We start from the raw sequence: 115,073 nt of genomic DNA on the forward strand, positions 1-115,073 counted from the left end.
AGCACCACCACCGCCGCCGGTAGATTGACGACCCCGCCCGCACTGGGCGCGGAGGCCCTCAGGTGCGCCGCCGCCGCTGTCAAATCCAAACTGGTCGCATGGTTTGGCTCGCCGGTGAACTGCCTTGTCCCGGACGTTCTTTGAACGAAGGGGTACCTTGGCCCCCATGGAGGTCCTGCTGCACCAGATCGACGCGTTCGCCGACGCACCGTTCTCGGGCAATCCGGCGGCCGTGATGCCGCTGCTGTCATGGCTGCCGGATGAGCTGCTGCAACAGCTGGCCGAGGAGAACAATCTCGCCGAGACCGCCTTCTACACCTCCGCGCTACCGCCGGACGCCGGTGCGCCGCCGGACAACTCGCCCGCCTTCCATCTGCGCTGGTTCACCCCGGCCATCGAGGTGGCGCTGTGCGGGCATGCCACTCTCGCGGCCGCCGCGCAGATTCTGGACGATATGCATCCGGGCGCGGATCGCGTGCACTTCTTCACCCGCAGTGGCTGGTTGCGCGTCGACCGGGACCGCGATGATCTGGTGCTGGATCTGCCGGCCGTTCCCTCGGCCGAAATCGACGTGCACGGCGAAGTACCGCGCGCCCTCGCCGCGGCCCTGGGTGTGCGGCCGCTGCGCGCCTTCGAGGGCACCGATGTGGTGCTGGTGCTCGCCTCGGAAGCCGAAGTGCGAGAAGTACATCCGAACTTCTCGGCCTTCCCGAAGCTCAACAGAGCCGCCATCGTCACCGCGACGGGTGACGAGGCCGACTTCGTCTCGCGCGTCTTCGCACCGGGCGTGGGCATTCCCGAGGATCCCGTAACCGGTTCCGCCCATGCGCAACTGACACCACTGTGGAGTCGCGAGCTCGGTCGCAATGCCATGTCGGCCCGGCAGCTGTCCGCACGCGGCGGTGCGCTGCGATGCACGCTGGCGGGCAGCCGCGTGCGGTTGGCCGGGCGCTGCCGCCGCTATCTCGACGGCGTAGTTCGCCTGCCCGACTGAGGGTTTCGGCGACCGCTCCGCTCAGCGATCGACACCGCCCGATTCAGCGATTGACAATGCGCTCGGTGAGCGCCGTCAGATCCTCGGCCCGGTAGCCCGGATACCCGTGCAGCATGGCCCGCCACTGCTCCGGAACGGCCGAGGCGCCCCAGCGCGCACCGAGCAGGCCACCGGCGATGGCGGCCGTGGTATCGGTATCACCACCGGCGCGCACCGCGAGTTCCAGTGCGGCGGGCAGGGAATCGGTGTGGGTGATCGCCCACCAGGCCGTCTGCAGGGCGTGCACCACCCAGCCGTTCTTGGGGAAGTCCTCGGGCGCACCGGTTTCGGCCTTGTCCAGCAGCGGTCCCCAGAAGCCGGCGTCCACCATCGAAAGCGATTGCCGCACACCGTCATAGGTGCCGTACAGTACCGCGTGCCGGATGGCCAGGGTCCACAGTTTGCAGGCCTGCATGGCCTGCATGTCGTAGTGGGTGAGGGAGCTGACCACCGCCGCGGCCTTAGCGCAGTGCGCCTCGTCGTCGAGGTACGCCAGCGCCACCGGGGCGGTGCGCATGAGCGACCCGTTACCGGCCTTGAGGCCGCCGAGTTCGTGCGCGTGGATCTGCATCTGGCGGCCGGTCGGGCTGCGCCACTGCAGCACCTGGCTGGTCTGCGCGCCGACATCGGCGGGTTTGGAATCCCACCAGGTGATGAACTCGGCGGCCACCGCGTCGAGTCCGGGCTCCTCGTGCAGATTCACCGATTCGGCGGCCGCACGCGCCACCGCGACGGCCATGGAGGTGTCATCGGTCCACTCCCCCGGCGCCCAGTTGAAGGCCCCGCCGCCCTTCATCTCGATCACGATATTCGGACTGGGATGGGTGAACTCGTAGCCCGCGCCGAGCGCATCACCCGCCGCCGTTCCCAGCAGCACCCCCGCCGCCCGATCCGCCTGCTCCGCCGTCAGTTCCATCCGAGCTCAGCCCCTCTCGATCCGCACGCCTGAAGACCATCCTCCACGACGTTACGACAGCGCGTAGGAGCCCGCCGCTGGCCCCCGGTGTGTCCGGGGACCGCCGGCCGCGCTGCTAGACCTCCAGCTCCTCCTCGATGCCCTTGAGGCGGTGCCGGGCCATGGCGAGATTGGCGCGGCCGCGATCGAGGGCGAGATAGAGGAACAGGCCCTTGGATTTTCGACCGGTCATGGGCCGGATGATGTGGTACTGGCTGGAGAGCGTGATGAGAATGTCCTCGACCTCCTCATTGAGACCGAGCTGTTCGATGGTGCGCATCTTGGCGCGCACCACCTCGGTATTGCCGGCGGCGGCGACCTGCAGATCCAGGGCCTTGGAGCTGCCGAGCATGCCGAGCGCCATACCGCTGTTGTAGTCGACCACGGCGGCGCCGAGCGCACCATCGACAACCATCATGTCCTTCAGCGCAATATCCATGTTGGACATGGCCGTTCCTTTCAATCGGTGTTCTTCTTCGGGGCTTTCCTGGCCTCGTCGGCCAGGGCCGTCAATTGGTCCGCGATGGCGCGCGCCACCGGACGCGACTCCAGGTGCAGGCGGCCCACATTCACCTCCGGGCCCGCCAGCACCGTCAGCGAGGCCGTCCATCCGGCCGCGTAGATCACCACGTATCCGCCGGAGCCGTGCACCACGACCTCGTGGAAGCCGCCGCCGTGCGCCGTGGTTGCCAGCCGGTGCGACAGCGACAGTTGCGACGCGGTGAGCGCGGCCATGCCACTGGGCTCTATGTGCGCCGGTAGATCGTGCGCGATCAGCAGCCCGTCGGTGGATGCGATCAGCGCGCCGGTGAGTCGGGGGACGCTGTCCCGCAACGATTTCAGCTGCGCCAGTAGCATCGTGTTCGGTTCCGGTCCGGACATCGCCACCTTTGTCGACCTTCTTCCCATCAGTTCGCCGAGCCGCTTCTTTCGCGCGCTCACACCAGCTCCTCCAAGGCCGCCTCCCACTTCGTCCGCCGAGCCGTTTCTTTCGTGAAATCGGCTTTCGCGCGCTCACGCCAGCTCCTCCAGTGCCGTCCGGACTCGGACGAGCACTTCGCGGTCGATGGGTTTCCAGCGGTCCGGGGCGGACGTCATGGCAGCCGAACGCACCCGGCGGCGCGGGAGCGGCGCCGGGGGCAGGACCACCCGGCGCTCGGTCTGCACCTCGGAGGACGGCTGGGATTGCGCTGCCGCGGGCGGCTGGAGCTGCCCCTGCGGAGGCGGCTGGAGTTGTAGGAGGGCAGGCCGTTCGGGTGGGGCCTGCGGGGCGGCCGGGGCTTCGATGAGCCCGGCCGCGGTGAGTTCACGCACCGCCGTGAGGCAGCCGAAAGTGGTGCGGCCCAGCTCCCGGGCGATACCGGTGATGCTGCGCTGCGCATCGGCGGCGGCGAGCACCTCGGCCTGACCGCCGGTGAGCACCACCCGCTGCCGCCGGATCCGGCGGGCCGGGATCACCGGCGCACGGTCGATGAGCGTGATGGGCCACGGGCCCGCCTGCGGATCGCCGCGGCGGGCGCACTCCTGAACCAGGGCGCGGGGCGCGATCCGGCAGACCGAGGCCAGCCAGTGCGCCGGCGCGGGCCGGAATTCGAGGACCTCGGGTGCGGACAGCAGGAAGTAGGCGGCATCGAAAACCGCGATCGCGGCGAGGGTTTCGAGTTGCGGGCAGGCCAGCAGCGGACTCGGATCACCGCCGGCGGCGAGCTGCCACTGTTCGGCGGTCGCCACACCCGCCTCGACCACCAGCCGATCGAGCCCAGTAGTCCGGTGGCAATCGGCGCAGGCGATGGCGCCTTCGGTGAAGTGGAACGCGCCATCCCCTGCGCGCAGTACTCCCGTCGAGCCTTCGTCTTCCAATCTCCGCAATTCACTTGCGACTTCAGCGTTCATGCCCGCCCTCGCCCAATTCTGCGAGTATTCCCCGCAGCCGGAATCGGGCCATACCGAGATTGCCGGTCTCATCATCGAAGAGCACGTGCACGAACAGCCGCCCCTCGAAGTCGCCCTTGATCAAATTCAGCAGGTGGTACCCGCCGGTCCCACAGACGATGATCTCGGAGATGTCATCGTCCTCGCGGCCACTGGCCAGCGCCGGGCAGCCGAGCACCGCGCGCACCACATCGGTGCTAGCTGCGGCGTCTTCATGTTGATCGAGTGGATCCTGCCGTCCCGCACCGGCAATCGCCAAGCCGCTCGCACCGTCCACCAGCGTCACACTGCGCGCACCGGGGATATCCATGATGCGCTGCAGGCAGCCGTCAATACCGATCACCGCGCCACCGCTTTATCTAATAAGCCTTTACGAATTCAAGACGCTACACACGCCCGCGACCCGGCGTACAGCGAATGCGCGAGAATTCGGATGGCACACAGCATTTCCCCCGGCTACCGGCCAAGAATACCTTTCGGTATTCAATACCTTTTGGTACAAATAACTTTCGGAATGCAATACTCACCCGCAAAAGATAGCCAGAATGGTCATCCCAGCAAACATGATGCGGGGCGATAGCCGAGACCGCGCAGACTCAGTTGTCCGGCACCGGACCGTCATCCGCGCCGAAGTCGGCGCGGTCCCGCTGCTCGGGCAGCAGCGGGGACAGCGCGAAGACTCCGGCGGACGCATCGGCGGGCAGCGCCTCGATGGCGCGAACTCCGGGCAGGGCAGCCAGGTTTCGCAGCTGCGGCAGCGTGGCCTGCACCACCAGACCGACCAGACACGAGCAATTGGCCGAGAGCCGCGCATAGGTCACCTGCTGGACGCGCTCGGCACGGTCGCCGTCGGCGTGCATGGCCCAGACCGTGGCGGCAGCCGCCCGCTGCGAGGCCACGGCGACCGGACCGCCCGCGGGTAGCGGGATCTGCACGATCGGCGTCACCACCCGATCGATCGGCACATGGTAGAGCGCCTCGGAAACACGCAGATCCCCGGCGAATTCGGGGATGCGATCGGAGCTGACGCCCGCGGTGAAGGAGATCAATGCCCAGTGCGCATCGGTATCGGTGGCCGCCAGCGTATTTCGCGCACGCGCCAGGTACTCGGCAACAGGCTCACTGTTCTCCGGGCCGAGGCGATCGGAGGAGATGATCGCGGGGCGGGGCGGAATCGCCCAGCCGAGCAGCACGATCAAGATCACGAAAGCCGTTGCCGCGACCCCGATTCCGAGCCGCCGCCGAGTGGAGTCGCGCGTCGGAATGGAGCCAGCCGCACCCTCCACCTCGCGCTTCGGTGCGGCGTCCGGTCCGTTGTCCACCTCGGTGGCCGACCCAGGATCCGCTGCGGAGTCCGGCCCGGGCACAGCCCCAGCGTCGGGCCCGTGCGCAGGTTCCGACCCACGGTCCGCTGCGGAGTCCAGCCCGAACGCAGCCCCAGCGCCCGGCCCGGGCACAGGTTCCGACCCACGGTCCGCTCCGGAGTCCAGCCCGAACGCAGCCCCAGCGCCCGGCCCGGGCACAGGTTCCGACCCACGGTCCGCTCCGGAGTCCAGCCCGGGCACAGCTCCAGCGTCCGGCCCGCGCGCAGCTCCAGCGTCCGGCCCGTGCTCAGGTTCCGGCCCGCGTTCCGCGGCACTGTCCTGCACGCGCTCCTCCTCGTACGGCGGGCGATGCCGCACTGTATTGCCAGCGGCGAGCTAGGCGCGCAGGACTTCCAGGGCGTGGGCGAGGTCGGCGGGGTATTCGCTGGTGATCTCGATCCAGCGGCCGTCGGCGGGGTGGTTGAAGCCGAGCTGTTTGGCGTGCAGCCACTGGCGTTCCAGGCCCAGGCGTTCCGCGATGCGCGGGTCGGCGCCGTAGGTGAGGTCACCGCAGCAGGGGTGGCGGACGGCGGAGAAGTGCACGCGAATCTGGTGTGTGCGACCGGTTTCCAGATGCACGTCGAGCAGGCTCGCGGACTGGAAGGCCTCGATGGTGTCGTAGTGGGTGACGCTGGGGCGGCCGTCCGCGGTGACCGCGAACTTCCAGGCATTGCCGCGGGCCCGGCCGATCGGCGCGTCGATGGTGCCGCTGCTGGGATCCGGATGTCCCTGTACCAGAGCGTGATAGCGCTTGTCCACGGTGCGCTCCTTGAAGGCGCGCTTGAGCACCGTGTACGCCCGCTCGGACTGCGCGACCACCATGACCCCGGAGGTGCCGACATCCAGGCGGTGCACGATGCCCTGGCGCTCATGGGCGCCGGAGGTGGAGATGCGGTAGCCCATGGCGACGAGCCCGCCCACCACGGTGGGTCCGGTCCAGCCGACGCCGGTGTGCGCGGCCACGCCGACCGGCTTGTCCACGGCCACGATGTCGTCATCGGCGTAGAGGATCTTCATACCGTCGACGGGAGTCGCCTCGATGGTGAGTTCCCGCTTGGGCTCGGGGAATTCGACCTCGAGCCAGGAGCCCGCGTTCAGCCGGTCGGATTTGCCTGCCGCCACCCCGTCGAGCTGGACCGAGCCGTCCTCGGTCATGGCGACCACGGCCGTGCGCGACAGGCCGAGCAGCCGGGACAGTCCGGAATCGACACGCATTCCGTCCAGTCCGTCCGGCACCGGCATACTGCGGGTTTCCTTCATACGCTCTTCTCCTCCGCGTTGTCGTCCTCCAGGTGCCGGTGCATGCGCGTCCCGTCCGGTTCGAAACCGAACACCGTCAACGCCACCAGTAACACCGCGCCGCAGACGATCGCCGAATCGGCGACATTGAACACCGGCCACCAGCCGACCGCCACAAAATCCACCACATGCCCCTGCAGCGGCCCCGGCGCCCGGAACAACCGGTCGATCAGATTGCCGAGTGCACCGCCGAGCACCAGACCCAGGCCCACGGCCCACGGCAGCGAGCGCATGGTGCGGCCGATCCGGATCACGCCGATCACCACCGCGGCGGCCACCAGCGTCAGCAGCCAGGTCATACCGGTCGCCATCGAGAACGCGGCGCCCGGATTGCGCACCAGCGCGAAGCGCACCGAATGGCCGATCAGATAGACCGGATCGCCCGGGGTCAGCTTCGCGACCACAATCGTCTTGGTCAGCAGATCCAGTCCGAGCGCGACCACGGCGACGAGCAGCAGGGTGCGCAGACGCAGCGGTCGCGCGGTCGCCTCCGGCTCGGCCGAGGCGTCCGGATCAGCGGCGGGGGCCGGCTCCGGCGGGGCGCCGACGGGTGCGCTGTCGGCGTGCGACTCGTCTGGTTCCTCAATGCCGGATTCGCGCGGCCGGTCGGTACTCACGGGTCACATCATTCCCTATGACTATCCAGCGCCCGATGGCCGGACGGCGCGGCCGCTTCCCAAGCTGATTATCAGGAAGTGGTCGTAACCTGTTCGACGTGACGGTGTTGTCTTCATCCCCCAGCTCGGCGAACGCCACCGCACCCTGTTCCGGCTCACCCGGCCGGCCTCGACCGGGACTACGCAGCACCCGATCCGGTGTCTTGCTGCTCGTGCTCGCGGTGACGCTCTCCGCCTTCGGAGTCGGCTGCAGCGACCACACCGAGGGCGCCGCCGAATCCGACAGCGCGGAACCGCTCGGCATCGGCAAAGAGGTCACCATGCCCATCGCGGCGGTGACCACCACCATCGTCGATCCGGGCGCCGAACCGCGCTCCGCACTGCGGCCCGCACTCGAACAGGGCACCACCCAGCAGGTGACGCTGCGTACCGACCATCACATCGAACAGCAGATCAATGCGCAGGCAGTGCGTGATTTCTCCCCGCCCGCCGTGACCATTCCGCTCACCGCGCAGGCGGGCAGCGACGGTGTGGAGCTGACCCTGGGCACCGTCACCTCTCCCGATCCGGCGCTGGCCAAGGCGCTGCTGCCCGCGGACGGATCGCACGCCGGTTTCGATATCAGTGATGTGGGGGCGATCACCGCGCTGCGGATGGCGCCCAAGCCCGCCACCTCCGATGCCGCCCGCGCGGCGTTGGAACAGGCGTTCTATCAGGCGGTGTACCAGTCCATCGCGTTCCCGGACGATCCGGTCGGGGTGGGCGCGGTGTGGACGGTGCGCCAGCAGGTTTCCGGCAGCGTGCCGCTCGAGCAGGTGACCACCGCGACGCTCACCCGCCGCGACGGCAATCTGCTCACCATCGAGCTCGATGTGGTGCAGACGCCCGAGACCACCGTGTGGCGACTGCCCAATCAGGCCGGGCAGCTGGAGATCGTGGACTACCTCATGCACGGCACCGGGACCATCGATGTGGATCTCGGTCTGCCGCTGCCCGTTTCGGGGCAGGTCGAAGTCGGCGGCAATCAGACCTATCGCGATCCCAGCAGCTCGGTCACGCTGAGCCAGACGCTGCGCACCCAGGTGCAGTGGGGATCCTGACCCGCGTGGCGGCGACGACCACCGCACGAACTGCCGGGCATGATGGCGCGGTGATCGCATCCACCACTACACCCCGGCGGCCGCGCGGGCGGACCGCACTCGTCCTGCTGCTCAGTACTGTTGCCGTATCCGCCTGTGGTTCCCACGATTCCGCCGCGCCCGCACTGCCGACGCTGGGGCCGACCGTGCAGCCCAAGGCGACGGTCGCGCCCGCGATACCGGATGTGATCACGCTGCGCGCCCAGCTGCTCGATGTACCGCAGCTGCCCAGCGGGTACTCCTCACTCGGTGATCCGGCGCCGGGCAGCACCACCGGCGCGGGTGCGCGCACCACGCCCGCGCAGTGCGCGAAGGTGCTGGCGCCGATTGCCGAACAGGCGCCGAACGCCGTCACTCGGGCGGCCGCGCAGTACGGCGGACCGGACTTCGACAGTATCGATATCGATTCCGCGGCCTATGCGAACGACGGAGCGGCGCAGGCGTTCTCGGCGGCGCAGACGCTGCTGCGGCAGTGCGGAACGTATTCCAGCACCGATACCGACGGGTCGAAGGTGCAATTCCAGGTCGGCGGACTGAATCAGCCGACCGCCGGGGACGGATCCTTCGGGTTCCGGGTGCACACCACCAGCCAGGGGCTCACGCTCTACACGGCGGTGAGCATCACCGTGGTCGGATCCACCGTCGTACAGCTCGCCATGTCCGGCACGAACGAGCCTGACCCGCAACAGCTCAGCGCGCTGACCGATGCGCAGGTGCACAAGCTGCGCGGCGACGCCGGACCGTAGCCTCCGCAGCGGACTGCGCCCGCCGGGGATCGAAACGTCCGCATACGATCGCGCCTCCGCTCTCCGGATACGACCGCGCCCCTGCCATCCGGATACGGCCACGGCCCCTGCCATCCGGATACGGCCACGCACCGCCGGCCGGATACGACTGCGCCCCCGCTTCGAGTGCGAAGCGGGGGCGCGGTGTTCCGGACTACTGCCAGCCGGTCACATTGATCGGACCGGGACTCGACAGGGCCGAGCGGGTTTCCGGGGTGACCACCGGGAGCGCGCGGATGGCGGTGTCGTCGATGCGCGAGAACTGTTGCAGCTCACCCCAATCCCGGCGCCAGTCCTGGTTCAGATACGTCGCCAGGGTGTGCGGGCGCAGCAGCATGGAGCTCCAGCCGAGCGGGCCGCCGCCCTCATGGCTCTCCCAGGCGTTCGTATCCTTCGCGCCGCCCCGGTCGGGCAGGATCCGATAGCTCGGCACCTCGGCGATGCCGACCTTGTGGTCGAACGGGCGCTGGCACGGGAATTGCAGGCCGACAGCCCAATCCAGCAGCACCGGCTGCTGGGAACCGATCAGATCCTGCAGGATGCGGGTCTGCGGGACGCGCGGCGGGGTCAGGGCGACCCACTGCTTGGGATCACGGTCCCGATCGGTGGCGACCAGGCGGACCACGGTGGCATCGGCCGGAATTTCGGTGAACGGCACCCGCAGATTGCGCCAGGTCGGCGACGGGCCGATATCGATCGGCGTGACCCGGCCCTGCGGCTGCGCCTCGCCCGCGGGATCGGCTGTGCCGTATTCGATTTCGACGGACTGACCCGGGGTCACAATGCCGTCCTTGTCAACGGAGCGAATGCGGCCGGCGGCGGCGATGGAGATGATGCCGCCGCGGTGGGCGGTATCGGGGAGCCGGTACCAGCCGGTGGTGAGCGAAGCGATGGATTCGCCGGTCCCACTGGAGCCCAGCACCGGTACCCGGGCCGGGTCCAGGCCGAACGGCAGTGCGGCAGTGGTGGTTCCGGTTTCACCGGCGGTGGACTTGTTGTTCAGCGCGGTGGTGATGGCGCTGGTGTCGACCTCGTCGTCGGCGGTCATATCACCGGCGACGCCGGTCGGGGTGAAGCCCTTCGCGTCGGCGGCGAAGGTGCTGAAGGCGTCGCCGGTCAGCGGCGCCAGCAGGCCCGCGTTCGGGTCGGTCTCCACCAGGACGTCTCGGGCCAGGCCGCACGGTTCACCCAGTGCCGCAGCCACATTCGAGCGGGCCAGGGAGAACGCCGGGCCCTGTGCGGCGGCCGCCTTGGCGAACGAGGCGACCTCGAACAGCACCATGAACGCGGCCACCACGGTCAGGGGCGGAATGGCCGTCAGCCGCCAGGCCTGCCGGGAAATGCGATGCGGGGCGGTCGCCGGATCGGGCGCGCGCACATGCCACCAGCCGGCCAGCGCGAGCAGGGCCAGCGCCGCGAGCAGGAAGACCTTGTTCAAGCCGATACCGGCGATCACCACCGGCTTGTCGTTCCACGGAATGCCGTAGTTCGAGACGTACCACCAGCCGTTGATGCTGGAGAAGGTGATGGCCAGCGCGAAGGCGACCACCGCGGCGAAGAGCGCGCGATTGCGGGGCGAGCGCATGACCTTCGGGCCCAGCGCCACCGCCGCCAGCACCGCGATCACACCGGCCAGTCCGGCGTAGATGCCGTTGTGGTGCGTCCACTTGGTGGGTGTAGTCATCATCAGCAGGATCACCCCGACGGTGCTGCCGAGCACGCGTCGTGCCGGACCCGAGGCGACGGTGGGAATCCGGCCGCCCTTGCGCAGCAGCACAAGTGCGACGGCCGCGATGCCCAGCCAGAGCATGAACATGCCGAAGCGGCGGGCCACCGAACCGTCGATGGTGTCCATGAACAGGTACTGGTAGCGCAGGTATTCGTCCGGCCACTTCACATCCGGGCCGACGATGGAGTGCACCCGCTGCATCTGGAGCATGGACGAGAGCGGCTGCACGCCGAACATGGCGACCAGCACCACGGTTCCGGCGGCGACCAGCGGCGCAGCCAAGGTGAGATACGCGACGAAGCGGGCGCGCACCACGGTGAACACCCCGGCGTTCTCGGCTGTCGGCCTACTCAGTGCGGCGGCCCGGGTATCGAGCACCCGCCACACCGGGCGGATACCGGCCAGCAGTGGTGCGAAACAGATCACGCCCGACGGGCCGACGGTACAGGCGAACGCGCCGATGGCGATGGCGACGCCGTACGGCAGCAGCCGCCGGGTGGCGATCGAGCGCTCTACCGAGACCCAGGTCAGCAGGACGGCCAGGCCCACCATGGCCTCGGGGCGCAGGCCGTTGTTGTACGGCATCCAGACCGCCAGGAAGCCCAGCGCACCGGTCCACACCGCGACACGATTGCGGCTGATGCGCGCGCCCAGGCGGGGAATGACCTCTTTGCTGATCGCCAGCCAGCAGACGAAACCAGCCAGCAGGGCGGGTAGCCGGACGAACGGGCTCGCGACGCTGATCTCGGCGAGGCGGCCGATCAGGTCGTAATACGGTGTGCCGACCGGGTTCTCGGGGACGCCGAAGTAGGCGAAGTAGTTGGCCATATAGCCGGCGCCGATGGAGGTGCGGGCCATGCCGAACTGGTAGCCGTCATCGGAGGTGGTGGAGCCGATGAAATGCCACAGCACCAGGGTGCCCAGCACCGTGGCGTCCACGGCGGTGAAGCTCCACCAGCGCTGCGGGAGGAAGCGGCGGGCGCGGCGGCCGTCGCGGCGATCGAGGCGGTAGAGGGCGAACAGTGCGAGCAGCGTGCCCAGCACGGCCGTCCACATGGCTGCGCGCTTCACCAGGGTCGGATGCGCGGAGAAGCGACTGTCGACCCGGGCGGTGACCGTGGTGCCGTCCGGTGCGGTCAGATCGCTGAAAATGCCGACCAGCTGCGGGCGGTAATCACCGGAGAGAGTGACCGGGGTCACGCTGGAACCGGTGAGAGCCAGTGTGGCCTTGGTCATTTCGGTGTGCACGGTGAGCGCGCAACCGGCCGGGAGTTCATCCACCGGGACGCTCAGCAGGGACTGATTGTGCAGTACCGCTTCGAGTTTGCTGGGCGTGGCCGTTCCGTCGGCAGCGGTGGTGACCGCGGTCACTCGCGCGACAAAACCGTATCGCTCCAGATTGGGGGCACCATTGGGACCGGTCGCGATCAGGGTCCCACCGTGCGAACCGAGCTGCGCCACAGCCGAACACGGAATGGTGGCGTCGAAAGTCAAGGGCGCGTACGAGACCAGCGGAGCCTCCACGCTGCGCGCCGAATCACCTTGCGGCCAAGAGAGTGTCGCGGCATCCACCCGCACCGGCAACAGTGGCACCGCCACCGCGCACAACACTGCGATCAGACCTGCGATCAGGGCGAGCGGCCGTTCCCATCCCCCGGGTCTGCCTCGCACGGTTTCGGGTCCAGCTCGTCCGGCGGAATCCTGCCCCGCCTTCTCCATCACGTCGGTCACGATCGCCGATCCTAAGCGGCGCCCCGCACCTTCCGCTCCACGGTCACCGAACCACCCAAACCGCCCAGGTCACGAGCGGGGGCAATCACCCCGCACAGGCGAACGGGCCCGGCACTCCAGTGGAGTGCCGGGCCCGTTCGGGAAGAGTCAGCTGCAGGCCGGGGAGGTCTGGTTCGCGAGCGACAGCGTATTGCAGATCCACTCCTTCTGGACCTTCCACTTGCCGTCTTCGGCCACGAACGGCACCACCATCTGCTGCGGCGCGCCGCCATTGATCGACGCCTGGGCATCGGCGGTGATGGTGCCGTTGCCGAGGTCGGTCACATTGGTGACCGTGATGGTGGCGTTGTTCTGCTTGTAGGCGTCGGCCAGCCGGCTCGGGAGGCTCGGGTCCGCCTGCACGCCCTGCATCATGTCCAGCTTCTCGGAATCCGGGATGGACGGATCGAGGGCCTTCTGCAGCTGGGTGTTGAGGTCCGCCGCGGTCGGGGCCGGCGGGAAGTTCTGGGCGGCCGAGGTGCTCGCGGCGCTGGTGGTGTGGGTGACCTTGGTCCCCGGCTTGTCACCGCTGCCACACGCCGACAGCCCGAGTACGGTGACGACGGCCAGTGCGGCGACCGTGATGCGTCCAGTCTTCTGAAGCTTCAACTGCTCGTCCTTTGCGTTCGAGTAGGTCCGTTCGACAACGTGACAGCTACACCCGACCGGCGACGCTGCACGACGACACAGAGGCTACCAACGACATCCGTGCGAAGCCGCCTCCGAACACGCCACGGGGGCACTTTCAGTCCGAATCCTCATAATCGCCGCATTCGTCCCTTACTTCCGGGCCGAAAACCCCTGGTAAGTCTCAGCGCAGACTGTCGAGCGGATCGGCGCGGGTCAGCGCGGTATCGGTGGCCGCGAAGGTGCGCGCCGGACCCGTTCCGGTGGAACGGGTCTCGAATCGGACCGTCACCACCCCGTGCCCGGCGCCCTGCACCCAGCCGTGCCCGAATTCGGTGTGCACCACATCCAATCCGGGATACCAGCTCGCGGTGCCGTAGGAGCGAGCGGCGGGCGGCACCACCGGATCCGGTGCGACGGCCAGTCCGAGCGTGGGCTCCTCGGACACCGATTCGGCAATGGTGTCGACGGTCTGGTCCAGCTCCGGGAACAGCGATTCCTGCCGAATTTCCGACAGTCCGGCGAAACCCACACCCACCAGGCGGATGGACCCCAGTTCCGCCGGATCGATGGCCGAGCGCTGCGCCGCCGCGGTGAGCGTGGCCAGCTCCTCGGTGGCATAGGGCAGCGTGGACGAGCGGGTCACAATGCTCATATCGGCCCTTTTCAGCTTGAGCACCACCGTGCGGGCCGCGCGGCCGTCCGCGATGAGCCGCCGGTGCGCGGACACCGCCATGGCCTCGATGGCCGGGCGCAGCTGAGCCAGCGTGACGATATCGGTCTCGTAGGTGGTCTCGGCGCTGATCTGCTTAGCCTCCGCACGCTCGGCGACGGGCCGGTCATCGATGCCGCGCGCCAGCCGGTGCAGCGCAATGCCCACGGCGCTACCGAGAATCGAGGCCGCCTCGGCCTCGGGCAGTGCGGCGAATGCCCCGACGGTCTCGATTCCCATTGAGCGCAAACGGCTTTCGGCTACCGGGCCGATACCCCAGAGCCGCCGCACCGGGAGCGCGGCGAGGAACTGCAACTGCTCGGCGGGCGAAACCACCCGCACCCCATCAGGTTTCGCCATATCGGAGGCTATCTTGGCGAGCTGCTTCCCGCTGCCCGCACCCACCGAGGCCACCAGACCCGTGCGTTCGCGCACCAGTGCGCGCAACCCTTCACAGAATTCGAGCACCTCGGCGGCGGTGGCCCCGGCCAATTCGGCGGGCTCCCCGAACGCCTCGTCGAACGAGAGCGTCTCCAGCACCGGAATCCGTGATCGCAGAGCCTCGAACACCTGCCCGCTGAGTTCGGCGTAGACGACACCGCGCGGGGGCACCACCACCCCGTTCGCACCCACCAGGCGGCGGGCCTGATGCATGGGCATGGCCGAGCGCGCCCCGAACACGCGCGCCTCATAACTCGCGCCCGCCACCACCCCGCGGCCGCCCATTCCGCCGACGAGCACCGGCCGCCCGCGCAGCGTCGGGCGGGTCAGCTGTTCGACCGAGGCGTAAAACGCGTCCATATCTATGTGCAGCACCCAGCGCCGGCCCCGGCGCGCATCGGCATTCGCCCGGTCATCACCCCCTTTTGGACGCTGACTATTGGCTGAGAGGCTGCTGCCGGTCTGCTGCGAATTCGGTTCCCCCGCCGATAACCTCAGATCGACCCCGCTCACCCCCGACGGCCCACTGTGACCAGGCACAATGCGCTCGTCTGCGGAATAGGCAGCGGTGTTCACGATCCGGAATCTACGCGTCACTACCGACAAGTCCGGACATCGCCGTGTGTGATGATCGGTCTATGACGATTCGCAAGGCCGTGATCCCCGCCGCCGGCATCGGTTCCCGCCTGCTGCCACTGACCAAAGCGATTCCGAAGGAGATGCTCCCGGTCGGCGACAAGCCGGTCATCGAGCACACCGTCCGCGAACTGGTGGCCTCCGGGATCACCGATATCACCATTGTGGTGAGCAACGGAAAGTCATTGATCCAGGACCACTTCCGGCCCAACCCGCAGCTGGTGGCGCAATTGCGCGCCGACGGCAAGGCCGCCTACGCCGATGTGGTCGAGGAGGTCGGCGAACTGAGCCGCCGCGGCCACATCACCTATCTGGACCAGCACGGGCCCTACGGCAACGGCACTCCCGTGCTGAATGCCGCCCGCAATCTGGGCGACGAACCGATGCTGGTGCTGTGGCCGGACGACGTCTTCGTCGCCGCCGTGCCGCGCGCACAGCAGTTGATCAACGCCTATGAGAAGACCGGCGCACCGGTGCTGGCGCTCATGCCCATGGACCCGTCCGATTCGCAGCGCTACGGCGTCCCGGTGGTCGAGGAGACCGCCGGGGACGGCCTCATGCGCATCAGCGGATTGAAGGAGAAGCCGAAGCCCGCGGACGCGCCGTCGAGCTTCGCCGCCGTCGGCGGCTATGTGGTGACCCCCGGCATCATCGCGGAACTGCGGTCCCAGGTGGACAACTGGTACACCCACCGCACCGGCGAGGTGTACCTGACCGATGCCATCAATATCTTCGCCGCCTCGAACCCGGTGTACGGCCAGGTGATTCAGGGGCACTGGTACGACACCGGCAACCCGGCCGACTACCTGGTGGCCCAGTTCGCCTCGGCGCTGGCGCATCCGGAGTACGGCCCGCTGCTGCGGCAACTCGTCGCGGAGTAGGCCCCACCAGCAAAAAGTCACAAATGCGTCAAACAGGCTCCAGCACGCCACGAGCTATTTCGTCAAAACCCGAAACATAGGGGCAACATTTGGCGATCATCCGTGCGGGAGATACTGGCTAGTACGGGAGTTCGGTTTTGCTTTGCGACAGTGCCGATCGGTACAGAGTTGGCACACGGGCGATGGCGCTCGCGGCCACAGCCACCTTCTTCATCGGGTCACTCACCACTCTCACGGCGACGGGTACGGCGCTGGCAGCGCCACCCGACCCCATCACCAGCACCGCGACCCTCGCCGGCACACCGGTTTCCGATGACGGATCCAAGATCTCCGCCTTCGAGGTGCGCGATAAGCACAATCTGACCCTGCACGTGCACTCCGCGGCCATGAACGACGACGTCACCGTGGACGTACAGCGCCCGGCCGACGCCTCCGTGGCCCGGCCGGTGCTGTATCTGCTCAACGGCGCCGGCGGCGGCGAGGATACGGCCACCTGGAAGCGCAATACCAATGCCACACAGTTCTTCTCCGACAAGAACGTGAACGTGGTCATGCCCATCGGCGGCGCCTTCAGCTACTACACCGACTGGCGCGCAGTCGATCCCAAGCTCGGTCTCAATATGTGGAAGACCTTCCTCACCGAGGAGCTACCGCCGCTCATCGACGGCGCGTTGAACACCAATGGATTACGCGCCATCGTCGGCATGTCCATGTCGGGCACCTCGGTGCTGCAGTTGCCGATCGCCAAGCCGGGACTCTACAAGGCGGTCGCCTCCTACAGCGGCTGCGCGCAGATCAGCGATCCGATCGGACGTAATTTCGCGCAGATCGTGGTCTCCATCGGCGGCGGCAATCCGGTCAATATGTATGGGCCGGTGGACGATCCGGAGTGGGCCGAGAACGACCCGTATCTGCACGCCGACGCACTGCGCGGGCTCGACCTGTACATCTCCAACGGCAGCGGGCTGCCCGGGCGGCACGACAATGTCGCCGATACCCGCAGCCTGGGGCCGGCCGACGGCGGCATCATGCAGCAGCTGCTGGTCGGCGGCATTCTGGAGGCGGCCAGCGACTGGTGCGCGCGGAATCTGCAGACCAAGCTCGAGCAGTTGAACATTCCCGCCACCTTCGATATCAATCAGGCCGGCACCCACTCGTGGGGTTACTGGGAGGACGCGCTGCGCGCCTCGTGGCCGGTGCTGGCCAAGGGTCTGCAGCTGTAATCGCCTACGGCAGCGGGACTATCACCACGCGATTGTCCCGCAGGGCCGGAATCCAGAGATTGCGCCCGGCCGGATCGACCGCGAAATCGCCCGGCCCGTGCAGACTGTGCGGATCCTGCAGCGCCAGATCGTCGAGCAGGGCGGGTGCGTTGTCACCGAGCCGGGCTTCGAAGACCTGCCCGTGGGTATCGGTATCGAAGCCGACCACCCGATCGATATCGGTGACGAAGACCCGATTGCCGGTGTACGCCAGCCCTTTCGGCGCGTTCAAGGGCGGATCGCCGGGGCGGGGCATGGCATGGCGGGCCGTCACCGTACCCCCCGAGTTCAGTTCGGTGAGATAGCCGTCGCCGTCCTGGGCAGGCTCCCGGTCGGCTCCGATATTGGAGATGAACCACCGGTCCCCGGCGAACAGCACGCTCTCCGGCGACGAGAAGCCTTCGAGGGAACCGGGTTTCGGGGCGGCGCCGGGTGTGTGGGCGGTGATCGGGCCCGCGGTCCGGATGGTGCCGCCGTCCCAGGTGCCACATCCGGTGGCGGCCACCAGCAGTAGGACGCCGACACAGGTCGCTACTATCGCGCGACCGCTCTCGACTGCGAAACCGTTCGACATATGGGGCATGGCGCCCACCCTCCGACGGGAGATCCCGCCGGCCCGCGGGACCGGTTCAGTGTATCCAGCAACCGGTGCGCGACTGACCGAAATCGATTGAACTCCGGCCTGTTTCAGTACACGTCAACTACTCGTCGGCAGCGTTGTACCGGACCAGATAGTCCGCCATGCGAGCAATATCCGCATCATCCCAGTCGCGCAGACGTTCCGCGAAGGCCGCGGCCCGGGCGCGCGCGGCATCTCCAGCAACCCGCCGGCCCGCCGTCGTCGCCCGCAGCACATGATTGCGCCGATTGGCCGGATCCGCCTCCCGGGTGAGATAGCCGAGATGTTCCAGGGCCGCCACCTGGCGGCTGACCGTGGACTTGTCGAGATGGAAGTGCCCGGCCAGATCACTGGCGAGGCAGCCCTCGCGTTCGATGACCAGATCCAGAATGCTCGACGCCACCAGCGACAGCTCCGGATGCAGTTCGGCGGCCCGGCCGCGGGCGCGGCGCGAGAAGGCGGTGAGCTCGCGCTGTATGACCTCGATCGCGTCCGCACGCCCCGGGAATGCCGATTCACTCTTCATAGTTGTATAGTACAACCTAGATAGTTGCATTTACCAACCATTTGGAGAGAGATCATGACCTCGGCCCAGATCCGGCATATCGCCACCCACCTGCTGACCCCGCTGCTCATGTGCCTGGGCATGGGGCTGGCCTATCTGGGCGCCTTCCACCAGCCCGCGCCGAATCATCTGGCGATTGCGGTGGTCGGCGATTCGGCACAGGTCAAGGTGCTGGCGCAGACACTGAAGGACACCGGCGGCAACGCGCTCGACGTCATCACGCTGCCCAGCCGCGACGCGGCCGTCACCCAGCTGCGCAATCGCGATCTCGCGGGCGCCTACGTCCCCGACACCCAGCATCCCGAAGCACTGGTCGCCAAGGCCGGGTCCGACACCACGGCCATGGCCGCCGAGGCGGTCTTCGGACAGATCGCCGCGAAACAGGGCGCGGTGATGACCACCACCGATATCACCACCGCCGCCTCCGGCGATCCCACCGGACAGGGCATCTTCTTCCTGCTGGTGGCACTGAGCATCGGTTCCTACGGCAGTGTGGCGGCCATCGGCGCGGCCGGCGCGGGCATGTCCATGTGGGCCAAAGGCCTTATCGGACTGGTCACTTCACTACTGGTCAGCCTCATCGGCCTGGCGCTCGCGGGCCCGGTCTTCCATATCGTCGACCATGACAATGCCGCCGTCTGGGCCATGTCGTGGCTCTACTCGGCGGGCATTCTGGCCGTGGGCATCGGTGCGCACACCTTCCTGAAGCGCTGGACCACCCTGGCCATGATGGTGCTGTTCGTGATGCTCAACTTCACCACTTCCGGCGGCGTGTACACCCCGTGGCTGCAGAACGATTTCTTCGGCGCCCTGCACGCCTTCTGGAACGGCGCGGGATTCGTCGAGGGTGCGCGCAGCCTGCTCTACTTCGACAGCGCGGGCTTCGGTCCCCGGCTCACCAGTCTGTTCGCCTGGTTCGGCGCGGGTCTGCTGGTCATGGTCGCCGCCGCCGTCGCCGAGAAGCGCCAGGCAGCGAGCGCACCCCGGCACGCGGCGGTCGCCGAACCGGTCGCCGAGGCCGAGGAGGAGATGGAGGAGACGGTCGGCGTCTGAGCGGTCAGGGGTGGGTTACCAACTGCGCCAGCGCAATTCGGATTCCCGCCTGCACCGTCTCGTCGTCGCCCAGACCCCCGCTGAGGGCCACACCGTCCCGAGTCAGCAATAGTGCGCGCGCCGCACGGTCCGGATCATCGTGACCGGCGGCGCGCAGCCGTGTGGCCATGAGATCGCGGAACCAGCCTCGATAGTCGTCGACGACCTTGCGCACCGCATGCTCGGGATTCGGAAACTCCACGGCCGCATTGAGAAACGGGCAGCCTCGGAAGCCGGGACCGCAGCTGAGCTCGCCGAGCCGTTCGAAAATGGTGACGATTCCCTCGGCGCCCGCACCGGGCACCGACTCCAGAACATCGCGCTGCCGGTCGTATTCGCGCACCAGATAGGCCACGACCAGGTCTTCCTTGGTTTTGAAGTGACGGTAGAAGGTGGCCTTGGCGACGCCGGCCTCCGCGATGATCCGGTCGATACCCACGGTGTGAATGCCCTCGGCATAGAACAGCCGAGTGGCCGTATCGAGGAGACGTTCGCGGGCTTCGCTCATACCCTTGACTCTAGCAGACAGATCTGTCTACTCTTAGCTCGGAAGTACAGACAAGTCTGTCTAGGAGGACGCAATGCCCGCTCTCTACACCGCAGTAGCCACCTCGGTCGGCCGCGACGGCCGCTCACTCAGCGATGACGGCGTGCTCGATCTGAAGCTGGCCCGGCCGAAGGCCATGGGCGGCGTCGGCGACGGCACCAACCCCGAGCAGCTCTTCGCCGCCGGCTACTCCGCCTGCTTCGCCAGCGCGCTCCAGGTGGTCGCCAAGCGCAAGAACATCGAGGCCAGCGAGGCCGCGGTCACCGCCGAGGTCACCCTGAACACCCAGGACGGCGGCGGTTTCGGGCTCTCGGTCGTGCTGCGCGTCGAGCTCCCCGAGCACCTGCAGAACGAGCAGGGCCGTGAGCTCGTCGAGGCCGCACACCAGGTGTGCCCGTACTCCAATGCCACCCGGGGCAATATCCCGGTGGAACTGGTTGTGGAGTAACAGGATTCAGTAGAACCGGCGGATGGTGTAGATGTCGAACTGCGACAGCGGGGTCAGGCCCACCGGCACGCCCCAGTCGTAGGCATTGAGCACATTGCCGCCGCCGGCATAGATACCCACATGCGAGGCATCGTCGTTCAGAATGATCACATCGCCGGGCTGCAGCGCGCCGAAGGGGACCTCCAGGCCCACTTCGGCCTGCTGCCAGGTGGTGCGCGGCATATCGATGCCGACGCTGCGGAAGGCCCACTGCACCAGGCCGGAGCAATCCCAGGCATCCGGGCCGACCCCGCCCCACAGGTAGGGCTTGCCGGTCTGGGTTTGCGCCAGGCTCAGCGCGATCATGGCGCGGGGGCTGGCCATGGGCATTTGCGCGGAGCCGCTGGCACTTCCGGAGGCGGAGCCGCTCGCGCTGCCGGAGGCCGAACCCGAGGCCGCGGACCCGGTGTCGGCGTGGACGGTTCCCGCCCAGAGCGCTCCCGCCAGCAGCAAAGCCGCCGCTGTCGTCAGAGACGACGCGAACCGTCGTAGCAGCCTTCGTGTCATGCACTCGCCCTTCAGCTCAACGGCGCTGACCGGGGGGAGGACATATAGCTCCAGCAACCATTCCGCATTCAGAACGATCACCAGGGAGACTGCACAGAAGCTCTGTAGCCGGTACTACATGTCGTGACGTTCAGCGCTTTTCGTCTGGAACTAGCGAAACAACTCGAAATGGCAGTAAAGCTATACGTTAGCTCTACAGTTGCTGTTTTATCCCATTCGAAACACGCTTCACAAGGGGTTCGCTCCGGGCGAGTCGCGAGACCCACATCACTTCGCCCTCTTTCGAGGGCCCGGAATCAGCTGTCGTCGCGAGCCGCGAAAACCTCCCGGGCGGCGGTGACGGCATTGAGCGCGGCCGGAAATCCGCCGTAGCCCGCCATCTGGATGATGACCTCCACGGCCTCCTCGCGGGTGCCGCCGACATTCAGCAGCCCGTGCAGGTGCACCCGCAGCTGCGGCGCGGCATTGCCCATGACGGTGCAGGCCGCGACGGTCGCCAGTTCGCGGGTCTTCAGATCCAGCCCGCGCCGCGAGTAGACGTCCGCGAAGGCGAATTCGACCAGGTAGCGGGCGAGGTCGGGGGCAATGTCCGCCAGCGTTTCGAAGATGTGATCGGCGGCGTCGCCGTCGACCTCGGCGAGCTTGACCAGGCCGCGCTCGTAGCGCTGCTGCGTGGTCTCGTCGGGGCGAATCTCGCTGTCGCCCAGCGGACTTCCGGCCTCGGGGCGATCGGCGAAGGCGGCGCGGGCGACGGTCAGCCCGTTCAGCGTCGCGGGGAAGCCGGCGTACAGGCCGATATGGACGATGGTCTCCACCACCTCGGCCGGGGTGACACCGACGGTGAGTGCGCCGTCGATGTGGAAGCGCAACTGGGGTGCGGCGGTACCGAGTGCGGTCAGGGCCGCGACATTGATGATCTGCCGCTGCCGCAGGGTCAGGCCCTGGCGCGAGTAGATATCGCCGTAGCCGAATTCGACGACATAGCGGCCCAGATCGGGGGCGATATCGGCGAGGCTGTTCACCACGGCCCGGCCGTTCGGGCCGCCGACCTGATCCAGTACCGCGAGGCCACGGTCGTAGCGGGTATCGGAGGTCTCGGGAGAGGCGTTCATACGAGGCTACTTTCAGGCGGCGGCGGCGAGACGGTCCGTCTCGTCTCAGTACGCTAGGTGGCCGCTATGCCCCCTGTCAAGACGAGACGTACCGTCTCGTTGTGCGCTACGCTGGGCGCGTGACTCCACCGAATCCGGAACTCCGCAATCCGCGCTCACACCGGGCGATCCTGGATTCGACCTTCGAACTGGCCGTCAGCAAGGGCTACGGCAAGCTGACCGTCGAGGCCATCGCCACCGCGGCCGGGGTGGGCAAGCAGACCATCTACCGGTGGTGGCCGTCCAAGGGCGCCATCGCGCTGGACGCGATCAACGAGCGCATGGGCCACCTCACCGACTTCCCCGATACCGGGGATATCGAGGCGGATCTGCGCAGTCAGACCACCGCGCTGGCCGGACTGCTCAGCAGCGATATCGGCATCGTCTACCGCGGGGTCATCGCCGAGGCGCAGAGCGATCCGCAATTGGCGGCGAATGTGCGCGACGCGATTGTCGGGCCCCGATCGAAGCTGTGCCGGGACCGGCTCGAAAGAGCCGTCACCGCAGGACAACTCCGCGGCGACATCCCGACGCGCGCCATGGTGCAGCTGCTGTACGGACCGCTGTACTACCGGTTCCTGCTCGGCACCGATGACGTCCAGGATGCCCCGGAGCTGGTGGGCTACATCCTGGCGGGGCTGCGGACGCCTGAGGAGTAAGCACCCCGTCATCCTGCCCGGCACGACGGACGGTTCCTGCCCGGCACGACGAAGGGGCGAGGCCGGTGTGGCCTCGCCCCCTCATGTTCTGATCAGTCGATCAGGCCTTGGTGACGGAAACCTTGACGCCGCCGACGATTTCGGCGGCATCCGCGCCCGCATCCCCGAAAGTCAGGGTGGTGGCGAGGATTTCACCGGCGATCAGGTCGCGGTGGGTCTGCGCCCACTCCTGGCGGTCGGCCGGGACGTCGAGGACCACGGTGATGCGGTCGGAGACATCGAGGCCGTGGGACTTGCGGGTCTCCTGCAGGTCGCGGATGAGGTCGCGGGCCCAGCCCTCGGCCTCCAGCTCCTCGGTGACCACCGAATTCAGCACCACCAGACCGGCATTGCCGGGCAGGGCGGCGGTGGATTCGGGTTCGGCGGCGACCAGGCGCTGGGTGTACTCCTCCGGCAGCAGCGTGATGCCGGCGGCGGTCACGGTGCCGTCGGTGTCCTCGGTCCACTCCCCCGCCTTGACCGCCTTGATGACCGCCTGCACCTGCTTGCCGATGCGCGGACCGGCGGCGCGGGCGTTCACCACGAGTTCGAAGCGGCCGTGCGCGGCCACATCGGTGGTGAGGTCGACCTTCTTGACGTTCACCTCATCGGCGATCAGCTCGGCGAAGGGGCGCAGTCGTTCGGCGTCCTCGGCGGCCACCGTCAGCTCCGAAAGCGGCAGGCGCACACGCAGATTCTGCGCCTTGCGCTGACCGAGCACCGTCGAGCAGACCGTGCGCACCTCGTCCATGGCCGAGACCAGTTCGGGATCGGCGGGCAGATCGCTCGCACTCGGCCAATCGGTCAGGTGCACCGAGCGCTCACCGGTGAGGCCACGCCAGATGACCTCGGTGAGCAGCGGCAGCAGCGGTGCGGCCAGGCGCGTGGCGACCTCCAGCACGGTGTGCAGGGTGTCGATGGCATCGCGATCCTCCTCCCAGAAGCGCGAACGCGACCGGCGCACATACCAGTTCGTCAGCGCGTCGGCGAAGGAGCGGAATTCCTCTGCCGCGGTGGAGATGTCGTAGACCTCGAACGCGTCGGTCATGACATCGCGGGTGTGCGCCAGCTTGGCCAGGATGTAGCGGTCGAGCACATTCGCCGAATCCGTGCGCCACACACCGGGAGTCGAGGCGTACAGCTGCAGGAAGGTCCAGGCGTTCCACAGCGGCCGCAGCGCATGGCTGACACCCTCGCGGATACCGCGCTCGGTGACGATGAGATTGCCGCCGCGCAGGATCGGCGAGGCCATCAGGAACCAGCGCATGGCATCGGCGCCGTCACGGTCGAAGACCTCGTTGACGTCCGGATAGTTGCCCTTGGACTTGGACATCTTCAGGCCGTCGTCACCGAGCACGATGCCGTGCGCCACTACCGATTTGACCGCCGGGCGATCGAAGAGCGCGGTGGAGAGCACGTGCAGGTTGTAGAACCAGCCCTTGGTCTGACCGTTGTACTCGACGACAAAATCGCCGGGGCTGTGCGCGGCTGCCGCCGCGGTGCCCTCGAACCACTCCTTGTTCTCGAACGGGTAGTGCACCTGCGCATACGGCATGGAACCGGATTCGAACCAGCAGTCGAGCACCTCGGGCACCCGCCGCATCATCGACTTCCCGGTCGGGTCATCGGGATTCGGGCGCACCAGCTCATCGATGTTCGGGCGGTGCAGATCGGCCGGGCGCGCGCCGAAGTCGCGCTCGAGCGCATCCAGCGAACCGTAGACGTCGACGCGCGGGTACTCCGGATCGTCCGACATCCACACCGGGATCGGCGCGCCCCAGTAGCGATTACGGCTGATGTTCCAGTCGCGCGCGTTCTCCAGCCACTTGCCGAACTGGCCGTCGCGCAGGTGCTCGGGAGTCCAGTCGATCTGCTTGTTGAGCTCGAGCATGCGATCGCGGAACTTGGTGACCGCCACGAACCAGGACGGCACCGCCATATAGATCAGCGGCTGACCGGAGCGCCAGCTGTGCGGGTAGGAGTGCTCGATAGTCTCGTGCCGCAACAGCTTTCCCGCGGCCTTGAGGTCCTTGATGATGACCGGGTTGGCGTCGAAGACCATCAGGCCCTGATACGGCGGCACCATGGAGGTGAACTTGCCGCCCGCATCGAGGGGCTGCACGATCTGGATGCCGTTGGCGGTGGCGACATCCATATCCTCCTCACCGAAGGCCGGCGCGAGATGCACGATGCCGGTGCCGGAGTCGGTGGTGACGTAGTCGGCATTGAGCACGCGGTGCGCGTTCGGATGACCGGCGAAGAAGTCGAACGGCGGGTGGTAGCGCAGATCCGCCAGCGCCGCGCCGGAGTGCTCGGACAGCACCTCGGGCTCCTCGCCGAATTCGCGGGCATAGTGCGAGACCCGTTCAGCGGCAAGCAGGTACCGCTTACCGTCCTGCGCGCGCAGGTGCACGTAGGTGACGTCCGGATGCACGGCGATGGCGAGGTTGGACGGCAGCGTCCACGGCGTGGTGGTCCAGATCAGCGCGTTGGCGCCGTCCAGTACGTGCAGCGGGTGCTCCGCGGGCACCGACAGCAGCATGTCGACGGTGACCGCCGGGTCCTGGCGCATGCGATACGAATCATCGAGGCGCGCCTCCTGATTCGACAGCGGCGTCTGCTCGTACCAGCTGTAGGGCAGCACCCGGAAGCCCTGATAGATCAAACCCTTGTCGTGCAAGGACTTGAACGCCCACATGACCGATTCCATGAAGTCGAGGTCGAGGGTTTTGTAGTCGTTGTCGAAGTCGACCCAACGTGCCTGACGCGTCACATAGGAGCGCCACTCGTTCGTGTAGCGAAGAACCGAAGTTTTGCACGCGGCATTGAATTCCGCGAGACCCATGGCATCGATCTGTGATTTGTCCGTGATACCGAGCTGCTTCTCCGCTTCGATTTCCGCGGGCAAACCATGAGTGTCCCAGCCGAAACGGCGTTCGACCTTCTTCCCGCGCATGGTCTGAAAGCGCGGGATCAAATCCTTGACATATCCGGTCAGCAGATGACCGTAATGCGGCAACCCATTGGCGAAGGGCGGACCGTCGTAGAAGACGAATTCCTCTGCATCGGAACGATTCTCGATGCTGGCCCGGAAGGTGTCATCGGCGGCCCAGTAGTCCAGCACGCGCTGCTCGAGCTCGGGGAAGGACACCTGACCCGAGGAAGCGCCCAGGTCGGCGCGGGGGTAGGCGTTGGGTGTGGGATTCTCGCCGGACATCTCGGCGTCAGCTCCTCCGTGCCAGTGGGCCTGCGTGCAGACCCCGGTGGGCACGGGGGCGACGCCGGCGCTGGTGCGCCGAGACCGCGGTACCACCCCGCTTGCCCGGCTGCTGCCCGCTCTCGCGGCAGAGCCGAACCACTCATTGCGAGCTGTGACGGGCTCACCCGTTCGGTTCTACTGGGCGCGAACGCCGTTCTTCCGAAGACTCCCCGGTGATGGCCGGATCGACGCCGTGAAACTACTTCGAGTCTAGCCGGGTAGGTCCAGCGGATATTCCCTGGGCTCGACCACCGGCAAGTAACCGTCAATGCCTGGCGTGCCGCCCACCGGGACGCGATTGCGCGTCATCGGGGTCCTCACGGAAGGAAAGAGCGCTGACCAGCAGCAGCACCGCACCGAGCACGCACACGATAATGCAGGCCCACGCCCAGACCACCGAACCGGTGGTCAGTGCGGTCACCAGCAGGCCGAAACCGACGGCTGCCAGGGCCAATGTCATCACGAGCATGGTCACCACCCCCTCGTATGGAAACGGTGGCGGCGCCGCACAACCCGATCAACGGGCAGCGCAGCACCAGTGGCCGTGCTTACGACTCTACTTGCCGCCCTTGAGGAGTGCTCCGTTGCCCGAGGCGTTGTCGCTGAACTCGCCACCATCGACCGGGACCGCGGAACCACGGTTCTCGAGCTCCTCCAGCTGCGATTCCAGGTAGGACTTCAGGCGCACACGGTATTCGCGCTCGAAGGTCTTGAGCTGCTCGATCCGGCTCTCCAGCACGCTGCGCTGCTGCGTGATGGTGGCCATGATCTCGGTGTGCTTGCGCTCGGCATCGGCCTGCAGGGCGTCGGCCTTCTCCTTGGCCTGGCGCAGCTGGCTGTCCGAACGGGTCTGGGCGTCCGACAGCATGGCTTCGGCCTTCTGACGGGCGTCGGCGACCATGGCCTCGGAACGGGTGCGGGCATCGCCGACCAGTCGCTCCGAATTCGCTCTGGCATTGGCGAGCAGCTGCTCTGCCTCGGTCTTCGCGTCCGAGGTGAGGCGATCGGCCATCTCCTGTGCGAGCGAGAGCACCTTGGCTGCCTGCAGATTCGCGTCCGCACTGGGCGCGACCGGAGGGGCCACCGGCGCGGCGACCGGCATGGGGGCGGGCGGCGGCGGGGCGGCCTTGACCGGCTCCGGCACAACCGGCGCCTTCACGGCATTGACCGGACCGCGATTCTTCTTGGCGTCAGCCAATTCCGCGTCCAACTCAGCAACACGCTGGCGAAGGTCCGCGTTCTCCTCGATGAGGCGTGAGAGCTCCTGCTCGATCAGGTCGAGGAAGGCATCAACTTCATCCTCGTTGTAGCCGCGCTTCCCGATCGGTGGTTTGCTGAACGCGACGTTGTGCACATCGGCAGGGGTCAGCGGCATGGAACGATCCCTTCACGCTTCGTTGGAGATCTAGCGGTAGATCTGGCAAGCATTAGTTCTTCCGGCCATTCTGTCACACCTGAGCTACCGACTGCCCGAGCTGGCCCGTGATCGACATCAAGATGAAGACGATGAAAAGCAGGACCATTATCGACAGATCGAGCCTAATTCCCCCAAGATTCACTGGAGGTATCAAACGCCTCAGTAGTTTCACCGGAGGGTCTGTGATCGTGAAGATCGCCTCGAGGACGATCACAACGAACCCGGTGGGCCGCCAGTCCCGCGCGAAGCTGCGAATGAACTCGACGATGACTCGGCTGATCAGCAGGAGCCAGAAGAGAAACAGCAGTAGGTTCAACACCTGGAACAGGGCCACGACGTTCACTCTGCCTCAGAAACGGTGACGCGCAAAATAGGAACACCGGTCGGACCGGTCACAGTGTGGTTGTGGCAGATCCGACTGATTCCGGTCACGCCACCCGGCCCCCGAGAGTCAAGCCCCGTGAATATCGGGGCGACACAGCTCAACTCACATGTACGCGGGCCGCCCGGTGCAGGACCGGGTGGAGCAGCAGAGCGACGCGGAGGAGCAAGCGGTAGGACCGGGTCATCAAGGCCGCACACCGCCACGAGGGGGCGGAGGCGGGTCGAACAGAACCCTACTTCTGGTTGTAGTAGCCGTTTTCGGCGAGCTTGCGCCGCTCCTCCGCGGAAACGTCCACGTCGGCGGGGGAAAGCAGGAAGACCTTGGTGGCGACCTTGTCGAAGGAACCACGCAGTGCGAAGGCCAGACCGGCGGCGAAGTCCACCAGGCGGCGGGCATCGCTGTTGCTCATCTCCACCAGATCCATGATCACCGGGGTCCCGTCGCGGAAACGCTCGCCGATGATGGCGGCTTCGGCATAGGTGCGCGGGCGCAATGTGGTGATCTTGGACAAGGGGCCTCCGTCGTTGAAGATCGCAGACGGACGCGGCGGCTGCTGTTCCAGCCGGCGCTCTTCCATCCGCAGCTCTTCCATGCGCCGCTCGGCCTCCGGGTCCACGGCGAGAGCGCCGCGGGTGGTGCCGCGCACCATGGAGGCGCCACCGCCGCCACCCATGGACGCGCCCATGGACCGAGTACGGCTGGAGGGGGCGGTGTCGATGCGGGTGGGGCGACGCGGCGCGTCGTAGCGGTCGCGGTCCTCCGCGTATTCGTCGGAGTACTCGTCACGGCGCGAGGTGGCGCTGTAGGCGGGCTTGTACGGCGCCTTGTAGGGCGGCGGCTCCGCGGCGTACCCGGGCTCGTCGTCGTAGCGCTCGTGCTCGTACCGGTCGTAATCGCGCTCGGTGTAAGGCCGGGGCCGGCGCGGGGCACGTTCGTCGGTGGCGCCGCGGGGACCGCGGTCCTCGACGTAGTCGTCTTCGTAGTCCTCGAGCGGAACCATGCCGAAGTACGCCTTGAACTTGTGCAGCGTGCTCATCTGGTCGACCTTCCTTCGGCCCCGGTTGGCCTGGGGTGTTGTCCTGCTCAGTCCTCGTCCGACACCAAGCATATGTTTCATATGTGACTGATGAGGTTTCTTTGCTACGCCGAGGTTATCGGTCGAGCGCCCATCAAAGCGGTACCGACACGCACGCAGGTGGATCCGTGGCGGATTGCAGCCTCCAAATCACTTGACATGCCCGCCGACAGCTCGCTGGCCTGGGGATGTGCCGACAAAAGTGAAGCGTGCATACGGGCGAGTCGCTCGAACGCGTCGTCCGGATCGGCGTCCAGTGGCGGGATCGCCATCAGGCCTGCCAGCTGCAATGATGCCGATTTTTCGAGCTGATCGGCGAGGGCGAGCATGGCAGTGTCCGAGACACCTCCCCGGGTGGGGTCGGCGTCCAGGCTGACCTGAATCAGCACGCGCAGCGGGGCACTGCGCTGCCCCGTTTCGAGGGCCGCGCGGACACCGGCGTCAAGGGTGGTGACCAAGCGGTCGCTATCGACCGAATAGACCGTATTTGCCCAGGTGGCAACGGATTTCGCCTTGTTCCGCTGCAGCCGGCCGATGAAGTCCCAGCGCACTTGCGACAGATGGCGCAGTTGCGCCACTTTGTCCGATGCCTCTTGTTCCCGCGATTCACCGAACTCGCGCAGTCCCAGACCATAGAGGATCTCGATATCCGAGGCCGGGTGAAACTTCGTGACCGGGAGCAGCCGCACGGTGTCGCGGGCACGGCCCGCAGCCTCGCACGCTGCATCGATGCGTTCGTTCAGCGTGTTGAGCGCCGCCGACAATTGCGCGACCCGAGCCGAGGATCGGGCGACCGGATCAGGTGCGGATGTGAGTCCGGCCGCACCTGCGGCGGCGGGAAACCCCGCAGAATCGGTTGCCGCACCCAGGTTTTCGGTCATTCTTGGATTCCCTCCGATGACATCCAAATCACACCGGCGAGTCGTCCCGTCGGCGCGCCGCGCCGATGGCTGAACAGTGCTTTGTCCTCGATGGTGCAGCGCGGGTCCATGGCGACACCGCTCACGCCCGCCTCCAGCAGCTGCCGGCGCAGTCCGGCGCGCAGATCCAGACCCGGAGTGCCCCGGACAGTTGTGGTCGCGCTGCCGGGCAGATGCTTCTCCACATCGGCGCGCATGGCGGCGGGCACCTCGTACTGGCGACCGCTCGCCGCCGGCCCCAGGAAGGCGCCGATCCGCTCGACGCGCGCCCCGACGGACACCATCGCCTCGAGCACCTTCGGCACGATTCCGATGCGCGCGCCGATGCGGCCCGCGTGCACGGCGGCGATGACACCCGCCTCGTCATCGGACAGCAGCACCGGCACACAGTCGGCACTCAGCGTCACCAGCGCCAGATCGCGCCGAGTCGTCACCAGCGCATCCGTGGCAGGCACCGCCTCTGCGCGCGGCCCGTCCACGATCTCGACAGTGCGGGAGTGGATCTGCTCCATCCAGACCAGATTCTCCGGCGGCAACCCGAGACTCTCCGCGAGCCGAACCCGATTGCGCCGCACCGCCTCCGGATCGTCCCCCACATGATCACCGAGATTGAACGAGTCGTACGGCGCCTGCGAGAACCCGCCCGCCCGCGACGTCACCACCCGCCTGGTCCGAAAAGTCTGCGCAGTCGAAGTCATAACGCCAAGGGTAGTAGCCACCCTGAGGCAACTCTCGCCGCACCGATCGGGTTCCCCGGCACCCTCAGCGGTTGCGTCACTGACGATGTGGGCGCGGTCACCGAGGAAGGTTCGAACGTGCCCTGGATCGGGCCCGTACAGCTGAAAGCCCGCAACGCGAAGTCACGTTGCGGGCTTTCGGTTCGAGCTGGGGCGCTACTTACCGCCGCATGAAGGAGGGGACGTCGACGTCATCGTCGTCGGCATCCGGGGGCTGGATGTGGGTGCGGTTGTTGTGCGCGACCGTCGGATCGACCGAGGGGCGCGGGGATTCGTAGGAGGGGGCGGGGCCGCGGCCCGAGGAGGGCGGGGTCTGGGCGACGGGAACCGGGGCCGGCTCCTGACGCACCGGGGCCGCCGGTTCGGGGGCGCGCGCGCTGGTGAATTCGCTGGCGCGAGTCACCTCTCCCGCGGAGGCACGGGCCGTGCCGAAGGAGGAAGAGGTGGTGCCGGTGCGACCTACCGCGGGCTCGATGCGGCGGGCGGGGCCGCTACCGTCAAAACCCGCGGCGATCACCGTCACTCGTACCTCGTCGCCGAGGGAGTCGTCGATGACCGTTCCGAAAATAATATTGGCCTCGATGTGCGCGGCCTCCTGCACCAGCGAGGCGGCCTCGTTGATCTCGAACAGTCCGAGATCGGAACCGCCCGCGATCGAGAGCAGCACACCGTGCGCACCGTCCATGGATGCCTCGAGCAGTGGCGAATTGATCGCCGACTCGGCGGCCTTCACCGAGCGGCCCTCACCGCGTGCCGAGCCGATGCCCATGAGGGCACTGCCCGCACCGGACATGACGGACTTGACGTCCGCGAAGTCGACATTGATCAGACCCGGGGTGGTGATCAGGTCGGTAATGCCCTGAACACCGTTGAGCAGCACCTCATCCGCCGAGCGGAAGGCGTCCATGAGGCTCACCGCCGCATCGCCCAGCTGCAGCAGCCGGTCGTTGGGGATGACGATGAGGGTGTCGCAGGATTCGCGCAGCGCCTGAATGCCCGCCTCGGCCTGATTGCTGCGGCGCTTGCCCTCGAACGAGAAGGGCCGCGTCACCACGCCGATGGTGAGCGCGCCCAGCTTGCGGGCGATCCCGGCCACGACGGGTGCGCCACCGGTTCCGGTGCCACCACCCTCGCCCGCGGTGACGAAGACCATGTCGGCGCCCTTGAGCACCTCTTCGATCTCGTCCTTGTGGTCCTCGGCGGCCTTGCGGCCGACCTCGGGGTCGGCGCCGGCGCCCAGGCCTCGGGTCAGTTCGCGGCCGACGTCGAGCTTGACGTCCGCGTCACTCATCAGCAGAGCCTGCGCGTCGGTGTTGACCGCGATGAACTCGACTCCCTTGAGTCCCTGTTCGATCATCCGGTTGACGGCATTCACGCCGCCGCCGCCGATACCGACGACCTTGATCACCGCAAGGTAGTTGTGCGGGGGCGTCATGGGCTCTCGCCTTCCTTAGATCCAAAAAGCTTGTCGTCTAACAGATGCTCGCCGTACGCCGTGCCGGTGATCTCGAGTTGATAAACTCTCAACCATAGCTTTAGCCTTATGTCAAGTATCCGACTGGGCCGAAACGGTATTCGCAGCCACCGCAATACGTGCGCAGGCGCGCCGAAACGAGAATCAGAATCTTGTGTGATCCACCTCGTTCGACCCACCAGGCATCGTATCTTGGACGGTTGCCCTCCGGAGCCAGGATGGGCTCCGGCGGTGACACTCCGGCAAGCCACCCGAAAATTCCGGCGGCCCAATGGGTGTCGCTCACTTTACCGTGGCCAGATTCGGACTCGATACATCGAACACGTTGCCGGGCTGGGTGAGCAGCGGAACGGCCACCGCTGCCTTGCGCTGCGAATCGCCCGCCCCTCCCCACAGCACGGTACGCCCATCCCGCAACTGGAGAGCAATATCCGAAACCGAGCGGGCCACAACCTGTCCCACGCCGAGGCTCGGCGGGACCGCGGACATGACCGCCACCGCCGCCTTGGTCACCGGATCGTTACCGCCGGGATGGTCGGTCACCAGTTTGGGCGCGGTGTCCGGAGGCGGCTCGATCGCGAATTCCACACTGTCGGAATCGAGCAGGTGCGGTCCGTCCGGAGCGTCGAAGAAGAGCACGGGCACCCGCTCGACCACGGTCACCTGCACGCTGGACGGGAATTCCCGCTGCACCCGCACGCTGCGCACCTTGGGCAGCTGCGCCACCCGCTCGGCCATGGCGGTGGTGTCCAGGCGCATCATGGACAATCCGTCGGGCACCTGGAGTGCGTCCAGCACTTGGGCTTCCGGCACCGCGTGCAGACCGTCGATGCGCACCGAGCGCACCGCGAAGATCGGGGAGAACCAGGCCGTGAGGGCCAGCGCGATCAGCAGGACGACACCCGCCGCCGCGCCGATGCGGACCCGCCGGGACTGCCAGGCCAGCCGCAGCCGGGAATCGCCGTCCTCGTTGGTGAACCAGCTGCTGCGAGTCCGGCCGCGCCGTAGTCGCGCGCGCCGCGCCGCCGCCCGCGCGGCCGAATCATCGTCGGCGAGAGCGTTATCGGACCGGTCGTCCCCGGTCCGATCGGTGACGCTGCCCTCTCCCCCACCGGAGCGCATCTCCGCTCACCGCCCGTGCGAGGGTCGTGCGCGCAGCCCGTCGAGAATCTGCCCGCCCAGCATGGTCACATCGCCCGCGCCCATGGTGATCACCACATCGCCGGGCCGCGCGAGAGCTGCCACCTGGCGGCCCACTCGCGACATATCCGGCTGGTAGTGCACGGGTTTGGTGACGGCATTGGCCACCAGCGCACCGTTCACCCCGGGTAGCGGCTCTTCCCGCGCGCCGTACACGTCGAGCACCACGACCTCGTCCGCGAGGGACAGGGCGGTGCCGAACTCGGTCGCGAAAGTGGCGGTGCGACTGTACAAGTGCGGCTGGAAGACCACGATGACCCGGCCCGGCCGCGAGCGGGCGCCGTCGCGAGCCTCCTGCGCCACCAGTTCCGCGGCCGCGCTCAGCACCGCGCGCACCTCGGTCGGATGATGGGCGTAGTCGTCGAAGACGCGTACGCCGTTCTCCCGGCCGGTGAGCTGGAAGCGCCGGTGCACGCCGCCGAAACCCTCCAGGCCCTGGATGATTTCGCCCATATCGGCGCCGGCGGCGCGGGCGGCCAGCAGCGCGCCCAGCGCGTTCAGGGCCATATGGCGACCGGGCACCGAGAGCCGCAGGGTGCGGGCGGCCGGTTCGTCGGAGAGCTGGAAGACCGCGACGCCGCCGACATCGCGCGGCTCCCAGGACAGCAGCTGTGCGCCGAGGGTCAGTCCGGGGGTCGTGAAATCGCCCGAGCCGTAACCGATCACCTCGATACCGCGCGGATTGTCGCCGAGCCGCGCGAGGGTGCGCTCGGCCAGGCCGAACGAGCCCGCGTCGTCGAGGCAGACGATCAGCCGGCCGCCGGGCTGCAGGCGGTCCGCGAAATCGTCGAAGACCTGGGTGTAGGCCTCATCGGTGCCGAAGAAGTCCAGGTGGTCGGATTCGATATTGGTGACCACCGCGACATCCGGGGCGTACTGCAGCAGCGAGGCATCGCTCTCATCGGCCTCGGCCACGAAGATGCCGCCGGTGCCGTGGTGGGCATTGGTGCCCGATTCGTTCAGCTCACCGCCGACCGCGAAGGACGGGTCCGCGCCGGTGTGCTGCAGCGCCACCACCAGCATGGAGGTGGTGGAGGTCTTACCGTGGGTGCCGGAGACCAGCAGGGTCTTGTGGCCCTGCATGAGCTCGGCCAGCACCGCCGGGCGCAGCAGCACCGGCAGGCCCCGCCGATGTGCTTCCACCAGTTCGGGATTGGTCTTGGGAATCGCGGCGTAGGTGGTCACCACGGCGGTCGGGCCGCCGGGCAGCAGGTCCAGGGCACCGGCATCGTGGCCGATGCGCACCTGGGCGCCGCGGGCCCGCAGCGCGAGCACGCCCCGGCTCTCCTTGGCGTCCGAACCGGACACCATGCCGCCGCGCGAGAGCAGGATCCGCGCGATGCCGGACATTCCGGCGCCGCCGATGCCGATCATGTGCACCCGCTGCAGCAGTTCGGGTAGGTCCGTCTCCTGTTCGACGATCACGTTTCGGTTGTCCGCTGCTTCACTCACGACCTGCCACCTCCCACACAATGCGCGCAACCTCGTCCGCGGCGTCCCGATGCCCGGCGCCGGCCGCCGCGCGGCCCATGGCCGTCAGCCGATCGGAATCCAGCAGCAGCGGTATCACCTCGTCGATCACGTATTTCGGAGTCAGCTCCGCGTCCGCCACGATTCTGCCACCGCCCGCGGCGACCACCGGCCGCGCATTGAGTTCCTGCTCCCCATTGCCGTGCGGCAGCGGCACATAGAAGGCGGGCAGGCCGACCGCGGACACCTCGGCGACCGTCATGGCGCCGGAGCGGCAGACGACGGCGTCGGCGGCCGCGTAGGCCAGGGCCATCTGCGACAGGTACGGCACCGCAACGTATTTCGCGGGTTCGTGCAGGCCCGCGAGAGTCAGGGTGTTCTTGGGTCCGTGCGCGTGCAGCACCGAGATCCCGGCGGCGGTCAGCTGCGGCGCGGCGGCGGATACCGCCTCGTTCAGACTGCGCGCGCCCTGTGAACCGCCGAACACCAGCAGCACCGGTCCGTCGGCGGGCAGGCCGAAGTGCTCGCGGGCTTCCGCTCGCAGCGCCGCCCGGTTCAGGGTGGTGATGGCCGAGCGCACCGGAATGCCCACCACCTCGGCATCGGCGCGGCCGCGCGAGCGCACACCTGAGTTCGGCGCTGCCGCCAGGACTCTCGTGGCCAGGCGCGCACCGATCTTGTTGGAGATGCCCGCCATGGCATTGGCCTCGTGCACCACCACGGGCACCTTGCGCCTGCCTCGCCTCGTCATTCCGGGGGTGAGTCCCCGACCGGCGGCGAGGTAGGCGGGTAGCGCGACGTAGCCGCCGAAGCCGATGATCACGTCGGCTTCCACCGTGTCGATGACCTCGCGGGTGCGGCGCACCGAGGCCAGCACCCGGCCGGGCAGTCGCAGCAGATCGGCGGTGGGCTTGCGCGGCAGGGGAACCGGCGGAATCAACTCCAGCGGATAACCGCGTTCGGGGACCAGTTTCGTCTCCAGGCCGCGGTGGGTGCCCAGCGCCGTCACCCGGATGGCCGGATCCCGCCGCCGCAGCGCGTCGGCCACCGCCAATGCGGGTTCGATATGCCCTGCGGTGCCACCGCCCGCCACGATCACCGAGAGCGGCCGCTCCACTGTCACCTCGAATGTCCCCTGTCCCTATCGTGTTTCGTCGGATAGCTGGGCTCCCAGGCCCGCGTGCTGCGCCACGATTCGGTGGAGCGGCTGGTGCGCCTGGCGGTATCGGAATCTACGGACCGCCGCGCCGCCGCATCACTGCCACCCCGGCCGCGGCCGCTGGGCGGTAGGGCGCGGCGCTGCGGGGCGGCCTTGACGCCCGCCTTGGGCTTGGGTTTCGGCTTGGGCTTCTTGCGCGCCCGGGCGGCCTGCGCCCGTGCGGGCGAATACATTTCGGGCACCGGCAGCCGCAGCAGCCGGCTGAAGCGCCCGTCCTGTCCGGCCTGCAGCGCCGCCACCGCCTCCGGTTCGTGCCGGGCGGCATTGGCGATGATGCCGAACATGAGCAGCGTGATGGCGAGCGAGGAACCACCCGCCGAGACCAGCGGCAGCTGCAGACCGGTCACCGGCAGCAGGCCCACCACATAGCCGACATTGATGAACGCCTGCCCGGTGATCCAGGTGGTGGCCGAACCGGTCAGCAGCCGGATGAACGGATCCGCCGACCGGGTCGCGATGCGCAGGCCCGCGTAGACGAACAGCGCGAAAAGGCCCAGTACCAAGGCACATCCGAGGAAACCGAGCTCCTCGCCGATGATCGCGAAGATGAAGTCGTTGTGCGCGTTGGGCAGATAGCTCCACTTGGCGCGGGACTGACCGAGGCCGCGGCCCCAGATCCCGCCGTCCGCAAGGGAGTACTTGGCCTGGCGGGCCTGATAGCCGATGCCCTGCGGATCGCTGCCGGGGCTGAAGAACGCCCGCATGCGGTCGGAGCGGTAACCGGCCGACAGCGCAAGCACACCGGCCGCCACAGCGCCCGACACCGCGATTGTGACGAACATGCGCAGCGGCAGCCCGCCGAACCACAGCAGCGAGGTGAGCACGATGCCCAGCGCGATGGTGGTCGACAGGTTCGGCTCCAGCACGACCAGGAAACACACCAGCAGGCCCGCGGGCACCAGCGGCATGAGCAGGTCCTTGTACCCGGCCTTCTCGGTCTGCCGCGACGCCAGCAGATGTGAACCCCACACCACCAGGGTCACCTTGGCGATCTCGGACGGCTGCACCGAAACGAAGCCGAGGTCGAACCAGCGCTGCGAACCCTGCACCTTGGTGCCGACGCCGGGAATCAGCACCAGCACCAGCAGCAGCACCGACAGCGCGAAGACCGGGAACGACAGCCGCCGCATCACCCGCATCGGAATCCGCAGCGCGATATAGAACAGCACCGCGCCGAAGGCCGCCATCGCCACCTGCAGCATGAACAGCGAATACGCGGATTTGCCGTCGGCATAGGACTCGACGCTGGAGGCGGAGAGCACCATGACCAAGCCGAGCAGGGTGAGCAGTATCGCGATCGCGACCACCAGGTGGAACGAGGCGAGCGGGCGGGCCAGCCAGGCCACGAACCACGCGGCCCGCGGTGCGTCCTTGGCCTGCCGCGGCGCTTCCTTCGCGGCCGACCGCGGTGACTCTTTCGCGGCCCGCCGCGGTGCCGTCATTCCGTTCTCCCGATGTCCTTTTCGTCCAGGGCCTGCACCGCTGCCGCGAAACTTCGCCCACGATGCGTGTAGTCGGCGAACATATCCAGAGAAGCCGCCGCCGGAGCCAGCAGCACGGTGTCGCCGCGGGTGGCATACCCTGCGGCCACGCGAACCGCGCGGGCCATCACCGCTTCGGGTTCGACTTCGGCGAAGGGGTCACCCATCCCTGCATCGTCCCCCGAATTCAGCTCCACCACGGGGACATCCGGGGCGTGTCGCGCCAGTGCGGCGGCGATCACCGCGGCGTCCGCGCCGAAAACCACGGCGGCGACAAGCAGTTCGCGCACCTCTTCGACGAGGTCCTCGACGCTGGCGCCCTTGAGCTGACCGCCCGCCACCCAGATCACCGACTGGTGCGCCATGATCGAGGAGCGCGCGGCATGCGGGTTGGTGGCCTTGGAATCGTCGACGAATTCGACACCGCACAGTTCCCGCACGAAGGCGGCGCGATGCGGGCCCACCTTGTGCTCCTGCAGGCCCTCCTTCACGAACTGCGGAGCCACATCGATGGATCGGGTGAGCGCGGCCGCCGCGAGCGCGTCGGCCACACCGGCCGGGCCCTGCGGGCTGATATCGCCCACCTCGGCCAGGATGGCGGCCTTGGTGAAGGCGCGATCGAGGAGTTTGCCGTCCACCACACCGAGTTCACCGTCGGCGGGAACACCGATGCGGAAGCCGACGGTGCGGCGCGCCTTGGACTTTCGCGCCAGCGCGGCGGCGACCTGGTCATCCAGGCCGACCACGCCGACCCGTCCGGTGAGCGCGCGCGCCTTGGCCGCCGCGTAGGCGTCCAGGCCGCCGTGCCAATCCAGGTGATCCTCGGCCACATTCAGCACCACACCGGCCTCGGGCCGCACCGACGGCGCCCAATGCAGCTGGAACGAGGACAGTTCCACCGCGAGCACCTGCGGACCGGGACTGCGCCGCAGCGCATCCAGAATGGGCAGGCCGATATTGCCGCACGCCACACTGGGAATGCCCGCGGCGCGCAGGATCGAATGCGTCATCTGCGTGGTGGTGGTCTTGCCGTTGGTACCGGTCACCACCAGCCACTTGCGCACCGGGCCGTAGATACGGGCCTGATCGACCCACCAGGCGAACTCGACATCGCCCCACACCGGAATGCCCTCGGTGACAGCCGAAGCCAGCACCGGGGAATCCGGCCGCCAGCCCGGGCTGGTGATCACCAGCGCGAACCGTTGCAGCGCATCGGGTTCCAGAAGATCGGCGGAAGTGGCTGTCGCCACCCCGAGTTCGGCGGCCTCGGCCAGCGCCTTGGCGCCGCCGTCGGTGACGACCGGCCGGGCGCCGATGTCCTGGAGCGGCTCGACCAGCGAGCGCCCCGACACCCCCCAGCCGGCGACGAGAACGTCACGACCACGCAGGAATTCGAGCATGGGGCCCGGCGAGCGCAGGACCCTCGGAGAATGTTCGACCATCAGTTCACCCGACCGCAGAGAGGTAATCGCTGTAGAACAGGCCCAGGCCGATCGCCGACGCCATGCCGGCCAGCAACCAGAACCGTATGATCACCGTCGTTTCCGCCCACCCGCTCAATTCGAAGTGGTGATGGAACGGCGCCATCTTGAACAATCGGTTCCGCGTGGTGCGGAACACCGCCACCTGCAGGATCACCGAGGCCGCCTCGGCAACGAAGAGCGCGCCGATGACGATCATCAGCAGTTCGGTGCGGGTGGTGATGGACAGGCCCGCGAGCAGACCGCCCAGCGCCAGCGAACCGGTATCGCCCATGAAGATCTTGGCGGGCGCGGCATTCCACCACAGGAAGCCGATGCAGGCGGCGCCACCGGCGGCGCAGACGAGCGCCAGGTCCAGTGGATCACGCACGTTGTAGCAGCCCGCCTCCGGATGCGTGGAGCAGGCATTGCGCCACTGCCAGAAGGTGATGATCATGTACGCGCCCAGCACCAGGCTGATGGAACCGGCCGCGAGACCGTCCAGGCCGTCGGTCAGGTTCACCGCATTGGACCAGGCCACCACGATCAGCGAGACGAACGCCAGGAAGATCACCACGCCCATGGACACCGTGGTGATGTCGCGGGTGTAGGACAGGTGCCGGCTGGCGGGCGTCAAACCGTTGGCGCCCTTGAACTGCAGCGCCAGCACACCGAAGATGATCGCCGAGGCAAGCTGCCCGATGTACTTGCCCGCGGCGGTGAGGCCCAGGTTGCGCTGCTTGCGCAGCTTGATCATGTCGTCCAGGAAGCCGACCGCGCCGAGCGCGGTGGCCAGGCCCATGACCAGCAGACCGGACGCGGACGGTCCGGGTTCGCCGTAGCTCATCGAGATCAGGTGCGAGCCCAGGTAACCGGCCCACATGCCGATGATGATGGCGACGCCGCCCATGGTGGGGGTGCCGCGCTTGGCCTTGTGGCTCTCCGGGCCGTCGACCCGGATCTCCTGGCCGAAGCCCTGTTTGGCGAACCAGCTGATCACCGCGGGCGTCAGCAGAATGGAGACGGCGAGCGCGATGGCCGCCGACAGCAGAATCTGGGTCATTGCGCGGCCTCCTGCTGTTTCTCCGCAGCGGTCACCGAAGGCTGCTCCGCAGTGGCGGCGAGCAGGTGCTCGGCAACGGTCCAGAGCCCCACCGACTTCGAGGCCTTCACCAGCACCACATCACCCGATTCGAGTTCGGCATCGAGAATCTCGATGGCGGTCTCGAGATCGGGAACCAGTATCGACTCCGCACCCCATGAACCTTCCATCACCGCTCCCTGATGCATGCCGTGCGAGGGCCGCCCGGTGCCGACCACTATGAGCCGGTCCACGTCCAACCGCACCACGAGCCGGCCGATGCGGTCGTGCTCGATCACCGATTCATCGCCCAGCTCGCCCATTTCGCCGAGCACGGCCCAGCTGCGGCGGCGGCCGACCTCGCGGCCCTGCCCGTCGGCGCCGGCCGAGCGGGCCATGGTGACGAGCGCCTTGAGGGCCGCGCGCACCGAATCCGGATTGGCGTTGTAGGAGTCGTTGATGACGGTCACGCCGTCGGGCCGGGTGCGCACATCCATGCGGCGGACCGAGGCGGCGTTCGCGCCTTCGAGCGCGCGGGCCACGGTCGCCAGATCGGCGCCGTGATTCAGCGCCACCGCGGCGGCGGAAAGGGCATTGCCGACCTGATGCTCACCGTGCACCGCGAGCCGCACCGGAACGCTGTCGCCATTGTGGTGCAACGTGAATCGCGCCCGCGCCTGCTCGTCCATGGTGACGCCGGTGGCGCGCACATCGGCGTTCGAATTCGCGCCGACGGTCACCACCCGGGCCCGCGTGCGCCCGGCCATCGCGGCGACCAGGCGGTCGTCGAGGTTCAGCACCGCCAGGCCGGAGGCCGGAAGCGCTTCCACGAGTTCGCCTTTGGTCTGGGCGATGACTTCCTGGCTGCCGAATTCGCCGAGGTGCGCGGTGCCGATATTGAGCACCACGCCGACATTCGGCGGGGCGATCTCGGTGAGCGCCTTGATATGTCCGGGTCCGCGAGCGGAGAGCTCGAGGACCAGGAAGCGGGTGTTCGCGTCGGCGCGCAGGGCCGTCCAGGGATGGCCGAGTTCGTTGTTGAAGGAGCCGGGGGGCGCCACGACCTCGCCCAGCGGGGCCAGCACCGCCGCCAGCAGATCCTTGGTGGAGGTCTTACCGGAGGAGCCGGTCACGCCGACCACGGTCAGATTGCCGGCGGCCGCCAGCCGGTCCACGCTCGCGCGGGCCAGCTTGGCCAGGGCCTCGAGGACCGCGGCGCCGGAACCGTCGGTGTCGTGCGCCAGCGCGATGGCACGGCTGGCGTGCGGCTGGGGCGCGACCACGATGGCCGGAACGCCCACCGGGCGCGCGGCCAGTACGGCGACCGCACCCGCGGTCACCGCCCGGGCCGCGAAATCGTGGCCGTCGGTGTGCTCTCCCGGCAGTGCCAGGAACAGATCACCGGAAGAGATTCGGCGCGAATCGAATTCGGCCGCTCCGGTGACCGATACGTCGGGGTCGGGGATATCGTGCAGCGTTCCGCCCACGATCTCCGCGATCTCCCGCAAAGTCATCTCGATCATGAATGCGTCAGGTCCCTCGTCCTTCGCGACAAGGCCGCCGCGAGCACCTCGCGGTCGTCGAACGGATACTTCACTCCCGAAATCTCCTGCCCTGTCTCATGTCCCTTGCCCGCGATCAGCACCACGTCGCCCGGATTCGCCCAGTCGACGGCGGCGGCGATGGCGTCGGCCCGGTCCCCGACCTCCCGGACCTCTCCGCGTTCACCCGCCGGAACCTCATCGGCTCCGGCGCGGACGGCGGCGCGGATGGCCGCCGGATCCTCACTGCGTGGATTGTCGTCGGTAATGATCAGCAGATCGGCGCCGCGCGCCCCGGCCGCACCCATGAGCGGGCGCTTGCCGGCATCGCGATCACCACCGGCGCCGACCACCACCGCCAGCCGGCCCCGGTCCTGCTCGGCGAGCAGCGCACGCAAGGTCGCCACCACCGATTCGATGGCCGCGGGCTTGTGCGCGTAGTCGACCACGGCCAGGAAATCCTGTCCGCGCTCCACCCGCTGCATGCGCCCGGGCACATCCACCTCGCCCAAAGCCGCTGCGGCACCGGCCGCATCGGCGCCGGCCGCTGCGCACACCGCGAGTGCGAGCAGGCCGTTGGCGATGTTGTACGCGCCCGGAAGTCGCAGGCGCACATCCAGATTCACACCGGGACCGGTCGCCTCGAACTGCTGCGAGGCCGCACCCTGGGTGGCCGCACCGGCGACCCAGTCCGCGCCCACGCCGGGGCGGGTGGTCACGGTCACGATCTCCGGCTGCCCGTTCGCCATGGCCGCCACGGACACGTCTCCGGCCAGCCGGGTGCCCCACTCGTCATCGATGCAGAGCACCGCCTTGGCGGCGGGCACCACGGCCGAGTCGTCCGGAACGAACAGGCGGCGCTTGGCGGCGTAGTAGTCCTCGAAATCGGTGTGGAAATCCAGGTGGTCCTGCGAAAGATTGGTGAACGCGCCGACCGCGAAACGCACCCCGTCCACCCGGCCCAGCGCGAGCGCATGGCTGGAGACCTCCATGACCACCGCCTGCACACCCTGCTCCACCATGACGGCGAACATGGCGTGCAGCTGCGGGGCCTCGGGGGTGGTCAGCGCCGACGGCACCCGGACGCCGCCGATGCGGGTCTCGATGGTGCCGAGCAGCGCGGTGCGGAAACCGGTGGCCGCCAGACCCGCCTCCACCAGATACGCGGTGGTGGTTTTGCCCGAGGTGCCGGTGATGCCGATGATGCGCAGCGTGCGCGAGGGATCACCGTAGAGCGCCGAAGACAATTCGCCGAGCACCGAACGCGGCGCATCGTGCACGAGCACCGGGACCTCGATCGCGCCGATGAGCTCCGCGCCCGCCGGATCGGTGAAGATCGCGACCGCGCCGCGCTCCACCGCGGCCCGGGCGAACCGGGCGCCGTGCGCATGCGTGCCGGCCAGACCGGCGAACAGATCACCCGGCAGCACCTCGTTCGAGCGCTGCTCGATTCCGGTCAGCTGTACCTGTGACTCGGCGCCGGTGAGCATTCCGGCCGAACCGGCCGAGCGCGCGCCCGTCAACTCCGCCACCGTGCGCAGGGTGGTCACCGGCGGTGCGGCGGGCCGAAGTACCTGCGGGCTGGACTGCGCGGGCACGAAGCTCCTCTCCGGGATGTGGTCATAGCTGAAATCCGACGATGGGACTCGGATCGACGAGTCAGGTTACCTGTGTTCGAAAGCCGCGCGATCGGCACGGCGCAGTTCGGTCACCCGCCCGTGCACGCGCCGGGAGCGGTCTGCGTCACTGCCATCGTCTACCTGCTCTAACTCGCCTGCAGAATCAGTGGTTTGGCCGGTGGTGACGGCGGCACCCGATCACGCTGCAGCGCCCAGGACGCAATGCTGTGGAACAGCGGCGCAGCCGATCCGCCGCCGCTGCCGTCGGAGCTGCGCACCGGTGCGTCCAGCATCATGCCGATCACATAGCGCGGGTTGTCCGCGGGCGCCATACCGGCGAAGGTGATCCAGTAGCGGTCGTTCGAATAGCAGTGGCACTTCTGGTCGATCTGCTGCGCGGTACCGGTCTTGCCCGCCACCTGATAACCCTCGATGGCGGCCTGGGTTCCGGTGCCGGTCTGGTTGCCGCCCTGCGGATCCTTCTGCACGATCGCCTCGAACATCTGCCGCAGCGTCTGCGCCGTCTGCGGGCTGACCACCTTGACGCTGTCTGGCTGATCCTCTTCGGTGCGGGTGCCGTCCGGCGCGATCTTGGCCTTCACGATGCGCGGCGGAATCCGCACGCCGTCATTGGCGATGGCCTGGTACATCGAGGTCATCTGCAGGGTCGTCATCGAAAGTCCCTGGCCGATGGGCAGGTTCGCGAAGGTGGCGCCCGACCACTGATCCCGGGCGGGCAGCACGCCGGCGCTCTCACCGGGCAGGCCCACACCGGTGCGCTGGCCGATGCCGAACTTCTTGACCATGTCGTACCAGCGGTCCTCGCCGACGCGCTGCGCCAGCATGAGCGTGCCCACATTCGAGGACTTACCGAAGATTCCGGTGGTCGTATACGGCGCGACGCCGTGCACCCAGGCGTCGTTCACGGTGACACCGCCGAGGCTGATGCTGCCCGGAACCTGGTGCACCTCATCGGGAGTGGTGAGACCGTATTCGATGGCGGCGGCCGCGGTGACGATCTTGTTGACCGAACCCGGCTCGTACACCGACTGCACCGACGGATTGCCCAGATCGGACTGCGACCAATACTGCGGGCCCAGTGCGGGATTGAAGGTGGCGTCATTGGCCATGGCCAGCACCTGGCCGGTATGCGCGTCCAGCACGACCGCGGAGGCGGACTGCGCGCCGGACATGTCCTTGGCCTGCTGCACCTGCTGCTGCACGTAGTACTGCAGATCCGAATCCAGGGTCAGCTCAACGCCGTAACCGTTCACCGCGGGCAGCCGATCACGCCAGCTGCCCGGGATCACCGCACCGTCGGAACCGCGGTCATAGGTCATGGAACCGTCCGAGCCCGCGAGGATCGCATCCATCGCCGACTCCAGGCCGATCTGCCCGTGCCCGTCCCAGCCGGTCGCGCCGATCATATTGGCGGCCAGCGAACCACCCGGATATTCACGCATGTCCTGGCGCTCGGTGCCGACCTCGGGGAACTGCAGACTGATATCGGCCGCCACCTGCGGGTCCACATTGCGCACCAGATAGGAGAACGGATCATCGCTGCGCAGTTTGGTCAGCAGATCCTGCTCCGGTGCGTCATTGCCCAGCTTCTGGTGAATGTACTTGGCAATGGCCTGCAGCCGGTCATCCGGATCCGGCGCCGACGGGTTCTTGGTGTGCGCATCGGACAGCTCTTTACGCACCTTCACGGGCTGGAAGGTGAGCGCCTTCGCGGCAATGGTGAAGGCCAGCGATTTGCCGTAGCGGTCGGTGATCGGACCGCGGGTCGCGGGATCGGGCAGCTTCACCGTGCGCTGACTGGCCGCCTCCGCCGACAGGGTCGGCGCGGACCAGCTCTGAATCCACAGCAGTTGGGCGGCGGCCACCAGCAGCGCCAGCAGCATGACGAACCGGCCCACCCCGAACCGGAAGCGCGTCGAGGCGTCCATGCCGGGAGCGGCACGCGGCCGGGACGCACGCCCCGGCCCGGAACCCGCACGGCCGGAGGCGGTTCGGCTGCGGCCGGCGGCCGCACGTCCCCGGCCGGAGTCACGACCGCCGCGTACCGCGCGGGAAAAACTCATCGAGGCGTTCCGTTCGGCGCGGCCTGCAGGGCAGGTGACTGCGGCGCCTGCGCCGTCGTCGGCGCGGTAGTGGTGGTGGGCGGGTTGGGCGTCGTGGTGACCGGGACCAGCCGCTCACCCTGTGCCTGCACCAGCTTCGGCGGTTGCGCCACCGGCACCGGCGGCGTGGTGTTCAGCGGCGGGGCCGGGGAGCCCTGTGCCGGAATCGGATTGCCGACCACCGTCACCGAACCGTCCGGGGCCACCAGCAGGCGGGCCGGATCCTTCGCGGGGATCATGCCCAATTCCGCTGCGCGCGCGGCCAGTTCGGGCGCCGAATCGGCCGACTCCACCTCACGCTGCAGCGCCGCCCGCTCATCCGAGAGCTGCTGATTGACGCGCCTGGCATCACCCAGCTGATAGCTGTCCTCGGTGGAACGGGTGGTCAGCAGCAGCGTCACCGCCAGACCGCAGCCCAGCAGCGCGATAATGGTGGCCACGAACGACATCCGCCCGCGCGGCACGGATTCGCCGGTGCGCCGCAGCAATTGCGGCAGCTCGGTGCGCTCGCGACTGCGACGGCGCGCGTAAGCCCGTTGCGCCGCACCCGATTTCACCTGCTCCGCCGCCTGCACCCGACGAGCCCCCCGGCCCGTCGCCTGCGCCCTGATCGTCGTCATAGGGCGGCCCCTTCGCACGCCGGGCGCACGTGTGACCTCCGAGCCTGAAACTTCGCTGTATATATGCGGGCGTGCGCGGAGCCCTCCGTGGTTACGCTCCGCTGCCGCCTCCGGGCTTGACCGCTCACGCCTGCTCCTCCCCAACGATCCGTTCGGCTGCCCGCATGCGCACCGGAGTGGCCCGCGGATTGTCTTCGATCTCCTGCTCGGTCGCCTTCTCCGCACCGCGGGTCAGGATCTTGAATTCCGGTCCCATGCCGGGCAATTCCACGGGCAGGTCCAGCGGGGTCTTCGAAGCGGCACGCTTCGCCAACTCCGACTTGACCACCCGGTCCTCGAGAGATTGATAGCTCATGAACACGATCCGGCCACCGGGCGCCAGCGCGTCCAGCGCGGCCGGCACCGCCGCCTCGAGGGATTCGAGCTCCCGGTTCACCTCCACCCGCAGCGCCTGGAAGGTGCGCTTGGCCGGATGTCCACCGGTACGGCGGGCCGCGGCCGGAATGGCGTCGTAGAGCAGCTCCACCAGCTGCGCGCTGGTGACGAAGGGGGTTTTCTGCCTGCGGCGCAACACTTCCGAGGCGATCTTGCCCGCGAAGCGCTCCTCGCCGTAGACCTTCAGCACCCGGGCCAGATCGCCGTGCCCATAGGTATTGAGCACATCGGCGGCCGTGGGGCCGGTGCTGGAGTCCATCCGCATATCGAGCGGGGCGTCGATGGAGTAGGCGAAACCGCGTTCGGCCTCGTCGAGCTGCATGGAGGAGACACCGAGATCCATCAGAATCGCCTGCACGCTGCCGCGAGGCGGCAGACCGGCCTGCTCGAGCGCGGCGGCGATGCCGTCATACGTGGTGTGTACCAGCGTGATCCGGTTTTCGTAGGGGCGTAGTCGCTCCCCCGCCAGCTTCAGGGCCTCGGTATCGCGATCCAACCCGATCAGGCGAATATTCGGGTAGGTATGCAAGAAGTGTTCGGCATGGCCACCGAGTCCGAGTGTGCAGTCGAGATAGACGGCGCCATCGGAACCCAGTGCGGGACCGAGGATTTCGTCGGCGCGATCGAGGAGAACCGGGACATGGCGGGGACCGTCACTGCCTGGGTGCACCTTCGACCTCCCGGACCTCACATTTCGTCGCACGGCCACTGACGGGTCGCTTGCGATCGGACTCTGCACTGACAGTGAACTCTGCACTGAACGGTCGTATCTGCACTGATCAGTGGGTGGCCAATGCCCCAGGGTCTCTGACCGAAGCACGGCACCTGGCGTTGGGGAAGTACGTCAGGGTCCGCGTCGGGCAGAGGCCGCAGGGCACTCGCCTCGCTGTGGGCGCTTAGAAGATCTCGCCCAGCGACTCGTCTCCAGCCTGCGAGTAATCCTCCTCATGCTCGGCGAGGTAGGAATCCCACGCCGCCTTGTCCCATATTTCGAGGAAGTCGACCGAGCCGATCACCACACAGTCCTTGGAAAGGCTTGCGTAGCGCCGATGCTCAGCCGACAACACGATGCGGCCCTGTGCGTCCGGACGCTGCTCGTCCGAGGAGGCAGCCAGGGCACGGACGAATGCGCGAGCCTGCGGATTGCTTCGAGACGCGGCCGCAGCCCGCCGCGCAAGCGCGGTGAACTCGTCCTTCGGATATACGGCAAGGCTGTGGTCTTGACCCTTCGTGACCATCAACCCTCCCGCCAGCTCGTCCCGGAACTTCGCAGGCAACGTGAGTCGCCCTTTGTCGTCCAGTCGAGGGGTATAGGTACCGAGGAACAAGCCGCGACACCTCCTACCGAATCACCCTTCGACTGTTCGGTCTCCTGTAGTGCGCGCTCCACATTACCCCACTTTCCCCCACTTTCAATCGAAAGCGGCGGTGATCTCAGTCCCCGCTTGGCGAACTTCGCAGGTCACACCAGCTATCACCGTGGTGGGGAACTTTCGCCCCAGTTCCCCCGACACGCACGGCTCGCGGCGGAGGGCACCCGACAACAGTTAGCAAACACGCAGATAGCGCCCATTTCCGGCGAAAGTGGGCGCATGTGGGGGACCGCGGTGGGTGAGGGTGGGGAGGGCCGGCGGGGCATGGACACGCCGCAGAACTTCCACGAGAAACGCCGTGACGCCACACCTCAAATCGGTGTGGCGCCACGGCGTGTCGCGCTTGTTTCAGTTAGCCGATACAGCTGTCCGCCGGAGCGGAGCAGACCGATCAGTTGTCCTGCTCGAACCGGCGGCGGAACCGGTCCTCCATACGAGATGAGAACCCGCCCGACTTCTTCTGTCGACCCCGGCCGCCGCCGGGGTTGGCGCCCGCCGCAGGACTGCCCTCACCGCCGCGGCCGCCCTGGGAGGTCATCCCACGGCCACCGGACAGCAACAGCACACCTGCGCCGAACATGACAATGAATCCGATCAAGCTGATGATCGGGAAGTCGCCCAGCTTTATGGGCGCGGCGATGCCTGCCACGAGCAGAAACAGACCGAGGACGAACAAAGCCGCCGACTGTAATCTGCGCCGGCCGGTGGCGGAACGCAGGCGTCCGCCCCGAACCGTCGAGGCGAACTTGGGGTCCTCAGCGTAGAGCGCGCTCTCGATTTGTTCGAGCATGCGCTGCTCGTGCTCGGAGAGTGGCACGGTACCTCCCCCGGCACTAGGTGGTGGCGGTCGCCTCCGGGTAAGCGACAGATAGCCGACGTTGGCGGCTGTCTGCCATTAATAATACGAGTTCGATCAGAGAGCTACCACCTACTCGCCGATACTCAGGCCAGCATTCCGTCAACCCACCCCGTACCGGGACGCAATCGTGACGCTGCGGCCAGCAGATCTTCGACGTCATGCAGGAATGCGCCTACCCGCGAAGAGAACTCGTCGGCGCGTTGATCATCGATCGGCCGGGGCAGACCGGCCTCCAGCGCGGCCCGGGTTTCGGACTGGCCGGTGAAGTAGTCCGCCCACATCACGAATTCGGGGGCGGCGGCCTGCATGAGCACCCACGCATTGCGGGAACGCGCACGTGGCGCACGGTCCGCGCCGGTCAGAGCCAGCACGGCGCCGGCTCCGCGCAGGGCGGCCAGGTAGGCCGTGCGGAACCGTTCGGGCGGGTCCTGCTCCCCCGCCGCCTGCATGAGCAGACCGTCGGCGCGCCGCAGGAGTTCACCGGCACGCCCCGGATGGGCCGGACGTTGGTTGCTACCGGACATCGGGTACCTCCCCACTCGCATACCCGGACCACCATGAAGATCGAACAGGCATTCGAAGGTTTCAATTAAGTTGAATATAAAGACAGCCACCGACAAGTTCCGACGCTCGACCGTGAAAGCAACGCGGGACGGGATCGGCGCTATCGTCGGACCCACCGCCCGCGCTAACGAGAGCTGCGCCTGCCCGATGACCGCCGTCACCCCCAACACCACGCCCGCGCCCGTTGTCGTCGATCTCTCCGCGGCGACCATGCGCGCCCGGCTGCACGATGCCCTCGCGGTGTACGTCGCGGCCATGGACTACCCGCGCGGCACCGAACACCAGCGCGCACCCATGTGGGCCGAGCACACCACCCGGCCCGGCTGGCAGTCCGTGGCCGCGGTCCTACCCGACGACGACGGGCGGCTCGACCTGCGCACCGCGCCCATCGTCGCCATCGCCTACGGGTATCACGGTGCACCGCACCAGTGGTGGCATCAGCAGGTGTACAGCGGTATGCGGCGCACCGGCTGGCCGGAACACGCTGCGCGCGAACTGCTCTCCGATTACTTCGAATTGACCGAACTGCATGTGCATCCCGCCGCACAGGGGCGCGGCATCGGCGAGATCCTGCTCACCCGGCTGCTGCAGAACCGGCCGGAGCGCAGTGTGCTGCTGTCCACACCGGAGGTCGATGCCGAATCCAATCGCGCCTGGCGGCTCTACCGCCGGCAGGGATTCGGTGATGTGGTGCGGCATTTCATCTTCTCCGGCGACACCCGCAAGTTCGCGGTGCTGGGGCGGCGGCTGCCGCTGTGACGGTGGTGATCATCGGATCCGGTCACAATGCGCTGGTCGCGGCCTGTTATCTGGCGCGGGACGGGCATGCGGTCGAGGTGCTGGAACGCGATACCGTGCTCGGCGGGGCGGTGTCGACGGTGGAGCGGTTTCCCGGGCATCAGGTGGATCGCGGGTCCTCGGCGCACATCATGATCCGGCACACCGGGATCATCGAGGAGCTCGAGCTGGAGCGCTTCGGGCTGCGGTATATCGATTGTGATCCCTGGGCTTTCGCGCCCGCGCCGCCCGGGACCGACCTGCCGCCGATCGTGTTCCACCGTGATGTGGAACGCACCTGCGCGTCCATCGCCGCGGCCTGCGGGGCCGGTGATGCCGCCGCGTATCGGAAGTTCGTGCAGGTGTGGGGGCCGCGGACCGCGCGCGTCATGCGGTCGTTCGCCGGTGCGCCGACACCCGGGCGGCTGCTGCGGTCGTTCTGGGGGCTCGACGCGCAGGGCGGCGGGAGCGCGCTGTCGCGGGAGTTCCTGCAAAGCGGAGATGCGCTGCTGGACAGCTACTTCGACAGTGAGCGACTGAAGGCGGCACTGGCCTGGTGGGGTGCGCAGTCCGGGCCACCCATGTCCGAGCCCGGATCCGCGCCCATGGTCGGGTTCGCGGCGCTCATGCATACACTGCCGCCCGGCCGCGCCGTCGGCGGCAGCGGCGCGCTGGCCTCGGCGCTGGTGGCGCGGCTGCGGGCGGACGGTGGTGTGGTGAGTCCGGGCGATGCCGCCACCTCGCTGACCCGGTCGGGTAAGGGCTGGCGGGTCGGCACCGCGAGCGGGCGAAAACTGCACGCGGACACCGTGATCGCGGGCTCGCACATTCTCACCACGCTGGATCTGCTCGCGCAGGGCGGATTCGACGCGGACACCCTGGAGGATTGGCGGCGGCGCATCCGGGTCGGGCCCGGCATCGGCATGGTGGTGCGCGCGGCCACCACCGCGCTGCCGGAGTATCCCGGCGCCAAGGCCGCCGAATCCGCCACGGGGCTGCAACTTCTCGTCACCGATCGCGCTCAGCTGCGCCGCGCGCACGGCGCCGCGCTCGCCGGTGATCTTCCGCCGCGGCCCGTGGTGCTGGCCATGAGTTTCAGCGCCCTGGACCCCAGCATCGCCCCGCCGGGCGAGCACCAGCTTTCGCTGTGGGCGCAATGGCATCCGTACCGGCTCGCCGACGGCAGCTCCTGGACCGCGCACGCCGAGCATGAGGGCGATCGCATCATCGCCGAAGTCGATGCGCATGCACCGGGTTTCGCCGGCACCGTCCGCGACCGCTTCGTCCAGACCCCCGCCGATCTGGAACGCGAAATGGGCCTGCTCGGCGGCAATGTCATGCATATAGAAATGTCCCTGGACCAGATGTTCCTCTGGCGCCCCCTCCCCGAACTCTCGAACCACCGCGTCCCCGGCGCCCCCGGCCTCTACCTCACCGGCGCGTCCACCCATCCCGGCGGCGGCGTCTCCGGAGCCAGCGGCCGCAGCGTCGCCCACCTCGTCCACCGCGACCTCCGCCGTCCCCGCCTCCGCCTCCCCCGCCGATGAGCAGCGATCCAGCACTCACGAAGCCTCCCGCTATCTCGGTGCGGAAACTCACCGGTACCCAGGCTCCGAGCACGCTGTCGACACCGGGATCGGTCTCGACAGCAATGACACTCATGGCAAGAACCCTCGTCATCCCGGTGTGCTTGTGGCCGGGATCCACTGTGAATTCCGGCCACAAGCACGCCGGAATGACGAGGCTCGCGTGACCGAAACCGTGAATCGGGTCTTACGCGGACCCGGGTGGGTGACGCAGCGTGCTGTGATCGTCGCGGCGGTACCCGCGATGTTGTTGGTACTGGTGCAGATTGCTTATCCGTTGACACACGGCGTGGCGCGGGATCGGGTGACGGTCGCCGTTGTGCTTTTATCCGCCGCTACGGCGCTGGTGCATGCGGGGTTGACGCGTGGAGTGCGGTGGGCGGCAGGGCTGTTGGTGATTGTCTCCGGGATCGGGCTGATAGCCGAGATTGTGGGGACCACCACCGGTGTGCCGTTCGGATGCTACGAGTACGCCAGTGGGCGGCTGGGGGCGGCGGTGGCGGAGGTGCCGCTGGTGGTGCCGCTGGCATGGACCGGTGGGGTGTATCCGGTATGGGTGGCGGTGCGGTTGGCGAGTTCGCGTGCGGGGGTGCGGGTTTCGCTCACCGCGCTGGGGGTTGTCGGGTGGGATCTGTTTCTGGATCCGCAGATGGTGGCGGACGGGCAGTGGCGGTGGAATTCCGGGCTGCCGGGATTGCCGGGGCTGGGGCAGATTCCGTATACGAATTATCTGGGGTGGTTCGCGGTGGCGCTGGTGATGGCCGGACTGCTGGAGCTGTGGGATCGGACGGCGCCGGACAGCGGTGCGGCGCGGGTGGTGCCGGTGGCGGTATTCCTGTGGACCTGGCTCGGTTCGACATTGGCGCACGCGGTGTTCCTGGGGTTGCCGGTGTCGGCGGCGTACGGGTTCGCGGGGCTCGGCGTGGTGGGATTTCCGCTGGTTCGGGGGCTCCGGGCCCGTCGAATCACACTGCGGCCCCTGGGCCATGGCACGATGTGACCGTGCCGAGTCCGATCACCCCCACAGCAGACGACACGCTCGAGTCCGCGGCACCGCCGCCGTCGCCGGTCCGGCGATCGCGTCGGTGGGTGCGCATATCGGCAGTCCTGCTCTTCGCGGCCCTGGCCGTCATGCTGACCGGATGCCTGCGTGTGCAGGTGTCGATGGGCGTCTCCTCCAACGACCGGGTGTCCGGCCGCATTGTGGCCGCCGCCGTCCCGCAGAACGACAAGGACAAGGGCCCGCAGCTCAAGGCCCCCGACGCGCTCGCCTCCAAGGTGCGGGTGGACCCGTACTCGCAGGACGGATACGTCGGCAGTCAGGTCTATTTCGACGATCTCACCTTCGGTGAGGTGCAGCAGCTCGGCGGGCTCTCCGACCAGACCCAGGGCATGTTCAACCTGCAGTTCAACCGGGTCGGCGATCTGGTCACCCTCACCGGGCGGGTGGATCTGAAGAGTCTGCCGCCGCAGGGCTCCGATGTGCAGCTGACCGTTGCCTTCCCGGCCCGCATCGCCACCACCAACGGCACCCGCGAGAGCGATTCCGAGGTGAGCTGGAAGCTGCCCGCCGGTGATGTCACCTCGCTGCACGCCGAAGTCGGCTATGCGGACCCGAATACGCGCTCCTTCGCGGGCTGGGCCGGGATCGTCGGTGGTCTCACCCTCGCGGTGGCGGCCGTGGTGGCCGTGCTCGCGTACATGACCCGCAATCCCGATCCGCCGGCGTACGTGCGCGCGGCGCGCTGGATTCGCAACAGCCGCAATACCCGCGTGTGACCCTGCGTTCCGGGGAGTTCGCGGTCCGAGCCGGAACCGTGATCGCCGGACTGGGTGCGGTGACCGCACTGCTCAATCGAATCACGCTGCGGCAGTTGCGCGGTGGGAGTACGACGGTGACCGAAGCGGTCACCGTCTGCGTTCCCGCCCGCAACGAGGCCGATCTGCTGCCCGGACTGATTGCGGATCTTCGTGCGCAGCAGGGTATTCCGCAGCTGCGGGTACTCATCCTCGATGACGATTCCACCGATGACACCTACAGTGCGGCGCTCGAGGCCGTGGGCGCTGACGAGCGATTCACGGTGCAGCGCAATGAGATAGCACCCGCCCCTGGCTGGACCGGCAAAAATGCCGCCTGTGCGCTCCTGGCCGAACTCGCGACCGTCCAGGCGCCCGGTGCCCTCGTCTTCCTCGACGCGGATGTGCGGCTGACCCCGGGGGCGGTGGCCGCTGCGGTCGCCGAATTGCGGCGGGCACAGGCGAGTTCGCTGTGCGCGTGGCCACGACAGCGGGCTCAGACCACGGCCGAGCGCCTGGTGCAGCCGCTGCTGTGCTGGTCCTGGGCCGGTACCTTGCCGCTGATCCTCGGCAATCGGAGTCTGCGGTCGTCGATGGCGGTGGCCTGCGGGCAGTTCCTGGTCTTCGATGCCGCCGACTATGGCGCGCTCGGCGGGCATGCGGTGGTGGCGGACCGGATCACCGAGGATCTGGCCATCACCCGCGCCCTGCGGCGGTCCGGGCGACGCACCGTGCTGGTCGCCGGCGGGCAGCTCGCCGAGACCCGGATGTACCGGGACGCAAAGGAACTCGAACAGGGCTACAGCCGGTGGCTGTGGACCGCTTACGGTGGCCCTGCGGGCAGTGTCGCCGTCGCGGCCTTCCTGGCGCTGGGCTACTGGGTGCCGCCCCTCGCCGCGCTGGCGGGACGGGGACGGACGCGCCGACTGGGACTAGTGGGCTACGCCGCCGCCGTCACCGGCCGCCTGCTGGCCCGTTCGACGGAGAGCGGCGGCAGCCTCACTCCTGCGGATGCCCTTGCAGCCCTGGCACATCCGGTCGCCATAGCCGCCTACCTGCGATTGTCAGCGAAGTCACATCTGGCTCACCGTAGCGGCACCCTGTCTTGGAAAGATCGGGCCCTCAACAACACTCGCTGATCAGGGCACGGGTGTGACACCGACGGTCGGGAAGAAGAAGCAGGACCGGCTGCCATTGTTGACCACACCGAATACGGCGGCCAGCACGGTGCCGGAGCCGGTGTTCACCGGGACCGCGCGCACACCACCCGTCGGCAGCGAGCCCGCGAAGAAGTCGTGCACCGCCTGCGCCACCATGGGCCGGAGCTCGCCCGGAACCTGCGGCGGGATCATGGCATTGAGCACATCCGACAGCGAGCCCATGGGCGTGAAACCGCCGTGGCCCGTGGTGAGATTGAGCCAGGCCACCTGCATGCCCGAGGTGTCCGTGCCGTCCTGGTTCAGGCCGTACGGTACGAAGGCGAACATGGTCTGACCCGCCTTGACGGCCGAAAGATCCAGTCCCGGAATGGAAAACGCGAGCTTCGGCCAGGGGCCGGGGATGGCGCCGGCAATGGCGGGGGCGAGCCCGAGGGTGGTGCCACCCACGCAGAACGGCGCCGCGGTCGGGTACAGGAAGGGCTCGACGCCCAATTGCTGTAGCCCGTCCAGGGTTTGGCTGTAGGCGGCGAACCAGTCCGAGGGTGCGGCGGCCTGTCCGGCACGGGCGAGAGCGGAGACGAGTGCGGCCGTGGCGTGCGGGTCGATCCCATTGGCCATGGCGGCCGCGGCGCCCTTCGCCAGCGCGATATTGATCCCGTCCGCCGGAGCACTCCCGTCGGCGGTCGCGGCTGCCGGAGGATTGCCGGGGACATCGGGCGCGGCGTGCGCCGGGCCTGCCGCCAGCACCGCGCAGGCGCCGACTGCGCCTGCGATGCGTACGAGGTTGTGCAACATGGGCATGAGCGTCTCCTCAACATCGCGGTCGAGGTCGCACATTACTCCGCTGACCAGCACATTCCGGATATTTAACCCGGCAAGCCGGAGCGGACCCCCAGGCCCGGCCGACCGCGATCAGGCGTGCGCGGGAGCCGCGGAGACGGTGTAGCCGAGGTTCGCGAGCACTTCGCTGGTGGTCTTGGCGAAGTTCAGGGTGATGAAGTGCAGGCAGGGTGCGCCCTCGTCGATGAGGCGCTGGGCCATCTCGGTGGCGATCTCGATACCGGCGGCGCGCACGGCGGCGCGGTTCTCCTCCGGACCGTCACCGGCCGCCAGGTGCAAGCGCCGCAGCACCGATTCGGGCAGTTCGCGGCCCGAGAGTTCGACGGCGCGCTCCACCGTGCGCAGTGAGGTGATGGGCATGAGCTCCGGAATGATCGGCTTGGCGCCGGCGACCGGATCGATCCGGGCCACGCGGTCGCGCAGCCGGAGGTAGTGCTCGGGATCGAAGAACATCTGGGTGATCGAATACTCCGCGCCCGCACGCAGTTTCGCCACCAGATGCGCGGTGTCCTGATCCAGATCGGTGGAGCGCGGATGGCCCTGCGGGAACGAGGCCACACCCACGTGGAAGTCGCCGAGATCGCGCACCATGCGCACCAGCTCCTCGGCGTACTCGACACCCTCGGGGTGCTGGATCCACTCACCGAGCGGATCGCCCGGCGGATCACCGCGCAGCACCAGCAGATTGCGAATACCCGCATCCGCGTACGCGCCCACGATCGAACGCAATTCGGCAATGCTGTGATCCACGGCGGTCAGATGCGCCACCGTCAGCAGCGTCGTCTCCTGCGCCAGCTGTCCGGTCACCCGCACCGTGCGATCGCGGGTGGACCCGCCCGCACCGTAGGTCATGGACACGAACGCCGGATGCAGCCGCTCGAACTCCCGGGCCGCCCGCCACAACCGCGCCTCCGCCGCCGCATCCCGCGGCGGATTGAACTCCACCGAGAACGGCACCGACCCATCCGGACGCGGCCCGAGCTGCTGAACTATGGAGCGAGTTCCGGACCCTTGCGGTGTGCGGGAAACTCGGCCAGGGGTCGAATATCCCCGTACATTGTCGAAACTCACGCCCTCAGTTTAAGGGCACAACCCCCACCACCTCCCCGGACCCGACCCACCCCGCCGCGCCGCACCACCATTTCCCGCTCCGGGCCGGGAAATATGACCCCAGGAAGTCCGAAAGGCGGCGGAGCTACCACCCACCCGAGTCTCCAACGCAACGACTCGATTTCGCGACCTTCGGGTAGCTCCCCGGGCACCCCGATACCCCGTCCCCACCCAACGTCACTACGGGTGCACGGCCGGTCAGGTACCCCGCCGCCCGCGAAAGTTCCGGAGAGGCGGCACAGGCTAGAGTCGTTGCCGAACCCCCTGGCCCCGCGTTGATCGTGTTTCGCGGCGCCGGCTGTTCCCGTGAACGCGTCGCGCCCGAGAGTGCGGCACACACCTCAGGAGGATCCCCTGTCCGCCGGACCCGGTACCCCGACGCGCCACCCGGTCGGCGCGGGATCAATCGTCGCCGCTGTCGAGGAGCGACTCGCTCATTTCTTCGTCACTCGCCGCGAGTACATCGCGCCGCTGGGGCCGGTGGTCATCGACGCCGCGCGGGCGCTCGAGAATTTTGTGCTGCGGGGCGGTAAGCGCACCCGGCCCGCCTTCGCCTGGACCGGCTGGCTCGGCGCGGGGCACAGTGCCGACGATCCGGAGGCGGATGCGGTGCTGACCGCCTGTGCGGCACTGGAATTGGTGCAGGCGGCGGCGCTCATCCACGACGACATCATCGACTCCTCGCGGACCCGGCGCGGATTCCCCACGGTGCATGTGGATTACGAGACCCGCCATCGCGACGGGCAGTGGGCGGGCGACTCCGCGCACTACGGGGCGAGCATTGCCACCCTCATCGGCGATCTGGCGCTGGCCTGGGCCGATGACATGACCCGCGATGCCGGGCTCGATCCGGCGGCGCTGCACCGGTTCGGCCCGGTGTGGGCGGCCATGCGCACCGAGGTGCTCGGCGGGCAGATGCTCGATATCCACGGCGAGGCCGGTGGCGACGAATCCGTCGAGGCGGCGCTGCAGATCAATCGCTTCAAAACGGCCGCGTACACCATCGAGCGCCCACTGCACCTGGGTGCGGCGCTCGCCGACGCCGATCCGGAACTGATTGCCGCCTACCGCGAATTCGGCACCGATATCGGCATCGCCTTCCAGCTGCGTGACGACCTGCTGGGCGTATTCGGCGACCCGGCGGTCACCGGCAAACCCTCCGGCGACGATCTGCGCGAGGGCAAGCGCACCGTGCTCATCGCCGAGGCCCTGCGCCGCGCCGACCTCTCCGATCCGCCCGCCGCCGCACTGATCCGCAGCAGCCTCGGCACCGACGTCACCCCCGACGAGGTCACCGAATTGCGCCGCATCCTCACCGATCTCGGTGCGGTGGACGCGGTCGAAGAGCGCATCGCCGGCCTCACCGACCAGGCCCTCGCAGCGCTGGATGCCAGCACGGCCACCGCGGACGCCAAGCGCCAACTGCGCGCCATGGCGCTCGCCGCCACCGCGCGGTCCTACTGACCACATGACGAGAGGGGGCGCTCGCGCAGGGATTGGCAGTAACCCTCACAGTCAAGGCACCAACGGCACCCGGGGCGATATCCACAAGCGGCGCGCCGGGACTACGAGGCGCGGTCCCACGAGAAGCCAGCGGGGCGCGGTACCGACCAGGAAGTTGTTGTGGCATGAAAACGGTTGCGGGGCAGACCGATCAGGTTGTGGTTGTGGGTGCGGGGTTGTCCGGGCTGGCGGCGGCGCTGCATCTGGCAGGGGCCGGGCGGCGGGTGACGGTGCTGGAGCGGGCCGATCATCCGGGTGGGCGGGTCGGGCTGTATCGCGGGGACGATTACGAGATCGACTCCGGGGCAACGATTCTGACCATGCCGGAGTTGATCGACGAGGCGCTGGGGGCGGTCGGGCATACCCGCGAATCGGTGGGTTTGGAGATTCTCGCCATGGCCCCGGCCTATCGGGCGCGGTTCGACGACGGGTCCGTGGTCGGCGTGTATTCGGATCCGGCCGAGATGACGGCCGAGGTCACTCGGGTGCGGGATGCCGCTGCGGGACAACGGTATCGGCGACTGCGCGGGTGGTTGCAGGGCATCTACGAATCCGAGTTCGCGCAATTCATGGACACCAACTTCGATTCACCGCTGGATATGGTGCGCTATCCGCACAAGCGCACCGCACTCCTGAAGCTGGTGCGGCTGGGCGGTTTCGGGCGGCTCGGACCCCGGGTGCGCACGCTCATGGGCGATGAACGGCTGGCACGATTGTTCAGCTTCCAGGCCCTCTTCGCGGGCACGGCGCCCGATCAGGCGCTCGCGGTGTACGGCGCGATTCCGTATATGGACACCTGCCTGGGCGTGTACTACCCGGTCGGCGGCATGCGCGCGATCGCCGACGCCCTCGCGCGCGCCTTCACCGCGGCGGGCGGCACCCTCGAATTGCGCACCGAGGTCACCGGAATCGACTACACCGGCCGCCGTGCCACCGGCGTACGCACCGCCGACGGCCGCACCCTGCCCTGCGATGCCGTGGTGGTCACCGCCGATATCGGCAGCCTGGAACGCTTCGGCCTGCGCCGCCGCCGCGGCTTGCGCGCCTCCCCGTCCGCCGTGATCGCACACGGCACGGTTCCGGCCGAGATCGCCGCGACCTGGCCGGTGCAGGCCCACCACACCATCGACTTCGGCCGGGAGTGGGACCGCACCTTCACCGAGATCGCGGCGCGGCCGGGGTGGCGGGGTGGGAGCACACACGGCAACGGCAAGCTCATGAGCGATCCGTCACTGCTGCTCACCCGGCCCGCACTCACCGACCCGAGCCTCTACATCGACCGCGCGCAACAGCGCATCGACGCCGCCGGGCACCTCACCGGCACCGTCCGCCACGAACCGCTGTCACTGCTGGCCCCCTGCCCCAACCTCGATGCCGCACCGCTCGATTGGGACCGGCTCGGCCCGTTCTACCTGCGCGAACTCCTGCAAATCCTGGAAGATCGCGGGTACCAGGGCATTTCGGAGCATTTCCGCATCGACCACCTGGACACGCCGCGGACCTGGAAGGACCGGGGCATGCTCGCGGGCACCCCGTTCTCGGCCGCGCACCTGTTCCGGCAGACCGGCCCCTTCCGCACCCGGAACCTGGTGCGCGACCGGGATAATGTGGTTCTCGCCGGGTCGGGTACCGTGCCTGGCGTAGGCGTACCCACCGTGCTGCTGTCCGGGAAACTGGCCGCGACACGCATCACAGGTGATCTGCGACATGCCCGGGCTGCAAGCTCACCTGCCGGGGCGGTAGCACTGCCGCACAACCACTAGACTGACCGGCGTCCTGAACCTAGCGGCGGGCGCCGCCGACCTTTCCGGGGGGAACGACCACCGATGCCGACCCCCGATATGGAATTCACCACGACTATCGACCCGCTCCCCGTCATTTCCCCCGGCGCAGTGTCGCATTCCCGAATGCGCAATGCCGGCGATTTCGCGCGCAGCCCCGAGGGTAAAGCCGCACTGCTCGGCTTCTTCGGCGCACTCATGATCACCTTCGGCGGTTTCGGCGCGGGCAGTGTGCGCCGCAACGATCCGCTGCTGGAGACCGCACATCTGTCCTGGCTGCGCTTCGGCCACGGCTACGCGCTCTCGACGGTGTTCGTGTGGATCGGCGTGCTGGCCATGATCACCGCGTGGGTGCGGCTGGGCCGGGCCACCATCGGCACCGTCCCCCATGCCTCGGTGACGCTGAACGAACTGCGCGCCATCGTCGGCATCTGGATCTTCCCGCTGCTGTTCGCGGTGCCCATGTTCTCCCGCGACGCGTATTCGTATCTGGCGCAGGGCGCGCTGCTGCGCGACGGCTTCAATCCGTACCAGGTCGGGCCGGTGGTGAATCCCGGTGTGCTGCTGGACAATGTGAGCCCGGTGTGGACCACCACCACCGCGCCGTACGGGCCGATCTTCCTGCTGCTGGCGCGCGGCATCACCTCCATCACCGGAGAGAATGTGGTGGCCGGGACCATCGCGCTGCGCCTGGTCATGCTGCCGGGGCTGGCGCTGATGATGTGGTCGGTACCGCATCTGACCAAACATCTGGGCGGTAAGCCGACCACCGCGCTGTGGCTGGCGGTGCTCAACCCGCTGGTGCTGATCCATCTCATCGGCGGCGTGCACAACGAAATGCTCATGGTCGGGCTCATGGCCGCCGGTATCGCGCTGGTACTCGAACACCATCACGTCGGCGGCATCGTGGTCGTCGCCATCGGCGTGGGCGTGAAAGCGACGGCGGGCATAGCCCTGCCATTCCTGGTGTGGATCTGGATGATTCACGAACGCGAACGCCGCGCCGCCCAGGGCGAGGCCGAACTACCGCATCCCGCGGTCATGTTCGCCAAGATCGCCGGACTCGGTGTCGCGGTGTTCTGCGCCGTCTTCGTGGCCGCCTCCGCGCTGGCCAATGTGGGCATCGGCTGGCTGACCGCGCTGTCCGGCTCGAAGAAGATCATCAACTGGCTGTCGCTGCCGACGATCATGGCGCACATGGTCACCTGGGTGACACCGCTGCGCATGGAATCGGTGCTGTCGGTGACCCGCATGATGTGCGCCGGTGCGCTGGTCGTGGTGCTGGCGTGGACCTGGTGGCGCTTCCGGCACACCGAACGCGAAGCGGTGCTGGGCATTCTCATCGCCTTCGTGGCGATCGTGATCCTGTCCCCCGCCGCGCTGCCCTGGTACTACTCGTGGCCGCTTGCCCTGGCCGCCGGATTCGCGCTGTCCACCACCACCCTGCAGTGGTTGGTGGGGCTGTGCACCTGGCTCATGCTGGTATTCCAGCCGGACGGGTCCATCGGCCTCTACAACTTCTGGCATGTCGCGCTGGCCACCTTCGCGGCCGTGGTCGCGGCGGTCTCGCTGCGCACCGTCGATCCGCTCAAGCTCAGCGCGCATGTGCCACAGCCTGCGAACATCGGCCCGCCGCCCACCCCGGCATGAGTTCGGCCGAACTCGCACTCGCCTACCGGGACTGCCGCCGCATTGCCGCCGAACACGGCCGCACGTACTTCCTCGCCACCCGGCTGCTGGAATCCGAGCGAAGACCAGCCGTGCACGCGCTCTACGCGTTCGCGCGCATGGTGGACGACATCGTCGACGACAGTGCGGCGGTGACGCGGGCCGAATATTCGGCGGCGCACTTGGATCGGATCGAACACGAACTGCGCGGGCGGCTGGCCCAGGCGCCCGCCGAGTCCACCGCGGACCGCATCCTGCTGGCCGTCTCCGACACCATCCGGCGCTATGACATTGCGGCCGAGCACTTCTGGGTATTCCTGGACTCCATGCGCATGGACATCCCCGGCAGCCCGCAATACCGCGACCGATACCCCACCATGGACGCGCTGCGCACCTACATGCGCGGCAGCGCCGCCGCCATCGGCCTGCAACTGCTGCCGGTGCTGGGCACCGTCGTCCCGATCGCCGAGGCCGAACCCGCCGCCGCGGCCCTCGGAGAAGCCTTCCAGCTCACCAATTTCCTGCGCGATATCGCCGAAGACCTCGACCGCGGCCGCCGCTACCTCCCCGCCGACGAACTGGCCGCCTTCGGCGTCGACGACGACCTCCTCCAGCACTGCCGCAAAACCGGCCGCACCGACCAGCGCGTCCGCCGCGCCCTGGCCCACCTGATCGCCGTCAACCGCGACATCTACCGCACCGCAGTCCCCGGCATAGACCTGCTCACCCCCCGCGTGCGCCCCGCCATCCGCACCGCCGCCACCCTCTACAGCGGCATCCTCGACGAAATCGAACACACCGACTACGCCGTCTTCACCCGCCGCGCAGCAGTCCCCCGCCACCGCCGACTACGCGTAGCCGCAAGGGAATTCGCCCTCGCCTAGATCCCGATTCCCGTCACTCCGCAGGCCAGTACCTCGTTACCCAACGGGACAACTGATTTCGCACCGTTCGGGGTAACTCGTCGGGTACCCCCAAAAGTCGCGCCCCTCCCCACCGTCGGCCCGGTGCGCAACGCACGGGGCTCCCCACGACCGGCAAAAGGTCCGGGGAGGCGGGTTAGAACGGGTCTGCGGCCGCTCGGCGGATTACCTCGCGGGCGAGGTCGCCGTGCAGGGCGTCGATGGGACGGCCGGGGAGGGAGTCGTCCTCGGTGTAGATCCACTCGAGGATTTCCTCGTTGGTGTAGCGGCTGTCGCGCATGACCGTGATCAGGGGGGTGACATGTTTGGCGATCGCGCCGGTGGAGTCGAAGAACTCCTCGGGGATGCCGATCACACCGTTGCGGCGGACCGCGATGAGCTGATGCTCGCGCAGCAGTGCGTGCACCCGGGTCACGGCCATCCCCATCAGCTCGGCCACATCGGGCAGAGCGAGCAGGGTCACCGAATCCGGCAGGACATCATCGCTGTAGGGAATGGCACTCACGGCCGTAACGGTAGTCGGTCGGGTCGCTACGGACGCATCACACCCCGACCCGACTACCATCGGGTGAGCCGCACAGGGCGGATCGGAAGTCGGAAGGGTTGCTGTTGATCGGCCAGATGCTGGAAGGGCGCTACCGCATCGACGCGCCGATCGCGCGCGGCGGCATGTCCATGGTCTTCCGGGGAGTGGACACTCGCCTGGATCGACCGGTCGCCATCAAGGTGATGGACCCCAAGTTCGCCCATGATCCGCAATTCCTCCAGCGGTTCGAACTGGAGGCCCGCGCGGTCGCCAAGCTCAAGCATCCGGGTCTGGTCGCCGTGTACGACCAGGGCGTGGACGGGGATTACCCCTTCCTGATCATGGAGCTCGTCGAGGGCGGCACGCTGCGCGAGCTACTACGCGAACGCGGACCCATGCCCCCGCACGCGGTACGCGCGGTTGCCGAACCGGTGCTGGCCGCCGTCGGCGTCGCGCACGCGGCCGGGCTGGTGCACCGCGATATCAAACCGGAGAACGTGCTCATCTCCGACTCCGGAGAAGTCAAGATCGCCGATTTCGGCCTGGTGCGCGCTGTGGCCTCGGCGAATATCACCTCGGCCAGCGTGATTCTCGGTACCGCGGCCTATCTCTCGCCCGAGCAGGTCACCAGCGGCAGCGCCGATGCGCGCAGCGATGTGTACTCCGCCGGCATCCTCATCTTCGAAATGCTCACCGGGCGCACCCCGTTCAACGGCGACAGCTCCATTTCGATCGCACTGCAGCGGGTCGAGAAGGATGTGCCCAGCCCCGGCCGGCTCATCGGCGGCGTCCCACCGGAATTCGACGAACTGGTCGCACACGCCACCGCGCGCGAACCTTCGCACCGATTCGCCGATGCCACCGAGATGGCGGGCGAATTGCGGCGCATCGCACGGGAACTGCAGCTGCCGGACTACCGCGTGCCCTCCCCCACCGAATCCGCCGAGCATATGAGCGCCCGCTACCAGGTCGCGCCCGTAACGCCCCCGCCCGCACGGCAGGCGCCCGCGCGCCACACACCCGCCGCGACCGAGGCGACCACCCGGATTCCCGCCGATCCGCCCACACAACATATGGCGCAGCAGCAGCACACCCGGGTCATGACCGCCGCGCGCGAGCTACCGCCCGAGTACGCCCCGCCCCCGGGACCGCCTGGCAGAGAACGCAATCCGCGGTCGGACCTGATCGAGAATCGCGGCAAATCCCGGCGCACCGTCTTCATCTGGCTCGGCATCGTCATCACCCTCGCGCTCCTGCTCGGCATCGGCGGCTGGTGGCTAGGGGTGGGCAGATACTCGGCGGTGCCGTCGATCGCCGGGCTCGACAGCCAGCGGGCGGTCACCACGCTGCAGGATGCCGGATTCAAGACCGAGACCAGACAGAAAGCGTCCGACATCATTCCGGTCGGCAATGTGGTCGGCACCGATCCGGCCGCCGGAACGAAGGTCGTCAAAGGCTCGACGGTCGCGGTACTGGTCTCGAGCGGTAAACCGAAAGTCCCGGAAATCACTGCGGGACAGGACGTTGCCAGTGTCGAGAAGGCGATCAGAGATGCCGGGCTGATCCCGGTCGAATCCGGGGACGTGGGCAGTACCGCCCCGAAAGGCACTGTCGCCAAAGTCGATCCGGCCCCCGGCACCGTCCTGCCCGCCGGGGGCAGCGTGAAGGTGTACCGCAGCAAGGGCGTCGTCTCGGCCAAGGTCCCCGATGTGAGCGGTAAGACCGAGGACGAGGCCAAGGCGGTGCTGCAGAAGGCCGGAATCACCGTGCAGGACACCAGAGCCGAGTACAACGGGAAGGTCAAGGCCGGGCAGGTGATCGGCACCGACCCGGCCGCCGGCTCCACCGTCGACTCCGGCACCGTCACCCTGATCGTGAACAATGCCGTCGAAGTCCCGAATCTGCTCGGCTCCAGCGTCGCCAGCGCCCGCAGCAAACTGCAGGCCCTGGGCTTGCAGGTCACGGTGCGTCAGCTGGCCAATAACGACGGTTCGATCGTCATCTCCCAATCCACCGCTCCCGGCGGGAATGTGGAATCAGGATCCACCATTACGATCGTCGCACTGCCTTAGCAATCTTTCGCTCTGCCATCACCCGCTCCGCCATTGAAGCGAATAGCGCCGAAAGAGAAGGGCCCGGAACTGCTTTCGCAGTCCGGGCCCTTCGCGTTCGGTAGGTTCAGCGCAGCATCTCGGCGACGAGGAACGCCAGCTCGAGCGACTGCTGAGTGTTCAGTCGCGGATCGCACGCGGTCTCGTAGCGGTTCTCCAGATCCAGATCCGAGATGTCCTGTGCGCCACCGAGGCATTCGGTGACGTTCTCACCGGTGAGCTCGATGTGCAGGCCGCCCGGATGGGTGCCGAGCGCATGGTGCACCTCGAAGAAGCCCTGCACCTCATCGACAATGCGGTCGAAGTGCCGGGTCTTGTAGCCGTTCGAGGTCTCGTGCGTATTGCCGTGCATGGGATCGCACTGCCAGATCACCTGATGACCGGTGGCCTGCACCTTCTCGATGATCGCGGGCAGCACCTCGCGCACCTTGCTGTTGCCCATGCGCGCGACCAGGGTCAGGCGGCCGGGCTCATTGTTCGGGTCCAGGCGCTCCACGTATTCCACCGCCTGCTCGGGGGTGGTGGTGGGCCCGATCTTCAGGCCGATCGGATTGGCCAGCAGTTCGGCGAAGGCGATATGCGCGCCGTCGAGCTGACGGGTGCGCTCACCGATCCACAGGAAGTGCGCGGACAGATCGTAGAGCAGCGGTTCACCCGTGGTGGGGTGCTCGCTCAGCCGCAGCATGGCGCGCTCGTAATCGAGCACCAGCGCCTCGTGCGAGGCGTAGAGCCGTGCGGTCGACAGGTTCGGGTCGTTGACGCGACAGGCCTTCATGAACGACAGCGCACGGTCGATCTCGGTGGCGACGGTGTTGTAGCGGGCCCCGGCCGGGGACTGCGCGACGAACTCCCGATTCCACTCGTGCAGATTGTGCAGATCGGCGGTGCCCGCGGAGGTGAGCGCGCGCACCAGGTTCATGGCCGCCGACGCATTGGCGTAGGCCCGCACCAGACGGGACGGATCATGTTCGCGCACGGCCGGATCCGCGACCAGGGAGTTCACCATGTCACCGCGGTAGGAGATGAGGCCCAGCGCATCGGTATTGGACGAGCGCGGCTTGGCGTACTGGCCGGCGATGCGTGCCACCTTCACCACCGGCAGGCTCGCACCGTAGGTGAGCACCACGGCCATCTGCAGCAGCGTGCGGATATTGCCGCGGATATGCGGCTCGGTGTTGTCGGCGAAGGTCTCGGCGCAGTCGCCGCCCTGCATGAGGAAGGCCTCACCGCGGGCCACCTCGGCCAGGCGTAGCTTCAGTTCCTCGACCTCGGCGGGCACGCAGATGGGCGGCACGCTCTCGAGCACGGTGCGCATCTTGGCGGCCTGCTCGGGATCCCAGTCGGGCTGCTGCAGGGCGGTGCGGGACAGTGCGTCGTCGAGGCGTCGACGCAGCTCTGCGGGCAACGGCGGAAGTTCCGGCAAGCGATCGATCGGTACGTCGACGGTCCAGTTCACTCGTTCAGAATACGGATCGGTACAAACCGTGTGGACTACACCCAGGGCTGGAATCGCCGACACCGCGTGAACCCGATCTCACCCGGCCCTCCGGCCACCGCCGGACACGCGGAACATAGGCTGGACGCCCGGAGGATCCACCCGGATCGTCCCCCGACCACCGACGTCGACGGCGCAGTCCCGTGGCGGCGCACCGAGGAGAGACCGATCTCGTTGAGATATTTTTACGATTCGGAATTCATCGAGGACGGTTCGACCATCGATCTCGTCTCCATTGCGGTGGTGTGCGAGGACGGCCGCGAGTACTACGCGGTCTCAACGGAATTCGATGCCAGCAAGGCCGGGCCGTTCGTGCGCCGCAATGTGCTGCCGAAACTGCCGCCGCCCGCCTCCCCGCTGTGGCGCAGCCGCGAGAAGATTCGCGAGGACCTCTACCGCTTCTTCCTCCCCCGCCCCGGCATCGAACCGGAGCTGTGGGCCTGGGTCGGCGCCTACGACCACGTGGCCCTGTGCCAGCTGTGGGGTTCGATGGTCGATCTGCCCAATGCCCTGCCCCGCTACACCAATGAGCTTCGGCAGCACTGGGTTCAGCACGGCAGCCCGGCGCTGCCGCCGATTCCCAAGGATGCGCACGACGCGCTGGCGGACGCCCGGCACAATCTGGCGAAGTTCGAGGCCATCGAATCGCATCGGCGTATGCACGCCTCCTGATCACGGGCAGCGCCTCCTGATCACGGGCACAAATGACGCGGGCCCCGAGAGACAGTGTCTCTCGGGGCCCGCGTTTCGGCTGCGGTGACTCAGCCGGCCATGGTCTGGGGGATGCGATCGGCCTCGGGGCGGGCGTCCGCGGGGACGCTCTTCTTGAGGCTCGAGGCGTAGACGTCCACGTACTCCTGATCGCCCATCCGCATGAGCTCGTACATGATCTCGTCGGTGACGGCACGCTCGACGAAGCGGTTGCCGCCCATGCCCTCATAGCGCGAGAAGTCGATGGGCTTACCGAATTTCACGGTGACCTTGCGCGGACGCCAGCGGAACGGCCCGGGCGGGCAGACCCCGTCGGTGCCGATCAGCGCGACCGGGATGACCGGGACACCGGTCTCCAGCGCGAGGCGGGCCACACCGGTCTTGCCCTTGTACAGGCGGCCGTCCGGGGAGCGCGTGCCCTCCGGGTACAGGCCGACCAGGCGGCCTTCGCTGAGCAGCTTGCGCGCCGAATCGAGAGCGCCCTCGGCGGCGGTCGCACTGGAACGATCGATCGGGTACTGGCCGGCGCCGGAGAAGAAGAACTTCTGCAGGCGGCCCTTCAGGCCCGGAGTGGTGAAGTACTCGGCCTTGGCCAGGTACGTAATGCGACGCGGACTCGCCAGGGGGGTGAACAGCCAATCGGTGAACGAGAGGTGGTTACCGGCCAGAATTGCGGCGCCATCGGGTGGGATATTTTCCACGCCCTCGACCTTGGGCCGGTTGACGAGAGAGATAAAAGGCCCCACCAAGACGAACTTCAGCAGCCAGTAGAACATTGCGTCCTTTCCCCTGTTTCGATACCCGGGACCGGCCTCGTTGCGGGCACCACACTCACCAAGCCACCCTACCGCTGAGACCTGGTAGTGACCAACCGCACCCTGCCTGATGTGTCCGGTTCATCCAGGATTTACGTCGCAGGAACCGCATCTCGCGACGCTTCGAGCGCGGCACGCGCCAATTCCGCCGCGCCGATCATGCCCGCGGCCTCACCCAATTGCGCGGTCCGAATCCGCGCGAGCCGCCGATGCCGGGCGCCGGTGATGGAGGCCGCGTAATGCTCCCGGGCGGCATCGAGAAACAGTGGCGCCGAACTGCTCACGCCACCGGCCACCACGATCAGATCCGGATCGAACAGATCGCTGACAAAGGCCAGTCCGAGCCCGAGCCAGCGCGCGAAATCGGCCATGACCTCTTGAGCGAGGGGATCGCCGTCCTGTGCCGCGCCCGCCACCCGGCGACCGGTGAGCGAACCCGGATCGCGGCCCGCCTCCCGCGCCAGCACCGTGGAGCGCCCGGGATCGGTCGCCAGCATCTCCAGCGCGGTATCCACCAGAGCCGTACCGCTGCAATACCTTTCCCAGCACCCGCGCTTTCCGCAGGCACAGGCCCGGCCGTTGGGCACCACCGTCAGATGGCCCAGTTCCGGTGCGACGCCGTAACTGCCGCGATAGAGCTGGCCACCGGTCAGCAGTGCCGCGCCGATGCCGGTACCGATGGCCACCAGCACCACATTGCGCCCGCCCGCCGCCGCGCCGAACCGGTACTCGGCCCACAGCGCGGCATTGGCGTCGTGCTCCAGAATCACCGGCAGGCCCAGCCGATCGGTGAGCCGCTGCGCCACCGGCGCGTCCTCCCACGGCAGATGCGGGGCGAACCGCACCGTCGCGCGATCCTCGTCGACGAATCCGGCCACGGCCAGACCCACCGCGCCGATGGCGTGCCTGCCGCACAATTCGCGCACCACCCGCGCCAGGCCGTCCTCCAGGGACCGCGCCGACTGCGGTGTGGACGCGGTCACCGTATCGAGGACCTCGCCCGCACCGTCGACCACCGACGCGCGAATATTGGTGCCGCCCACATCGATTCCGACAGTCAACGGCACCTGTGCACCGCCCCTCATGCCTTGATGGTCACATTGATCGGCACGTACCCGGCTCGTGTCGCCCCCCGTCCGCTGCGGGCGGCCTGATCGCCACCGTCAGCGCCCGGTGGGCCACCGGCCCGCGTCGAGGCCTTGTCGCCCGGCCGCCGCGCGGTGCCCGGACCGCGGCCGAGCGGATCGGCCACCTCCGGACCAGATGCGGTGCCGTGCGCCTGCGCACCGGATTCGGCGTCAGTGCCGGGAGTTCCACCGGAACGACTGCTCGCGGGCGGCGCGCCACGACCGCTCGCGCCCTGCACACCGGCGCCGGCCCGGACATCCGCGCCGTACTGGGCACCGGCCCGGCCGCGCGCATCGGCGCTGCGCTGGGCGCCCGCCTCCGCGCCGGGAGCGGCACTGTCCGCAGCACCGCTGTGCCGGGCGTCTCCGGTATCCGCAGCGGCGGGTTCGCCCGCGGTACGGGCGCGGCGCTCGGCGGCGACACCCGCGGCCCCCGCGGCGAAGCGGGCGATCAGCCCGGCGAGTGCGACGCTCGGGCGAGTATGTCCGCCCGGCGCACCCGGACCGGGCGCATCGGACTCCGCAGCGGGATCGCCGGGATCACTCCTGGAGAAGTCCTCGGGCGCGTCCGGGCCGCCGGACGAATCGCCATGCCTGCCATGGGTATCGGAGTCGTGGCCGAACGAATCATGAAGCCAGGCTTGGTATTCCGGCGACTCCGGATCCAGATCCGGCGGCAGCACCGGTTCCACGGGCACCCCGGCGAGCGCCTCGCGCAGCACGGTCACAATGGCGGTGCCATGATCGGCGATGGCCGCGACCACATCGTGGTGCTCACCGCGCACCACCGCCGCGGCCGCGCACACCGGGCACCAGGCGCAGCTGGACCACTGGGTCCGGCCGTCCGCGGCGGTACGCCGCAGGACCGGTTCGACCCGCTCGAGCACGGCTTCGGCCAGCAGCCGCAGCTCCTCGGCGAATTCGCTGAAATTATCGTCCGGATGGCCGGCGCGCGGATGATCGTGCGGGGCGGTCATTTCGGCCAGACCTGCGGGTCGGGCCGGAATCTGATCACCAATTGGTCGCCGTCGAGTTCGGCGGCGTCGACCGTGCACCGCCGCAATACCGGCGCCAGTCGCAATCGGCGCCTGACCCCGTCCGCTCCCACGATCAAATCGTCCTCCACTCGTCCCAGCTGCAGGGTCGACGGATCGACCACGGGTAGATGCATACGCATGGCGAACACCGAATGCACGCCCGCGCCCGCCTCGAGCCGCACCACGGGCCCGGCTGAGACAGACAGCACACCATCCACATCTGTGCCAAGCATAGGGACAGGACCCGATCCGACCCAGTTACCACTCGCATCGACCGCGTAGGACAGTGCAGTCAATGCGCTCAGGCCCACCGGTTCGGCCCCGGCGTGCGCTACGACCTGCACCTGCACACCGCCCATGCGCTCACGAAGGTCGGCGACCACATCTGTTTGCTCGGCACGGCGGTTGAAGTACCACTGCACGGCGGGATGAATCGGACCGCCGTAATCGGGCGGCGGGACCTCGGCCAGGACCTTGTTCACGAGCACGGCGTCCAGGCGCAGGCCGAGCAGCGCGGCCGCCGAACGGACCCGGGCGGATTCGGCCACGGCGACCTGCTCGGCCGCGGTGACCAGGCGCGCACCGGTGCGCGCGCGATCGGCGATGAGGTCGCGGGCGGCGGTGACGGAGGCGACGATCTGCTCGACGGTCACCGCGAGGACCGCGCGGCGCAGATCGCCGCCCACCGCGGTCAGAGTGCGGGAATGCGCAGGCCAGACGCGCTCGAGATAACCGAGCAATGTGTCTGGGGCAGTGAGGATGCGGAGCATATCGGCCGAGGGCGGGCAATCGAGAATGATCACGTCCCACCGCGCGGTCTTGGCGAATTCGGTGATCTCGAGCAGCGCGAGGAGTTCCTGGACGCCGGGCAGACCGGTCAGCTCGGCGGGATCGAGCGCGCTCAGATCGACACCGTGATCATGCCCCGCGCCGGACAGCATGAGCAGTACCGTGCGGAAGCGATCCTCCAGCAGCGCAAGGGAATCCACCTCGATCACATCGAGGCCGGGTTGCACCGCCGCCACCCCGGGCACACTGCCGGGCTGATGCTGGAACCGGAATCCCAGCGCGTCACCGAGGGAATGCGCCTGATCGAGGGACGCCAGCAGCACCCGCTGCCCGGATCGCGCATAAGCGAGCGCGGTCGCGCATGCCAGCGTCGTCTTGCCTACCCCACCCTTGCCGACGAACAGTTCCACACGGGTGGGTCGTTCGGACCTGCTCGCGGTCAGCCTTCGACCCGTTTCTTGAGTTCTTTCAAGGCGGTGTCGGTGATGACCTTCTCCGCCTTGCGTTTGAACATGCCGATCATCGGGATGTTCAGATCGACCGTCAGCTCGTACACCACCTCGGTGGTGCCGTCGGGCTGCGCGATCAGCTCATAGGTGCCGTCCTGCGCCTTCTGCAGTTCACCGCTGGCCAGGGTCCAACTGACCGCGCGGCCGTCCGGACGCCAGGTGTAGCTCAGCGTGTAGGTGTCCTTGACAACGCCGGCATCGAGGACGAAGCGCGCGGTGCGGGCCCGGCCGTCGGGGTATTTGTCGAGCACCTCGACCGAGCGGGCCGCGGCGACCCATTCCGGATACGACTCCAGATCGGCGATGACGGCCATTACGCGATCCGAGGGGGCGTCGATCACGATCGACCGTTGAGTTCGATCGGCCATGGGTGACAACGCTTCCTTTCGAAGGGCTGAATACGTCTACTGCGGAATTCGTCTACTGCGGAGCGAACGATGTCTACTGTGCGGCGGCGGGCGCGACCCCGGCCTTGCGACCGGCTTCCAAGCGGGCCTTGACCTCGAAGGACATCTTCTTTCCGGCGACCCGGTGGGTGCGATTGACGGCCAGCAGATCACGCGCCGACAGGCCCTCGATACTGCGCGGCTCGGCGTGCATGAAGTAGTGCAGGATGACGCCGTCCAGCATGGGCTCCAGCCAGACCTCCATGGTGCCGGTCGCCGCGCCGCTCACCGTCCAGCGAATCCCCTTGTCGCCCCGGTCTTCCCGCACCTGCAATTGCAGGTCCGGCCACCAGCGGCGCCAGCGGGCACGATCTGCCAGCATCTCGCCCACGGCCACGCCGGGCGCGGCGACAAAGGTCTGGTCGGCAACCTGGATACTGCTCACGCGCAGAGCCTAACCCAGAGGATGCGTGCGTCCGATTTCGGCGGGGAGTACCGGGCGCCGCGCCCGTCCGGCATGGTCGTGGCCGGAATCCGGGCAACGGCCGCAGATCCCGGACATAAGCACACCGGGATGACAGGGACAGCGACGCCAGGACGAAGCGGGTGACGAGGTTCGGCCAACGGGCTCACGAGGTTGGACCAACGGGGTGACCGGGGTTCGGGCAACGGGGTGACCGGGGTTCGACCAACCAGGTGACCGGGGTTCGACCAACCAGGTGACCGAGGTTCGACCCAACCGGGCGACCTGGGTTGGGACGGCGGGGGCGACTCAGTTCAGACCGGCGGCGGGCATCGAATGCACTGGTGGATCCAGCAATTCGCGTAGGCGGGCGCCCATTCGATCCCAGCGCCACTGCTGCTGCACCCAGGCGCGCCCGGCCGCGCCCATGCGGGCGGCGGCATCGGGATCGGAAAGGATATCGACAATGGCGTCGGCAATGGAGTCGGTGGAGCGACCGTCGACCACGCGGCCGGTCTCGCCCTCGCGAACCGTCTCCGGCGCACCGCCCGAATTGCCCGCCACCACCGGAACACCGGTGGCGGAGGCCTCCAGGAACACAATGCCCAGACCCTCCACATCCAGGCCGAGACCGCGGGTGCGGCACGGCATGGCGAAGACATCGGCAATGGTGTGGTGCGCGGCCAGTTCCGCAGCGGGGACGCGGCCGGTGAACACCACATCGTCCGAAACGCCCAGGGCTTCCGCGAGAGCGTGCAGCTTCTCCTCGTAGGGGCCGCCGCCCGCGATGACCAGGACCGCGCCGTCGATGCGGTCGCGAATGTTCTTCATGGCCACAATGAGTGCGTCCTGCCCCTTGCGGGGAACCAGCCTCGACAGGCACAGAATGGTGGGCCGCTCGCCCAGGCCGTAGCGGGCGCGCAATTCCGCGCGGGCGGCCGGATCGGGCTTGAAGACCTCGGAGTCGACGGCGGGCGGCAGATATTCGAGCGCGGCGCGCGGTCCGAACGCCGCGGAGAACCGGCGGCGCGTGTACTTGCTGACATAGGTGATGACATCGGTGTTCTCGCCGATGGCCCGCAGCGCCTGCCGCGCACCGGGCAGCATGGACCAGCCGACCTCGTGCCCGTGTGTGGAGGCCACAATGCGCTCGGCGCCGGCCCGGCGCAGCACCGGTGACATGAGCGCCAGCGGCGCGGCCGCCCCGAACCACACCCGATCGCACTGCTCATCACGCATCAGCTTGCTCGCGCGGCGCGCCACCAGGGGGGTGGGCAGCATCAGGGTGGTGGGATGACGCACCACCTGAAAAGGCTGATCCGCATCGAACTTCCAGTGACTGTCGCCCTTCCAGCGCGGGGCGTAGACCACCAGTTCATCGGGGGGCAACTGCATGGCCAGCGCATGCACGTAGGACTGGATACCTCCCGGTCGTGGCGGGAAATCATTGGTAACCAGCAGCGTTCGCCCCATGCCCTCAACCTACTGCACCGGCGCGCGGCGCTCCCCCCAGCCTGAAACCTCGCACCCCTGCGGCATGCGTGTCGGAGATCAGGCGCCTTCGGCGGTTCGGGTGCTGATCCAGGAGTGCCAGCGCGCGAGGAAGTCCGGATAGGCGGTGGCCAGCGTGCCCCGGAAGATCGCCTCCACGGCGGCTTGATCCTTCGGCCCGCTCGCCAATTGCCGGTAGAGCGAGAGCAATTGGGGCTCACCGTACTGATCGGCAATGAAAGCGCAGGCGGACCAGGCCTGTTCGTAGGCGACGGCCGCATCGGCGCTGGCGGGTGCGAAGATCGCATCCGAGGGCAGATCCGCGGGGATATTGCCGGAGCGGGCGCGCGCGGTCAGCGTGGGCGCGATCTCGGCGACGGGAGTGTGCATCCCCCGATGCGCGGAGTATTCGGCGAAACCCTCGAGCATCCACAGCGGGGAACCATCGACCGTCACCGCGCGGGTGGCCACATGGGTGAGCTCGTGCCGCAGCACCGAGCGCAGCCCGTCGGCCCCGAGCCGGCCGGCGGCCTCCGGGCCGAAAACCACACGCTGACCGGTGGGCGCGGTACCCGGGCGAAAGACATCGGACACCGTGGAGGCCGCCACGGAGGCGGGCACGTCACCGGTGGCATGGGTGAGCGCCGCGAATTCGGCTGGGCTGGAAGCGACTACGACGACCGGGGCCTGGGACCAGTCCGAACCCCAGAGCGAACTGACCGCGACCGTCGCCGCCGCGAGCTCACCGGAGAGCACATCCATATCGCCGCTGTGCGCCGGATGACCGAGTACCACCCCGACCTTGCCGGACCCGGTTGTCACCGGTGCGGCGATCACACTGCCGTAGGAGTCCATGATCCGCTTCACCCCCGGCACCTGCGGATCCGATGCCACCAGGGTGTCGGCGCCCGGAACCACCGCGCGCAGCTTGGGGAGCACCGAATTGGGCAGCATGAGCAGCGCGCCGCAGGCCGCGGTCAATCCGGTCACCATCACCAGGGTCAGGCAGAACTGGAAACGGCGCTTGGCCGACAGCCAGCCGCGAACCTGCCGCAGTGCGCTCATAACCACCTCGGGGTGAGTGTCAGAACCGGCGCGCCGAATGGAATGGCGAGGATCCCATCGGCGCCACCGCTACCGGGACACCGAATGTGGAGGCGTGCAGCATCAGGCCGTTGCCCGCGTAGATGCCGACATGCGAGATATCAGAGTAGAAGAAGACGACGTCGCCGGGCTGCAGGTCCTTCTCGTCGACGGGCGTGCCGTACGTGGACTGCTGCTGACTGGTGCGCGGGACATCCTTGCCGACCTGATGGAACGCCCACTGCACGAGTCCGGAGCAGTCGAACTGCTCGGGACCGGTTGCGCCCCATACATAAGGAAAGCCGATGCGGGTGAGCCCGGCGGCGAGCGCACTGGTGCCACTGCCGGGAACGAGCCCGCGCAGCAGGCTGTCCCGATCGAATCCGGGCGGGAACGCGGATCCGGCGAGCGCGGAGCGATCGCTGGCCGAGAGCTGACCCCAGGCGGCGATGACGCTCGCCATGGAACCCTGCAGCGATGCCCGCTTGGTCTCGAGGTCGGTGCGTACGGCATCGGCCTGGGCGCTGGCGGCGCGCGCGATATCGGCGGCGCTGCGGGCGGCGGTTTCGGCGACCTTGGCCGCATCGCTGACCTTCTGGAATTGGCCCAGTTGATCATTCGTGCGCGCGCCGACCAGATCCACAATGGACATCTGGTCCAGAAGTTGCTGCGGCGAACTGCTGACGAGCATGGCCGTGAGCCGGTTGGTGCGACTGCCGAGCAGGGCCGAACTGGCGGCGCGGTCGATCACCGGCTGATAGCTCTGGATCTCGATCCGCGCGGCGTTCAGGGCGCCCTCGGCGATATCGGCCTTGGCATCGGCGGCATCGGCGGCCGCGACCTTGGCGTCGAGATCGGACTGTGCGTTCAGCGCCTGCTGATTGAGCTGTTCGGACTGATGCGACAGGTCGATCAGGCGCTGCACCGCTTCCCCGGCCGATGCCGGTGCAGCGACCGGATCGGCCGTCGCGGGTCCTACGCCGCAGGTACAGACCAGGAGTGCGCCCGCCGTGAGCGTCGCACCCACCAGTTGCTTCGTTCTGAGAATCGTCGTGCTCTGATTCCGCTGCTGCACTGCCACCGTCGGCCGTTTCCCGTTCTCTTACCCCGAGCTGGAAAGGAAGGTCTCGATAAGGTTACGAAACGGCGACCGCTCGTGTCCAGCAGGCCACGAATTCATTACGGTCGCCGTCTCGCGCGCAGGTCGGTGACCTGCGGTTGTATCGCTCAGATCCGTTTCAGATTCGTCGGGCGCCCGCGAACGGCATCGAGGAGATCGGCGCGACCTTGACCGGCTGGCCGGCGGTGGAGGCGTGCACGACATTGCCGTCGCCGACGTAGATGCCGGAGTGGCTGCCGCCGTAGAAGGACACCACGTCGCCGGGCTGCAGGTCGCCCTCGGAGATCGGGGCGCCGGTATTGAGCTGCTCGTAGCTGGTGCGCGGCACATCGATTCCGGCCTGCGCGTACGACCACTGCACCAGACCGGAGCAGTCGAAGGCGTCCGGGCCGGTGGCGCCGTACACGTACGGGTCGCCGATGCGGCTCATGGCGGCGTCCACGACCTGCTGACGCGGGTTGGCCTGCGGGGCGGCGGGGGCGGGCACACCCGGGAGCACAACGCCGGGGATGGGCGGCAGCTGCACCGGGATGGACTCCGGAACGCCGGGAATGCCGGCGGGAAGCTGAATCTGGTCCGGCACGTCGAAGTTGCCGATACCGGGAATGGACACCGGCTGCGCCGATGCGGGAGTGGCGGGCAGCAGCAGCGCACTCAGCGTGGCAGCGCCGACGGCACCGGCCGTGAGGGCCCGCTTGACGGTCTTGGTCGCCATGGTGAGGTACTTCCAATCTGCCCCGCGACGCCGCACCGGTTTGGTGGGTCGGACTCCGCGAGGTCTCAGGAAGATTACGAGCCGATAACGGTGCTTTGTAAAGTCCGGCCCAACGGCGGATGGCTCGAAATTGTTACGCGGCAGCATTTCGCTGCGACGAATGTCACAGCAATCACGAAACGATAACAGCGCCGCTTTTGCCGGGAGCGTCCGGATAGCTACCGGCCAGTAGGAAGCAGCCGAGCACAGCCCCCTCTTCCAGGGGCGATTCGATATAACACCAGTTCAGAGGCGCCTTGTCCGACCAGGCCCTGACCGGCGGACTTGCATTTGGCCACAAGGTGACACCTACTTCGGCAGCACGCCCGAGATGGCGACCGGAGATGATCTTGTCCGTCGTCCGAATTGATCCACTTTATGAATCAATGTGACCCTGACCACATTTTGACATATTCGTGCAATTCGGGGATTTCATCTCGAGAATCTCGATCAGATCTCGGTCCATTCTTCCTCGAATCGCGGCGCTACCCGTTGCGCGACACGCCCCCGATTCACCCGGCGGCCCGGGAGTGGCCCAACCTGTCGGACCCACGCTCTACGCTGCGGATCGTGTCCGGACAGCTGGCCTTCGATGAGCTCGAAACACCGCTCTATGACACGACGTTCGTGGTGGTCGACCTGGAAACCACCGGGACCAGCCCCGAGGGCGACGCGATCACCGAGATCGGGGCGGTGAAGATTCGCGGTGGGGAGGTCCTGGGCGAGTTCGCCACGCTGGTGAACCCCGGCTACGCGATTCCGCCGCAGATCGTGCAGATCACCGGGATCACCACCGCGATGGTGGTGGATGCGCCGCGCATCGAATCGGTGCTGCCCGGATTCCTGGAGTTCGCGCGCGGGACCGTCCTGGTCGCGCACAATGCCCGCTTCGATACCGGGTTCCTGCGCGCGGCGGCGGCCCGCAGCGATATCCCCTGGCCCGCCTTCCAGGTGCTGTGCACGGTGCAGCTGGCCCGGCGGGTGCTCGGGCGCGATGAAGCGCCCTCGGTGCGGCTCTCACTGCTCGCGGAACTGCTCGGGGCGCAGACCCGGCCGACCCACCGCGCGCTGGACGATGCGCGCGCCACCGTGGATGTGCTGCACGCGCTCATCGCCCGCGTCGGCAATCAGGGCGTGCACAGCCTCACCGAGCTGCTCGACTATCTGCCGGAGGTGACGCGCCGCCAGCGTTCCAAACGGACACTCGCCACGGATCTTCCGGCCACCCCCGGCGTGTATCTCTTCCGTGGCCCGTCGGATGAAGTCCTCTATATAGGAACCGCGGTGAATCTTCGCCGCCGTGTCCGCAACTACTTCACCGGTTCCGACACCCGTCCGCGGATGCGCGAGATGGTCCAATTGGCCACGCGCGTCGATCATGTCGAGTGCGCGCACGGTCTGGAGGCGGGTGTGCGCGAGCTCCGCCTGCTGCTCGCGCACACCCCGCCCTACAACCGCCGGTCCAAATTCCCGCAGCGCGCCTGGTGGCTCACCCTGACCGAGGAGCCCTTCCCCCGCTTCGCCGTCTCCCGCACTCCCACCCGGGATGCCCTGGGCCCGTTCACCTCCCGCGCCGGCGCGGTCGAGGTCGGCGTCACCGTCGCGGAGAATTCCCGCCTGCGCACCTGCACCGCCCGCATCCCGCGCTCGGGCCACCACGATTGCCCGCCCGCCGTTGTCGGCGGCTGCCCCGCGACCGCCGAAAACAGACCCCTATATATAGAGGAGTACGCGCAAGCCCCCGAGGCGGTGCGCGCACTCTTCTCCGGCCGCAGCGACGACATCCTGCACGCGATCGAGTCGAAGATCGAAACCCACTCCGCCGCAGAGCATTTCGAAGCCGCCGCCCGCCTCCGCGACCGCACCGTCACCGTGGTCCGAGCCCTCCGCCGCACCCAGCGCCTGGCCGCCCTCACCCGCATCCCCGAACTGATCGCCGCCCACCCCGACGGCGCCGGCGGCTGGCAATTCGCCGTCATCCGCCACGGCCGCCTGGCCTCCGCCGGCAACGCCCCCCGCGGCGTCTCCCCCATGCTCACCGTCGACCACCTCGCCGCCGCCGCCGAAACCGTCATCCCACCCCGCCTGAATCCCCCACCCCGAACCCGCACCCCCACGCCAACTCCCGGCACCCCACCAGCGGCCGACCTGGATGCCGAAGCGACCACCACTCCGGTCGCCTCCGACGACCCCGCCTATCCCCCGCTACACGGCGCCCTCCCCGAGGAAGCCGGCCTCCTCGTCCGCTGGCTGGAACAACCCGGCACCCGCATAGTCCGCACCACCGACGGCTACCACGAGCCCCGCCTCGGCGCAGGCGCCTGGCTCGCCTGGATGGAGCGCGCCGAAGCCGCCGCATGCCTCGCGACTACCGAAGCACGATCGCCAGATACACCTCACCGAGAGTGACGGCATAAGCAGCCAGGAAGCACCGGCCGGCCAACTCGAACCCACCCGCGCGGCCCGTGTGCACGTCCCATCAACCGCAGCAGCGGAATGATCACGTCCTGGCCATCGGTGTCCAGCCGGGTGCGCAACGCCGCGACGAGCAGCGCGTCGGCAGCCGCCAAGCACGGCCAAACTCCCGGCGGCGCAAAATTATCCGGCGACGACAAGCGGCACCAGCAGCACCGGAAACGAGCGCAGCCTCCGCATCCGGATACGTCAGTCCTGCCGCCCATCGCGAGAATAGGTCGGCCGGGCCTCCGAATACCGCTGCATACCAGGCGCTTCGGCCGAGCGGCCACGCCGCGTTTCATTGCCCCGGGAACGGGGAAGGCCCCGAGTCGAATTCGACTCGGGGCCTTCCCTTTACAGCGGGGTGTCTCAGTGGCTGTCGTGCACGCCGCTGTCGACGTTCTCCTGATGGCTCGCGAGGGCCTTGAGCATCTCGTGCTCTTCCTTGTGCGCGTTCGCGACATTGTCCAGCTGCTGCTGGTGCGGGTCGGCGAACAGGAAGGAGCCGGTGCCGGGCTTGCCGGCGGAGCCGAGCTTGACCATCTTCTTGGGCACCGTGGCGCCCTGGTACTCCAGCGGAATGGCGTGGCCGTGCGAATCGACCGGTCCGAGCGGCTGGTGCACCTCGATGTACTCACCGTGCGGCAGGCGCTTGATGACACCGGTTTCGATGCCGTGCTCGAGCACGTCGCGGTCACTGCGCTGCAGGCCGAGGCACAGGCGGTAGGCCGCGAAGTACGCCAGCGGCGGCGCCACCAGCAGGCCGATGCGGAAGATCCACGTCGTCGCGTTCAGCGAGATGTTGAACTTCAGCGCGATGATGTCATTGACACACGCCAGGGTCAGCACCAGGTAGAAGGCGATGGACATGGCGCCGATGGCGGTACGAACCGGCACATCGCGCGGACGCTGCAGCAGGTTGTGGCGCACGGTGTCGCCGGTGAGCCGCTTCTCGATCCACGGGTACATGACCAGGACGGTGAAGACCAGGCCCATGATCAGCGCGACCCAGAACGCGGCCGGCACGGTGTGGCCCCAGAAGTAGAGCTCCCACGGCGGCATGAGACGCGCCATGCCGTCGGTCCACATCATGTAGAAGTCCGGCTGCGAACCCGCGGAGACCTGAGACGGGTTGTAGGGACCCAGGTTCCAGATCGGGTTGATCTGGAACACGCCCGCCATGATCGCGACGATGCCGAGGGTGAAGGCGAAGAACGCGCCCTGGTCCGCGGCGAACACCGGCACGATGCGCGCGCCGACGACATTGGTTTCCTTGCGGCCCGGCCCGGGGAACTGCGTGTGCTTCTGGTACCAGACCAGCGCGACGTGCGCCGCGATGAGCGCCAGCAGAATGCCCGGGATCAGCAGCACGTGCGCGATGTACAGGCGCGGGATGATGATGTCGCCCGGGAAGTCGCCGCCGAAGATCAGCCAGTGCATCCAGGTGCCGATGACCGGAACACCCATGGTGATGCCACCGAACGCCGCGCGCAGACCGGTTCCGGAGAGCAGGTCGTCGGGAAGCGAGTAGCCGAAGAAGCCTTCGAACATGGCCAGGATGAGCAGCAGCGAGCCGATGACCCAGTTGGCCTCACGCGGCTTGCGGAAAGCGCCGGTGAAGAAGATGCGGAACAGGTGGATGATGATCGACGCCGCGAACAGCAGCGCCGCCCAGTGGTGCACCTGGCGCACGAACAGACCGCCGCGCACCTCGAAGGAGATGTTCAGCGCGGTCTCGTAGGCCCGCGACATGGAGACACCGCGCAACGGCTGGTAAGAGCCGTTGTAGACGGTCTCGCTCATGGACGGGTCGAAGTACAGCGTCAGGTAGATACCCGACAGCAGCAGGATGATGAAGGCGTACAGCGCGATCTCACCGAGCAGGAACGACCAGTGGGTCGGGAAGACCTTGTTGATCGATCGCTTTACGAACGCGGCAGCGTGGTACCGCTCGTCGAGTTCATCAACTTGGCTCATGAACGACGCTCCCAGTAGGCCGGTCCGAGGGGCTCGATGAAGTCGTGCGCGGCGACCAGGTAGCCCTCGGAGTTGACGGTGATCGCCAGCTGCGGCAGCGCGCGGGCGGCGGGACCGAAGATCGGCTTACCCCATTCGACCGCAGAGAACTGCGACTGGTGGCAGGGGCACAGGATCTTGTTGTCCTGCTGCTCGAAAAGCGAGGTGGGGCAACCGAGGTGGGTGCAGATCTTCGAGTAGGCCCAGTAGTCGCCGTAGTTGAAGCTTTCCTGGCCCTTGCGCTTGATGGCGGACTCGGAGTCCTTGGTGCGCAGGCGAATCAGCATGACCGCGTTGCGGATTCCACGCAGCGACTGCAGCGTCTCCTCCTCGTCGCCACGCCATTCTTCCTTCCAGGGGAAGACGGTTTCCATGGCGCCGGCGTCGAGATCCTCCGGCTTCACCAGCACGATGTCGCTGGGGCGGCCGGTGTCGCGGCGCAGGTAGACGGTCTGGCCCGGGTAGTCCGGGGTCCAGCCGGAGACCCACAGCGGCGACTTGTCGCCCTTGGCCCACGGGTTCTTGATCATGCCGCCGGCGAAGACGAACAGCGCGCCGATGCCGAGCAGGCCCGCGCCCGCACCCGCGGTGCGGGTGATGAGCTTGCGGCGGCCGAGCGTGGAGGTTTCCACCGCGTCGGACAGCTGCGCGCCCAGGGTGCGGCGGTTGACCTCGGAGGAGCGGCCGTCGTGGCGGTCCTGGATCGAGATCTCGGCCGGGATGAACTTCTTGCGGATGAGCACCACGGCCACGCCGATGGCCAGCACCGAGATGCCCAGGGTGAGGCCGTACAGCGGGGTGGTCAGCGTGTAGGCGGCATTGCCGTCTTCGCCGCGGCCCTTGTACTGCCAGGGCCAGAAGAGGAATACGCCGATGAGCGCGGCCGCCGCGATGCCGGAGATGGCGAACCACAGCGCCACCTGGCGCTCGGCGCGCTTCTCGGCGCGGGTGCCGGGGACGGGCCAGCGCGGTGCGCGGTAGGCCACGTCGACGCCGTCGAGCTTGGTACCGAGTTCGACGAGCTCGTCACGCGACATCGCGTCGAGCTGCTCATCCGTCGGTTCCCCGGTGGGGTTGTCCCCCATGCTGTTTCGCTCCTGTTCGCTCATGATCGGGATCCGATCCACATCGCCGATCCGACCAGCGCCACGATGCCGACGATCCACATGACCAGACCCTCGGTCGCGGGACCGAAGCCGCCGAGGCCGTATCCGGCCTCCGACGGGGTCCGCATGCGATCGGTGATGTACCCGACGATGTCCTTCTTCTCCTCCGGCGTCAGCTGCCGGTCGGAGAACTTGGGCATGTTCTGCGGGCCGGTGAGCATGGCCAGGTAGATCTGCTGATTGGTCGCCTTGTCCAGCGGCGGCGCGAACTTACCGGAGGACAGCGCGCCGCCCTTGCCGGTGAAGTTGTGGCAGGAGGCGCAGTTCATGCGGAAGAGCTCGCCACCGCGGCCGAGATCGGCTCCGGCGGTGAGGGAATCCTGTGCGACCTCGCCGTTGGCGTCGCGCACCACGGTCGGACCGCCGCCATTGGCCTGGATGTAGGCGCCGAGGGCGTCGGTCTGGTGTGCGTCGAACTTCTCGGGCTTGCGCACGATCTGCGCTTCGTTGCGGGCCGCTGGCATACGTCCGGAGGAGACCTGGAAGTACACCGCTGCCTCGCCGACGCCGATCAGGGCGGGGCCGCGATCCTGGACACCCTGCAGATTGGCACCGTGACAGGTGACGCAGGAGGTGTCGTAGATCTGCTTGCCCTCGCGGATCAGCGCGGACTGGTCTTCGTTCGCCGTGGCGACCTGAGCCGTCGGCGTCAGGGCCGATGCCGCGAAGCCGGCTCCGACGAGGCCCATCAGAAGAACCAGACCGCCGGCGATACGCCGGCGCAAGCGGCGCTGCTTACGCGTCTTGGTGGCCTCGCCCGAACCCGATGCGAGGCTCGGATCTGGCGCTGACGGGGGAGATGAACTCATCTGTGTCCCTTTGGAGTAGACGGAACCGACTTGTACAGAAGTTTCTTGCCTACGGCGGGCGTTGCCGTGGAGCTCAACCGCGCTAGCGGATGAAGTAGATCGTGGCGAAGAGGCCGATCCAGACGATGTCGACGAAGTGCCAGTAGTACGAGACAACGATCGCTGCCGTGGCCTGCGCCGGGGTGAACTTACTCAGCGAGGTACGGATCAGCAGGAAGACGAAGGCGATGAGACCGCCGATGACGTGCAGGCCGTGGAAGCCGGTCGTGATGTAGAAGACCGAGCCGTACACGGTGCTGGAGATGGTGGTGCCTTCACGAACCAGGTTGGTGTACTCGTAGCCCTGACCGGCGACGAACATCGCGCCCATGATCAGGGTGACGGTGTACCAGCGGCGCAGGCCGAACACGTCGCCGCGCTCAGCCGCGAAGACGCCCATCTGGCAGGTGAAAGACGAAGCGACCAGGACGGCGGTCACCGGCACGGCGAGCTTGAGGTTCAGCTCGGTCGGCTCCATCGGCCATTTGCCGTGTGCCTGCGCGCGGGCGACAAAGTACATAGCGAACAGGCCGGCGAAGAACATCAACTCGCTCGACAGCCAGATGATGGTACCGACGCTGACCATGTTGGGCCGGTTCAGCGAATGCACTCGCTGGGTAATGGCCGATCCTGGGGTCCCTACTGCGGTCGTCACGCCGGTAAGTATGACTTGTCGTAGTACGACAGGAGTAGCGGGGTACGAAACTTCGTCGTACGTGTCGGAAACCGCAGGGCGAGCGACCCTCTCGACAGGGGCTCGGCGTGTCATGGAGCAGCCTAGATTGTGCAGGTAAGAGGAAGCTGAGCCACTTTTGGAAGGTGAAATGAACGCGAAGTCACGGTGGCTGCGGCGCTTTCGGCGCGCCGGGCCCGCGCAACTCGATACCGGGCGCGGCGACCTGGTGGTGGTGGCGTCGAGTTTCGATGACGCGGAAGCATGTTCGGCTGTTTTGGGCCGCGCGGAGAACTGGACTGCCGACCAACCTGTGGTTTTGCGGCACCACCTGCGACTTCCCGCAGAGCGGGTGAATGCGGTGCAAATCATTGCCGAGCAGGAAGGCTATGAAACCGTTTCGCAGGCCGATGCCGAGACGCTGATCCTGCAGCGCGTGCGGGTGCTCGATGCCATGCACTGCGCCCAGGACCACGCCCGCATGGTCGCGCTCGCGCACCGCCATGACGGTGTGGCCCTGGGCTGGGATGCCCTGCAGCCACCGGGAGAAAAGAAATAGCCCCCGCGCACTAGGCTTGGCAGCCATGAGCGCGCGCAGCTGGCGAGAAATCCTCGGCATCCTCACCGACGGCAATGACCTCTCCGCTGAGGAGGCCACCTGGGCGCTGAACGAGATCTTCACCGATAGCGCCACCTCCGCGCAGATCGCGGCCTTCGGCGTGGCCCTGAAGATGAAGGGCCCCACCTCCGCCGAACTGGGCGGCCTGGCCGCGGGCATGCTCGCGCACGCGCGCCGGATTCCGTTCGAGGGCACGGCGGTCGATATCGTCGGCACCGGCGGTGACCGCTCCGGCACGGTGAACATCTCCACCATGTCCTCGATCGTGGTGGCGGCCACCGGGATTCCCGTGGTGAAGCACGGCAATCGCGCGGCGTCCTCCAAGAGCGGCGGCGCGGATGTGCTGGAGGCGCTGGGCGTGAAGATCGCCCTGGGCCCGGCCTCGGTCGCGGCCTCGGTGCGCGAGGCCGGTATCGGCTTCTGCTTCGCACCGGTCTTCCATCCGGCGCTGCGCTACGCCAGTCAGGCGCGCGGTGAGATCGGCATTCCGACGGTCTTCAATATCCTGGGCCCGCTGACCAATCCGGCACAGCCGACGGCCGGTCTCATCGGCTGCGCCTTCGCGGATCTGCTGCCGGTCATCGCGGGCGTGTTCGCCGATCGCGGCGCCTCGGCGCTGGTGGTGCGCGGCAATGACGGGCTGGACGAGATCACCACGGCCGATACCACCGATGTGTGGGTCGTCGCGGGCGGTCAGCGGTACGAAACCACCATCGACCCAACCAAACTCGGCATCGAGCGCGTCGATCCGGCGGCCCTCAAGGGTGGCGACGCGACCATGAACGCGGTGATCGCCCGCAATATGTTCGCCGGTGATCTCGGCCCGGTTCGTGATGCGGTACTGGTGAATTCGGCCGCCGCGGTGGTCGCCTACGAGCTCACGGCCGCGAACGCCGAGGAGGACCTGCACGCACGACTGGCCGTTGCGCTGGAGCGGGTTTCCGCCGCCGTCGACAGCGGCGCCGCCGCGTCGCTGCTCGATCGCTGGGTGGCAGTGACCAATGAGCTCGGTTCGGACTGATCGCGGCCGGACGATCCCTTCGCAATCGGTCAAAGCACTGAAAAAGACCGAATTGTCGCTTTTCACACGAGTTCGCAGGCGCCAAAGGTGTGTTGTTTGCTGGTGATGCACCAGCGGCGGCGTTACAGTTTCGGCGTTGAGCAGGCGGTTCTCCGCTAGGGTGCGGGCGATCGCCGTACGGACCCAGTGAGGATGTGCGGCATGAAGCGGTACGGATATGCGATATCCGGGCTCTCGGCTGCGGTGCTCGTGACGGCCGCACCGGTGAACACAGCCTCGGCGAGATCGCCGCGGAACCTGCCCGGCTCCCCGACCCCCGCACCCTGATGGCGGGCCCCGCGCAGCACGGAATCTCTTGGCGGCGAGGCATTCTCGCGATCGCGGTAGCCGCCGTCGGCGGTGCCCTCCTCGGCGGTGTGCCGGTGAGCGCCGCGCATCCGGTCACCCCGATAGTCCGGACCACGGCACAGGGCATGCTGACCGTCGATGACCGCGATTACGGCGACCTCAACGGATGCCTCACCGTTCGCAAGGTGCCGCGACGCCTGGCGGTCACCAACAACACCGATCAGGCGGTCCGCGTCTATCTGCTGCCGGGTTGCCGAGGCGGCGTCACCCGCGTCATCGAGCCCGGCCGCCACGCCTCTCCCCTCGGCGCCGCAGTCCTCGCGAACTGACCACACGCCGGCCGAAGGCTATTCGCCGATGGAGAAGCCCTGCTCCACATCCGCACGCGAATAGGACTTGAACGCGATGTGCGTGGTGGTGCGCTCCACCCCGGCCGTCTTGTTGATCCGCCCGGTCACCACCTCCGCGATCTGCTCATGGTCGCGCACCCGCACCACCGCGATCAGATCCACATCCCCGGCGCACGAGTACACCTCGGCAACCCCGTCGATATCGGCTAGTTCCTGCGCAGTCTCCGGAATCCGATCGGACTCGGCAAAGATCAGCACGATCGCGGTAATCATGCGCCCAACTCTAGGTGATCACCCCTCGAATCCCCCCGACCCCCGACCGCACAACCCGCATCAGCACCCCACAGCGCCACCGAGCACTGTCCAGCCAGACACGCGCTGTTCGGTGCCCAGCACACGCAGTCGCGTGCCAACCATCGCCCGCGCCGACCGCACAACCCGTCACGATGCCGGGTAACGCCGACAAGGGCTGTCCAGCAGAGACACGCGCTGTTGGGTGCGGGCGGTCAGTCCGGGAGAGAAGCGTGGTCGACGGGGGTGCCGAGAAGGTCGGTGGCGGTGTGGTGGATTTTGGCGAGGGCGGACATGAGGTGTTTGCGTTCGGTGGGAGTCAGGGCGGCAGTGACTTTGTCCTCCAGGGCTTTTCGGTCGGCTTCGACGGGTTTCTGGAGGTCGCGGCCCTTATCGGTGAGCCAGAGGCGGACGAGGCGGTTGTCGCGGTCGTCGGGGCGGCGGACGAGCAGGCCGGCGGCGGTCATGCGGGTGGCGGCTTTGACAACGGTGGGGGTGCTGACGTTCAGCGCGGCGGCCATCTCCCCCGGTGTGCGCCCGTCCTGCTCCCAGAGCGCGGCCAGCAGGTGGTTCTGCCCGAGGTGCAGCCCGAGGCGGCGCATATCGCGATCGGCCAAGGCGCGCAGGACTTTCGAGGTGCTGCCATGGAGATCGAGGAAGTCGGACATCAGGCCTCCGGGGTCGGCGGACAACTATTGACCAGAGATCGTTAGCCGTCTAGCGTTATTCGATAGACGGCTAACGACTTGGAGCGTTCATGATACTTCTGACAGGTGCGACCGGAAACATCGGCCGCGAACTCACCCGCGAACTGGCCACCGCCGGAGTCGAATACCGCATTCTGGTACGCGATCCGGCCCGCGCCCGCGACCTCCCGGCACCGGCGCAGCGATACGTCGGCGATCTCGACGATCCGGCCGCCCTCACCGGGGCCCTGGACGGCGTCACCGCCCTGTTCCTGCTGGTCCCCGGCGTCGGCATCGACCACACCCGCCACGCGGTGAAGTCCGCACAGCAGGCCGGCGTCCGCCGCATCGTCCTGCTGTCCTCCTTCCACGCCGCCGGCGATCCCGTTCCCCCCATGGGCCGCTGGCACCGCGAACGCGAGGAACTCGTCCTGGTCAGCGGCATTCCGGCAACCATCGTGCGACCGGGCGGCCTCATGAGCAATGCCCTCGAATGGGCCCCCGCCATCCGCGCGGGCGAACCGATTCTCGACCCGACCGGCCCGGGTCGCTTCGCCCCGATCGACCCGGCCGATATCGCCGCGGTGGCGGCCCGCGCCCTGACCGAGCCGGACCACCGGCCCGCCATCCATGCCCTGACCGGCGCCGAATCCCTCACCTGCGCAGAGCAGGTCGCGATCCTTGCGCGAATCCTCGGCCGCACACTCGAGATTCGCGGCACCAGCACCCCGGAGGAGGCCATCCGGGCTCGCTTCCCGAACGGCGCCCCACCGGCCCTGGCCGCCGCGATCCTGGAGTCCTTCACCCAAATGCGCTCCGACACAGTCGGACTGCGCACCGATACCGTCACCGCGCTGCTCGGCCGCCCGCCCCGCACCTTCGCGCAGTGGTGTGCGGCACACCGCGACGCCTTCGCCTGACCGGACGATCCGGGTCGCCGCAGGTCGGGGGCGTGCGGATCTTGATTTCGCCGAATCGTGTACCGGGCAGTAATTTTCGGGTGATCATGGATCGAAAATGTGAACCGACTAGTAGTCGCTAGCGTGGCTGCCCAGGGGGTTTCCGATGTTCGATCTGCTACCGGCTGTTCCGGTTTTCCGCCACCTCTCCCGAAATACCGCGCGTCTCGCTGTGCGCACCCTGCTCACGGGTGCCACGGTCGTCGCGGTCGCCGCCGCTGTCGCCACGGCGCATGCCGAACCCGCCGCCGCACCGGTGGATCCGGCGGCGTCCATCTCGCAGGGCGCGCTCGCCGTTCTCCATTCGGTCACCACGGTGATGCCCGGCGTGGACCTCCCCGGCCTGGAACTGCCCGCCATGTTCAGCCCGGCCACCGCCATCGTGGTGCTCGGTTACGGCCTGCTGCCCGATGGTTCGATGCGCCCGGAGCTGGTGAACCGCCTCTACGCCGGGTACGTCTCGGCGCTGCTGTCCCCCGATTCCCCGGTGATCGTCACCGGCGGCAATCCGCAGAACGGCGTCACCGAGGCCCAGGCCATGGCGGACTGGCTGGCGCAGCGCGGCATCACCCCGCAGCGCATTCACAGTGAGACCCATGCGAATTCGACCGTGCAGAACGCGGCGTTCTCGGCCCAGCTCATGCAGGCGATCGGCGCACACGCGGCCATCCTGATCACCTCCGCCGACCATATCGCCCGCGCCCTCAGCAACTTCCGTTCCGCGGGCATCGCCGTGGTCGCGACCATGACCCCGGACGACTCCCCACTGTCGGCCCAGCCCTTCGGGATAGGCAAGTAGCTTCGAGCTCGAAAGCTGAAGGCCCGTCCCTATTCCGGGGACGGGCCTTCAGCCTCGATGCCGTCACACCAGGTAGCGGGCGATGCTTTCTGCCACGCAGGCGGGTTTGGGTTCGCCCTCGAGCTCGATGGTGACCGTGCGTTCGCCCTGGACGCCGCCCGGGATATCGGTGATGGAGTTCAGGGTGAAGCGGCCGCGGATGCGACTGCCGACCGGGACCGGGGTGATGAAGCGAACCTTGTTGAGTCCGTAGTTGATTGCCATGCGCACGAAGCTGGCCTGCATCACCTGTGCGCTCATGGGGACCACCAGGGACAGGGTCAGGAAGCCGTGTGCGATGGTGCGCCCGTAGGGTCCGGCGGCGGCGCGTTCCGGATCGACGTGGATCCACTGGTGATCGCCGGTGGCCTCGGCGAACCGGTCGATGCGCTCCTGGTCGATGAGAATCCAGTCGCTGACACCGATTTCGGTCCCGACGGCCGCCCGCAATTCGTCGAACGAAGTGAAGTCGATCATGCGAACCGCTCCTTGAGTTCTCGCTTCAAAATCTTATGAGTGGGTCCGAGGGGTAGTTCCGTCAAAAATTCGACCCGCCGCGGGTACTTGTAGCGCGCCACATGCTCCCGAGCGAACTCGATGATCTCCTCGGCGGTGACAGGCTTCGCGGGCACCACCACAGCCAGAATCTCCTCGCCGTAATTGTCGTCCGGCACCCCGATCACCGCGACCTGCGCGATCTTGGGATGCCGCAGCAGCGCGGCCTCGACCTCGGTCGGATAGACGTTGAATCCGCCGCGAATGATCATTTCCTTGATGCGGTCCACAATGCGCAGGTAGTCACCCTCGTCCTTGACGCCGAGGTCACCGGTGCGGAACCAGCCGTCCACCACGGCTTCCGCCGTAGCCTCGGGCCGCCCGGTGTACCCGCTGAACACATTGTGCCCGCGCACCACGACCTCGCCGACACTCCCGGTCGGCAGCAGTTCGATGCGATCGCGCACCGCCGGATCGGCGATCTCGACATCCACGCCCCACACCGCATGCCCGACGGTGCCGGCGACCGGTCCGAGCAGCGGCTGGTTGACGGTGGCGGTCGGCGAGGTCTCCGAAAGCCCGTAGCCCTCCAGCACCTGCGCGCCGAACACCCGCTCGAAGTCCTCGAGCACCGACGGCGGCATGGCCGCACCGCCGCTGATGCACAGCCGCAGCTTCGGCAGTCGTTCCGCCTCGCGCGCGGCTTCCAGCAGGCCGACGTACATGGTCGGCACCCCGTGGAAGGTATTGATGCTCTCGGCGTTCATGAGCCGAATCGCCTCGGCCGCATCGAATCTCGGCAGCAGCACCAGTGTCGCGCCCAGCCGCCAGTGCGAATTCATGGACACGGTCTGCCCGAACACATGGAAGAGCGGGAGCGCACCGAGGGCGATATCCTCGCGCTTGACCTCATTGGCGTCGAAGGCGTTCACCGTGGCGCACATGACCATATTGAGGTGACTGAGCTCCGCACCCTTCGGCCGGCCGGTGGTCCCGCTGGTGTAGAACACCACCGCGATATCGAGCGGACTGCGCGAGACGAATGTCGGAATCGCCTCGGCAGCCAGCTCTTTCGGATTCACGCAGGGAATCCCCGCGCGCTCGGCGGCCGCCTTGCCCACCGTAGCCACCATGTCGTGACAGATGAGCAATGACGCTTCGCTGTCCCGCAGCACGTATTCGGCCTCGTCCGCGGTGAGCAGCAGATGTACCGGCACCACGGTCGCCCCCGCCGCCAGAATGGCGTAGTAGGCGCGCGGGAAATCAGCGGTATTGGGCCCCATGAGCGCGACTCGATCCCCCGGCCGCACACCGAGTTCGATGAGCGCCCCGGCCTGTTCGCGGGCCTGCCGCCACAGGTCGGCGAAGGTGATCCGTTGTGCGCCTTCGATGAGGGCGAGGTGATCGGGCCGCCGCCGCGCCGGTTCGGCGAGAATGCTGGCCAGGGAGAGCGTCGCGTTCATGGGACCTCTTGCTGTTCGTAGCGTGTGGCCTACAGGCCCATATCCTTGGCGATGATCATCTTCATGACTTCGCTGGTGCCGCCGTAGATCCGGTTGACGCGGTTGTCGGCGTAGAGCCGCGCGATCGGGTATTCGTTGATGAATCCGTAGCCGCCGTGCAGCTGCAGGCAGCGGTCGATGACCCGGGCCGCGACCTCGGTGCAGAACAGCTTGGCGGAGGCGGCATCCGCCGGTGTCAGCGTCCCGGCGTCGAGCGCCTCGAGCCCGCGATCCACCACGGCTTCGGCGGCATCGACTTCGGCCTGGCAGGCGGCGAGCTCGAATTTGGTGTTCTGGAAGCTGGCGACCGGCTGCCCGAACACATTGCGCTGCTGCGTGTATTCCTTGGCGAACTGCACCGCCGCCCGCGCCTGCGCGTACGCGCCGACGGCGATGGACAGCCGTTCCTGCGGCAGATTGAGCCCGAGGTAGGAGAACCCCTTGTTCTCCTCGCCGAGCAGATCCGCCACCGGCACTTCGACATTCGTGAAGCTGAGTTCGGCGGTGTCGGAGACCTTCAGGCCCAGCTTGTCGAGCTTGCGCCCGACGGTGTAGCCCGGCGACTTGGTGTCCACCATGAACAGCGAGATGCCGTGGCGGCGATCCTCCGCACGAGGCGCGTCGGTGCGGGCGCAGACGATCACCCGGTCGGCAAGCACACCGCCGGTGATGAAGGTCTTGGACCCGTTCAGCACATAGTGCGTGCCGTCCTCGGAAAGCTTTGCGGTGGTGCGCATTCCGGCCAGATCCGAACCGGTACCGGGCTCGGTCATGGCGATGGCGAACATGGTCTCGCCGCTCACGAAGCCCGGCAGCAGGCGTTCCTTCTGCTCCTGTGTGGCCAGCATCTTCAGATACGGCAGGCACAGACCCACATGCACGCTGGAGCCGCCGAAGGACACCGCGGCGCGCGCGGCCTCCTCGATGATGACGGCCTGGAACTTGAACGATTCGATGCCCGCGCCACCGAATTCCTCGGGCACCTCGATGCCGAAGATGCCGAGTTCGGCCAGCTTGTAATAGAACTCGCGCGGCACGATGCCGGCGTCGAACCATTCGTCGTAGACGGGCGCGACCTCGGATTCGATGAAGGCGCGCACCGTCTTGCGGAAGGATTCATGGTCGGCGTCGAAAACTGTTCTCTGCATTGCACTTTCTCTCTTCGAATCACGATCCGGAGCAGCCCCGGGAGCTGCCTAGAGCTTGCGGCCACCGTCGACGTAGATGGTCTGCCCGGTGACGAAGGAGGCGTCCTCGGAGACGAGGAACGAGACCACATTGGCGATATCCGCGGGCTGCCCGACCCGGCGCAGCGGCGTGATCGCGGCGGCCTGGGTCCGGAACTCCTCCGGATCGACGCCGACCCGCGCCGCGGTGGCATCGGTCATATCGGTGACGATGAACCCGGGCGCAACGGCATTCACATTGATCCCGTACGGGCCGAGTTCGATGGCGAGCGTGCGGGTGAAGCCCTGGATGCCCATCTTGGCGGCCGAATAATTGGCCTGCCCGCGACTGCCCAGCGCGGACACACTGGAGGTGTTCACGATCTTGCCCGACTTCTGCTTGACCATGTACCGCTGCGCGGCCCGGCTGCACAGGAACGCCCCGCGCAGATGCACCGACATAACGGTGTCCCAGTCCTCGACGGACATCTTGAACAGCAGATTGTCCCGCAGCACCCCGGCATTGTTGACCAGCACGTCGACCGAACCCAGCTCAGCCACAACCCGTTCGAACGCGGCATCGACCGACGCTTCATCGGTCACATTGCAGGCCACCGCGATCGCCTTGCCGCCGTCGGCGACGATCGCGTCGACGGCCGTCTTACAGGCGGTTTCGTCGAGGTCGGCAATGACGACGGTGAATCCGTCGGCGGCCAGCCGGGCCGCGGTGGCGGCGCCGATTCCGCGGGCGGCGCCGGTGACGAAGGCAACCTTCGAGGTCATGCGAATCTCCTTGTCCGAGAGTGTGATCGAAATCAGACGATGGCGTTCACGCCAGTGAGGGCGCGGCCGATGAGCAGTTTCTGAATCTGGCTGGTGCCCTCGTACAGCGTGAGCACGCGCGCATCACGCAGGTACTTGGCGACCGGGTACTCGTCGATATAGCCGTAGCCGCCGAAGACCTGAATGGCATTGTTGGCGGCCTTGACCGCGGCCTCACTGGCGAACAGCTTGGCCACCGACGCCTCGGTGCCGAACGGCTTACCGCGCTCCACCAGATCGGCCACCCGCCAGGCGAGCAGCCGCGCCGCCTCGACCTCGACGGCGATATCGGCGAGCAGCTCCTGCACCAGCTGATACGAGGCGATGGGCTTCCCGAACTGCTCGCGCTCCTGAGCGTATTTCACCGCGGCTTCCAGACAGCCGCGCGCGACGCCGACACAACCGGCGGCCACACCCATGCGCCCCTTGTCGAGCGCGCCCATGGCGATCTTGAACCCCTGGCCTTCGTCGCCGAGCCGGGCCGAATCGGGCACCCGCACCTGCTCCAGCACCAGTTCGGCGGTGGCCTGCCCGCGCAGCCCCAGCTTGCCCTTGATCTCGGTGCGGCTGAATCCCGGCGCATCGGTCGGCACGAGGAAGGCGGTGACGCCCCGAGGCCCCGGCCCGCCGGTTCGCGCGAAGAAGAGCGCGACGTCCGCCCAGGTGCCATTGGTGATGAACATCTTGGTACCCGACAGCAGCCAATCATCGCCGTCCCGAACGGCTTTGGAGATCAGACTGCCCGCATCCGATCCGGTACCGGGCTCGGTGAGCGCGAAGCACCCCAGCGCCTGCCCGGAGCACAAGCGCGGCAACCATTCTCGCCGCTGCGCCTCGGTGCCGTAGGTCTTGATCGATTTGCCGACCAGCCCGAGCGATACCGAGACGATGCCGCGCACCGAACTGTCCCCGCGCCCGAGTTCCTCGAGCAGCAGGCAGTAATCGAGTGCGGTGCCGCCGGATCCGCCGTACTCCTCGGGAATCTCGATGCCGAGAAATCCCATGGCGCCGAGCTTGCCGACAATGGCCAGGTCCACCGATTCGGCGCGATCCCAGGCGGCGGCGTACGGGACGACCTCCTTGTCCACCCAGGCGCGGGCGACCTCGCGCAGTTCGCGCTGCGGTTCGTCGAGCTCGAAGTCCATCGGTCATAGCTCCTAACCGAACGTTGTTAGGTTAATGACCCGAAGTTATCCTAACGGTGTTCGGTTTTTCAAGGATCAAGTGATAACTTCGAGGTCAGCGGGGTGATCAATCAGGGAGGTGAGTCGAATGGCGAGACCGAGGGTGCCACTGCTGAGCCGGGACCGCATTCGCGACGCCGCCCTGACCCTCATCGACCGCGACGGCCTCGCCGAGCTGTCCATGCGCAAACTCGCCGCCGAACTGGGCGTGCAGGCGGCCTCCCTCTACGGCCACTACCCCACCAAGGACGATGTCCTGGACGATATCGCCGGGGGCATCATGGCCCGCGTGGACACCTCCGCCTTCGACCACGGCGATTGGCAGCACGGCCTCATGTCCTGGGCCCGCTCCTACCGCCAGGAGTTGGTCGCGCACCCCAACTTCGTCCCCTACCTCGCCGCGGGTCCCGGCAAACGCGAGGAGAACCTCCGCCACGCCGATGCCGTGCACGGCGGCCTGGTGGGCGCGGGCTGGCCTCCGCGCGATGCCACCATGATCGGCGCCGCCACCCGTTACCTGGTCATGGGCGCGACCATCGGCTCCTTCTCCCGCGGCTTCGTCGACGACGTCCAGGTCTACCGCGACCGCTACCCCCACCTCGAACAAGCCCACCTGCTCCGCGCCCGGGCCGACGAAATCGATTCCGAGAGCTTCGAATTGGCCCTGACCGCCTTCGTCGACGGACTCACCGCCCGCTTCCCGGCCCGCGCTCCGGAGTAGGGAGCAGCCCGCGGCGGTCAGACCCCTTCGCCGAGATCCGGCGTTTCCGGCGCGGGGTAGAGGCTGTGGATGGTGAGAGCGGCTGCGAGCAAACGGGAATCGTGCGGATCGCTCGGGTCCAGGCCGGTCAGTTCGGCCACCCGGCGCAGGCGGTAGCTGAAGGTGTTGGGGTGCACGTGCACCACCGCGGCGGCGGCCTTGCGGTCCGAGCCGTGCCGGATGTGGGCGTCCAGGGTGTCGAACAGGTGGGCGTGCCGCAGGATCGGGGCAATGCGCTCGGCCAGGCGGTCCCGGGCGGGACCGGGGCGGGTGAGCTGATATTCCAGCAGTAGATCGTCGAGGCGGTAGACGCCGGTGTGGCGGCCCAGCAGCCGGGCCAGTTCGGCGAGATCGGTGGTTTGCCGTGCCGCCCTGGGCAAGTCGGCGCGAGTGCTGCCCGGACATTCGGCGATGAAGACATCCACGCCGAACTGTTCGGCGAGGCTGGTCGCCAGCCGCTCGAGGGGAGCGACCCCGACCACGGAGGTGGGACGGGATCGGCTGGGCAGCAGGATGATTCCGTCCGAGCCGTCGAAGGTATTGAGGGCTGTCGTGCCGATGAGCGAGTACAGGGTCTGCTGGAACTGCCGGATCCGGCGGCGGGTGACCATGGCGTCGGCCACCATGATCAGCGGGCCCGGACGCAGGTGCAGGGTGAGGACGTCGTAGCGGTCCTCCAGCGCGATATCGGCCCGGGCGGCCAGCTCATCGGCGGGGGCGCCGCGCAGCAGGGCCGCGCACAAGGCCCGGCGCGCTTCACGTTCGACGGTGTAGATGGACTGCTCCACGCCGGAGTGCACCTCGGAGATGATGATCGTGATGTGCATGAGCGCCTCGAGAATCCCCTGGCCGACCGCGGCGACGTCGGGTATCTCGTACGGTGCGGCCGTGCGGGCGATCTCGCCCCAGAGGTATCCGGTCCCGCTGAACAATCCGGTCATGAGCTGGCGCAAGGGAATCCGGTCCTCGGCGTGCCGCTCCACGACCGGCGTGACGTACTGCGCGACCTCCTCGGCGGTGACCATGCGCCCGTCCTCGAGGGCACGAATGAAGGCCATCGCACCCCCTAGCAGACTGGGCATGACATCGGCGAAGTGATCCTCGGGCAGGTCTTCCAGGCCGGGAACCGCCGCCAGCGCGGCGTCGAACATGCCCGCGGCGATCTCGGGGAGCCGCGGTGCCAATCGGGCGAAGATGGGCGAGGAATCACCCGGGCGGGCAGCGAGGGCGAACATCTGCCGATTGTTACCGAGAACAGACTCGAGCACCACCGATTGTGTTCGAAATACCAATGCGCACACCCATGCCTATCGCGCCACGTCGATTTCCGGTTTTCCAAGGGGTGCAGTATCTTTCGGTCACATTCCCGAAACATTACTCTCGCGAGACGATATCGGGCGACTGCGTTTGTCACCGAATACAAAGCGATGCTTCATCTTTCGCGGGCCACGCCATTCGCGGTTAAGCTCCGATTCGTGCCCCTATCGACATCTCGAATGCTGTCCGTGGACGATCTGCCGGGGCCCAAGGGATGGCCGCTGCTGGGCAATCTCCCGCAGTTGACACCCGCCCGGCTGCACCGCCAATTCGATTCCTGGTGTGACGAATACGGGTTGATGTACCGGGTCCGCATGGCCGGGCAGCGGATCGTGGTGGTGAGCGATCCCGAGCTCAATCGCGAGATCCTGCGCAACCGCCCGGGCGGCTTCCGGCGGCAGTCGTCCATCGAGTCGGTCATGGACGAGATGGGGTCCAACGGACTGTTCTCGCTGGAGGGCGAGGCCTGGCGCCGCCGCCGCAAGCTGGCCATGCCCGCCTTCAATGCCACCCACCTGCGCGGCTTCCAGCCCAGCCTGGAATCCATCACCGACCGCCTGCGGCGACGCTGGGAAGACCGCTCGCCCGATGATGTGCGCGCCGAATTGACCCGCTACACAGTCGATGTCACCGCCAAGCTGACCTTCGACTACGACATCAACACCATCGAGCAGTCCGGCGATGTGATCCAGCGCCATCTGGAGCTGATCTTCCCCATCCTCAATCGGCGACTCGGTATGCCGTTCCCGTACTGGCGCTATGTCAAGCTGCCCGACGACCGGGCCCTGGACCGGGCGCTGGCGGCGCTGCGGCAGGATCTGACCGCCGTCATCGCCCGCGCCCGTGCGAATCTCCCCGAACAGCCCACGAATTTCATCGAGGCCCTGCTGCTGGCACAGGACGGCGGCGAGTTCACCGATGCGGAGCTGTTCGCCGAGGCCCTCACGATTCTCATCGCCGGCCAGGACACCACCAGCAATGCCATGGCCTGGCTGCTCTACCACCTGGCCGGTAATCCCGCAGCGCAGCAGCGCATTCGGGAGGAGGTCGCACAGATTCCCTCCGTCCTGGATCGGCAACCGTATCTGGAGGCGGTCGCGGCGGAATCCATGCGACTGCAGCCCACCACTCCCCTGCTCGCCATGGAGGCGATCGAGGACACCACGATCGACGGGGTGGCGGTCCCGGCCGGAACCTGGGTGATCGTCAATGTCCGGCATGCCGGGCTGCAGGCGCAGAACTTCAGCGCACCACAGACTTTCGATCCGGACCGCTGGCTGCGGGAGGGCCCCGGCAATCACCGGCCCGATACCGCCCTGCCCTTCGGCTCCGGTCCCCGGTTCTGCCCGGGGCGCGGCCTGGCCATGCTGGAGATCAAGAGCGTCACCAGCATGGTGTGCCGCAATTTCGATATCAGTCTGCCGCCGGATGCCGAACCACCCAGTGACCGTTTCCATTTCGCCGTCATCCCGACCGGCATGCGCGTGAACGTCACTCCCCGCACCGCCCCCTGACCACGAAAGAGGCCCCGCATGGCGATCAAGCGGCTCTCCGCGACCGACGGCATCTGGCTGTCGCTGGAATCCCCCGATATGCCGATGCATATCGGATTCCTGCTCGAATTCACCGTCCCGGACGGGGACGCGGCGCTGTTCGTACGGCGCTGGCGCGCACAGGTTGTCGCGCCGATGGCCGTCCCGCCGCCGTGGAATCTGGTGCCGGTCGGCGGTCCGCTGACCCGCCTGGTGGCCCTCATGCGGGAAACCGCCGAGGTCGATCCGGCCGACCACATCCGCACCTGGCAGCTCAACCGTCCCGGCGACCGCCGGGAACTCACCGACCTGGCCGCGCGCATCCACCGCGAGCAATTGGATATGACCCGGCCGCCGTGGGAGATTCATCTGATCGAGGGCTTGGCGCCGGACCGCTTCGCCCTCATTCTCAAGGTGCATCACAGCCTGTTCGACGGTGCCACGATCATGCGGCTGTTCACCGACACCTTCTCGGCGGATCCGGCCGATCGTGACACACCGCACCTGTTCAGCGTCGGGCGCGTGAATCCGGATGTGCCGGAGCGGATTCCGGGAACCAGCCGCATCCGGGCACTGCTCGCGACACTGCGGGGCCTGCTCGACCTGCTGCGCGGCATCGGGACGGCGGGCCGCGACGCCGCGCGCCGAGCCCGGGGCAAAACCACGGCGCAGCAGGCCTACCGGCAACCGGCATCCATCTTCGACGGGCCGATCACCGGCCGCCGCGATCTGTCGCTGCGTCGCTACGAACTCGACCGGTTCAAACGGCTGGCTCGTGCGGCGGACTGCACGATCAACGACATCGTGCTCTACCTGGTCGGCACGGCACTGCGCACCTATCTCACCGCGAACGCGGAACTGCCGGATCGCCCCCTCACCGCGGGCGTCCCCGTGGATCTGCGCGAGGGCGACGACGATCGCGTCGGCACCCGCGCGGGCATGATGTTCACCGCCCTCGCCACCGATATCGCCGACCCGGCCGAACGCCTCGCCGCGGTCCGGGCGTCCATCCGCGAGGCGAAGCAGGAAATGGCGGGTATGCCGCCCAATACCGTGATCGGTTACGGCCTGGCCGTCACCCTGCCGTGGATCATGGGTCTCACCTGGGGCCGCGCCGATACTCCGGCCTCACATCCGATGGGCATCTCCAATGTGCCCGGACCGCGGAATCCGCTGTACTGGAACGGGGCCCGACTCGAGTCGCTCTACCCGATCTCGCTGCTCATGCACGGCAACCCGTTCAATGTCACCTGCCTCGGCTACCTCGACGGCCTGCATTTCGGCGTACTGGGCGCAGCCGACAAACTGCCGCCGATGGAGTACCTGACGGACGGTCTGGATGCCGCCCTCGACGAACTGACCGGACTGCTGCTGCCCGAGGAGTACACCCTGCCGTCGGCGGGATGAGCCGAAAGCAGAGCGCTCCCGGTCCTTTCCGGACCGGGAGCGCTCTTGCGTTTCAGCTGAAGTGTCAGGACGGGAGTGCGGAAAGGCCGCCGATGGATTTCGCCCAGTCCACGTAGCGATCCATGCCCTCGCGCAGGGAAACCGTGGGGGCATAGCCGAAATCGCGGCGGGCGGCGGTGGTGTCGTAGGTGTTCGACACGGTGAGGGCGGCGACGGTCCAGCTGGACAGCGGCGGGGCGATGCGCGATTGCAAGCCCGGGATCTTCCAGATGGTGTCGAAGACCGCAATGACGGTGTCCAGCACCGGTTTCGGAATCGTCCGGGTGGGCGGCGTCAGATCGAAGGCGGTCGCCAGGTCGCGGGCGAAGCCCCACAGGTCGACGTCTTCGGCATCGGCCAGGAAGTACGGCTTACCTGCCACGGCATCGGACCGGGAGGCCTGGACACAGGCGCGGGCGGCGTGCTCGCAGTAGGTCATCGAGATCAGCACCGGCTTACCGCCCGACAGATCCGGCAGGCGTCCCGAGGCGATCTTGTTGAGCAGCAGCGTCATCCAGCCGCCGGAGCGCGGCCCCCAGATCATCCGGGGACGCAGCGCGCAGGTGGTGAAGTCCGGTCCGTTCGCCGCCAGCACCTCACGCTCGGCAATCGCCTTGGTCTCGACGTAGTAGCTCTTGGGATTGCGCACATACGGCTCGGATTCGTCGACGCCGAAGCGATCGCGATCGTATTCGGTGGCCACACTGGGACTGCTGACGAAGACGAAACGCCCCGCGCCGGCCGTGCGGGCGGCATCCATCAGACGCCGGGTGCCCACCACATTGGCCTCCCAGAACTGATCGCGATGACCGGTCTCGGCCACCCGCCCGGCACTGTGGTGCACCACGTCCACACCCTTGCAGGCCGCGGTGAGCGATTCCGCATCGCCGAGATCACCGTGCACGATCTCGACGTCGGACAGCGAGCGCAGGTAGCCGAGATCGCCGGTGGGCCTGGCGAGTACGCGCACCTCATCGCCCGCCGCGAGAGCCTGGTCGACAATGTGGCTGCCGAGGAATCCGGTGGCGCCGGTGACGAGGACTTTCATCGAGAGGTTCCTTCACTGTCGTAGCCGAGCCGCACGCCGGCCCAACCGGCGAGCTCCTCCCGGCCGATCTTGGCATTGTGCCGAATGTCGACCGGAAATCCGCTGTGCCGCAGGAAGGTACGTATCGGCGCGGTGACGGCGCGAGATTCGGCCAGGCGCAACAGTTCCCGCTCGATGCGCGGGGATTCGGCGGGATCCACGCCCGCGCGTAGTTCGTAGCAGAGCACCGGCACCTGCGCATTCACCCGGCCGACGCCGACCAGCGCGCTGCGGTGCACATCAGGGTGCGCGGTGAAGATCTGCTCGCATTGCACGGTGAAAAGGTCACCGGCGCTGGTGCGCACCCGCTGGGAGATGCGGCCGCAGAACCACAGTCGGCCCTGATCATCGCGCCGGGCGAGGTCACCGATGCGATGCCAGCGCCGCACCGTGCCGTCCGCGAGCCGTTCCTCGATCTTGGCCCGCGCATCGGCGGCCGGATTGCCGTGGTAGGCGGCGCTGACCTGCGCTCCGGTCGCGGCGATCTCACCGATCTCACCGGGCTCGACCTCCAGATCTTCGGTCCAGAAAGGGATTTCGGCATCGGTGATGCGAATGATCCGCACCCGGGTGTCGCTCTCCGATTCCGGCAGCGGCCTGCCCACACACGTGCCCGCCCCATCGCGGGTCCGGTCCTGCAGCCCTTCGAGCTCCGACCACTCCAGCGTGGTGAGCGGAAGCGCCTCGGTCGCACCGTATGTGGTGAAAACCCGCGCCTGCGGACCGAGCGCACTCCGCACGTCGGCCAGCGAGTCCAGATTCGCGGGCGCACCCATGGAAATGACCGTGGTCAGACTGGGCAATTCGATTCCCGTCCGCCGCAGATAAGCGCCGAGCGGGGCGAGCAGCGCGGGCGACGCGGTCAGATCGGTGACCTGGAAGCGGCGCGCCACCTCGGCGAGCAGCGCAGGATCGGCCTGCGACACCCGCACCGGATCCACCGGGCCGAGCACCACGTGCGCACCCTGCAGCAGATCGAAGAGCCCGAACAGCGGAACGGTCGCCAGCGAGACGAAACCGGCTGCGCGCCCGTGTAAGTCGGCGACCACCCGCAGCGAGGCGGCGAAGCCCGCGCGGGTGAACTCCACCCCCTTGGCCGGGCCCGTGCTGCCGGTGGTGAATGCGATCATCAGCAGATCCCCGGGCGCGTGCGCGACCGTGACCGGCTCCCCTTTCCGCTTCGCGAGCTGCCCCAGCGTGTAACCGCCCCAGTACGAGCGCTCGCCCGCGGTGACGTGCACCCGAACCGTGCGGAAGGTGCGCCGCGCCGCGATCCGGATCAGGTGCGCCACCGGAATGCCGATGAACGCCTCCGCACCGACGCTGCGGAAACAATGCAGCATGCGTTGTACGCCCATACCCGGATCCACCACCACCGGCACCGCGCCGACCCGGAACAGCGCGAAGATCACCGCGAACAGATCCGGCTCCGGCCGGACCATCACAATCGTCCTGACGCCCTTACCGATTCCAATATCGGTGAAGGCCCGCGCGTAGGCATCGACCCGCGCACCGAGCTCGCGAAAGGTCAGCGCCTGGAATTCCGCACCGTCCGCCGCGCCGGTCCGATGGCTGACGGCGGGCAATTCCGCGTACTTCTCGAGCTGCCGCGCCAACTGCACGTCCGGATCATCGAGTACCGCGCTCACACGGCCCCTTCCACCCGATAGCTCACGCATCCGGCCATCGGCCCCGAACCCGCGGTGAGGAATACCAGCTCGGTGCCCGGCGTCAGTGCGCCCTGCCCCTGTAGCTGGTGGTACGCAATGGCAAGGCCGGAGCTGCCGGCATCGCGGTCGCCGGTCATCGCCTGATAACCGGCGCCGAATCCGAACTCCGCGGCCAGGCCGCTCGCGAAATCGGGGACCGGATTATTGGTGACCAGAGTGGCACTGCCCGTGGCGATCTCGGGCCGTTCGGCCAGATAGTCACGCAGGGTCGCGGCCGCGGTCGCGACGATCACGGTGTCGTAGTCGTCCGCGACGTCGACCGTAATCGTCCGCTGCCCGGCACTTCCCATGGATTTCAGATCCAGATATCCGGCAATGCCCGGATCAGCGCCCGCGCTCCGGCCGCGCGCGGGGGAAATCCGGAGCGGGCCGAAACCCGACTCCCGATCCACACCCTTGCTCAGCAACCAGGCCGCACCGGCGGTCGCATACCGGAAGTCGTTCGGCTCGTGGCCGATTCCGCCCGGATGCGCGTCACTGCTGACGATCAGGATGCGCCCGGCGGTGCCATTGGCCAGCAGCGCGGTCGCCGCGTGCACGGCATTGAGCACCCCGCACGCGCCATTGCGCAGATCGAAGGAGAACGTGGAGCGGCCCGATCCGGCCTCGTAGTCGAGGTGCATATCCAGACCGAGCTGAATGAGGGCGGAGTTGGCGGGTTCGACCACATTGCCGTCGCGGTAGACGCCGACGTTCACCAGCACGTCGATATCGCCGGGGGCGATTCCGGCCCGCTCCAGGCATTCCCGGCCCGCGAGGACGGCGTGCTCGATCGATCCCGTGGTCGCGGGGGCGGCACTGATCGCGGATTGTTCGATGATTACGGACATGTTCATCCCACCAGAGAATCGATAGTGGCGGACATGACACCGAAGATCATTCCGGAGGCGGTCGGCACCACGCAGACTTTGGAACCCTTCGGAATCTCGCCGCGCGAAATATAGTCGTACAGCGCGAGGAAATGCGTGCTCGCACCGGTATTCGCGTATTTGTGCACGGTCGCCAGCCGCTGTGGCATTTCCGCTTCGTGGATCTTACTGCCGGATTCGGCGAGTTTCTCGGTGAAGGCCACGCCGAGCTGATGGAAGACGATGAAATCGAACTTCTCATCGGCGAATGTGCTGCCGCGCTTGACGAGCCGATCACGGTGCAGTTTCGCCCAGGTTTCACGGCGCGGCGCGGCCTGCATGGTCATATTGTCGGTCAGCATGATCATGTTCTCGGAGGCATCACTGGGCTTGGCGATGCAGAGCGGCGAGAATTCGGCACTGGTGATCATGTCCACGTAGTGGATTCGATCGTGCTCGTCCTCGGCGCGGTCCACGATCACCGCGACGGCCGCGTCGGCCAGGGTGAGCGCCGGGAACTGCAGATCGCGGATGCCCTTCGCCTCGGCGAGCGCGCCCTCGGTGACCGGGGAGATGATCTCCGCCGTCACCACCATGCCGGTGCGCACCAGTCCGGCGCGAATCATGTTCTCCAGCAGGTAGATCGCCGTCATGGTGCCGCCGCAGGCATTCACCACGTCGTATGCCATGGCATTGTCGGCGCCGATCCGGCGGGCGATCTCGTGCGCGGCGGCGGGTTCGAACACCATATGGAATCCGTCGTGCACCGTGGTGCCCGCGCTGATGATCACATCCAGATCGGCGGCCTGGTACCGCGAGCGCGCCAGACAGTCCTGTGCCGCGAGCGCGCCGAGCGAGAGGCTGTCCTCGCCCGCCGAGCGATCGACCATGCGGCGGGTCCGAATTCCGGTGATCCGTTCGACGTCGAATTGACCGCCGCTCGACATTCGAGTCAGTAGTTCATCCGTGGTGTATTCGCGCTGGGGCAGAGCGGCTCCCAGCGCACCGAGGCGTGCGGCACTCATCGTGACTCCCGATGGCTATCGGATGGAGGGAACCGGCGACTGGGCGGTCCCGCTGAATCGAACGAGGCAAACATTGGCTCTGTTCGGATTCCACGGACCGTATGAGCACGGTCTTACGGTGTCAAGACAATTCGCACCCGAGAGCGACAGAGGTCACCCGAAGGCGCAGTCATATCCGATGCCACTGCTCCCGAGATACCAATCGGCACAGTGCTTTTTGGTTCCGGAGACAAGTCTGATCGCCCGGTTGCGACGGTGCGGAAGTCCTGGTTACGCTGACCGAAACCGGCATCCCCGCAATCGATTCGCTGGCGTTCTCTCGAAACTCGGGCCCTCGCCCGCAATTACCCGATTCCGCGCGTCGTCGCGCGATCCGGCCGCCAGATTTGGAGCATTCCGCGATGACATCCACCGCCACCCTCACCCCGGCCGCGAGCCGCGTACCACCGACCGCCCCCGGCGCCCTGCCCCTGCTCGGCCACTGGCCGCGGTTCGGCCGCCGGCCCTACCGGTTCATGTCCACACTTCCTGCGGTGGGACCGGTTGTGCGCGTGCGTATTCCGGGCTACGACACCTACGTCGTCACCGATCCCGAACTGGCCCGCGAGGCATTCGTGACGCTCTCCGACCAGGGGCACATGATCGAACGCGCCGAGGCGCTGCTGGGCGAGGGCGTCACCGTTCTGCAGGGCAAGCGGCACAGGCGCGAACGCCGCATGATCGCACCGGCTTTCGCGAAGGCGCGGATCGCCCGGTACGCGACGGTCATGACGCGACTGGGGGCCGAACGCGCCGCATCCTGGCACGCAGGTGAGACGCTCGCGGTCAACGAGCAGATGCACGACCTCGCGCTGCGGACCGTCGCAGCAGCCCTCTTCACCGGCGAAATCGGTTCCGAGACAGCCGAAGACATCCATCGACTACTGCCACCGGTCATGACCCTGCTCTCGCGCCGGGTCACCCGCCCCGCCTGGATCGACCGGCTGCCGCTGCCCGGCAACCGCCGCTTCGACCGGCTGGTCCTCGAGATGAAGGCCGCCACCGGCGGCATCATCGCCGCCTACCGTGCCGAACTGGCCGCCGATCCGGACCTCGATCACGGCGACCTCCTCGACACCCTCCTCAAGGCCCGCGACGAAGCCGGAGAAGCCCTCACCGACTCGCAGGTGCACGACGAACTCATCAACTTCCTCGTCGGCGGCACCGAGGCCATCGGCGCCACCCTGGCCTGGGTCTTCTACGAACTCGGCCAGAATCCCGAGGTCGAGGCAGCCCTGCACGTCGAAGTAGACGCCCTCCTGCGCGTGGGAGGCGAGATCCCCTCGCACGCACCAGAAGACACCGGGTTGCCTGGACGCGGGGATACCACGCCGGCCGGGCACGGAGACACCACGCCATCCGTGCAAGGGGACACCGCGCCCGCCGGGTGCGGAGCCACCGCGCTGCCCATTCAGGGAGACACCCCGCCGCGCACTCGCACTGCGGGAGACGGCACGCTCGCGAACGTGCGGCCTGCTGAATTCGGCGATCTGGGGGCGCTGGATGTGACCAAGCGGATTGTGCTCGAGACGCTGCGCAAGTATTCGCCGTGGCTGACCGTGCGGCATGTGCCCACCGATTACAGCCTGGGCGGTGTCGAGATCCCCGGCGGCAGCATGCTTTTCGTCTGCCCCGTAGCAGTGCACCGGGATCCGGCACTGTACCCCGATCCGGAGCGTTTCGATCCGGACCGGTGGCTGCCGGAGTCGATGGCGGCCATGACGAAGGGCGCGCACATTCCCTTCGGCATGGGCGCCCGGCAGTGTCCCGGAAATGTGTTCTCGCTCACCGAGATCGCGCTGCAGGTGGCCACGATCAGCGCGCGCTGGCGACTGCGGCCGGTACCGGGTGTCGAGGTTCGGGAGACCGTGATCGGTGCGCTCGTGCACCCGAAGCGGCTGCCCATGCGGGTGGAGGCGCGCTGACCGTGGTCGCTTTCGCACTACGCCGGTACCGTGCGGTCCTGATCGTCGCGGCCGTACTCGCGGTGCTCGCCGGACTGGCGGGCACCACACTGTTCGACAAACTCCAGGGCGGCGGATACTTCGACCCGAGTTCGGAATCCACCGCCGCGGCCGACGCCCTGCGAGATCACTTCGGGCAGGGCGCGCCGAATCTGGTGCTGCTCGTGGACACCGGAAAACTCGTCGACGATCCCGAATCCACGCGTGCCGCAGCGGCACTCGTACAGCGCCTGCAGGCCGAAGCGGACGTGACCGGAGTGATGTCCTACTGGACGTCGGGACACCTGCCCGCACTGCGCGACAAGAGCGGACGGCTGGGCCTTCTGGTCGCCACGATTCTGGGCGACGAAATGGGCATCGACCACCGAATCGCCGAGCTCGCACCGCAATTCGCCGGGACGCACGACGGCATCGATGTCCGAGTCGGCGGCTACGCCATGATGATGCACGAGACCGTGCAGCAGGGGCAGCGCGATGTGGTCGCGGGCGAGGCGGTGGCCTTTCCGCTGACCCTCATCGCACTGCTGGTGGTATTCGGCACGGTCGTGGGCGCGGCACTGCCCCTCATCACCGGCACCGTGACGACCATGCTCACCGTGGGCGTGCTGTGGCTGCTGGCCGAGTTCACCGAATTATCCTCCACGGCAACCAATGTCGCCTCACTGCTCGGCCTCGGGCTGGCGATCGACTACAGCCTGCTCATCGTCAGCAGATATCGCGAGGAGCTGGTCACCGCACCCGATCCGCGCACGGCCCTGATCACGACCATGACCTCGGCGGGCCGCACGGTGGCCTTCTCGGCACTGACGGTCGCCGTCGCACTGTCCTCCATGCTCATGTTCCCGCTGCTGGCGGTGCGATCGATCGGATACGCCGGAATCGCCGTGGCGCTGACCGCCGCCGTGGTCTCACTGACCGTGCTCCCGGCCATCCTGCTGGTCGCCGGCGATCGGATCGACCGCTTCCGTGTCTTCCGGAAGCGGCAGTCCGCCACTACCTCCCGCGAACTCGACGAGGGCTTCTGGCACCGCCTCGCCACCATGGTCATGCGGCGGCCGATTCCGGTCGCCACCGTCACGGTCCTGCTGCTGCTCGCACTCGGACTGCCCTTCCTGCGCTTCCACCCCGGCTTCCCCGACTACCGCTCCATGCCCGGCGGCTCATCCTCGCGGCAGGTCGCCGAGACGGTGCAGCGCGACTTCGATGCCGCCGAGCTCTCGGGACTGTTCGTCGTACTCCCGGACAGTAAAGCGGGACTCACCGACTATGCGACTGCCTTGTCACAGCTCGACGGCGTCGCGCGCGTCGATACCGCGACCGGCAGCTATACCCGGGGCGCACTGGTCATACCCGCAACCGCCCAGCATCACCGGTTCGAAACCGACACTGCCGCTTATCTTTCTGTGGTTCCCACCGCCGCCGATCCGGGAACCGTGGACGCCGTCATCCGCGCTGTCCGCGCCACCCCGTCGCCGTCGCGGGCACTGGTAGGTGGTGTGGACGCCGCCAACCTGGACGCCATCCACGCCCTCACCACGCGAGTGCCACTCGCCCTCGGCTACGTCCTGGTCGCCATGGCGCTGCTGCTGTTCCTGCTCACCGGCAGCGTTCTCGTCCCGGTGCTGGCGCTGATCCTGAGTGCGCTGAGCTTGACCGCCACCTTCGGCGCACTCGTCTGGATCTTCCAGGAGGGCAGGCTGTCCGGGCTGCTCGGCTTCACCGTCACCGGCGATCTGTCGGCCGTCGTGCCGGTCATGCTGTTCGCCGTCGCCTTCGGGCTGGCCATGGACTATCAGGTCTTCCTGCTGGCCCGCATTCGCGAGGAGTACGAGAACACCGGCGACGCAACGGCATCGGTGGCGATCGGGCTGGAGCGCATCGGCCGCATCGTCACAGCGGCCGCCATTCTCATCTCCATCGTGTTCCTGGGCTTCCTCGCCTCCGACATCACCTTCATGAAGGCCTTCGGCATCGGGCTACCGCTGGCGGTACTGGCCGACGCCACCCTGGTGCGCGGCTTCCTGCTCCCGGCGGCGCTGCGGCTGGGCGGGCGCTGGACCTGGTGGGCTCCGGCGCCGCTGCGCCGCCTGCACGATCGCTTCGGTCTCCGCGACAGTGTCGCGCCACCCGGCGAGGTCGCGGTGGTGTCCTGAAATGTCCGGGCCTTCAGAACTTTCCGTCCATCAATCGAGGTGCCCTCATGTCTGACTCCCAGTCCGGTCCCGACCGCTACGACGTCGCCATTATCGGCACCGGATTCAGCGGTCTGGCGGTGGCGATCAATCTCCGCCGCCTCGGCATGGACAATTTCGTCCTGCTGGAACGCGCCGGCGCCGTGGGCGGCACCTGGCGGGACAATGTCTATCCCGGCTGCGCGGTCGACGTGCCGTCCGTACTGTATTCGTATTCGTTCGCGCCGAATCCGGAGTGGACGCGCCTGTACGCGACCCAGCCCGAACTGCGCGCCTACACCGAATCAGTGGTCGACCGGTTCGACCTGCGACGGCGAATTCAGCTGAAAAGCGAAGTGGCCGAGGCGGATTTCGACGAGGACGCCGCGGAGTGGGTGATCCGGCTGACCGACAATCGGATCGTGCGCGCCCGGGCCGTGGTCATGGGCTACTTCTCGCTGCACGCCGCGGCCATCCCCGATATCCCCGGACGGTCCGGCTTCACCGGACCGCAAATGCATTCCAGCACCTGGGATCCCGGCTTCGACCCCACCGGCAAGCGCATTGCCGTGGTGGGCGCGGGCGCCAGCGCCGTGCAGATCGTGCCCGCCCTGGCGCGCACTGCCGGCCGGGTCATCTCCTTCCAGCGTACCGCCGCGTGGGTGCTCCCGCGCGGCGACCGCCCCATTCCCCCGGCCGTGCGAACCCTGCTGCGCCGCATACCGCCACTGCGACTCGCCGCCCGCGCCTTCGTCTTCACCTTCCTCGAGGCGCTGCACTTCGCCGAATTCCATCCCCGCCTGGTGCGGCTCTACGCACGAATCTGCCTGGCCGCCTTGAATCGCCAGGTCCCCGATCCCGAGGTGCGCCGAAAACTGGTTCCCGACTACAGCTTCGGCTGCAAGCGCCCCATGGTGTCGGACGAGTACTACGCCGCCTTCGCGCGGCCCGAGGTCGGCCTCAGCACCGAGAAGATCGTCGAGATCACCCCCACCGGGCTGCGCACCGCCGACGGCCTGCACCACGAGGTCGATGCGATCGTGTGGGCCACCGGCTTCCACGTCCAGGACTCCATCGCCCACTTCCCCGACTTCCGCACCGAAACCACCTCCACGCGAAAGAAATTCGCGCGGGACGGTTTCACCGCCTATCGGGGCATAGCCTTCGCGGGTCTCCCCAACCTCTTCGCCGTCACCGGCCCCAATACCGCGCTACCCCACACGTCCCAATTCCTGGCCATCGAACCCACTGCCGGGCTCATCGCCCGCACCATCGCCGATATGCACCACCGAGCCGTCCCCCGCTACACCCCGACCGCAGCGGCCGAACAAGCCTGGGTGACCCGGGCACACCAACTCCTGAGCACCCGCATCTGGTCGACCGGTAACTGCACCAGCTACTTCGTCGACCAGACCGGCACCAATACCCTCACCTACCCCGGCGGCACCTGGACCCTCCGCCGCGACCGCCGCCGGCTCCGCCCCGAGGACTGGCAGCAGGCGGGCGGCCGCTAGCTCGCCGTCAGAGTTCCGGGGTGAGCGGATTTCCCGGCGCGATGGCGCCGCAGCTGGTCGGCGCCGGGGCTCCCGCGAATCGGTCATTGAGCCAGCCGAGCGCCACCGGCGACCACGGGGCCATCGAGGGCACATGGCTGAGCAGGTCGTACTGCTGGTACTGGATGGACGGATTGCCGGTCTCGCAGTACTGATTGGCGAGGGCGCGGACATCACCGGCGACCATGACACCGTCACCGTGGCCGACGCCGGGCTTGGTGCCGTCGCTGCCCTCCAGTTCGCCATTGGCGCCCTGGCCGATGAACATCGGGATCGTCGGTGTCGGCGCGAGCCCGAGGTCGATCTTGCGCACCGCCTCCACGAACGGCGGCACACTATTGGGGTCGGCGTACTCCGGCTTCGCCATCTGCTGCCAGGTCAATCCGGGGTACTGGAACAGCACATTGGCGATCGAGGCGTTCGAGAGCCGGGAAACCACCTGTGCGCCATAGCCGCTCAGGTAGGGCGTGAAGTCGATATCGTAGGAGCGGGCGATGCCGATGATCGCCATCGCCGCCACACCCGACCAGCCGACACTGCCGCTGATATAGGACAGATTGCGGGCGGGGTTGACCAGCACGCCGCCCTCGGCAGCGCCGACCAGGTTGGCGTCGACATCCGGGGCGTAGCTGGGCGCCAGGGCCGCGGCCCAGTTGGTCGCGATCGCACCGCCCGAATACCCGATCATGCCGATCCGGGCATCCGCGTCGAGGCCGGTAGCCGAGGAATGTGTCGCCGCCCGGATGGAATCCAGGGTGTTCATGCCGTATTCGGGTCCGGCGGCGAAATCGGCCTGCTCGCCCTCGGTGTCGTCGACGATGACGGTGTAACCCTGCGCGAGCAGCGGGGCGATCAATACGCCTTCCGAGGCATTGACCATGCCGCCGAAGGTCACGTCACCCGCGACGGCCCGCGAGGGACTGTCCGCCGGGTTCAGAGAGTCGTAGAAGGACTGGTAGGCAACCGCTTTGGCGGGATCGCTGCCCGGCGGGACCAGGACCGAGGTGACCCCCACGGCCGGCCGCTGCTGCGCGTCGGTCGTGCGGTACAGCAGCTGCACCGCCGTGACCGGTAGCGGCAGACCGCTGACGTGGTAGGGCATGGTCCTGGTGTCGAGCACCGTGCCCGGCTCGATCGACGACAGCGGCGTGGCGCCGTGGTATTCGTAGAACGCATCGGGTTCGGCGTTCGCCTGCGGTGCGAACTCCACCGTCGAACCGACCGCCAGCGCCAAGGCCGCAACAGCCGTCACAACGGGAACACGTCCCAGTATTTTTCTCAACTCCGAGAATCCTCTCAACCGCGGGCGCCAAAAAGCACTGGTCATAGACCGCAGCTCTAACCAGACCCCACAGTCCGGTTACCCACCGGTAGTCTGAACGCGTTCCCCTTTCTTCGTCAAGATCAGCCCTTCGATCACCACCGGTTTCAGACTGGTCCGACGACTTTCGTAGGATTCATAGGACGAAAGCCGAGGATTGAAGTGACGCAACATAATCGACTACGCCGCCGCACCCTGCTCACCGGCGCGGCAGCGGTAGCCGCAACAGGATGGCTCGGCGCCCGGGCCCTCGCCGATGCCGCCCCCGCCGAGGGAACCGACTGCCACGGTGGGCTTTTCACCGCGGTGCGCCAGCCCGATCAGGCCGCGAGTCCGGCCTCGGTGCGATTCCGGGTGGCGGGCGCCTGGAGCGATCCGGTCCAGGTGCATCGAACGGCGCACGGGCGCGATGATCGCCCCGGCAAGCTCTCGGAGATCATCCCGGTTCCGGCGGGTGCCGACCGACTCGATGTCATCTCCGAAACCGCCTTGGTTCCCAGTGTTTTCGCACCGGTGACCGCGCAGCCGTTCCGCACCGCCGTATCCACCTCGTACGCCTGGGGTTTCCCGGCGGTCACCCGCTCCGGCTGGGGCGCCGACGAATCCCTGATGACCTGGGGCGAGCCGGAATACGCACCCGCACAGGTGATCACGGTCCACCACACCCAGATCCCCACCGGGCGCGAGTACGACGACTACCGCGACGCGGTCACCGGCGTCTACCGCTTCCACGCCCTCCCCGATCCCGACGGCCAAGGCTGGGGCGACCTCGGCTACCACCTCATGATCGACCCCAACGGCGTGATCTACTCCGCCCGCCACACCGGCGCCGACGACTCCCCCATCTTCAAACCCGGCGCCGACCTGCGCCCCGGCGCCGAAATCATCACCGCCGGCCACGTCCGCGGCGCGAATTCCGGCAATATCGGCATCTGCCTGATCGGCGACTTCACCAGCACCCTCCCCAGCAAACCCGCCCTGCACAGCCTCGACACCGTCCTGACCCGCCTCTGCTCCGCCCTCGCCCTCAACCCCTTCGCCCCGACGAACTACACCAACCCCACCACCGGCCTGACCACCACCATCCCCACCGTCGCCGGCCACCGCGACTGGCAATCCGTGTGCGGCGAAACCACCTGCCCCGGCGATTTCCTGCACACCATCCTCCCGCTCCTCACCGCCCTCTCCCAACTCGGCTGAGCATGGACATTCTCGGCTGATCGTCCACGGGGACAAGGGAAATCCCCTTACCATCGGTCAGTTCAGGTTTGCGGGAGGGGAAGTCATGCGTCGCTCGATGCTGTCCACGATGTCACTGCTGGCAATCACGGGAGCCGCCCTGGTTGCGACGCCACACGCGTCCGCCGCCGAGGTGAGCACCGCGACCTGCTTCGTCGCGGGCAGCGAGATGGCCCTCGCCCCGGGTATCGGTCTGGTTCCGTCGCAACAACACATCCGCGACCGAGGCATGTCGATCACCTGCACCGGCCAACTGGGCGACCGCCACCTCGACCCGAGCAGATCCGGCATCTGGGATGTCGATGTCACCACCGGCACCCGCCCCGGACCGGGCGGAACCGGAACCTGCCTCACCGACGCCGGCGAAGGCCACATCGCCGTCCACCTCCCGACAGCCGACGGCGGAACCCTCGAACTCGACGGCCCCGCCACCTACATCGCCGCCGGCCCGGGAACAGTCCTGCAGGGCGACCTCGGCCGGTACCACTTCCGCTCGATCGCCCTGTCCGTACCCGACCTGAGCCACCCCGAGGGAAACTGCTTCACCGCCCCCCTCCAACACTGGCTGAGCGCAGGCCCCCTCATGCTCTTCGACAACACCCAGTAGACGCCGAGTAGCTCAGCAAGACAGGGCTTTTCGCATTCAATTGCGACGGAGGGCTTGCAGGAGAGCGGAATCCGGGCCGATGTGTCTCATATCGACGCCGGCGTGGTCTTTTCCACCAGGGCGCGCAGTGCGGCGATGTCAGTGTCGAGGCCGCGCTGGAGCATGCGGGCCAGTAGGCGGCCGATCGGGCGCTGGATGCCGTGCGGGGTGACGCGCAGTTCGAGGCGGAGCAGGCAGCTGCCGGGGGTCAGCGGCGTTACCGCGCGGGCGCCCTCGGCGTCGGCGCCGGATACTGTGCGCCAGGTCATTCGGGTGCCGGGGTCGACGGTGACGACTTCGCCGCCGTTGTGCCAGGTGCGGCCGGCGAAGCGGAGTTGTTCGGCGGTTCGGGCGCCGGGGGTGACGATGCCGGGCGGGTCGGCGGTCATGGCGATGACGCCGCTGCGCCAGGCGACGTCATTGGCGTAGTCGGCGATCAGGGCCCAGACGATCGGGGCGGGGCGGTCGATGGTGGTCTCGGCGGCCAGGTCGTAGGCGGTCACCGCCCGGCCTCCAATGCCGCGAGCATGACCGGGGTGTCGATGTAGGCGCTGTAGCCGACAACGAGCCCGTCGCTCAACTTCCAGACGTGAACCTCGGGAACATCGAAGGCGATACCGCCCGACCTGGTCGCACCGGTCGTGCGCCCGATCTGCACAACGTCCTCACCGGCCGCGAACAGATGTTCGCAGGTCACTTTGCTGTCGATGGCTCCCAGCAGGGTCGTGAAGAATTCGACCGCGCCCTGATGGCCGTAATAACGCCCACCCCAAGGCAATTCGGAAGCCTGTTCGATTTTGATATCGGGGTCGAACAGCCGCGGGATCACAGCGAAGTCCCGTGAGTCGAAGGCTTGGTAGACCTGCGCGATGACGTCGAGATTGGGATGCGGCATGGCGACGCTCCTGAGGGCGATATCGATGGGCATCGGGCCCGAGCGGCCGGTCGGCGGCTCCGGCCGACTATCCCGCCGCGGCGTTTCAATTCCGCTACAGCGCTACAGCGCGTGCTAGCGGCCCGCGGCGTCAGCGATCAAACCGACCATGGCGGTCCAGCTCAGCTCCGGCTCGGCCGCGGCGGGTGCGGCGGACAGCAGTCGATCCATTCGCTCGATCACCGCGGGGTGCGCGAATTGCGCGTAGCGGCGCGGGTCGGCGCCGACGCGTTCGGAATGGTGCACCGCCGCCGCCCGCAGCGCGATCGCCTGCTCCGGCAATCCGCGCACCATCAGGGCGTAGGCGGCGGCGTACGCGGCGCCCAGCGCATCGGACGTGTTCGATTGCTGCGCGAAGACGGTCAGCGCCCGGTCGATGGCGGCGAGTGCCTCATCGGCACCGGCGATATCGTCCGGGTCCGACAGGATCGACAGGGCGAGCACCACATCGGCCATACCCTCGCACCACAGATGGCCGCAGTCGGCGCTCAGCTCCCGCGCCGCGCGCAACCAGGAGATCGCCTGTGCGGGTTGCCCTTCCAGCAGCAGCGCAAGACCCTGCCCGAATTGCGTGCAGCCGCGGATCCAGTCGGGCGCAGGACCGCGTTCGACCTCCGCGATGACATCGTCGACCGCGGCCCGAGTCGGGATCGGGTCACCGAGCGCGGTAATCGCCAGGGCCCGGTACATCAGCGCGTGCAGCCACAGTTCACGCTCGACCGCACTGTCGAGCAGCCCCATCGCGGATTCGGCGCGCGCCAGCGCCGCACCCGGATCACCGGCATGGAACGACACGATCGACAGGGCGAGCAGCCCGTGCGCCCGCTCGGCGGGCGTGGCATCGGTCGCGAGATCGAGCGCGGTCCGGATCAGATTGCGGCCGTCCACCAGAACACCCAGGGTTCCCCAGGCGAATTGCAGCGATGCGGTCGTGCGCAGCGCGTGCACCGGATGGCACGCCAGGTCGTAGGTGATGCCCGCCCGGATGTTCGGCAGCTCCACCGCCAGCGCGCGGTAGGCGGCCCCGGCGCGGTGCCCGGTCAGCAGTGCCGCCTGCTCGCCCGCGAACGCACGCACCCATTCCGCATGCGCGGCACGCGTGGCCTGCGGGTCGGGATCGATATCGCGGCAGTACCGCCGGATGGTTTCCAGCAGCCGGTACCGCAGCACACCGGAGGCGGTGCGATCGGTGGTGATCACCGACCGGTCCAGCAGCGACGCCAAGGTCGCGAGCACGCTGGCATCGGTGGCGCCGGACTGTACGGATTCGGCAGCCTCCCAGCCGAATCCGCCCTCGA

General features: G+C 67.8%; 105 protein-coding genes (1 of these 105 only partly in view). 33 read left to right on the top strand and 72 right to left on the bottom strand.

The annotated features are described in order from the left end of the window. Positions 1–166: 166 nt before the first annotated feature. Positions 167–994, top strand: a complete 828-nt coding sequence (locus ABZX86_RS31755; protein ID WP_355128737.1) for a PhzF family phenazine biosynthesis protein — start codon at positions 167–169, stop codon at positions 992–994. Positions 995–1,037: 43 nt separating this feature from the next. On the opposite strand, the gene ABZX86_RS31760 is transcribed toward ABZX86_RS31755, so the two are convergent. The 8 genes from ABZX86_RS31760 to lspA all read right to left on the bottom strand — a co-directional run bounded on the left by ABZX86_RS31760 (position 1,038) and on the right by lspA (position 7,200). After that, on the bottom strand, positions 1,038–1,949 hold the full coding sequence (locus ABZX86_RS31760; protein WP_355128739.1) for an ADP-ribosylglycohydrolase family protein: 912 nt from the start codon (positions 1,947–1,949) through the stop codon (positions 1,038–1,040). A gap of 115 nt (positions 1,950–2,064) precedes the next feature. Continuing rightward, positions 2,065–2,436 (bottom strand): hypothetical protein, encoded by a 372-nt coding sequence (locus tag ABZX86_RS31765; protein ID WP_327140935.1) that lies wholly within the window; start codon positions 2,434–2,436, stop codon positions 2,065–2,067. A gap of 11 nt (positions 2,437–2,447) precedes the next feature. Next, on the bottom strand, positions 2,448–2,930 hold the full coding sequence (locus ABZX86_RS31770; protein ID WP_355128741.1) for a roadblock/LC7 domain-containing protein: 483 nt from the start codon (positions 2,928–2,930) through the stop codon (positions 2,448–2,450). A gap of 72 nt (positions 2,931–3,002) precedes the next feature. Further along, positions 3,003–3,881 carry a hypothetical protein gene (locus ABZX86_RS31775; RefSeq protein ID WP_355128743.1) on the bottom strand — a complete coding sequence of 293 codons (879 nt, stop codon included), beginning with the start codon at positions 3,879–3,881 and terminating at the stop codon, positions 3,003–3,005. Next, complete coding sequence (locus ABZX86_RS31780) at positions 3,871–4,263, bottom strand: hypothetical protein (protein WP_327140938.1); 393 nt, start codon at positions 4,261–4,263, stop codon at positions 3,871–3,873. The genes ABZX86_RS31775 and ABZX86_RS31780 overlap by 11 nt, the downstream gene beginning before the upstream one ends. A 253-nt stretch (positions 4,264–4,516) precedes the next feature. Then, positions 4,517–5,287 (bottom strand): hypothetical protein, encoded by a 771-nt coding sequence (locus ABZX86_RS31785; protein WP_355128746.1) that lies wholly within the window; start codon positions 5,285–5,287, stop codon positions 4,517–4,519. 333 nt (positions 5,288–5,620) lie between these two features. Beyond that, entirely contained in the window at positions 5,621–6,544 is a 924-nt protein-coding gene (locus ABZX86_RS31790) for an RluA family pseudouridine synthase (protein WP_355128748.1), read from the bottom strand. Next, complete coding sequence (gene lspA / locus ABZX86_RS31795) at positions 6,541–7,200, bottom strand: signal peptidase II (RefSeq protein WP_355128750.1); 660 nt, start codon at positions 7,198–7,200, stop codon at positions 6,541–6,543. The genes ABZX86_RS31790 and lspA overlap by 4 nt, the downstream gene beginning before the upstream one ends. A 212-nt stretch (positions 7,201–7,412) precedes the next feature. Here lspA and ABZX86_RS31800 point away from each other — a divergent pair, with 212 nt between their 5' ends. Both ABZX86_RS31800 and ABZX86_RS31805 read left to right on the top strand, forming a co-directional pair. After that, positions 7,413–8,300, top strand: a complete 888-nt coding sequence (locus ABZX86_RS31800; RefSeq protein WP_355128965.1) for a hypothetical protein — start codon at positions 7,413–7,415, stop codon at positions 8,298–8,300. A gap of 5 nt (positions 8,301–8,305) precedes the next feature. Further along, positions 8,306–9,085, top strand: a complete 780-nt coding sequence (locus ABZX86_RS31805) for a hypothetical protein (RefSeq protein WP_355128752.1) — start codon at positions 8,306–8,308, stop codon at positions 9,083–9,085. Between the two features lie 193 nt (positions 9,086–9,278). Here ABZX86_RS31805 and ABZX86_RS31810 read toward each other — a convergent pair whose 3' ends face one another. The 3 genes from ABZX86_RS31810 to ABZX86_RS31820 all read right to left on the bottom strand — a co-directional run bounded on the left by ABZX86_RS31810 (position 9,279) and on the right by ABZX86_RS31820 (position 14,778). Next, complete coding sequence (locus ABZX86_RS31810) at positions 9,279–12,584, bottom strand: arabinosyltransferase domain-containing protein (protein ID WP_355128754.1); 3,306 nt, start codon at positions 12,582–12,584, stop codon at positions 9,279–9,281. 147 nt (positions 12,585–12,731) lie between these two features. Beyond that, positions 12,732–13,232: a hypothetical protein gene (locus ABZX86_RS31815; protein ID WP_355128756.1), complete on the bottom strand. Its 501-nt coding sequence runs from the start codon at positions 13,230–13,232 to the stop codon at positions 12,732–12,734. Between the two features lie 202 nt (positions 13,233–13,434). Further along, positions 13,435–14,778, bottom strand: coding sequence for a DNA polymerase IV (locus ABZX86_RS31820; RefSeq protein WP_355128758.1), 1,344 nt, complete (start codon positions 14,776–14,778; stop codon positions 13,435–13,437). A 263-nt stretch (positions 14,779–15,041) separates the two neighbouring features. On the opposite strand from ABZX86_RS31820, the gene ABZX86_RS31825 reads away from it, so the two are divergent. After that, a complete protein-coding gene (locus ABZX86_RS31825; RefSeq protein ID WP_355128760.1) occupies positions 15,042–15,920 on the top strand; it encodes a UTP--glucose-1-phosphate uridylyltransferase in 879 nt (292 codons plus the stop codon). A gap of 182 nt (positions 15,921–16,102) precedes the next feature. Continuing rightward, positions 16,103–17,143, top strand: coding sequence for an alpha/beta hydrolase family protein (locus ABZX86_RS31830; protein WP_355128762.1), 1,041 nt, complete (start codon positions 16,103–16,105; stop codon positions 17,141–17,143). A 4-nt stretch (positions 17,144–17,147) separates the two neighbouring features. Here ABZX86_RS31830 and ABZX86_RS31835 read toward each other — a convergent pair whose 3' ends face one another. Beyond that, positions 17,148–17,765, bottom strand: a complete 618-nt coding sequence (locus tag ABZX86_RS31835) for a hypothetical protein (protein ID WP_355128764.1) — start codon at positions 17,763–17,765, stop codon at positions 17,148–17,150. A 118-nt stretch (positions 17,766–17,883) separates the two neighbouring features. Then, positions 17,884–18,327, bottom strand: a complete 444-nt coding sequence (locus ABZX86_RS31840; protein ID WP_355128766.1) for a MarR family winged helix-turn-helix transcriptional regulator — start codon at positions 18,325–18,327, stop codon at positions 17,884–17,886. A gap of 54 nt (positions 18,328–18,381) precedes the next feature. On the opposite strand from ABZX86_RS31840, the gene ABZX86_RS31845 reads away from it, so the two are divergent. After that, positions 18,382–19,419 (top strand): hypothetical protein, encoded by a 1,038-nt coding sequence (locus ABZX86_RS31845; RefSeq protein ID WP_355128768.1) that lies wholly within the window; start codon positions 18,382–18,384, stop codon positions 19,417–19,419. Between the two features lie 4 nt (positions 19,420–19,423). Here ABZX86_RS31845 and ABZX86_RS31850 read toward each other — a convergent pair whose 3' ends face one another. Continuing rightward, positions 19,424–19,966: a TetR/AcrR family transcriptional regulator gene (locus ABZX86_RS31850; RefSeq protein WP_355128770.1), complete on the bottom strand. Its 543-nt coding sequence runs from the start codon at positions 19,964–19,966 to the stop codon at positions 19,424–19,426. Between the two features lie 73 nt (positions 19,967–20,039). On the opposite strand from ABZX86_RS31850, the gene ABZX86_RS31855 reads away from it, so the two are divergent. After that, positions 20,040–20,453, top strand: coding sequence for an organic hydroperoxide resistance protein (locus ABZX86_RS31855; RefSeq protein WP_355128772.1), 414 nt, complete (start codon positions 20,040–20,042; stop codon positions 20,451–20,453). Positions 20,454–20,459: 6 nt separating this feature from the next. Here the strand turns inward: ABZX86_RS31855 and ABZX86_RS31860 are convergent, their stop codons facing one another. Beyond that, entirely contained in the window at positions 20,460–20,999 is a 540-nt protein-coding gene (locus ABZX86_RS31860; RefSeq protein WP_355128774.1) for an NlpC/P60 family protein, read from the bottom strand. Positions 21,000–21,295: 296 nt separating this feature from the next. Then, a complete protein-coding gene (locus tag ABZX86_RS31865; protein ID WP_355128776.1) occupies positions 21,296–22,111 on the bottom strand; it encodes a carboxymuconolactone decarboxylase family protein in 816 nt (271 codons plus the stop codon). A gap of 119 nt (positions 22,112–22,230) precedes the next feature. Between ABZX86_RS31865 and ABZX86_RS31870 the strand changes: the two genes are divergently transcribed. Further along, positions 22,231–22,809 (top strand): TetR/AcrR family transcriptional regulator, encoded by a 579-nt coding sequence (locus tag ABZX86_RS31870; RefSeq protein WP_355128778.1) that lies wholly within the window; start codon positions 22,231–22,233, stop codon positions 22,807–22,809. A gap of 100 nt (positions 22,810–22,909) precedes the next feature. On the opposite strand, the gene ileS is transcribed toward ABZX86_RS31870, so the two are convergent. The 22 genes from ileS to ABZX86_RS31980 form a co-directional block, all read right to left on the bottom strand. Then, positions 22,910–26,065 (bottom strand): isoleucine--tRNA ligase, encoded by a 3,156-nt coding sequence (ileS, locus tag ABZX86_RS31875; protein ID WP_355128780.1) that lies wholly within the window; start codon positions 26,063–26,065, stop codon positions 22,910–22,912. A gap of 307 nt (positions 26,066–26,372) precedes the next feature. Further along, positions 26,373–26,576, bottom strand: a complete 204-nt coding sequence (locus tag ABZX86_RS31880; protein WP_327146645.1) for a hypothetical protein — start codon at positions 26,574–26,576, stop codon at positions 26,373–26,375. Positions 26,577–26,663: 87 nt separating this feature from the next. Beyond that, positions 26,664–27,482, bottom strand: a complete 819-nt coding sequence (locus tag ABZX86_RS31885; RefSeq protein WP_327140957.1) for a DivIVA domain-containing protein — start codon at positions 27,480–27,482, stop codon at positions 26,664–26,666. 73 nt (positions 27,483–27,555) lie between these two features. Continuing rightward, on the bottom strand, positions 27,556–27,858 hold the full coding sequence (locus tag ABZX86_RS31890; RefSeq protein ID WP_297629014.1) for a YggT family protein: 303 nt from the start codon (positions 27,856–27,858) through the stop codon (positions 27,556–27,558). 283 nt (positions 27,859–28,141) lie between these two features. Continuing rightward, the gene (sepF, locus tag ABZX86_RS31895) at positions 28,142–28,945 is read right to left on the bottom strand and encodes a cell division protein SepF (protein ID WP_355128783.1); all 804 of its coding nucleotides are present in this window, start codon (positions 28,943–28,945) and stop codon (positions 28,142–28,144) included. A 104-nt stretch (positions 28,946–29,049) separates the two neighbouring features. After that, complete coding sequence (locus ABZX86_RS31900; RefSeq protein ID WP_355128785.1) at positions 29,050–29,865, bottom strand: YggS family pyridoxal phosphate-dependent enzyme; 816 nt, start codon at positions 29,863–29,865, stop codon at positions 29,050–29,052. Further along, positions 29,862–30,602: a peptidoglycan editing factor PgeF gene (gene pgeF, locus ABZX86_RS31905; protein ID WP_355128787.1), complete on the bottom strand. Its 741-nt coding sequence runs from the start codon at positions 30,600–30,602 to the stop codon at positions 29,862–29,864. The genes ABZX86_RS31900 and pgeF overlap by 4 nt, the downstream gene beginning before the upstream one ends. Before the next feature lie 199 nt (positions 30,603–30,801). Then, complete coding sequence (gene ftsZ, locus ABZX86_RS31910; protein ID WP_327140962.1) at positions 30,802–32,076, bottom strand: cell division protein FtsZ; 1,275 nt, start codon at positions 32,074–32,076, stop codon at positions 30,802–30,804. A 321-nt stretch (positions 32,077–32,397) separates the two neighbouring features. After that, positions 32,398–33,237, bottom strand: coding sequence for an FtsQ-type POTRA domain-containing protein (locus ABZX86_RS31915; RefSeq protein ID WP_355128789.1), 840 nt, complete (start codon positions 33,235–33,237; stop codon positions 32,398–32,400). Positions 33,238–33,243: 6 nt separating this feature from the next. Next, on the bottom strand, positions 33,244–34,689 hold the full coding sequence (gene murC, locus ABZX86_RS31920) for a UDP-N-acetylmuramate--L-alanine ligase (protein ID WP_355128967.1): 1,446 nt from the start codon (positions 34,687–34,689) through the stop codon (positions 33,244–33,246). Between the two features lie 70 nt (positions 34,690–34,759). After that, positions 34,760–35,908, bottom strand: a complete 1,149-nt coding sequence (murG, locus tag ABZX86_RS31925) for an undecaprenyldiphospho-muramoylpentapeptide beta-N-acetylglucosaminyltransferase (RefSeq protein ID WP_355128791.1) — start codon at positions 35,906–35,908, stop codon at positions 34,760–34,762. Then, positions 35,905–37,446 (bottom strand): putative lipid II flippase FtsW, encoded by a 1,542-nt coding sequence (ftsW, locus tag ABZX86_RS31930; protein WP_355128793.1) that lies wholly within the window; start codon positions 37,444–37,446, stop codon positions 35,905–35,907. Before ftsW ends, murG begins: the two co-directional genes overlap by 4 nt. Further along, positions 37,443–38,885 carry a UDP-N-acetylmuramoyl-L-alanine--D-glutamate ligase gene (murD, locus tag ABZX86_RS31935; RefSeq protein WP_327146647.1) on the bottom strand — a complete coding sequence of 481 codons (1,443 nt, stop codon included), beginning with the start codon at positions 38,883–38,885 and terminating at the stop codon, positions 37,443–37,445. Before murD ends, ftsW begins: the two co-directional genes overlap by 4 nt. A gap of 46 nt (positions 38,886–38,931) precedes the next feature. Next, a complete protein-coding gene (gene mraY, locus ABZX86_RS31940) occupies positions 38,932–40,008 on the bottom strand; it encodes a phospho-N-acetylmuramoyl-pentapeptide-transferase (RefSeq protein WP_297610214.1) in 1,077 nt (358 codons plus the stop codon). Then, complete coding sequence (gene murF, locus ABZX86_RS31945) at positions 40,005–41,549, bottom strand: UDP-N-acetylmuramoyl-tripeptide--D-alanyl-D-alanine ligase (protein WP_355128796.1); 1,545 nt, start codon at positions 41,547–41,549, stop codon at positions 40,005–40,007. Before murF ends, mraY begins: the two co-directional genes overlap by 4 nt. After that, positions 41,546–43,165 carry a UDP-N-acetylmuramoyl-L-alanyl-D-glutamate--2,6-diaminopimelate ligase gene (locus ABZX86_RS31950; RefSeq protein WP_355128798.1) on the bottom strand — a complete coding sequence of 540 codons (1,620 nt, stop codon included), beginning with the start codon at positions 43,163–43,165 and terminating at the stop codon, positions 41,546–41,548. The genes murF and ABZX86_RS31950 overlap by 4 nt, the downstream gene beginning before the upstream one ends. Before the next feature lie 167 nt (positions 43,166–43,332). After that, a complete protein-coding gene (locus ABZX86_RS31955; protein ID WP_355128969.1) occupies positions 43,333–45,135 on the bottom strand; it encodes a penicillin-binding protein 2 in 1,803 nt (600 codons plus the stop codon). 131 nt (positions 45,136–45,266) lie between these two features. Then, positions 45,267–45,929, bottom strand: coding sequence for a hypothetical protein (locus ABZX86_RS31960; RefSeq protein ID WP_355128800.1), 663 nt, complete (start codon positions 45,927–45,929; stop codon positions 45,267–45,269). A gap of 124 nt (positions 45,930–46,053) precedes the next feature. Beyond that, entirely contained in the window at positions 46,054–47,034 is a 981-nt protein-coding gene (gene rsmH, locus ABZX86_RS31965; protein WP_355128802.1) for a 16S rRNA (cytosine(1402)-N(4))-methyltransferase RsmH, read from the bottom strand. Positions 47,035–47,260: 226 nt separating this feature from the next. After that, positions 47,261–47,692, bottom strand: a complete 432-nt coding sequence (mraZ, locus tag ABZX86_RS31970; protein WP_355128804.1) for a division/cell wall cluster transcriptional repressor MraZ — start codon at positions 47,690–47,692, stop codon at positions 47,261–47,263. Between the two features lie 436 nt (positions 47,693–48,128). Further along, positions 48,129–48,554, bottom strand: a complete 426-nt coding sequence (locus ABZX86_RS31975; RefSeq protein WP_355128806.1) for a DUF3040 domain-containing protein — start codon at positions 48,552–48,554, stop codon at positions 48,129–48,131. Positions 48,555–48,679: 125 nt separating this feature from the next. Next, the gene (locus ABZX86_RS31980) at positions 48,680–49,120 is read right to left on the bottom strand and encodes an SAV_6107 family HEPN domain-containing protein (RefSeq protein WP_327140971.1); all 441 of its coding nucleotides are present in this window, start codon (positions 49,118–49,120) and stop codon (positions 48,680–48,682) included. A 187-nt stretch (positions 49,121–49,307) separates the two neighbouring features. On the opposite strand from ABZX86_RS31980, the gene ABZX86_RS31985 reads away from it, so the two are divergent. From ABZX86_RS31985 to ABZX86_RS32005, 5 genes are all read left to right on the top strand, one after another. Then, positions 49,308–49,919, top strand: a complete 612-nt coding sequence (locus ABZX86_RS31985; RefSeq protein ID WP_327146650.1) for an N-acetyltransferase — start codon at positions 49,308–49,310, stop codon at positions 49,917–49,919. After that, on the top strand, positions 49,916–51,484 hold the full coding sequence (locus tag ABZX86_RS31990; RefSeq protein WP_355128808.1) for an NAD(P)/FAD-dependent oxidoreductase: 1,569 nt from the start codon (positions 49,916–49,918) through the stop codon (positions 51,482–51,484). The genes ABZX86_RS31985 and ABZX86_RS31990 overlap by 4 nt, the downstream gene beginning before the upstream one ends. Positions 51,485–51,767: 283 nt before the next feature. Continuing rightward, entirely contained in the window at positions 51,768–52,523 is a 756-nt protein-coding gene (locus ABZX86_RS31995; RefSeq protein WP_355128971.1) for a carotenoid biosynthesis protein, read from the top strand. Positions 52,524–52,654: 131 nt separating this feature from the next. Then, complete coding sequence (locus ABZX86_RS32000) at positions 52,655–53,302, top strand: DUF3153 domain-containing protein (RefSeq protein WP_327146651.1); 648 nt, start codon at positions 52,655–52,657, stop codon at positions 53,300–53,302. Beyond that, positions 53,299–54,459 (top strand): glycosyltransferase family 2 protein, encoded by a 1,161-nt coding sequence (locus ABZX86_RS32005; RefSeq protein ID WP_355128810.1) that lies wholly within the window; start codon positions 53,299–53,301, stop codon positions 54,457–54,459. Before ABZX86_RS32000 ends, ABZX86_RS32005 begins: the two co-directional genes overlap by 4 nt. On the opposite strand, the gene ABZX86_RS32010 is transcribed toward ABZX86_RS32005, so the two are convergent. Continuing rightward, positions 54,460–55,281: a hypothetical protein gene (locus ABZX86_RS32010; RefSeq protein WP_355128812.1), complete on the bottom strand. Its 822-nt coding sequence runs from the start codon at positions 55,279–55,281 to the stop codon at positions 54,460–54,462. A gap of 111 nt (positions 55,282–55,392) precedes the next feature. Next, positions 55,393–56,391 carry a methylenetetrahydrofolate reductase gene (locus ABZX86_RS32015; protein WP_355128814.1) on the bottom strand — a complete coding sequence of 333 codons (999 nt, stop codon included), beginning with the start codon at positions 56,389–56,391 and terminating at the stop codon, positions 55,393–55,395. Between the two features lie 444 nt (positions 56,392–56,835). On the opposite strand from ABZX86_RS32015, the gene ABZX86_RS32020 reads away from it, so the two are divergent. The 4 genes from ABZX86_RS32020 (at position 56,836) to ABZX86_RS32035 (ending at position 62,266) form a co-directional block, all read left to right on the top strand. After that, entirely contained in the window at positions 56,836–57,894 is a 1,059-nt protein-coding gene (locus ABZX86_RS32020; protein WP_355128973.1) for a polyprenyl synthetase family protein, read from the top strand. A gap of 164 nt (positions 57,895–58,058) precedes the next feature. Next, on the top strand, positions 58,059–59,696 hold the full coding sequence (gene crtI, locus ABZX86_RS32025) for a phytoene desaturase family protein (protein WP_355128816.1): 1,638 nt from the start codon (positions 58,059–58,061) through the stop codon (positions 59,694–59,696). A 144-nt stretch (positions 59,697–59,840) separates the two neighbouring features. Beyond that, positions 59,841–61,364 carry an alpha-(1->6)-mannopyranosyltransferase A gene (locus ABZX86_RS32030; protein ID WP_355128975.1) on the top strand — a complete coding sequence of 508 codons (1,524 nt, stop codon included), beginning with the start codon at positions 59,841–59,843 and terminating at the stop codon, positions 61,362–61,364. Further along, positions 61,361–62,266 carry a phytoene/squalene synthase family protein gene (locus ABZX86_RS32035; RefSeq protein ID WP_355128818.1) on the top strand — a complete coding sequence of 302 codons (906 nt, stop codon included), beginning with the start codon at positions 61,361–61,363 and terminating at the stop codon, positions 62,264–62,266. Before ABZX86_RS32030 ends, ABZX86_RS32035 begins: the two co-directional genes overlap by 4 nt. Before the next feature lie 175 nt (positions 62,267–62,441). Here the strand turns inward: ABZX86_RS32035 and ABZX86_RS32040 are convergent, their stop codons facing one another. Beyond that, the gene (locus ABZX86_RS32040; RefSeq protein WP_355128820.1) at positions 62,442–62,810 is read right to left on the bottom strand and encodes an Rv2175c family DNA-binding protein; all 369 of its coding nucleotides are present in this window, start codon (positions 62,808–62,810) and stop codon (positions 62,442–62,444) included. A gap of 116 nt (positions 62,811–62,926) precedes the next feature. On the opposite strand from ABZX86_RS32040, the gene pknB reads away from it, so the two are divergent. Beyond that, complete coding sequence (gene pknB / locus ABZX86_RS32045; RefSeq protein WP_355128977.1) at positions 62,927–64,903, top strand: Stk1 family PASTA domain-containing Ser/Thr kinase; 1,977 nt, start codon at positions 62,927–62,929, stop codon at positions 64,901–64,903. A gap of 106 nt (positions 64,904–65,009) precedes the next feature. On the opposite strand, the gene ABZX86_RS32050 is transcribed toward pknB, so the two are convergent. Further along, positions 65,010–66,398 carry a class II 3-deoxy-7-phosphoheptulonate synthase gene (locus tag ABZX86_RS32050; RefSeq protein WP_355128822.1) on the bottom strand — a complete coding sequence of 463 codons (1,389 nt, stop codon included), beginning with the start codon at positions 66,396–66,398 and terminating at the stop codon, positions 65,010–65,012. A 213-nt stretch (positions 66,399–66,611) separates the two neighbouring features. Here ABZX86_RS32050 and ABZX86_RS32055 point away from each other — a divergent pair, with 213 nt between their 5' ends. After that, positions 66,612–67,109 (top strand): polyadenylate-specific 3'-exoribonuclease AS, encoded by a 498-nt coding sequence (locus tag ABZX86_RS32055; protein WP_355128824.1) that lies wholly within the window; start codon positions 66,612–66,614, stop codon positions 67,107–67,109. Between the two features lie 89 nt (positions 67,110–67,198). Here the strand turns inward: ABZX86_RS32055 and ABZX86_RS32060 are convergent, their stop codons facing one another. The 10 genes from ABZX86_RS32060 to ABZX86_RS32105 form a co-directional block, all read right to left on the bottom strand. Beyond that, a complete protein-coding gene (locus ABZX86_RS32060) occupies positions 67,199–67,924 on the bottom strand; it encodes a lysophospholipid acyltransferase family protein (protein ID WP_355128826.1) in 726 nt (241 codons plus the stop codon). 131 nt (positions 67,925–68,055) lie between these two features. Next, positions 68,056–69,048 carry an ROK family protein gene (locus tag ABZX86_RS32065; RefSeq protein ID WP_297609056.1) on the bottom strand — a complete coding sequence of 331 codons (993 nt, stop codon included), beginning with the start codon at positions 69,046–69,048 and terminating at the stop codon, positions 68,056–68,058. After that, positions 69,045–70,067: a hypothetical protein gene (locus ABZX86_RS32070; protein ID WP_355128828.1), complete on the bottom strand. Its 1,023-nt coding sequence runs from the start codon at positions 70,065–70,067 to the stop codon at positions 69,045–69,047. The genes ABZX86_RS32065 and ABZX86_RS32070 overlap by 4 nt, the downstream gene beginning before the upstream one ends. Beyond that, positions 70,064–71,326 carry an ArsA family ATPase gene (locus ABZX86_RS32075; RefSeq protein WP_355128830.1) on the bottom strand — a complete coding sequence of 421 codons (1,263 nt, stop codon included), beginning with the start codon at positions 71,324–71,326 and terminating at the stop codon, positions 70,064–70,066. The genes ABZX86_RS32070 and ABZX86_RS32075 overlap by 4 nt, the downstream gene beginning before the upstream one ends. A 29-nt stretch (positions 71,327–71,355) precedes the next feature. Continuing rightward, positions 71,356–71,793, bottom strand: a complete 438-nt coding sequence (locus tag ABZX86_RS32080) for an SRPBCC family protein (RefSeq protein ID WP_327140990.1) — start codon at positions 71,791–71,793, stop codon at positions 71,356–71,358. 73 nt (positions 71,794–71,866) lie between these two features. Then, positions 71,867–72,256 (bottom strand): polyketide cyclase / dehydrase and lipid transport, encoded by a 390-nt coding sequence (locus ABZX86_RS32085; protein WP_355128832.1) that lies wholly within the window; start codon positions 72,254–72,256, stop codon positions 71,867–71,869. 327 nt (positions 72,257–72,583) lie between these two features. Then, a complete protein-coding gene (locus tag ABZX86_RS32090) occupies positions 72,584–73,747 on the bottom strand; it encodes a glycosyltransferase family 4 protein (RefSeq protein ID WP_355128834.1) in 1,164 nt (387 codons plus the stop codon). A gap of 78 nt (positions 73,748–73,825) precedes the next feature. Then, entirely contained in the window at positions 73,826–74,830 is a 1,005-nt protein-coding gene (locus tag ABZX86_RS32095) for a hypothetical protein (RefSeq protein ID WP_355128836.1), read from the bottom strand. 19 nt (positions 74,831–74,849) lie between these two features. Next, positions 74,850–75,875 carry an NlpC/P60 family protein gene (locus ABZX86_RS32100; RefSeq protein ID WP_355128838.1) on the bottom strand — a complete coding sequence of 342 codons (1,026 nt, stop codon included), beginning with the start codon at positions 75,873–75,875 and terminating at the stop codon, positions 74,850–74,852. A gap of 211 nt (positions 75,876–76,086) precedes the next feature. After that, a complete protein-coding gene (locus ABZX86_RS32105) occupies positions 76,087–76,683 on the bottom strand; it encodes a C40 family peptidase (RefSeq protein ID WP_355128840.1) in 597 nt (198 codons plus the stop codon). A gap of 609 nt (positions 76,684–77,292) precedes the next feature. Here ABZX86_RS32105 and ABZX86_RS32110 point away from each other — a divergent pair. Then, positions 77,293–79,131 (top strand): DEDD exonuclease domain-containing protein, encoded by a 1,839-nt coding sequence (locus ABZX86_RS32110; RefSeq protein ID WP_355128842.1) that lies wholly within the window; start codon positions 77,293–77,295, stop codon positions 79,129–79,131. 417 nt (positions 79,132–79,548) lie between these two features. Here the strand turns inward: ABZX86_RS32110 and ABZX86_RS32115 are convergent, their stop codons facing one another. The 4 genes from ABZX86_RS32115 to ABZX86_RS32130 all read right to left on the bottom strand — a co-directional run bounded on the left by ABZX86_RS32115 (position 79,549) and on the right by ABZX86_RS32130 (position 83,864). Next, positions 79,549–81,156: a cytochrome bc complex cytochrome b subunit gene (locus tag ABZX86_RS32115; protein WP_355128844.1), complete on the bottom strand. Its 1,608-nt coding sequence runs from the start codon at positions 81,154–81,156 to the stop codon at positions 79,549–79,551. Further along, on the bottom strand, positions 81,153–82,304 hold the full coding sequence (locus ABZX86_RS32120) for a ubiquinol-cytochrome c reductase iron-sulfur subunit (RefSeq protein ID WP_355128846.1): 1,152 nt from the start codon (positions 82,302–82,304) through the stop codon (positions 81,153–81,155). Before ABZX86_RS32120 ends, ABZX86_RS32115 begins: the two co-directional genes overlap by 4 nt. Further along, positions 82,301–83,170, bottom strand: a complete 870-nt coding sequence (locus ABZX86_RS32125; RefSeq protein WP_327140999.1) for a cytochrome c — start codon at positions 83,168–83,170, stop codon at positions 82,301–82,303. Before ABZX86_RS32125 ends, ABZX86_RS32120 begins: the two co-directional genes overlap by 4 nt. An 82-nt stretch (positions 83,171–83,252) precedes the next feature. Continuing rightward, positions 83,253–83,864, bottom strand: coding sequence for a heme-copper oxidase subunit III (locus tag ABZX86_RS32130; RefSeq protein ID WP_327141000.1), 612 nt, complete (start codon positions 83,862–83,864; stop codon positions 83,253–83,255). A gap of 157 nt (positions 83,865–84,021) precedes the next feature. Here ABZX86_RS32130 and ABZX86_RS32135 point away from each other — a divergent pair, with 157 nt between their 5' ends. The 3 genes from ABZX86_RS32135 (at position 84,022) to ABZX86_RS32145 (ending at position 86,199) form a co-directional block, all read left to right on the top strand. Further along, positions 84,022–84,441 (top strand): hypothetical protein, encoded by a 420-nt coding sequence (locus ABZX86_RS32135; RefSeq protein WP_355128849.1) that lies wholly within the window; start codon positions 84,022–84,024, stop codon positions 84,439–84,441. Between the two features lie 25 nt (positions 84,442–84,466). Next, on the top strand, positions 84,467–85,522 hold the full coding sequence (trpD, locus tag ABZX86_RS32140) for an anthranilate phosphoribosyltransferase (protein ID WP_355128851.1): 1,056 nt from the start codon (positions 84,467–84,469) through the stop codon (positions 85,520–85,522). Between the two features lie 194 nt (positions 85,523–85,716). After that, entirely contained in the window at positions 85,717–86,199 is a 483-nt protein-coding gene (locus tag ABZX86_RS32145; protein ID WP_355128853.1) for a hypothetical protein, read from the top strand. An 18-nt stretch (positions 86,200–86,217) separates the two neighbouring features. Here the strand turns inward: ABZX86_RS32145 and ABZX86_RS32150 are convergent, their stop codons facing one another. After that, on the bottom strand, positions 86,218–86,493 hold the full coding sequence (locus ABZX86_RS32150; protein ID WP_297609004.1) for an Lrp/AsnC ligand binding domain-containing protein: 276 nt from the start codon (positions 86,491–86,493) through the stop codon (positions 86,218–86,220). Between the two features lie 233 nt (positions 86,494–86,726). Next, positions 86,727–87,179, bottom strand: coding sequence for a MarR family winged helix-turn-helix transcriptional regulator (locus ABZX86_RS32155; protein ID WP_355128855.1), 453 nt, complete (start codon positions 87,177–87,179; stop codon positions 86,727–86,729). Between the two features lie 89 nt (positions 87,180–87,268). On the opposite strand from ABZX86_RS32155, the gene ABZX86_RS32160 reads away from it, so the two are divergent. Both ABZX86_RS32160 and ABZX86_RS32165 read left to right on the top strand, forming a co-directional pair. Further along, on the top strand, positions 87,269–88,117 hold the full coding sequence (locus ABZX86_RS32160) for an NAD(P)H-binding protein (RefSeq protein ID WP_355128857.1): 849 nt from the start codon (positions 87,269–87,271) through the stop codon (positions 88,115–88,117). A 145-nt stretch (positions 88,118–88,262) separates the two neighbouring features. Beyond that, on the top strand, positions 88,263–88,955 hold the full coding sequence (locus ABZX86_RS32165; protein ID WP_355128859.1) for a YdcF family protein: 693 nt from the start codon (positions 88,263–88,265) through the stop codon (positions 88,953–88,955). A gap of 63 nt (positions 88,956–89,018) precedes the next feature. Here ABZX86_RS32165 and ABZX86_RS32170 read toward each other — a convergent pair whose 3' ends face one another. The 5 genes from ABZX86_RS32170 to ABZX86_RS32190 are packed head-to-tail and all read right to left on the bottom strand — an operon-like array spanning position 89,019 to position 94,124. Continuing rightward, positions 89,019–89,471, bottom strand: a complete 453-nt coding sequence (locus tag ABZX86_RS32170; protein ID WP_355128861.1) for a MaoC family dehydratase — start codon at positions 89,469–89,471, stop codon at positions 89,019–89,021. Beyond that, positions 89,468–90,952, bottom strand: a complete 1,485-nt coding sequence (locus ABZX86_RS32175) for a long-chain fatty acid--CoA ligase (RefSeq protein ID WP_355128863.1) — start codon at positions 90,950–90,952, stop codon at positions 89,468–89,470. The genes ABZX86_RS32170 and ABZX86_RS32175 overlap by 4 nt, the downstream gene beginning before the upstream one ends. A 29-nt stretch (positions 90,953–90,981) precedes the next feature. After that, on the bottom strand, positions 90,982–92,139 hold the full coding sequence (locus ABZX86_RS32180) for an acyl-CoA dehydrogenase family protein (RefSeq protein ID WP_327141009.1): 1,158 nt from the start codon (positions 92,137–92,139) through the stop codon (positions 90,982–90,984). A gap of 48 nt (positions 92,140–92,187) precedes the next feature. After that, positions 92,188–92,940 (bottom strand): 3-oxoacyl-ACP reductase FabG, encoded by a 753-nt coding sequence (gene fabG / locus ABZX86_RS32185; protein WP_355128866.1) that lies wholly within the window; start codon positions 92,938–92,940, stop codon positions 92,188–92,190. 32 nt (positions 92,941–92,972) lie between these two features. After that, a complete protein-coding gene (locus tag ABZX86_RS32190; RefSeq protein WP_355128868.1) occupies positions 92,973–94,124 on the bottom strand; it encodes an acyl-CoA dehydrogenase family protein in 1,152 nt (383 codons plus the stop codon). A gap of 127 nt (positions 94,125–94,251) precedes the next feature. Between ABZX86_RS32190 and ABZX86_RS32195 the strand changes: the two genes are divergently transcribed. Further along, positions 94,252–94,884 (top strand): TetR/AcrR family transcriptional regulator C-terminal domain-containing protein, encoded by a 633-nt coding sequence (locus ABZX86_RS32195; protein ID WP_355128870.1) that lies wholly within the window; start codon positions 94,252–94,254, stop codon positions 94,882–94,884. 17 nt (positions 94,885–94,901) lie between these two features. Here ABZX86_RS32195 and ABZX86_RS32200 read toward each other — a convergent pair whose 3' ends face one another. Next, entirely contained in the window at positions 94,902–96,158 is a 1,257-nt protein-coding gene (locus ABZX86_RS32200; protein WP_355128872.1) for a helix-turn-helix domain-containing protein, read from the bottom strand. Positions 96,159–96,398: 240 nt separating this feature from the next. On the opposite strand from ABZX86_RS32200, the gene ABZX86_RS32205 reads away from it, so the two are divergent. Together ABZX86_RS32205 and ABZX86_RS32210 are read left to right on the top strand one after the other, a co-directional pair. Continuing rightward, the gene (locus tag ABZX86_RS32205; RefSeq protein WP_355128874.1) at positions 96,399–97,754 is read left to right on the top strand and encodes a cytochrome P450; all 1,356 of its coding nucleotides are present in this window, start codon (positions 96,399–96,401) and stop codon (positions 97,752–97,754) included. An 18-nt stretch (positions 97,755–97,772) separates the two neighbouring features. Continuing rightward, positions 97,773–99,179, top strand: coding sequence for a wax ester/triacylglycerol synthase family O-acyltransferase (locus ABZX86_RS32210; RefSeq protein WP_355128876.1), 1,407 nt, complete (start codon positions 97,773–97,775; stop codon positions 99,177–99,179). Between the two features lie 64 nt (positions 99,180–99,243). Here the strand turns inward: ABZX86_RS32210 and ABZX86_RS32215 are convergent, their stop codons facing one another. From ABZX86_RS32215 to ABZX86_RS32230, 4 genes are read right to left on the bottom strand one after another with little or no spacing between them, the layout of a single operon-like run. Continuing rightward, complete coding sequence (locus ABZX86_RS32215; RefSeq protein ID WP_355128878.1) at positions 99,244–100,266, bottom strand: NAD-dependent epimerase/dehydratase family protein; 1,023 nt, start codon at positions 100,264–100,266, stop codon at positions 99,244–99,246. Then, entirely contained in the window at positions 100,263–101,954 is a 1,692-nt protein-coding gene (locus ABZX86_RS32220) for a fatty acid CoA ligase family protein (RefSeq protein WP_355128880.1), read from the bottom strand. Before ABZX86_RS32220 ends, ABZX86_RS32215 begins: the two co-directional genes overlap by 4 nt. Next, positions 101,951–102,871: a hypothetical protein gene (locus ABZX86_RS32225; RefSeq protein WP_355128882.1), complete on the bottom strand. Its 921-nt coding sequence runs from the start codon at positions 102,869–102,871 to the stop codon at positions 101,951–101,953. The genes ABZX86_RS32220 and ABZX86_RS32225 overlap by 4 nt, the downstream gene beginning before the upstream one ends. Next, positions 102,868–103,908: a 3-oxoacyl-[acyl-carrier-protein] synthase III C-terminal domain-containing protein gene (locus tag ABZX86_RS32230; RefSeq protein WP_355128884.1), complete on the bottom strand. Its 1,041-nt coding sequence runs from the start codon at positions 103,906–103,908 to the stop codon at positions 102,868–102,870. Before ABZX86_RS32230 ends, ABZX86_RS32225 begins: the two co-directional genes overlap by 4 nt. Positions 103,909–104,309: 401 nt before the next feature. Here ABZX86_RS32230 and ABZX86_RS32235 point away from each other — a divergent pair, with 401 nt between their 5' ends. From ABZX86_RS32235 to ABZX86_RS32245, 3 genes are read left to right on the top strand one after another with little or no spacing between them, the layout of a single operon-like run. Next, positions 104,310–105,872, top strand: a complete 1,563-nt coding sequence (locus tag ABZX86_RS32235; RefSeq protein ID WP_355128886.1) for a cytochrome P450 — start codon at positions 104,310–104,312, stop codon at positions 105,870–105,872. Positions 105,873–105,874: 2 nt separating this feature from the next. After that, positions 105,875–108,064 (top strand): MMPL family transporter, encoded by a 2,190-nt coding sequence (locus ABZX86_RS32240; protein ID WP_355128888.1) that lies wholly within the window; start codon positions 105,875–105,877, stop codon positions 108,062–108,064. A 47-nt stretch (positions 108,065–108,111) separates the two neighbouring features. After that, the gene (locus ABZX86_RS32245) at positions 108,112–109,596 is read left to right on the top strand and encodes an NAD(P)/FAD-dependent oxidoreductase (RefSeq protein WP_355128890.1); all 1,485 of its coding nucleotides are present in this window, start codon (positions 108,112–108,114) and stop codon (positions 109,594–109,596) included. Between the two features lie 7 nt (positions 109,597–109,603). Here ABZX86_RS32245 and ABZX86_RS32250 read toward each other — a convergent pair whose 3' ends face one another. After that, a complete protein-coding gene (locus tag ABZX86_RS32250) occupies positions 109,604–110,917 on the bottom strand; it encodes a lipase family protein (RefSeq protein WP_355128892.1) in 1,314 nt (437 codons plus the stop codon). A 201-nt stretch (positions 110,918–111,118) separates the two neighbouring features. Here ABZX86_RS32250 and ABZX86_RS32255 point away from each other — a divergent pair, with 201 nt between their 5' ends. Together ABZX86_RS32255 and ABZX86_RS32260 are read left to right on the top strand one after the other, a co-directional pair. After that, positions 111,119–112,156, top strand: a complete 1,038-nt coding sequence (locus ABZX86_RS32255; RefSeq protein ID WP_355128894.1) for a peptidoglycan recognition family protein — start codon at positions 111,119–111,121, stop codon at positions 112,154–112,156. Between the two features lie 85 nt (positions 112,157–112,241). Continuing rightward, positions 112,242–112,802, top strand: coding sequence for a hypothetical protein (locus ABZX86_RS32260; RefSeq protein WP_355128896.1), 561 nt, complete (start codon positions 112,242–112,244; stop codon positions 112,800–112,802). Between the two features lie 86 nt (positions 112,803–112,888). Here the strand turns inward: ABZX86_RS32260 and ABZX86_RS32265 are convergent, their stop codons facing one another. The 3 genes from ABZX86_RS32265 to ABZX86_RS32275 all read right to left on the bottom strand — a co-directional run. Continuing rightward, positions 112,889–113,344, bottom strand: a complete 456-nt coding sequence (locus ABZX86_RS32265; RefSeq protein ID WP_355128898.1) for an SRPBCC family protein — start codon at positions 113,342–113,344, stop codon at positions 112,889–112,891. Beyond that, complete coding sequence (locus ABZX86_RS32270; RefSeq protein WP_355128900.1) at positions 113,341–113,736, bottom strand: nuclear transport factor 2 family protein; 396 nt, start codon at positions 113,734–113,736, stop codon at positions 113,341–113,343. Before ABZX86_RS32270 ends, ABZX86_RS32265 begins: the two co-directional genes overlap by 4 nt. A gap of 114 nt (positions 113,737–113,850) precedes the next feature. After that, on the bottom strand, positions 113,851–115,073 hold the 3' portion of the coding sequence (locus ABZX86_RS32275) for a BTAD domain-containing putative transcriptional regulator (RefSeq protein WP_355128902.1). 1,594 nt of this gene lie beyond the right edge of the window; the window shows 1,223 of its 2,817 coding nt (coding positions 1,595–2,817); its start codon lies beyond the right edge, outside the window; its stop codon occupies positions 113,851–113,853.

The sequence above is a fragment of the Nocardia sp. NPDC006630 genome, from assembly GCF_040611495.1.
In the GTDB taxonomy this organism is placed as follows: Bacteria; Actinomycetota; Actinomycetes; order Mycobacteriales; family Mycobacteriaceae; genus Nocardia.

Excerpts from the sequence above, each read along its gene's own strand:
- ABZX86_RS31755 (WP_355128737.1), top strand. The coding sequence starts at position 167 with ATGGAGGTCCTGCTGCACCAGATCGACGCGTTCGCCGACGCACCGTTC.
- ABZX86_RS31760 (WP_355128739.1), bottom strand. The coding sequence starts at position 1,949 with ATGGAACTGACGGCGGAGCAGGCGGATCGGGCGGCGGGGGTGCTGCTG.
- ABZX86_RS31765 (WP_327140935.1), bottom strand. The coding sequence starts at position 2,436 with ATGTCCAACATGGATATTGCGCTGAAGGACATGATGGTTGTCGATGGT.
- ABZX86_RS31775 (WP_355128743.1), bottom strand. The coding sequence starts at position 3,881 with ATGAACGCTGAAGTCGCAAGTGAATTGCGGAGATTGGAAGACGAAGGC.
- ABZX86_RS31790 (WP_355128748.1), bottom strand. The coding sequence starts at position 6,544 with ATGAAGGAAACCCGCAGTATGCCGGTGCCGGACGGACTGGACGGAATG.
- ABZX86_RS31825 (WP_355128760.1), top strand. The coding sequence starts at position 15,042 with ATGACGATTCGCAAGGCCGTGATCCCCGCCGCCGGCATCGGTTCCCGC.
- ABZX86_RS31830 (WP_355128762.1), top strand. The coding sequence starts at position 16,103 with ATGGCGCTCGCGGCCACAGCCACCTTCTTCATCGGGTCACTCACCACT.
- ABZX86_RS31835 (WP_355128764.1), bottom strand. The coding sequence starts at position 17,765 with ATGCCCCATATGTCGAACGGTTTCGCAGTCGAGAGCGGTCGCGCGATA.
- ABZX86_RS31840 (WP_355128766.1), bottom strand. The coding sequence starts at position 18,327 with ATGAAGAGTGAATCGGCATTCCCGGGGCGTGCGGACGCGATCGAGGTC.
- ABZX86_RS31845 (WP_355128768.1), top strand. The coding sequence starts at position 18,382 with ATGACCTCGGCCCAGATCCGGCATATCGCCACCCACCTGCTGACCCCG.
- ABZX86_RS31850 (WP_355128770.1), bottom strand. The coding sequence starts at position 19,966 with ATGAGCGAAGCCCGCGAACGTCTCCTCGATACGGCCACTCGGCTGTTC.
- ABZX86_RS31855 (WP_355128772.1), top strand. The coding sequence starts at position 20,040 with ATGCCCGCTCTCTACACCGCAGTAGCCACCTCGGTCGGCCGCGACGGC.
- ABZX86_RS31860 (WP_355128774.1), bottom strand. The coding sequence starts at position 20,999 with ATGACACGAAGGCTGCTACGACGGTTCGCGTCGTCTCTGACGACAGCG.
- ABZX86_RS31865 (WP_355128776.1), bottom strand. The coding sequence starts at position 22,111 with ATGAACGCCTCTCCCGAGACCTCCGATACCCGCTACGACCGTGGCCTC.
- ileS (WP_355128780.1), bottom strand. The coding sequence starts at position 26,065 with ATGTCCGGCGAGAATCCCACACCCAACGCCTACCCCCGCGCCGACCTG.
- ABZX86_RS31880 (WP_327146645.1), bottom strand. The coding sequence starts at position 26,576 with ATGCTCGTGATGACATTGGCCCTGGCAGCCGTCGGTTTCGGCCTGCTG.
- ABZX86_RS31885 (WP_327140957.1), bottom strand. The coding sequence starts at position 27,482 with ATGCCGCTGACCCCTGCCGATGTGCACAACGTCGCGTTCAGCAAACCA.
- sepF (WP_355128783.1), bottom strand. The coding sequence starts at position 28,945 with ATGAGCACGCTGCACAAGTTCAAGGCGTACTTCGGCATGGTTCCGCTC.
- ABZX86_RS31900 (WP_355128785.1), bottom strand. The coding sequence starts at position 29,865 with ATGACCGAAAACCTGGGTGCGGCAACCGATTCTGCGGGGTTTCCCGCC.
- pgeF (WP_355128787.1), bottom strand. The coding sequence starts at position 30,602 with ATGACTTCGACTGCGCAGACTTTTCGGACCAGGCGGGTGGTGACGTCG.
- ftsZ (WP_327140962.1), bottom strand. The coding sequence starts at position 32,076 with ATGACGCCCCCGCACAACTACCTTGCGGTGATCAAGGTCGTCGGTATC.
- ABZX86_RS31915 (WP_355128789.1), bottom strand. The coding sequence starts at position 33,237 with ATGCGCTCCGGTGGGGGAGAGGGCAGCGTCACCGATCGGACCGGGGAC.
- murC (WP_355128967.1), bottom strand. The coding sequence starts at position 34,689 with ATGATCGGCATCGGCGGCGCCGGAATGTCCGGCATCGCGCGGATCCTG.
- ftsW (WP_355128793.1), bottom strand. The coding sequence starts at position 37,446 with ATGACGGCACCGCGGCGGGCCGCGAAAGAGTCACCGCGGTCGGCCGCG.
- murD (WP_327146647.1), bottom strand. The coding sequence starts at position 38,885 with ATGCTCGAATTCCTGCGTGGTCGTGACGTTCTCGTCGCCGGCTGGGGG.
- mraY (WP_297610214.1), bottom strand. The coding sequence starts at position 40,008 with ATGACCCAGATTCTGCTGTCGGCGGCCATCGCGCTCGCCGTCTCCATT.
- murF (WP_355128796.1), bottom strand. The coding sequence starts at position 41,549 with ATGATCGAGATGACTTTGCGGGAGATCGCGGAGATCGTGGGCGGAACG.
- ABZX86_RS31955 (WP_355128969.1), bottom strand. The coding sequence starts at position 45,135 with ATGGACGCCTCGACGCGCTTCCGGTTCGGGGTGGGCCGGTTCGTCATG.
- ABZX86_RS31960 (WP_355128800.1), bottom strand. The coding sequence starts at position 45,929 with ATGACGACGATCAGGGCGCAGGCGACGGGCCGGGGGGCTCGTCGGGTG.
- ABZX86_RS31980 (WP_327140971.1), bottom strand. The coding sequence starts at position 49,120 with ATGTCCGGTAGCAACCAACGTCCGGCCCATCCGGGGCGTGCCGGTGAA.
- ABZX86_RS31985 (WP_327146650.1), top strand. The coding sequence starts at position 49,308 with ATGACCGCCGTCACCCCCAACACCACGCCCGCGCCCGTTGTCGTCGAT.
- ABZX86_RS31995 (WP_355128971.1), top strand. The coding sequence starts at position 51,768 with ATGTTGTTGGTACTGGTGCAGATTGCTTATCCGTTGACACACGGCGTG.
- ABZX86_RS32000 (WP_327146651.1), top strand. The coding sequence starts at position 52,655 with ATGCTGACCGGATGCCTGCGTGTGCAGGTGTCGATGGGCGTCTCCTCC.
- ABZX86_RS32010 (WP_355128812.1), bottom strand. The coding sequence starts at position 55,281 with ATGCCCATGTTGCACAACCTCGTACGCATCGCAGGCGCAGTCGGCGCC.
- crtI (WP_355128816.1), top strand. The coding sequence starts at position 58,059 with ATGAAAACGGTTGCGGGGCAGACCGATCAGGTTGTGGTTGTGGGTGCG.
- ABZX86_RS32030 (WP_355128975.1), top strand. The coding sequence starts at position 59,841 with ATGCGCAATGCCGGCGATTTCGCGCGCAGCCCCGAGGGTAAAGCCGCA.
- ABZX86_RS32035 (WP_355128818.1), top strand. The coding sequence starts at position 61,361 with ATGAGTTCGGCCGAACTCGCACTCGCCTACCGGGACTGCCGCCGCATT.
- pknB (WP_355128977.1), top strand. The coding sequence starts at position 62,927 with ATGCTGGAAGGGCGCTACCGCATCGACGCGCCGATCGCGCGCGGCGGC.
- ABZX86_RS32060 (WP_355128826.1), bottom strand. The coding sequence starts at position 67,924 with ATGTTCTACTGGCTGCTGAAGTTCGTCTTGGTGGGGCCTTTTATCTCT.
- ABZX86_RS32065 (WP_297609056.1), bottom strand. The coding sequence starts at position 69,048 with ATGAGGGGCGGTGCACAGGTGCCGTTGACTGTCGGAATCGATGTGGGC.
- ABZX86_RS32070 (WP_355128828.1), bottom strand. The coding sequence starts at position 70,067 with ATGACCGCCCCGCACGATCATCCGCGCGCCGGCCATCCGGACGATAAT.
- ABZX86_RS32080 (WP_327140990.1), bottom strand. The coding sequence starts at position 71,793 with ATGGCCGATCGAACTCAACGGTCGATCGTGATCGACGCCCCCTCGGAT.
- ABZX86_RS32090 (WP_355128834.1), bottom strand. The coding sequence starts at position 73,747 with ATGGGGCGAACGCTGCTGGTTACCAATGATTTCCCGCCACGACCGGGA.
- ABZX86_RS32095 (WP_355128836.1), bottom strand. The coding sequence starts at position 74,830 with ATGAGCGCACTGCGGCAGGTTCGCGGCTGGCTGTCGGCCAAGCGCCGT.
- ABZX86_RS32105 (WP_355128840.1), bottom strand. The coding sequence starts at position 76,683 with ATGGCGACCAAGACCGTCAAGCGGGCCCTCACGGCCGGTGCCGTCGGC.
- ABZX86_RS32115 (WP_355128844.1), bottom strand. The coding sequence starts at position 81,156 with ATGAGCCAAGTTGATGAACTCGACGAGCGGTACCACGCTGCCGCGTTC.
- ABZX86_RS32120 (WP_355128846.1), bottom strand. The coding sequence starts at position 82,304 with ATGAGCGAACAGGAGCGAAACAGCATGGGGGACAACCCCACCGGGGAA.
- ABZX86_RS32125 (WP_327140999.1), bottom strand. The coding sequence starts at position 83,170 with ATGAGTTCATCTCCCCCGTCAGCGCCAGATCCGAGCCTCGCATCGGGT.
- trpD (WP_355128851.1), top strand. The coding sequence starts at position 84,467 with ATGAGCGCGCGCAGCTGGCGAGAAATCCTCGGCATCCTCACCGACGGC.
- ABZX86_RS32150 (WP_297609004.1), bottom strand. The coding sequence starts at position 86,493 with ATGATTACCGCGATCGTGCTGATCTTTGCCGAGTCCGATCGGATTCCG.
- ABZX86_RS32155 (WP_355128855.1), bottom strand. The coding sequence starts at position 87,179 with ATGTCCGACTTCCTCGATCTCCATGGCAGCACCTCGAAAGTCCTGCGC.
- ABZX86_RS32160 (WP_355128857.1), top strand. The coding sequence starts at position 87,269 with ATGATACTTCTGACAGGTGCGACCGGAAACATCGGCCGCGAACTCACC.
- ABZX86_RS32165 (WP_355128859.1), top strand. The coding sequence starts at position 88,263 with ATGTTCGATCTGCTACCGGCTGTTCCGGTTTTCCGCCACCTCTCCCGA.
- ABZX86_RS32170 (WP_355128861.1), bottom strand. The coding sequence starts at position 89,471 with ATGATCGACTTCACTTCGTTCGACGAATTGCGGGCGGCCGTCGGGACC.
- ABZX86_RS32175 (WP_355128863.1), bottom strand. The coding sequence starts at position 90,952 with ATGAACGCGACGCTCTCCCTGGCCAGCATTCTCGCCGAACCGGCGCGG.
- ABZX86_RS32180 (WP_327141009.1), bottom strand. The coding sequence starts at position 92,139 with ATGCAGAGAACAGTTTTCGACGCCGACCATGAATCCTTCCGCAAGACG.
- fabG (WP_355128866.1), bottom strand. The coding sequence starts at position 92,940 with ATGACCTCGAAGGTTGCCTTCGTCACCGGCGCCGCCCGCGGAATCGGC.
- ABZX86_RS32190 (WP_355128868.1), bottom strand. The coding sequence starts at position 94,124 with ATGGACTTCGAGCTCGACGAACCGCAGCGCGAACTGCGCGAGGTCGCC.
- ABZX86_RS32195 (WP_355128870.1), top strand. The coding sequence starts at position 94,252 with ATGGCGAGACCGAGGGTGCCACTGCTGAGCCGGGACCGCATTCGCGAC.
- ABZX86_RS32200 (WP_355128872.1), bottom strand. The coding sequence starts at position 96,158 with ATGTTCGCCCTCGCTGCCCGCCCGGGTGATTCCTCGCCCATCTTCGCC.
- ABZX86_RS32210 (WP_355128876.1), top strand. The coding sequence starts at position 97,773 with ATGGCGATCAAGCGGCTCTCCGCGACCGACGGCATCTGGCTGTCGCTG.
- ABZX86_RS32215 (WP_355128878.1), bottom strand. The coding sequence starts at position 100,266 with ATGAAAGTCCTCGTCACCGGCGCCACCGGATTCCTCGGCAGCCACATT.
- ABZX86_RS32225 (WP_355128882.1), bottom strand. The coding sequence starts at position 102,871 with ATGAACATGTCCGTAATCATCGAACAATCCGCGATCAGTGCCGCCCCC.
- ABZX86_RS32230 (WP_355128884.1), bottom strand. The coding sequence starts at position 103,908 with ATGAGTGCCGCACGCCTCGGTGCGCTGGGAGCCGCTCTGCCCCAGCGC.
- ABZX86_RS32235 (WP_355128886.1), top strand. The coding sequence starts at position 104,310 with ATGACATCCACCGCCACCCTCACCCCGGCCGCGAGCCGCGTACCACCG.
- ABZX86_RS32245 (WP_355128890.1), top strand. The coding sequence starts at position 108,112 with ATGTCTGACTCCCAGTCCGGTCCCGACCGCTACGACGTCGCCATTATC.
- ABZX86_RS32260 (WP_355128896.1), top strand. The coding sequence starts at position 112,242 with ATGCGTCGCTCGATGCTGTCCACGATGTCACTGCTGGCAATCACGGGA.
- ABZX86_RS32270 (WP_355128900.1), bottom strand. The coding sequence starts at position 113,736 with ATGCCGCATCCCAATCTCGACGTCATCGCGCAGGTCTACCAAGCCTTC.